The sequence below is a fragment of the Pseudomonas sp. Ps21-P2 genome, assembly GCF_039672565.1.
Taxonomy (GTDB): Bacteria; Pseudomonadota; Gammaproteobacteria; order Pseudomonadales; family Pseudomonadaceae; genus Aquipseudomonas.
The window spans coordinates 689,273-804,615 of record NZ_JBDFPL010000001.1 but is presented as its reverse complement, the minus strand read 5'-3'; the positions used below and the strand labels follow the sequence as shown (position 1 = coordinate 804,615).

91 protein-coding genes and 12 pseudogenes (2 of these 103 running past the window's edge) are annotated in these 115,343 nt (G+C 57.5%); 50 read left to right on the top strand and 53 right to left on the bottom strand.

All coding sequences use genetic code 11. The annotated features are described in order from the left end of the window. From ABEH28_RS03460 to ABEH28_RS03315, 30 genes and pseudogenes are all read right to left on the bottom strand, one after another. Positions 1-1,853, bottom strand: a pseudogene (locus ABEH28_RS03460) (RHS repeat-associated core domain-containing protein) (its annotated part extends 77 nt beyond the left edge of the window); the annotation flags it as partial. A gap of 1 nt (position 1,854) precedes the next feature. Next, entirely contained in the window at positions 1,855-2,682 is an 828-nt protein-coding gene (locus ABEH28_RS03455) for a hypothetical protein (protein ID WP_346629122.1), read from the bottom strand. A gap of 378 nt (positions 2,683-3,060) precedes the next feature. Next, positions 3,061-3,766 (bottom strand): annotated as a pseudogene (locus tag ABEH28_RS03450) (RHS repeat-associated core domain-containing protein); the annotation flags it as partial. A 273-nt stretch (positions 3,767-4,039) separates the two neighbouring features. Continuing rightward, positions 4,040-4,558, bottom strand: coding sequence for an SMI1/KNR4 family protein (locus tag ABEH28_RS03445; protein ID WP_346629121.1), 519 nt, complete (start codon positions 4,556-4,558; stop codon positions 4,040-4,042). A gap of 13 nt (positions 4,559-4,571) precedes the next feature. Then, positions 4,572-7,170 (bottom strand): annotated as a pseudogene (locus ABEH28_RS03440) (RHS repeat-associated core domain-containing protein). Positions 7,171-7,678: 508 nt separating this feature from the next. Then, a complete protein-coding gene (locus ABEH28_RS03435; protein WP_346629120.1) occupies positions 7,679-8,539 on the bottom strand; it encodes a hypothetical protein in 861 nt (286 codons plus the stop codon). Between the two features lie 145 nt (positions 8,540-8,684). Further along, positions 8,685-11,576: pseudogene (locus ABEH28_RS03430) on the bottom strand (RHS repeat-associated core domain-containing protein); the annotation flags it as partial. Positions 11,577-11,767: 191 nt separating this feature from the next. Beyond that, a complete protein-coding gene (locus ABEH28_RS03425; RefSeq protein WP_346629119.1) occupies positions 11,768-12,187 on the bottom strand; it encodes a hypothetical protein in 420 nt (139 codons plus the stop codon). A gap of 139 nt (positions 12,188-12,326) precedes the next feature. After that, positions 12,327-12,976, bottom strand: a pseudogene (gene tssI / locus ABEH28_RS03420) (type VI secretion system tip protein TssI/VgrG); the annotation flags it as partial. Positions 12,977-13,003: 27 nt separating this feature from the next. Next, positions 13,004-13,690 (bottom strand): hypothetical protein, encoded by a 687-nt coding sequence (locus tag ABEH28_RS03415; RefSeq protein WP_346629118.1) that lies wholly within the window; start codon positions 13,688-13,690, stop codon positions 13,004-13,006. A gap of 200 nt (positions 13,691-13,890) precedes the next feature. Further along, positions 13,891-14,433: a hypothetical protein gene (locus ABEH28_RS03410; RefSeq protein ID WP_346629117.1), complete on the bottom strand. Its 543-nt coding sequence runs from the start codon at positions 14,431-14,433 to the stop codon at positions 13,891-13,893. Beyond that, a pseudogene (locus tag ABEH28_RS03405) lies at positions 14,418-17,222 on the bottom strand (RHS repeat-associated core domain-containing protein); the annotation flags it as partial. The pseudogene ABEH28_RS03405 and the gene ABEH28_RS03410, both read right to left, overlap by 16 nt. A gap of 72 nt (positions 17,223-17,294) precedes the next feature. Next, positions 17,295-17,645: a hypothetical protein gene (locus ABEH28_RS03400; RefSeq protein WP_346629116.1), complete on the bottom strand. Its 351-nt coding sequence runs from the start codon at positions 17,643-17,645 to the stop codon at positions 17,295-17,297. Positions 17,646-17,658: 13 nt separating this feature from the next. Then, a pseudogene (locus ABEH28_RS03395) lies at positions 17,659-19,742 on the bottom strand (RHS repeat-associated core domain-containing protein); the annotation flags it as partial. 61 nt (positions 19,743-19,803) lie between these two features. After that, positions 19,804-20,112: a hypothetical protein gene (locus ABEH28_RS03390; protein WP_346629115.1), complete on the bottom strand. Its 309-nt coding sequence runs from the start codon at positions 20,110-20,112 to the stop codon at positions 19,804-19,806. A 19-nt stretch (positions 20,113-20,131) separates the two neighbouring features. After that, a complete protein-coding gene (locus ABEH28_RS03385; RefSeq protein WP_346629114.1) occupies positions 20,132-20,674 on the bottom strand; it encodes a hypothetical protein in 543 nt (180 codons plus the stop codon). Positions 20,675-21,039: 365 nt separating this feature from the next. Then, positions 21,040-23,126, bottom strand: a pseudogene (locus tag ABEH28_RS03380) (RHS repeat-associated core domain-containing protein); the annotation flags it as partial. A gap of 73 nt (positions 23,127-23,199) precedes the next feature. Next, positions 23,200-23,610: an immunity 22 family protein gene (locus ABEH28_RS03375; RefSeq protein WP_346629113.1), complete on the bottom strand. Its 411-nt coding sequence runs from the start codon at positions 23,608-23,610 to the stop codon at positions 23,200-23,202. Between the two features lie 1,080 nt (positions 23,611-24,690). Next, positions 24,691-25,485: a hypothetical protein gene (locus tag ABEH28_RS03370; RefSeq protein ID WP_346629112.1), complete on the bottom strand. Its 795-nt coding sequence runs from the start codon at positions 25,483-25,485 to the stop codon at positions 24,691-24,693. Between the two features lie 8 nt (positions 25,486-25,493). After that, entirely contained in the window at positions 25,494-29,765 is a 4,272-nt protein-coding gene (locus tag ABEH28_RS03365) for an RHS repeat-associated core domain-containing protein (protein ID WP_346629111.1), read from the bottom strand. 5 nt (positions 29,766-29,770) lie between these two features. Beyond that, positions 29,771-30,238, bottom strand: a complete 468-nt coding sequence (locus ABEH28_RS03360; protein ID WP_346629110.1) for a DUF1795 domain-containing protein — start codon at positions 30,236-30,238, stop codon at positions 29,771-29,773. 35 nt (positions 30,239-30,273) lie between these two features. Continuing rightward, the gene (locus ABEH28_RS03355) at positions 30,274-30,852 is read right to left on the bottom strand and encodes a hypothetical protein (protein ID WP_346629109.1); all 579 of its coding nucleotides are present in this window, start codon (positions 30,850-30,852) and stop codon (positions 30,274-30,276) included. An 11-nt stretch (positions 30,853-30,863) separates the two neighbouring features. Then, positions 30,864-32,282 (bottom strand): annotated as a pseudogene (gene tssI / locus ABEH28_RS03350) (type VI secretion system tip protein TssI/VgrG); the annotation flags it as partial. Positions 32,283-32,544: 262 nt separating this feature from the next. After that, positions 32,545-33,264 (bottom strand): hypothetical protein, encoded by a 720-nt coding sequence (locus ABEH28_RS03345; protein WP_346629108.1) that lies wholly within the window; start codon positions 33,262-33,264, stop codon positions 32,545-32,547. Between the two features lie 28 nt (positions 33,265-33,292). Continuing rightward, a complete protein-coding gene (locus tag ABEH28_RS03340) occupies positions 33,293-33,580 on the bottom strand; it encodes a hypothetical protein (protein ID WP_346629107.1) in 288 nt (95 codons plus the stop codon). A 36-nt stretch (positions 33,581-33,616) separates the two neighbouring features. Continuing rightward, a pseudogene (locus ABEH28_RS03335) lies at positions 33,617-33,709 on the bottom strand (RHS repeat domain-containing protein); the annotation flags it as partial. A gap of 430 nt (positions 33,710-34,139) precedes the next feature. Further along, a complete protein-coding gene (locus ABEH28_RS03330; protein ID WP_346629106.1) occupies positions 34,140-34,493 on the bottom strand; it encodes a hypothetical protein in 354 nt (117 codons plus the stop codon). Then, complete coding sequence (locus ABEH28_RS03325; protein ID WP_346629105.1) at positions 34,493-35,728, bottom strand: PAAR domain-containing protein; 1,236 nt, start codon at positions 35,726-35,728, stop codon at positions 34,493-34,495. Before ABEH28_RS03325 ends, ABEH28_RS03330 begins: the two co-directional genes overlap by 1 nt. Next, on the bottom strand, positions 35,725-36,327 hold the full coding sequence (locus ABEH28_RS03320) for a DcrB-related protein (protein WP_346629104.1): 603 nt from the start codon (positions 36,325-36,327) through the stop codon (positions 35,725-35,727). The genes ABEH28_RS03325 and ABEH28_RS03320 overlap by 4 nt, the downstream gene beginning before the upstream one ends. Positions 36,328-36,348: 21 nt before the next feature. Then, positions 36,349-38,184 carry a type VI secretion system Vgr family protein gene (locus ABEH28_RS03315; protein ID WP_346629103.1) on the bottom strand — a complete coding sequence of 612 codons (1,836 nt, stop codon included), beginning with the start codon at positions 38,182-38,184 and terminating at the stop codon, positions 36,349-36,351. A gap of 749 nt (positions 38,185-38,933) precedes the next feature. On the opposite strand from ABEH28_RS03315, the gene ABEH28_RS03310 reads away from it, so the two are divergent. From ABEH28_RS03310 to ABEH28_RS03295, 4 genes are all read left to right on the top strand, one after another. Beyond that, the gene (locus ABEH28_RS03310) at positions 38,934-40,406 is read left to right on the top strand and encodes a DUF6861 domain-containing protein (protein ID WP_346629102.1); all 1,473 of its coding nucleotides are present in this window, start codon (positions 38,934-38,936) and stop codon (positions 40,404-40,406) included. Further along, positions 40,403-41,467: an ADP-ribosylarginine hydrolase Tri1 gene (gene tri1 / locus ABEH28_RS03305; RefSeq protein WP_346629101.1), complete on the top strand. Its 1,065-nt coding sequence runs from the start codon at positions 40,403-40,405 to the stop codon at positions 41,465-41,467. The genes ABEH28_RS03310 and tri1 overlap by 4 nt, the downstream gene beginning before the upstream one ends. A 502-nt stretch (positions 41,468-41,969) precedes the next feature. Beyond that, entirely contained in the window at positions 41,970-42,893 is a 924-nt protein-coding gene (locus tag ABEH28_RS03300) for a hypothetical protein (protein ID WP_346629100.1), read from the top strand. Then, a complete protein-coding gene (locus ABEH28_RS03295; protein ID WP_074887899.1) occupies positions 42,890-43,177 on the top strand; it encodes a hypothetical protein in 288 nt (95 codons plus the stop codon). Before ABEH28_RS03300 ends, ABEH28_RS03295 begins: the two co-directional genes overlap by 4 nt. Before the next feature lie 2 nt (positions 43,178-43,179). Here the strand turns inward: ABEH28_RS03295 and ABEH28_RS03290 are convergent, their stop codons facing one another. Together ABEH28_RS03290 and ABEH28_RS03285 are read right to left on the bottom strand one after the other, a co-directional pair. Then, on the bottom strand, positions 43,180-43,650 hold the full coding sequence (locus tag ABEH28_RS03290) for a hypothetical protein (RefSeq protein WP_346629099.1): 471 nt from the start codon (positions 43,648-43,650) through the stop codon (positions 43,180-43,182). 18 nt (positions 43,651-43,668) lie between these two features. Next, a complete protein-coding gene (locus tag ABEH28_RS03285; RefSeq protein WP_346629098.1) occupies positions 43,669-44,211 on the bottom strand; it encodes a CbrC family protein in 543 nt (180 codons plus the stop codon). Positions 44,212-44,601: 390 nt separating this feature from the next. Between ABEH28_RS03285 and ABEH28_RS03280 the strand changes: the two genes are divergently transcribed. The 3 genes from ABEH28_RS03280 (at position 44,602) to ABEH28_RS03270 (ending at position 46,019) form a co-directional block, all read left to right on the top strand. Then, positions 44,602-45,132 carry a hypothetical protein gene (locus ABEH28_RS03280; RefSeq protein ID WP_346629097.1) on the top strand — a complete coding sequence of 177 codons (531 nt, stop codon included), beginning with the start codon at positions 44,602-44,604 and terminating at the stop codon, positions 45,130-45,132. Between the two features lie 177 nt (positions 45,133-45,309). Then, positions 45,310-45,573, top strand: coding sequence for a hypothetical protein (locus ABEH28_RS03275; RefSeq protein WP_346629096.1), 264 nt, complete (start codon positions 45,310-45,312; stop codon positions 45,571-45,573). A 146-nt stretch (positions 45,574-45,719) separates the two neighbouring features. Continuing rightward, a complete protein-coding gene (locus tag ABEH28_RS03270; protein ID WP_346629095.1) occupies positions 45,720-46,019 on the top strand; it encodes a hypothetical protein in 300 nt (99 codons plus the stop codon). Between the two features lie 723 nt (positions 46,020-46,742). Here ABEH28_RS03270 and ABEH28_RS03265 read toward each other — a convergent pair. Continuing rightward, a complete protein-coding gene (locus tag ABEH28_RS03265; protein ID WP_346629094.1) occupies positions 46,743-47,483 on the bottom strand; it encodes a hypothetical protein in 741 nt (246 codons plus the stop codon). 324 nt (positions 47,484-47,807) lie between these two features. On the opposite strand from ABEH28_RS03265, the gene ABEH28_RS03260 reads away from it, so the two are divergent. The 7 genes and pseudogenes from ABEH28_RS03260 (at position 47,808) to ABEH28_RS03230 (ending at position 51,376) form a co-directional block, all read left to right on the top strand. Then, positions 47,808-48,341, top strand: coding sequence for a hypothetical protein (locus ABEH28_RS03260; RefSeq protein WP_346629093.1), 534 nt, complete (start codon positions 47,808-47,810; stop codon positions 48,339-48,341). Between the two features lie 277 nt (positions 48,342-48,618). Then, positions 48,619-48,921 carry a hypothetical protein gene (locus ABEH28_RS03255; RefSeq protein ID WP_346629092.1) on the top strand — a complete coding sequence of 101 codons (303 nt, stop codon included), beginning with the start codon at positions 48,619-48,621 and terminating at the stop codon, positions 48,919-48,921. Positions 48,922-48,983: 62 nt separating this feature from the next. After that, positions 48,984-49,292, top strand: coding sequence for a hypothetical protein (locus tag ABEH28_RS03250; protein WP_346629091.1), 309 nt, complete (start codon positions 48,984-48,986; stop codon positions 49,290-49,292). A 22-nt stretch (positions 49,293-49,314) separates the two neighbouring features. Then, entirely contained in the window at positions 49,315-49,668 is a 354-nt protein-coding gene (locus tag ABEH28_RS03245) for a hypothetical protein (protein ID WP_346629090.1), read from the top strand. Positions 49,669-49,823: 155 nt separating this feature from the next. Next, entirely contained in the window at positions 49,824-50,354 is a 531-nt protein-coding gene (locus ABEH28_RS03240; RefSeq protein WP_346629089.1) for a hypothetical protein, read from the top strand. Between the two features lie 45 nt (positions 50,355-50,399). Next, entirely contained in the window at positions 50,400-50,909 is a 510-nt protein-coding gene (locus tag ABEH28_RS03235) for an SMI1/KNR4 family protein (protein ID WP_346629088.1), read from the top strand. A gap of 205 nt (positions 50,910-51,114) precedes the next feature. After that, positions 51,115-51,376 (top strand): annotated as a pseudogene (locus ABEH28_RS03230) (hypothetical protein). Between the two features lie 419 nt (positions 51,377-51,795). Here the strand turns inward: ABEH28_RS03230 and ABEH28_RS03225 are convergent. The 3 genes from ABEH28_RS03225 to ABEH28_RS03215 all read right to left on the bottom strand — a co-directional run bounded on the left by ABEH28_RS03225 (position 51,796) and on the right by ABEH28_RS03215 (position 54,851). Further along, positions 51,796-52,527, bottom strand: coding sequence for a hypothetical protein (locus ABEH28_RS03225; RefSeq protein WP_346629087.1), 732 nt, complete (start codon positions 52,525-52,527; stop codon positions 51,796-51,798). Positions 52,528-52,834: 307 nt separating this feature from the next. Further along, positions 52,835-53,503: a hypothetical protein gene (locus ABEH28_RS03220; RefSeq protein WP_346629086.1), complete on the bottom strand. Its 669-nt coding sequence runs from the start codon at positions 53,501-53,503 to the stop codon at positions 52,835-52,837. 619 nt (positions 53,504-54,122) lie between these two features. After that, the gene (locus tag ABEH28_RS03215) at positions 54,123-54,851 is read right to left on the bottom strand and encodes a hypothetical protein (protein ID WP_346629085.1); all 729 of its coding nucleotides are present in this window, start codon (positions 54,849-54,851) and stop codon (positions 54,123-54,125) included. Between the two features lie 199 nt (positions 54,852-55,050). Between ABEH28_RS03215 and ABEH28_RS03210 the strand changes: the two genes are divergently transcribed. From ABEH28_RS03210 to tssA, 19 genes are all read left to right on the top strand, one after another. Further along, entirely contained in the window at positions 55,051-55,314 is a 264-nt protein-coding gene (locus ABEH28_RS03210; protein ID WP_192173536.1) for a hypothetical protein, read from the top strand. A gap of 40 nt (positions 55,315-55,354) precedes the next feature. Next, positions 55,355-55,618 carry a hypothetical protein gene (locus ABEH28_RS03205; RefSeq protein WP_346629084.1) on the top strand — a complete coding sequence of 88 codons (264 nt, stop codon included), beginning with the start codon at positions 55,355-55,357 and terminating at the stop codon, positions 55,616-55,618. A gap of 32 nt (positions 55,619-55,650) precedes the next feature. Further along, the gene (locus tag ABEH28_RS03200; RefSeq protein WP_346629083.1) at positions 55,651-55,989 is read left to right on the top strand and encodes an immunity protein Tsi6 family protein; all 339 of its coding nucleotides are present in this window, start codon (positions 55,651-55,653) and stop codon (positions 55,987-55,989) included. Positions 55,990-55,994: 5 nt separating this feature from the next. Then, complete coding sequence (locus ABEH28_RS03195) at positions 55,995-56,552, top strand: HD domain-containing protein (RefSeq protein WP_346629082.1); 558 nt, start codon at positions 55,995-55,997, stop codon at positions 56,550-56,552. Between the two features lie 981 nt (positions 56,553-57,533). After that, positions 57,534-58,283, top strand: coding sequence for a hypothetical protein (locus ABEH28_RS03190; protein WP_065988947.1), 750 nt, complete (start codon positions 57,534-57,536; stop codon positions 58,281-58,283). 69 nt (positions 58,284-58,352) lie between these two features. Continuing rightward, positions 58,353-58,886, top strand: a complete 534-nt coding sequence (gene tssB / locus ABEH28_RS03185; RefSeq protein ID WP_062387737.1) for a type VI secretion system contractile sheath small subunit — start codon at positions 58,353-58,355, stop codon at positions 58,884-58,886. 14 nt (positions 58,887-58,900) lie between these two features. Next, positions 58,901-60,403: a type VI secretion system contractile sheath large subunit gene (gene tssC, locus ABEH28_RS03180; protein ID WP_065988946.1), complete on the top strand. Its 1,503-nt coding sequence runs from the start codon at positions 58,901-58,903 to the stop codon at positions 60,401-60,403. A 27-nt stretch (positions 60,404-60,430) separates the two neighbouring features. Continuing rightward, positions 60,431-60,913 carry a type VI secretion system baseplate subunit TssE gene (gene tssE, locus ABEH28_RS03175; RefSeq protein WP_065988945.1) on the top strand — a complete coding sequence of 161 codons (483 nt, stop codon included), beginning with the start codon at positions 60,431-60,433 and terminating at the stop codon, positions 60,911-60,913. Beyond that, entirely contained in the window at positions 60,913-62,745 is a 1,833-nt protein-coding gene (gene tssF / locus ABEH28_RS03170) for a type VI secretion system baseplate subunit TssF (RefSeq protein WP_346629081.1), read from the top strand. The genes tssE and tssF overlap by 1 nt, the downstream gene beginning before the upstream one ends. Next, positions 62,709-63,779: a type VI secretion system baseplate subunit TssG gene (gene tssG, locus ABEH28_RS03165; protein WP_346629080.1), complete on the top strand. Its 1,071-nt coding sequence runs from the start codon at positions 62,709-62,711 to the stop codon at positions 63,777-63,779. Before tssF ends, tssG begins: the two co-directional genes overlap by 37 nt. Then, positions 63,776-66,373, top strand: a complete 2,598-nt coding sequence (gene tssH / locus ABEH28_RS03160; protein WP_346629079.1) for a type VI secretion system ATPase TssH — start codon at positions 63,776-63,778, stop codon at positions 66,371-66,373. The genes tssG and tssH overlap by 4 nt, the downstream gene beginning before the upstream one ends. A 38-nt stretch (positions 66,374-66,411) precedes the next feature. Next, positions 66,412-67,197: a type VI secretion system lipoprotein TssJ gene (gene tssJ, locus ABEH28_RS03155; RefSeq protein WP_244655975.1), complete on the top strand. Its 786-nt coding sequence runs from the start codon at positions 66,412-66,414 to the stop codon at positions 67,195-67,197. Next, positions 67,190-68,533 carry a type VI secretion system baseplate subunit TssK gene (gene tssK / locus ABEH28_RS03150; protein WP_346629078.1) on the top strand — a complete coding sequence of 448 codons (1,344 nt, stop codon included), beginning with the start codon at positions 67,190-67,192 and terminating at the stop codon, positions 68,531-68,533. The genes tssJ and tssK overlap by 8 nt, the downstream gene beginning before the upstream one ends. Continuing rightward, positions 68,530-69,327 (top strand): type IVB secretion system protein IcmH/DotU, encoded by a 798-nt coding sequence (gene icmH, locus ABEH28_RS03145; protein ID WP_346629077.1) that lies wholly within the window; start codon positions 68,530-68,532, stop codon positions 69,325-69,327. Before tssK ends, icmH begins: the two co-directional genes overlap by 4 nt. Positions 69,328-69,357: 30 nt before the next feature. Continuing rightward, positions 69,358-73,296, top strand: a complete 3,939-nt coding sequence (locus ABEH28_RS03140; RefSeq protein WP_346629076.1) for a type VI secretion protein IcmF/TssM N-terminal domain-containing protein — start codon at positions 69,358-69,360, stop codon at positions 73,294-73,296. A gap of 55 nt (positions 73,297-73,351) precedes the next feature. After that, positions 73,352-74,278 carry a type VI secretion system-associated protein TagF gene (gene tagF, locus ABEH28_RS03135; protein WP_346629075.1) on the top strand — a complete coding sequence of 309 codons (927 nt, stop codon included), beginning with the start codon at positions 73,352-73,354 and terminating at the stop codon, positions 74,276-74,278. Continuing rightward, complete coding sequence (gene tssM, locus ABEH28_RS03130; RefSeq protein ID WP_346629074.1) at positions 74,275-76,770, top strand: type VI secretion system membrane subunit TssM; 2,496 nt, start codon at positions 74,275-74,277, stop codon at positions 76,768-76,770. The genes tagF and tssM overlap by 4 nt, the downstream gene beginning before the upstream one ends. A gap of 160 nt (positions 76,771-76,930) precedes the next feature. After that, the gene (locus ABEH28_RS03125; RefSeq protein ID WP_065988935.1) at positions 76,931-77,449 is read left to right on the top strand and encodes a type VI secretion system tube protein Hcp; all 519 of its coding nucleotides are present in this window, start codon (positions 76,931-76,933) and stop codon (positions 77,447-77,449) included. A gap of 101 nt (positions 77,450-77,550) precedes the next feature. Beyond that, entirely contained in the window at positions 77,551-78,651 is a 1,101-nt protein-coding gene (tssA, locus tag ABEH28_RS03120; protein WP_282372000.1) for a type VI secretion system protein TssA, read from the top strand. Positions 78,652-78,754: 103 nt separating this feature from the next. Here tssA and ABEH28_RS03115 read toward each other — a convergent pair whose 3' ends face one another. The 5 genes from ABEH28_RS03115 to ABEH28_RS03095 form a co-directional block, all read right to left on the bottom strand. Next, a complete protein-coding gene (locus ABEH28_RS03115; protein ID WP_346629073.1) occupies positions 78,755-79,135 on the bottom strand; it encodes a VOC family protein in 381 nt (126 codons plus the stop codon). Between the two features lie 57 nt (positions 79,136-79,192). After that, complete coding sequence (locus ABEH28_RS03110; protein ID WP_346629072.1) at positions 79,193-80,530, bottom strand: MFS transporter; 1,338 nt, start codon at positions 80,528-80,530, stop codon at positions 79,193-79,195. Positions 80,531-80,639: 109 nt separating this feature from the next. Next, positions 80,640-81,578, bottom strand: a complete 939-nt coding sequence (locus ABEH28_RS03105; protein ID WP_346629071.1) for a hydroxymethylglutaryl-CoA lyase — start codon at positions 81,576-81,578, stop codon at positions 80,640-80,642. Then, the gene (locus tag ABEH28_RS03100; protein WP_192173519.1) at positions 81,575-82,768 is read right to left on the bottom strand and encodes a CaiB/BaiF CoA-transferase family protein; all 1,194 of its coding nucleotides are present in this window, start codon (positions 82,766-82,768) and stop codon (positions 81,575-81,577) included. The genes ABEH28_RS03105 and ABEH28_RS03100 overlap by 4 nt, the downstream gene beginning before the upstream one ends. Before the next feature lie 106 nt (positions 82,769-82,874). Continuing rightward, positions 82,875-83,786, bottom strand: coding sequence for a LysR family transcriptional regulator (locus tag ABEH28_RS03095; RefSeq protein ID WP_346629070.1), 912 nt, complete (start codon positions 83,784-83,786; stop codon positions 82,875-82,877). Positions 83,787-84,196: 410 nt separating this feature from the next. Between ABEH28_RS03095 and ABEH28_RS03090 the strand changes: the two genes are divergently transcribed. The 10 genes from ABEH28_RS03090 (at position 84,197) to ABEH28_RS03045 (ending at position 94,503) form a co-directional block, all read left to right on the top strand. Further along, a complete protein-coding gene (locus tag ABEH28_RS03090) occupies positions 84,197-85,828 on the top strand; it encodes a methyl-accepting chemotaxis protein (RefSeq protein ID WP_282372008.1) in 1,632 nt (543 codons plus the stop codon). 66 nt (positions 85,829-85,894) lie between these two features. Beyond that, a complete protein-coding gene (locus ABEH28_RS03085) occupies positions 85,895-86,890 on the top strand; it encodes an aldo/keto reductase (protein ID WP_346629069.1) in 996 nt (331 codons plus the stop codon). Then, a complete protein-coding gene (locus tag ABEH28_RS03080) occupies positions 86,887-87,336 on the top strand; it encodes a thiol-disulfide oxidoreductase DCC family protein (protein WP_346629068.1) in 450 nt (149 codons plus the stop codon). The genes ABEH28_RS03085 and ABEH28_RS03080 overlap by 4 nt, the downstream gene beginning before the upstream one ends. Positions 87,337-87,794: 458 nt before the next feature. Beyond that, positions 87,795-89,159 (top strand): MFS transporter, encoded by a 1,365-nt coding sequence (locus ABEH28_RS03075; protein ID WP_346629067.1) that lies wholly within the window; start codon positions 87,795-87,797, stop codon positions 89,157-89,159. Continuing rightward, positions 89,140-90,069, top strand: a complete 930-nt coding sequence (locus tag ABEH28_RS03070) for a 2-hydroxyacid dehydrogenase (RefSeq protein ID WP_346629066.1) — start codon at positions 89,140-89,142, stop codon at positions 90,067-90,069. Before ABEH28_RS03075 ends, ABEH28_RS03070 begins: the two co-directional genes overlap by 20 nt. Positions 90,070-90,187: 118 nt before the next feature. Continuing rightward, positions 90,188-90,982: an NYN domain-containing protein gene (locus tag ABEH28_RS03065; RefSeq protein ID WP_346629065.1), complete on the top strand. Its 795-nt coding sequence runs from the start codon at positions 90,188-90,190 to the stop codon at positions 90,980-90,982. A gap of 33 nt (positions 90,983-91,015) precedes the next feature. Next, positions 91,016-91,255, top strand: a complete 240-nt coding sequence (locus ABEH28_RS03060) for a hypothetical protein (RefSeq protein WP_346629064.1) — start codon at positions 91,016-91,018, stop codon at positions 91,253-91,255. Positions 91,256-91,349: 94 nt separating this feature from the next. Then, positions 91,350-92,225 carry an EthD domain-containing protein gene (locus ABEH28_RS03055; protein WP_346629063.1) on the top strand — a complete coding sequence of 292 codons (876 nt, stop codon included), beginning with the start codon at positions 91,350-91,352 and terminating at the stop codon, positions 92,223-92,225. 191 nt (positions 92,226-92,416) lie between these two features. After that, complete coding sequence (locus ABEH28_RS03050) at positions 92,417-93,715, top strand: MFS transporter (protein ID WP_346629062.1); 1,299 nt, start codon at positions 92,417-92,419, stop codon at positions 93,713-93,715. Between the two features lie 41 nt (positions 93,716-93,756). Beyond that, the gene (locus ABEH28_RS03045) at positions 93,757-94,503 is read left to right on the top strand and encodes a substrate-binding domain-containing protein (RefSeq protein WP_346629195.1); all 747 of its coding nucleotides are present in this window, start codon (positions 93,757-93,759) and stop codon (positions 94,501-94,503) included. Here the strand turns inward: ABEH28_RS03045 and ABEH28_RS03040 are convergent. Continuing rightward, on the bottom strand, positions 94,489-95,397 hold the full coding sequence (locus ABEH28_RS03040; RefSeq protein ID WP_192173506.1) for a LysR substrate-binding domain-containing protein: 909 nt from the start codon (positions 95,395-95,397) through the stop codon (positions 94,489-94,491). The genes ABEH28_RS03045 and ABEH28_RS03040 overlap by 15 nt on opposite strands. Before the next feature lie 108 nt (positions 95,398-95,505). Continuing rightward, complete coding sequence (locus ABEH28_RS03035; protein ID WP_346629061.1) at positions 95,506-96,132, bottom strand: pyridoxamine 5'-phosphate oxidase family protein; 627 nt, start codon at positions 96,130-96,132, stop codon at positions 95,506-95,508. 163 nt (positions 96,133-96,295) lie between these two features. On the opposite strand from ABEH28_RS03035, the gene ABEH28_RS03030 reads away from it, so the two are divergent. Next, on the top strand, positions 96,296-96,481 hold the full coding sequence (locus tag ABEH28_RS03030) for a DUF2986 domain-containing protein (RefSeq protein WP_282372019.1): 186 nt from the start codon (positions 96,296-96,298) through the stop codon (positions 96,479-96,481). A 298-nt stretch (positions 96,482-96,779) separates the two neighbouring features. On the opposite strand, the gene ABEH28_RS03025 is transcribed toward ABEH28_RS03030, so the two are convergent. Beyond that, complete coding sequence (locus ABEH28_RS03025) at positions 96,780-97,673, bottom strand: helix-turn-helix transcriptional regulator (protein ID WP_346629060.1); 894 nt, start codon at positions 97,671-97,673, stop codon at positions 96,780-96,782. A 99-nt stretch (positions 97,674-97,772) separates the two neighbouring features. On the opposite strand from ABEH28_RS03025, the gene ABEH28_RS03020 reads away from it, so the two are divergent. Then, positions 97,773-98,663 (top strand): SDR family oxidoreductase, encoded by an 891-nt coding sequence (locus ABEH28_RS03020; protein ID WP_346629059.1) that lies wholly within the window; start codon positions 97,773-97,775, stop codon positions 98,661-98,663. A 59-nt stretch (positions 98,664-98,722) separates the two neighbouring features. Here the strand turns inward: ABEH28_RS03020 and ABEH28_RS03015 are convergent, their stop codons facing one another. From ABEH28_RS03015 to ABEH28_RS03000, 4 genes are read right to left on the bottom strand one after another with little or no spacing between them, the layout of a single operon-like run. Beyond that, complete coding sequence (locus ABEH28_RS03015) at positions 98,723-100,243, bottom strand: glycosyltransferase family 39 protein (RefSeq protein WP_346629058.1); 1,521 nt, start codon at positions 100,241-100,243, stop codon at positions 98,723-98,725. A gap of 3 nt (positions 100,244-100,246) precedes the next feature. Beyond that, positions 100,247-100,525: a lipid-A-disaccharide synthase N-terminal domain-containing protein gene (locus ABEH28_RS03010; RefSeq protein ID WP_192173500.1), complete on the bottom strand. Its 279-nt coding sequence runs from the start codon at positions 100,523-100,525 to the stop codon at positions 100,247-100,249. Further along, positions 100,522-101,280: a glycosyltransferase family 2 protein gene (locus ABEH28_RS03005; protein WP_346629057.1), complete on the bottom strand. Its 759-nt coding sequence runs from the start codon at positions 101,278-101,280 to the stop codon at positions 100,522-100,524. The genes ABEH28_RS03010 and ABEH28_RS03005 overlap by 4 nt, the downstream gene beginning before the upstream one ends. After that, on the bottom strand, positions 101,280-102,302 hold the full coding sequence (locus tag ABEH28_RS03000; protein ID WP_346629056.1) for an NAD-dependent epimerase/dehydratase family protein: 1,023 nt from the start codon (positions 102,300-102,302) through the stop codon (positions 101,280-101,282). The genes ABEH28_RS03005 and ABEH28_RS03000 overlap by 1 nt, the downstream gene beginning before the upstream one ends. Before the next feature lie 405 nt (positions 102,303-102,707). On the opposite strand from ABEH28_RS03000, the gene ABEH28_RS02995 reads away from it, so the two are divergent. Further along, a complete protein-coding gene (locus ABEH28_RS02995) occupies positions 102,708-104,780 on the top strand; it encodes a calcium-binding protein (RefSeq protein ID WP_346629055.1) in 2,073 nt (690 codons plus the stop codon). A gap of 244 nt (positions 104,781-105,024) precedes the next feature. On the opposite strand, the gene ABEH28_RS02990 is transcribed toward ABEH28_RS02995, so the two are convergent. Then, positions 105,025-105,945 carry an NADP-dependent oxidoreductase gene (locus ABEH28_RS02990; RefSeq protein ID WP_346629054.1) on the bottom strand — a complete coding sequence of 307 codons (921 nt, stop codon included), beginning with the start codon at positions 105,943-105,945 and terminating at the stop codon, positions 105,025-105,027. A gap of 20 nt (positions 105,946-105,965) precedes the next feature. Continuing rightward, the gene (locus ABEH28_RS02985) at positions 105,966-106,403 is read right to left on the bottom strand and encodes an ester cyclase (RefSeq protein ID WP_282372030.1); all 438 of its coding nucleotides are present in this window, start codon (positions 106,401-106,403) and stop codon (positions 105,966-105,968) included. A 91-nt stretch (positions 106,404-106,494) separates the two neighbouring features. On the opposite strand from ABEH28_RS02985, the gene ABEH28_RS02980 reads away from it, so the two are divergent. From ABEH28_RS02980 to ABEH28_RS02965, 4 genes are all read left to right on the top strand, one after another. Then, positions 106,495-107,406 (top strand): LysR family transcriptional regulator, encoded by a 912-nt coding sequence (locus tag ABEH28_RS02980; protein WP_346629053.1) that lies wholly within the window; start codon positions 106,495-106,497, stop codon positions 107,404-107,406. 224 nt (positions 107,407-107,630) lie between these two features. Continuing rightward, the gene (locus ABEH28_RS02975) at positions 107,631-108,941 is read left to right on the top strand and encodes an ATP-binding protein (RefSeq protein ID WP_346629052.1); all 1,311 of its coding nucleotides are present in this window, start codon (positions 107,631-107,633) and stop codon (positions 108,939-108,941) included. Between the two features lie 247 nt (positions 108,942-109,188). After that, positions 109,189-109,755 (top strand): manganese efflux pump MntP, encoded by a 567-nt coding sequence (mntP, locus tag ABEH28_RS02970; protein WP_346625804.1) that lies wholly within the window; start codon positions 109,189-109,191, stop codon positions 109,753-109,755. A 97-nt stretch (positions 109,756-109,852) separates the two neighbouring features. After that, the gene (locus tag ABEH28_RS02965) at positions 109,853-110,314 is read left to right on the top strand and encodes a GNAT family N-acetyltransferase (RefSeq protein WP_346629051.1); all 462 of its coding nucleotides are present in this window, start codon (positions 109,853-109,855) and stop codon (positions 110,312-110,314) included. Here the strand turns inward: ABEH28_RS02965 and ABEH28_RS02960 are convergent, their stop codons facing one another. From ABEH28_RS02960 to ABEH28_RS02950, 3 genes and pseudogenes are all read right to left on the bottom strand, one after another. Further along, positions 110,315-111,556, bottom strand: a complete 1,242-nt coding sequence (locus tag ABEH28_RS02960) for a DUF1835 domain-containing protein (RefSeq protein ID WP_346629050.1) — start codon at positions 111,554-111,556, stop codon at positions 110,315-110,317. A gap of 276 nt (positions 111,557-111,832) precedes the next feature. Continuing rightward, positions 111,833-113,578 (bottom strand): right-handed parallel beta-helix repeat-containing protein, encoded by a 1,746-nt coding sequence (locus ABEH28_RS02955; protein WP_346629194.1) that lies wholly within the window; start codon positions 113,576-113,578, stop codon positions 111,833-111,835. Between the two features lie 236 nt (positions 113,579-113,814). Continuing rightward, a pseudogene (locus ABEH28_RS02950) lies at positions 113,815-115,343 on the bottom strand (M48 family metallopeptidase); it runs 662 nt beyond the window's last position.

The window sequence follows — 115,343 nt, the reverse complement described above, 5'->3', positions numbered from 1 at the left end:
TCGGATCCTGAGTGATAAACCGCCCAACCTCCGGATCGTAATACCTGAACGTATTGTAGTGCAGGCCCGTCTCATCGTCGAAATACTGACCCTGAAACCGTAGGTTCTGCTCAACCTCACTCACGGCTAATGATTCGACTTCACCCCAGGCTTTGTACGTTGCCTGCCAGACGATCTGGCCGTCGACATCCGTCATCTCGAGCGGCGTGCCAATCTGGTCGGCATGGAAGTAGTAAAGCGTCTGCTCTGCCTCACCTTCGCTCTGGTCAACCCGGGCAAGTGGCGCGTAGCTTCCTGGCTCGTAAATATAGAGGCTGCTCTGCCAAGGCGTTTCCTCACGCAGCATCCGCAGGCCTTGCCACAGAAAATGCTTATGCTCGGTTTGCCCTTCAATCTCAGACGTTTTTCCAACCCGCCGACCCAAGCTGTCATACCGGTAGGTACCGACGCTGTGCACTTGGCTATTAACCATCGTCTCCGCATGCACAAGCCGATTTTCGCAGTCGTAAGCAAAGGTCTGCAGCTTATTCAGCCCTACCCGCTTTTCAATCAGGTTGCCCCAGGCGTCGTAGGTATATTCCTGATCGCGCCATTGCTTGATTCGGTTGTCTTTCGCCTGATCAAATTGGCTGGTGTTGAAGTTCAGGCGGTTGGCCGCAGCGTCATATCGGAACTCTTCGCTATCCACCAAGCGGCCGGTGTCGCGGCTGTGCAGCTGGCCGTTGGCTTCATATTCGTACTTGATCTCACCGCGCAGCTTATCGAGCGTGCGAGTCAGCTCGCCTGCTGGATCGTATTCGTAACGCCGATGAATCGGGTTGTACGCGTGATCCACCAGCAACGAAGTGTTGATGCCTGGGTTCTGGATCTGCGACAGCTTTTCAGCCGGCAACGTCGATGCGAACTGCCAGCTCTTGCGGCCCATCGCGTCGTAGCCAAAGCAACTGGTGAGCTTGCCCTGGGATCGATAGACCTCCCGATGCAGGTCATCGCGCTCCATGTCGCTGATCAGCATTCCATCGAGGTTCAGCTGATGCAGGTGGCCGCTGCCGTAGTACAAGTGATTCAGGTGCTGGCCAGTCGGCAATGTCAGCGTGGTCAGGTTGCTTAGCGGATCGTACTCGTAGGCAAGCGCACCTTGCGGCGTGGTCTCTTTGATCAAACGACCTAACAGGTCATAACTGAAGTCGAGGGTCTCTTCCTCAACGCCCAGTTTCTTGCCAATACTCGAAGGCTGGCGGTGGATGCTGAGCAACCGGTCTGCTTCGTCATAACCGTAATCCTGCCGCGCATCCTGGTTGACCTTTGCCAGCAAGCGGCCAATCACATCACGCTCAAACTCCGTAGTGCGTTGCGGCCGCTCTGCCCTGTCCCCGTAGCCGATTTCCTCAACCCGCGTCAGATGCCCGCCCAGGTTGTAGTTGAATCTGCGCGTCAGGTTGTCGATGCGTTTCTCTTCGATCAGACGATCCGAAGCATCGTAGGCAAATCGGTAAGCCGCATTGTTTTAGTTGACCAGCGCGGTGAGCCGAATCGCCTTGTCGTACTCGTAACGGATGCGCTGGCCTTTGGCGTCTTGCCGCGAGCTCGGCAGGCCGCGCTCGTTGCGTTGCAACCTGATGATCTGGCCCTTGCCGTCAGTATGGGTAACCACTTGGCCATAGACGTTGTACGTGAACGCTTCTTGTGTGCCATCGGGATGTTTGATGCGCAGCACTTCACCCGCGGGTTTAAGCTCAAGCTCGGCGGTCTGACCAAGCGCATCGGTGACGGCAACCGACTGCAGGCGCTCGTTTTATCGGCAAGTGGTGCTTTCCAGAGGAGTCCTTACACTTCTCAACCTGTGCGTGACTTTTATCCTGGCAGCTTTTTTTTCGTTTCAGCTTTTTTTGGCTTCCAAGCCAACAATGTTCCCGCTTTACCACATATCTCATTTGCCGAATCGATATATTCACGCCCCACCTCCCAGCACCATCCATTTAAAACTTTTGTAATTACGCCGTGGCTTGCACTTTCTGAAATCCATTCCAAAAGGGACGTACTACCGATCTTGATAGACAAGTGCTGATCATTTAAAAAGTTAATAGGGTAGACCATTCTAAGACGTGCATGCTTATACTGACGCCCTCCTAAATATAGCGGAGACGCATCGTCGATAAAAGCAACCGGGTCTTCATACTGATATATCGTTTTGAAATTTTGGCCTCTAGCATAAGACATCGCACCCGAAACACTAGCCAGCTCGTAAACTATTGCATAGATATACTTGAGCTTTACGGAAGCAGAAATCAAAAAACTTTTAATTTTAATATTTAACTCTTCAAGTCCCACGTCCGTCTGCATATCTATACAAAAGAAACTTCCAAATTCTTCGGTAGTGTAGCCAAACGAACTAAACCAAGGCTTGACATTTTTCATCTCGCTGAAGACTCTAAAATCAACAACCTTACCTTCAGAGATTAGGACTTTGAGCTCCTTAGGCGAAACTTCGACGAACTCAATATCATCCACGCCATCCGCTTGTCCTCTTCTATCATAGCCTGCCCCAGTAATCGGATAGCCTAGCTCATTAAAAAACCTAAAAGCCTCATCAAAAACGCCTAAAACAGAAATCCGATCCACCCCGTAAATTGCAATCCCTGTAGCCATAATTAACCTATAAAGTTGATATAAAAGAATCAAGTATGCTTTTCATTTCAGAAGCATTGTAAGGATGCTCTAGCGTAAGAACCCTCCCTCGACTCTGAGCAGGCAAGCCACTCATTGCGTCTGTATTCCTAGTTGTCAGCGTGGGAAGCTTTCTGCCCATATCAGATTTGGATGCTAACTTGATTGCATGCACCTTACCATTCAATCGACAGGCATTACATCAGGACGGCGCGCCGACACACCGGGGACTTGTGCAAAGTTATAGCTACGATTTAAATACACATCTTAAAATTTTCCGCTCATTGCTAACTTATTCGCAATAGCTTCAGAAAACTGATCATGACCTGGAGTACCGTCAACTTGGCCTCGCCCATGTATTTTTGTACCATTTACGGTTCGCACTTGACATGGTGCCAATCCGAGAGGATCCATCCAAATGATAGGATTCTGGTTGTACCTGAATGAATTCATCCCGCTCAACAGACCAATCGGATCCTGCGTTATAAACCGTCCCACTTGCGGGTCGTAATACCTGAATGTGTTGTAGTGCAGACCCGTTTCGTCGTCGAAGTACTGACCTTGAAACCGCAGGTTCTGCTCAACTTCACTCACGGTCAACGATTCAACTTCACCCCCATGCCTTGTACGTCGCCTGCCAAACGATCAGGCCTTCGATATCCGTCATCTCAAGCGGCGTGCCAATCTGGTCTGTATGGAAGTAGTAAAGCTTCTGCTCTGTCTAACCTTCGTTTTGGTCGACCCATGCTAGCGGTGCGTAGCTTCCACGTTCGTAAATATAGAGGCTACTCTGCGCCGGGGTTTCCTCACGCAGCATCCGCAGGCCTTGCCAGAGGAACTGCTTGTGTTCTGTCTCGCCGTTTATCTCGGAGGTTTTGCCAATCCGGCGACTCAGGCTGCCATATCGGTACGTACCAACACTATGCACCTGGCTATTAACCATCGTCTCCGCACGCACGAGCCGGTTTTCGCAGTCGTAGGTGAACGTCTGCAGCTTGGATAAGCCCGACCGCTTCTCGATCAGGTTGCCCCAGGCGTCGTAGGCATATTCCTGATCGCGCCATTGCTTGATACGGTTGTCTTTGACCTGGATGAACTGGATAGTGCAACGGGTGACCTGACCTGCGTGCGACACACCTGTCGGTGCAGGTCATCGAGTTCCTATCCCTGAGAACCAGACCGTCAACGCCAATTTGGTGAAGGCGGCCGCTGCCGTCGTCAGGTGCTCAAGGTGTCGGCCCGTACGCCGTACGTATGTCAAGGTGGTCAGGTCGCTGAGGAGCCGATTTTAAGCTCGGCTGTAGTCCACCTCAGAATACGAGCTTTTGCTAGACTTTGAGCCAACTTGTGACCTAAGGCTTATGCTCAGAATCTACTTCTCCTCTACGAGGACTGGATGCCCCCCTAACTGATTAGAAATTAACGTATAGAAATCTCCTAAGTTGGACGATATAAAGTAAAGACTCCCACTATCGTCCCTTTCTAAAATATCTGCTTTTTTTATTGAGCCCTCTTGATGTAAATGAGTTCGGTCCCAGTAGTAGACACCATCCCTCTCAGACTCGGAAACAATCACATAAGGATTTCCTCCACCATCTTCTCCGATGGCGATGACGTTATTAAGAAAAGCAAGCTCTTCGATAAATTCTTTGTTAAATGCCACCACGTCGTTACACTCTTCATGTGGGTGCCATCCAAATAGCCGATCAAAGCTTATAAATCCCCCCTCGACAGAGTTCAGCGGGATTTCTACGTAATCTGGTGCGGCTATAAATAGACCGTTCATTCTTTGCAAGAAATCAGAATACTCGGAGGGAAGTGGCATATTTAGGTCTAGCTCAACACGGGCCACCTCACTCGCTGTCAACCCTTTTCTATACACTATAGGCATATTATCACCAGTCCTAACACGTCAATTTGATATTTTTGACCCCACCGGAGTGAGTGAATCTGTTGTGAATTTTCTTCGGAACTTCTTGCATTGTTTTCATATTTTCATGGTGGTGCCAAGTATTCTTCGAGTAATCAGCTGGGCCTTTCGGAGCTAGTGCGTCAGCTTTACCGAAGTCACCTCCTGGACTTTTGCCATGGTTTCCCTTCAGATCAGAAACATCTACCCGCTGCCGTTCGTAAGGATTGAAATCAGGATGTCCGTTAGGGTATCTGACGCGATTGCCTTCCCAATCGTCATAAACCCAAGTGCGACCTTCTATCTCAGAGTGGACGGATCCACCCTTTTCTAGCCATTTGGATACATCTGGAGAATGCGGAGGTTTTGCGCTCCAACCCCACGGGTCGATCCAGCCCATCGGATTTTCCGCGTACTGGTAAAGATTATTACCCCCTCTTAGCCCAATCGGATCCTGAGTGATAAACCGCCCAACCTCCGGATCGTAATACCTGAACGTGTTGTAGTGCAGCCCCGTTTCATCATCAAAGTACTGACCCTGAAACCGCAGATTCTGCTCAATTTCACTCACGGCCAACGATTCGACTTCACCCCAAGCCTTGTAAGTCGCCTGCCACACGATCTGGCCGTCGACATCCGTCATCTCGAGCGGCGTGCCAATCTGGTCGGTATGGAAGTAGTAAAGCGTCTGCTCTGCCTCACCTTCGCTCTGGTCAACCCGGGCAAGTGGCGCGTAGCTTCCTGGCTCGTAAATATAGAAGCTGCTCTGCCACGGTGTTTCTTCGCGCAGCATCTGCAGGCCTTGCCAGAGAAAGTGCTTGTGCTCAGTCTGGCCATCAATCTCGGACGTCTTGCCAACCCGACGACCCAAACTGTCGTACCGATACGTGCCCACGCTGTGCATCTGGCTGTTAACCATCGTTTCAGCACGCACGAGACGATTTTCGCAGTCATACGTAAACGTCTGCAGCTTGCTCAGCCCTACCCGCTTTTCAATCAGGTTGCCCCAAGAGTCGTAGGTATATTCCTGATCCCGCCATTGCTTGATGCGGTTGTCTTTCACCTGATCGAACTGGCTGGTGTTGAAGTTCAGGCGGTTGGCGGCAGCGTCGTAGCGGAACTCTTCGCTACCCACCAAGCGGCCGGTGTCTCGACTATGCAGCTGACCATTGGCTTCATATTCGTACTTGATCTCACCGCGCAGCTTATCGAGCGTGCGAGTCAGCTCGCCTGCTGGATCGTACTCGTATCGCCGATGAATCGGGTTGTACGCATGATCGACCAACAGCGAGGTGTTGATGCCTGGATTCTGGATCTGCGACAGCTTTTCAGCCGGAATAGTCGAGGCATACTGCCAGCTCTTGCGGCCCATCGCGTCGTAACCAAAACAACTGGTGAGTTTGCCTTGGGACCGATAGACCTCGCGATGCAGGTCATCTCGCTCCATGTCGCTGATCAGCATTCCATCAAGGTTGAGTTGGTGCAGGTGGCCGCTGCCGTAGTACAGATGATTCAGGTGCTGACCCGTCGGCAACGTCAGCGTGGTCAGGTTGCTGAGCGGATCGTATTCGTAGGCCAGCGCCCCTTGCGGCGTGGTTTCTTTGATCAAGCGGCCCAGCACGTCATAACTGAAGTCGAGAGTCTCTTCCTCAACGCCCAGCTTCTTGCCGATGCTTGAAGGCAGGCGATGGATGCTGAGCAACCGATCCGCTTCGTCGTAGCCATAATCCTGCCGCGCATCCTGATTGACCTTGGCCAGCAACCGGCCAATCACATCACGCTCAAATTCGGTACTGCGCTGTGGCCGCTCTGCCCGTTCGCCGTAGCCGATTTCCTCAACCCGGGTCAGATGCCCGCCCAGGTTGTAACTGAAACGGCGCGTCAAGGTTGTCGATGCGTTTTTCTGCGATCAGGCGATCCGAAGCGTCATAAGCAAATTCATAAGTCGCATTGTTTTCGTTGACCAGTGCCGTCAACCGAATCGCCTTGTCGTACTCGTAACGGATGCGCTGGCCTTTGGCGTCTTGCCGCGAGCTTGGCAGGCCGCGCTCGTTGCGTTGCAACCTGATGATCTGGCCCTTGCCGTCGGTATGAGTGAGTACTTGTCCAAAAGCGTTGTACGTAAACGCTTCTTGTGTGCCATCCGGATGTTTGATGCGCAGCACTTCACCCGCGGGTTTAAGCTCAAGCTCGGTGGTCTGGCCAAGCGCGTCGGTGACCGCAACCAGTTGCAGGCGCTCGTTGTATTGGTACGTGGTGCACTTTCCAGAGCAGTCCTGAAACTTCTCAACCTGTGCGTGGTTGTTCCACCAGATGAATTTCGACTTGTGGTTGGCATCGATGATGGTGTGCACCAAACCGTCATCACTGTGGAAATACTCGGTGCGCTGGTCTAGCGCGTCGTATTCCTCTATCAGGTTGCCCTTGTTGTCGTAATGGCCCTTCCAGGTACTCCCGTCGGGATAGCTGATCTGTTTGACCAGCGAGGTCAGATGACGCTGCTGATAGCGCGTGCTGCGACCCAGCGGGTCGACCTCCTCGATCAGGCGCGAGTACTCGTCGTATTTGAGTGTCAGCTGGTTGCCGTCGGGCAGCGTCAAGCCAAAGATGTTACCGAAGTCATCCAGATTAAGTGCGTACTGTTCTCCGCCGAAGTCGCGGCTAGCGGTGACGCGGCGATCGGCGTTGTAGTGAACCCGCGCCTCACGACCCAGTACGTCTGTGACGCGGGTGTGGCATTTTTTCGTTGACTAGGGCGGTGAGGCGAATGGCTTTGTCGTACCCATAATTGATGCGCTGGCCCTTGGCGCCCTGCCGGCAGGACGCTAAACCGCGTGCCGTCCGCACCAGCCGCGTGGTCTGAGCTCTGCCATAGGTGCGCGTGAGGACTTGGCCAATTGCTTTGGGGGTGAATGGCTAGGCAACGCTGTCCAGATGCACGATGCGCAAGACTAAACTGTCGGGATTACGATCAAGTCTACTCGTAGACTTCAGGGTATCGATCGTTCCAAGATGCTAGCATTGTCCATTGCTGTCGCTAGACGCCGTCGCGCTAGAGGCGAACCCACTCAATCTGAGAGAGTCCACGACGGCTGTAGCAATTTAATATCCAGGCCCTGCCTCCACGCTCTCGATATCTACGGCAAGAAGCGGTACGATCTCTGGATCAGCATCTGTTCGCTGAACTGTAATCACCGCCAGTAATGGTCCAAATTCGCCAGGGATGGGATCAAAACCCCTTAAGTGAACATCTACTGACACAGATTCACCACTGCCTGGCAGCGCTATTTTTGGCCATTCTTGCGTCCGACATGATGGCCAATTCAGCAATTGCTCGCCGGGCACAACGCTAAGCTCCTGGATATCGTCCCTGACCTTATATCTACCATTGAACTGAGGTAAAGGCACATTCGGAACGAGATCAACATCCTCGCACCTAGCAAGCCCGTGAATATAGTAGTGCCACGGAGTCATACCCCATACCAATACTAGCAAACCTGCTTCAAATAAATAATTAGCAATTTCCGTCTCACAAAATTCTCTCTGCAGATCAATTATCTCACCAGAAAGATTTTGTTTAATGAAGGCATCCATTTTATCTATATCAGCGAGAAAAAAACCAAGCCGCGCAGCCCCATCGTAGACGGGCCCCGGATAACGTTCAATTTCTGGCGGAGCCTTATCTAGTTCAGAAAGCACTGCAGTTACGTTGACGATCTCACTGTATTCAAGCATGGGCTTAATATGATCGGGCACCTCACCTAACGCCTCCAATGGCCTATCCAAGTAAATAGCCAAATCCAGGTGATAGATGCCAGCGGGTAATGGTGTCGAGTCGAGAGTAACTCGCTCGCCGGCAAGTTCAATAGAAATAGTTTCAGTTGTAGACGACAGATTTATGACAACTTGTTTTTTTGATAACAACGTGGACTTGAATGTCGGACCGTAATCGAAGAAATCCACGTTTCTGGTCCATCGAAAAATGACTTTACGCTGCTCCTCTGAAAATCGTGAGAAGTCATAATCACGAAGATCTATTGAAGTGGTGCCTAAACTTATAGTCGCATTCGCGACAACCCTTGAATCGTTCAACGTAAGATACTTACTTTCAAAGCTTAACATCAACTACACCCCCCATGGCAAACCCTTTACTTCTCGCCCATTGTTTTGTTGCCTCCCAAGCTTGGGATGGCGATACATTCGACGCGAGAATCTTACCGGGCCGCCCGTTTTCGATAATTCTTACATCACCTCTAAGGTGTGCAATTTCTGGATTGTTATAATGAGTTTCCAGCGACTTGAGCCAGCCATCGTTCGTCAAGCCTTTCGCCCTCACAGCATCTGCGGTGACGAGCGGCCTAGTATTAGCTCCCATGTTATTGTAGCCATGCATACCACTGTGCTCGACCTTGTTCCGTTGCCCCGGTTGCAACCAATACATTGAGGGCACGTTATGGAGAGAGTTGAAAGGAGCGATTCCCAGCTTGGTGGCCACAGCGTGCGGAACCATATGGTGCCCCAATAACACAGGATTGCCCAACGGCATCAATCCCAAAGGATCAACCCACGTGATTGCATTTGGGGCGTAACGATAAAGATTGTCGCCGCCGATCAACCCAATCGGATCCTGCGTAATAAACCGTCCAATTTCCGGATCGTAATACCTGAATGTGTTGTAATGCATCCCGGTCTCGTCGTCGAAGTATTGACCCTGGAACCGCAGGTTCTGCTCAACCTCGCCCACCGCCAGCGACTCAATTTCACCCCATGCTTTGTACGTCGCCTGCCAAACGATCTGGCCGTCGACATCAGTCATCTCAAGCGGCGTGCCTATCTGGTCGGTATGGAAGTAGTAAAGCTTCTGCTCTGACTCACCTTCGCTTTGGTCAAGACGCGCAAGCGGCGCGTAGCTGCCGGGCTCATAAATATAGAGGCTGCTCTGCGAAGGCGTTTCCTCACGCAGCATCCGCAAGCCTTGCCAGAGGAACTGCTTGTGTTCTGTCTCGCCGTTTATCTCGGCGGTTTTGCCAATCCGACGCCCCAGGCTGTCGTATCGATAGGTGCCAACGCTGTGCAGTTGGCTATTAATCATCGTTTCCGCCCGAACAAGCCGGTTTTCGCAGTCGTAGGTAAACGTCTGCAGCTTGGTTAACCCTGACCGTTTTTCAATCAGGTTGCCCCACGCGTCGTAGGTATATTCCTGGTCGCGCCATTGCTTGATTCGGTTGTCTTTGACCTGATCAAACTGGCTGGTGTTGAAGTTCAGGCGGTTGGCCGCAGCGTCGTATCTGAACTCTTCGCTATCAACCAAGCGGCCAGTATCACGACTGTGCAATTGGCCATTCGCTTCATATTCGTATTTGATCTCACCCCGAAGTTTGTCCAGCGTTCGGACTAGTTCGCCCGCCGGGTCGTACTCATAGCGCCGATGAATCGGGTTATATGCGTGATCGACCAGCAAAGACGTGTTGATGCCTGGGTTCTGGATCTGCGACAGCTTTTCAGCCGGAATGGTGGATGCGAACTGCCAGCTCTTGCGGCCCATCGCGTCGTAGCCAAAGCAACTGGTGAGCTTGCCTTGGGACCGATAGACCTCGCGATGCAGATCATCGCGCTCCATGTCGCTGATCAGCATTCCATCAAGGTTGAGCTGATGCAAGTGGCCGCTGCCGTAGTACAGATGATTCAGGTGCTGACCAGTCGGCAACGTCAGCGTGGTCAGATTGCTGAGCGGATCGTATTCGTAGGCCAGCGCGCCTTGTGGCGTGGTCTCTTTGATCAAGCGACCCAACAGGTCATAACTGAAGTCGAGGGTCTCTTCCTCAACGCCCAGTTTCTTGCCAATGCTTGAAGGCAGCCGATGGATGCTGAGCAAGCGATCCGCTTCGTCGTAACTGTAATCCTGCCGCGCATCCTGGTTGACCTTAGCCAGCAAGCGGCCAATCACATCACGCTCAAATTCCGTACTACGCTGCGGCCGCTCTGCCAGATCGCCGTAGCCAACTTCATCAACCCGCGTCAGATGCCCGCCATGGTTGTAGCTGAACCGACGCGTCAGGTTGTCGATGCGCTTTTCTTCGATCAGACGATCTGACGCATCGTAGGCAAACTCGTAACTCGCATTGTTCTCATTGACCAGCGCGGTGAGCCGAATCGCCTTGTCGTACTCGTAACTGATGCGCTGGCCCTTGGCGTCCTGGCGGCTGACAGGCAGTCCGCGCGCCGTGCGCAGCAGACGCGTAATCTCGCCCTTGCCGTCGGTGTGCGTCAGGACCTGGCCAAGAGCGTTGTAGGTAAACGACTTAGCGGTGCCGTCCGGGTGCTCGATGCGAACCACTTCACCGTCAGGCTTGCGCTCAAGCCTTGTCGTCTGATTCAGTGCGTCGGTGACTGCGACCAGATGGGACCGATCATCGTAGGTGTAGAAGGTGTTTTTGCCCGAGCAATCCTGAAAGCGCTCCACCTGCGCCAGCGCGTTCCACCACAGGTATTTGGATTTGTGGGTGGCGTCGATGATGGTGTGCGGCAGGCCATCGTCGCTGTTGAGGTACTCGGTTTTGTGGCCGAGTGCATCGACTTCAGCGATCAGGTTGCCTTTATCGTCGTAGCGGGCTTTCCAGACGCTGCCGTCAGGATAACTCGCTTCGGTCACCAACCTCGTACCGAGGTGGTGTTTGTAGCGGATCTTGCGGCCCAGCGGATCGGTCTCTTCGATCAGGCGGGAGAAGTCGTCGTACTTGAACGCCAGCTGATTGCCATCGGGTAGCGTGATGCCGGTCAGGTTGCCGGCATCGTCCAGGTCCATGGCGTAACGTTCACCGCCATAATCGCGGCTGGCGATGACAAGGCGATCCTCGTTGTAATGCACTTCAAGCTCACGGCCGAGGACGTCTACCGCCCAAGAAGTTCTATTCTTGAAGTCGTAGCGGAAATGAAAGTGCTCGCCATCGCTGGTCCAGTGCTCGACCACACGCGGCTGACGGTTGATGGTTTCCCAGCGGTTCTACACTAAGAGACAAGATCCACAGAACCATAACTCTATAGTTCGTAACTTCTACATAGCCACTAACTCTATAGCTCGTAACTTCTATATAGCCACTAACTCTAAAGTCGCGTCACAATACTTGAATTTACCTCTCCTCACTACTGAAAAAGAAATAGTAAGTCTTGCTGAGACCGCACGCCGCGGAATCATCGATACTTTTCAACATCTGCATTATCAAGTTGAGCAGTCCTTAGAACATCCAACGCTGCCTGCGATACAACAAGGCGGTGGTCGACCGACAGACCGAAATCATCGATTCCAGCACCACCTTCCACTTTGAGCCAAAGAAACTTCGGAAGAGAGACATGTGGATGCAGCTCTACAAATTCTTCTGATTTAGTTACGGACACTGGCGCAAACGTAGTGCCTGTTAGCTTTGATTCTAAAAGTGCTTTAGCAAGGGACTCGGTAATGATGAAGCAGGGGAAGCTTTCTAACAGATTATCGCCAAGCCATCCTTCAAAGCGGTATTCAAGACTGCTAACTACCGGAGGATGAGAATTGGTATCGACGATAGTACCATCACCCAATCTACCAGCAACCTCAGGCTCAACAAAATAAAACATATTAATTCCTATTTATCGTATTGGTGGATCAAATTGAGAGCCAATCATGTTATCGATCTCAGTTGCCTTATCTAACAATTGCTGCTTCGTAGGCGAAGCATTTATCTTCGAACATGAAAGAGTTGGCGTTAGAGCTTTTACCCTTGATTGAACGCGTCAGAAAACCACTCTGCGTCTTGTTCGCCGGCAACGACCACGGTGGGGTGTTCTTGCTGTTGTAGACGCTGCCCATGATCAGCGGGCGGTCGGGGTTGCCATCCAGGAAAACCACCACGACTTCATCACCCACGCGCGGAATCTGGATGCTGCCGAAACCGCCGCTGGCGCCGGATTGGGCGACGCGAACCCAGCAGGAACTGTGTTCGTTGTACTTGCCGTTGCGGTCCCAGTGGACTGGACTTTTACGCGGCCGAGTTCGTCGGTGAAGATTTCTTCGCCCGGCGGGCCGACGATGATGGCGGTCTGTGGCCCGGAGATCGTCGGGCGTGGCGTGGACAGTTGCGGGCGGAAGGGAATCTTTTTGCGCACGCAAGAGAAGGTGTTGTAGTAGCTCGCCTGATGGCCGTTGAGGTAGTTGTTGTGGCCTTCGCTTTCAACGCCCATGAGCAGGAACTGACGATCGTCGGCCGAGCCCTGATCGTGGTCGTAGTGCTGCACCAGCTCGAAGGTGTAGCCGGGCTTCATCGCGCGGCAGTTGCTCGCGCCTTCGAACTTTTTGCCGCGGATTTCCAGGGCTTCCATGCGCAGGCGCAACAGCGTTTCGCCCTCGTCATAAGTGCTGTGGGTAAAATTAAAGCGTCCTTGAGGTAAGCAAAATTACAAATCAACTCCTATTACATCTTCGTTCGAATCGGCATTTTCCAAGAAGATTCCCATCCATGCGTCAATCACTGCCCACACGTCAATATCTCTTTCAGGTTGAGACTGCTGTTCATGCCACCAAATATAGAATTCCGGACAATCAATTCCATTTACTACAGTAATATAATCGCCAGCTCCATTCGAGAAGAAACCCGTCATGTCAGGTATGGCGATAGGTTCATCATCAATCAAGTCGTCTATACTTACGAAGTCTTCGATAGCCGACGGACCCATTGAGGAATCTATATAAAAGCAAAAACCATTGTGGAGATTTGTATAAAATCTCTCGAACATGGGGGCGCGTCGAAACACATCCAGCGTTGCTACTTCACCAGAGACCGGGCTCTCACCAAGATAAAGGCCAAGCTCATTATCTTCACGATAAATATATACCAAATACACTTTGTCGCTAACCGCGACAGCTGTTCCGACTACGCACTGCCTGAGCCATTTGTCGACTGTTGGAAGGAGTGAAGAAAATTTATCCCACTCTTTAGGCACCCATACAGAGGAGGCATGATGCAGTCCAAACCCTGACCAACTTGAAGGTATTACCACCGCATCAGGCAAATCGGCTGATGAAAAATAGACTGTATAATTTTTTAACTCTGCTCTTACGGCAGACTTAAGACGCTTAATCATACTCAAGTTTACTCTGGACGAAGCGTCCTTTAATGGAGATTTATCGCATTGAGCTCGCGACCGGTACCTTGTGACACTGCAAGTAGAAACTGGGCATCATTCATGCACGAATGTATTGTTTTCCCGAATTTAGTTTTCCCCCTTCTTCTCCTCTTCTAATAGATAGGAAAAAGTATGCGGAAGATTTAGTTAGAATGGAATTATAGATGATGATTACTTGCGAGCCTCTCTGCGTCCTTTACAATAAACAGTTGACCTCGCGAAGTTCTCAAAGCATTAGCCACTAAATTGGTCAGAACATCAACTTCCTTTGATGTAACCAGCTTTTCATCGTAATTCTCATTGACCTCATAGTTGATGAGGTCAATATTTTGCAGGGACATATCCACACACCTGCTGAGATCAATCTGATCACCGTTCAACACAAACAACAATAGATAGTTCAGCGCAATCATCAAGTTTTGTGCATAGCTGCCTTCCTCTTCGGAATACTCATCTGTGTCCGGTATGTTTTTGTAGACTTCCCCTTGAGTGACTCTTGCCTCTCCCGAGGTGCTCAAGGCGACATCAAGCGCATGAATAAACAGCTCTGACAAATTCTCACAGTAACACTGATCAAAAGCCCGTATGAGGCGTATCTGCCGATAAAGGTAGCTCGCCACGACTAATACTTTCTGATTCCGATCCAACCCATCAAAGGATGGCCTGATTCGAGCATCCTCAAATATCAAACTCCATTGCATGTCACACCTCCAAGCCCCTTCCGACTTTTCTTTCCTGTTGTATGGGTGTCCGTTTTTATTCCATGTTCCTCCATTAGTTGCTCACAATCAAGACATACACCTCGTGACGCATCAATGCTAGTGGCACCTTTACCTGCCTTTATAATCGTTTCTTCCGCATGCCCTTGCCCGTTGACTATGGAGATACCTTTCGCTTGTGCCCACTCCCGCTGGATCTTGGGAACTTTTTTCTCACTCGAAGCGATAAACATTTTCCCGTCTTCACTGATTCCCAATGCAGTGGTTCTAAATTTCTGGGCAGTCGGATCTAGAAGGCCATGGGCTTCAGTGACGAGGCCGAGTAGCTCAGATAGCCCCCAAGGATTTACCCAGCGCATTGTATTTTCAGCGTACTGATAGAGGTTATTTCCCCCCACCAATCCAATCGGATCCTGCGTAATGAACCGCCCAACCTCCGGGTCGTAATACCTGAATGTGTTGTAGTGCAGCCCCGTTTCATCGTCAAAGTACTGACCCTGGAACCGCAGGTTCTGCTCAACCTCGCTCACCGCAAGCGTTTCGACTTCACCCCACGCCTTGTACGTCGCCTGCCAAACGATCTGGCCTTCGACATCAGTCATCTCAAGCGGCGTGCCTATCTGGTCGGTATGGAAGTAGTAAAGCTTCTGCTCTGACTCACCTTCGCTTTGGTCAAGACGCGCAAGCGGCGCGTAGCTGCCGGGCTCATAAATATAGAGGCTGCTCTGCGAAGGCGTTTCCTCACGCAGCATCCGCAAGCCTTGCCAGAGGAACTGCTTGTGTTCTGTCTCGCCGTTTATCTCGGCGGTTTTGCCAATCCGACGCCCCAGGCTGTCGTATCGATAGGTGCCAACGCTGTGCAGTTGGCTATTAATCATCGTTTCCGCCCGAACAAGCCGGTTTTCGCAGTCGTAGGTAAACGTCTGCAGCTTGGTTAACCCTGACCGTTTTTCAATCAGGTTGCCCCACGCGTCGTAGGTATATTCCTGGTCGCGCCATTGCTTGATTCGGTTGTCTTTGACCTGATCAAACTGGCTGGTGTTGAAGTTCAGGCGGTTGGCCGCAGCGTCGTATCTGAACTCTTCGCTATCAACCAAGCGGCCAGTATCACGACTGTGCAATTGGCCATTCGCTTCATATTCGTATTTGATCTCACCCCGAAGTTTGTCCAGCGTTCGGACTAGTTCGCCCGCCGGGTCGTACTCATAGCGCCGATGAATCGGGTTATATGCGTGATCGACCAGCAAAGACGTGTTGATGCCTGGGTTCTGGATCTGCGACAGCTTTTCAGCCGGAATGGTGGATGCGAACTGCCAGCTCTTGCGGCCCATCGCGTCGTAGCCAAAGCAACTGGTGAGCTTGCCTTGGGACCGATAGACCTCGCGATGCAGATCATCGCGCTCCATGTCGCTGATCAGCATTCCATCAAGGTTGAGCTGATGCAAGTGGCCGCTGCCGTAGTACAGATGATTCAGGTGCTGACCAGTCGGCAACGTCAGCGTGGTCAGGTTGCTGAGCGGATCGTATTCGTAGGCCAGCGCGCCTTGTGGCGTGGTCTCTTTGATCAGGCGACCCAACAGGTCATAACTGAAGTCGAGTGTCTCTTCCTCAACGCCCAGTTTCTTGCCAATACTTGAAGGCTGACGGTGGATGCTGAGCAACCGGTCTGCTTCGTCATAACCGTAATCCTGCCGCGCATCCTGGTTGACCTTTGCCAGCAAGCGGCCAATCACATCACGCTCAAACTCCGTAGTGCGTTGCGGCCGCTCTGCCCTGTCCCCGTAGCCGACTTCATCAACCCGCGTCAGATGCCCGCCATGGTTGTAGCTGAACCGACGCGTAAGGTTGTCGATGCGCTTTTCTTCGATCAGACAATCTGACGCATCGTAGGCAAACTCGTAACTCGCATTGTTCTCGTTGACCAGCGCAGTGAGCCGAATCGCCTTGTCGTACTCGTAACTGATGCGCTGGCCCTTGGCGTCCTGGCGGCTGTCAGGCAGTCCGCGCCGTGCGCAGCAGACGCGTAATCTGGCCCTTGCCGTCGGTGTGCGTCAGGACCTGGCCAAGAGCGTTGTAGGTAAACGACTCAGCGGTGCCGTCCGGGTGCTCGATGCGAACCACTTCACCGTCAGGCTTGCGCTCAAGCCTTGTCGTCTGATTCAACGCGTCGGTGACGGCAACCAGATGGGACCGATCATCGTAGGTATAGAAGGTGTTCTTGCCAGAGCAATCCTGAAAGCGCTCCACCTGCGCCAGCTCGTTCCACCACAGGTAGTTGGATTTGTGGGTGGCGTCGATGATGGTGTGCGGCAAGCCGTCGTCGCTGTTGAGGTACTCCGTCTTGTGGCCGAGTGCATCAACTTCAGCGATAAGGTTGCCTTTATCGTCGTATCGGGCTTTCCAGACGCTGACATCAGGATAAGTCGCTTCGGTCACCAACCTCGTACCAAGGTGGTGTTTGTAGCCGATCTTGCGACCCAGCGGATCGGTCTCTTCGATCAGGCGGGAGAAGTCGTCGTACTTGAACGCCAGCTTATTACCATCGGGTAGCGTGATGCCGATCAGGTCGCCGGCTTCGTCCAGGTCCATGGCGTAACGTTCACCGCCATAATCGCGGCTGGCGATGACAAGGCGATCCTCGTTGTAATGCACTTCAAGCTCACGGCCGAGGACGTCTACCGCCCAAGAAGTTCTGTTCTTGAAGTCGTAGCGACAATGGAAGTGCTTGCCATCGCTGGTCAGTACTAAACCACGCGGCGCTGATCTTCAATGATTACCCAACTTCATATGCAGCTTAAAGCCAGCACCACGCTATCAGCTCAAAACACGAATCGAATCAAGAACTACCCGTAAACATTTAAATCCTGTGCTTTTTCAATGAAAAGATCTTGTAGATCTCCTTGAATCTCTTCGCCTTCATAGGATAGGGAAAAGTCACCTGACACATTATCAGGAAAATGCACACCGTCCAAGGTTCCTAGTATGACCGAAGCACTGTCGGCGATGACGACCTTAAAAAAACTCAACACATCTGCACGTTCGGATTCATTGAGCTTGCTCAGCGCATTCCTAGCCTTCGCGTACGAATCTGTATCGCTGTTAATGGCTTTATTCAAAGACCGAGCATATTGTTCGAAGTTTTTATTGAAAAGCTCGTCAAATATTGCATTAACAAATTCATTATCACGACTCATTTGGGTTTTCCTATCATCTAATTTCCGGGTACATAGATTTGTTAAGATCTATGAGTTCTTGTAGCTTAGCATTCGGGACATCGGGATAAACACGTCTCAGCTCCTTGATATCTCTTGCAATGACATCACGCGCGCTTGTGAACGGCATCCCAGTCTTAGCGTTCACACCGGATCTTGAAACGATCCCCACCCCCTCTTTCGAAACCGTATGGCCGACTCGGGGTACCAACATGGCTGGCCCGGTCGCGGGGTCATATCCCTCCACTAGGTCCTTCATGAGGTTTTTTTGGCCCACGTGATGAGAGTCAAGTCCTAGGTTCTTGCCTTTAACCGCACTTTTGTTGGCTTGATGAGAGTTTACATCCCACTTATCACATGCCAACCCTAGTGGGTCGATCCAAGACTTAGGATTCGGCACATATCGGTAAAGATTTTCTCCGCCCAACAGCCCAATCGGATCCTGCGTAATAAACCGTCCGACCTCTGGATCGTAATACCTGAACGTGTTGTAGTGCAGACCCGTCTCATCGTCGAAATACTGACCCTGAAATCGCAGATTCTGCTCAGCCTCGCTCACGGCAAGCGTTTCGACCTCGCCCCACGCCTTGTATGTAGCTTGCCAAACGATCTGGCCTTCAACGTCGGTCATCTCAAGCGGCGTGCCGATCTGGTCGGTATGGAAGTAGTAAAGCTTCTGCTCCGTCTCACCTTCGTTTTGGTCGACTCGTGCTAGCGGCGCGTAGCTGCCTGGCTCGTAAATATAGAGGCTACTCTGCGCCGGGGTTTCCTCACGTAGCATCCGCAGGCCTTGCCAGAGGAAATGCCTGTGCTCAGTTCGCCCCTCGATCTCGGACGTCCTCCCGACGCGCCGCCCGAGGCTGTCATACCTATACGTGCCGAAGCTGTGCACCTGAATGTTGACCATTGTCTCCGCACAGACGAGCCGGTTTTCGCGGTCATACGTAAACGTCTGCAGCTTGCTCAGCCCTGAGCGCTTCTCAATCAGGTTGCCCCAAGCGTCGTAGGTATATTCCTGATCGCGCCATTGCTTGATGCCGTTGTCTTTGACCTGATCAAACTGGCTGGTGTTGAAATTCAGCCGGTTGGCTGCTGCGTCGTATCGGAAGTCTTCGCTATCCACCAAGCGCCCTGTGTCACGACTGTGAAGTTGGCCGTTCGCTTCGTATTCGTATTTGATCTCGCCGCGTAGTTTGTCGAGGGTGCGGGTCAGTTCTCCTGCTGCGTCGTGTTGATAACGTCGGTAAATCGGGTTGTACGCGTGGTCCACCAACAATGAAGGGTTGATGCCTGGGTTCTGGATCAGCGAAAGCTTTTCCGCCGGAATAGTCGACGCAAACTGCCAGCTCTTGCGGCCCATCGCGTTGTAACCAAAGCAGTGGTGAGTTTGCCTTAAGACCGATAAACCTCTCGATGCAGGTCATCGTGCTCCATGCCGCTGATGAGCAGACCAGCAAGGTTGAGCTGATGCCGGTGGCCGCTGCCGTAGTACAGATGATTCAGATGCTGACCCGTCGGCAAAGTCAGCGTCGTCAGATTGCTGAGCGGATCGTACTCGTACGCCAGCACACTTTGCAGCGTTGTTTCCATGATCAAACGGCCCAGTAGGTCGTAGGCGACACGCAGCTTTTCTTCGCTGACGCCAAGTTTCTTACCCCTGGACGTTGGCAGACGCTCCATGACCAACAAGCGCTCTGAGTCGTCGTATTGATAATACTAACGGGTGTCGCTGTTCAGTTTTTTTCTAGCCAACGCCCAATGCTGTCGCGCTCAAAACTCGATGCTGCGTTGCGCACGCTCCGCCCGTTCGCCGTAGCGTCAGATGCCCACCCATGTTCCAGTTGAACCGACGCGTCAGATGGTCGATGCGTTTGTCCTCAACCAGGCGATCCGAAGCGTCATAAGCAAATTCATAAGACGCATTGGGTTCGTTGACCAGCGCGGTGAGCCGAATCGCTTTGTCGTACTCATGACTGATGCGCTGGCCTTTCGCATCTTGCCGGCTGGGGGCAGACCGCGCGCCTTACCCAGCAAACGAGTGCTCTGCCCCTTTCCATCCGTCGTCAATACCTGGCCGAGTGCCTATCAAGCATACGTAATAAACGACGTCCGACCTCCATAAACGATTACATCATTGTGATTACCAGTCGCCGCGCCACTCCTCCGCAAACTCACTTTCCCGAGGCAATCCCACAAGCTCCCCTAGCCGATAAATCACATCCAACAAAGAATCACGCTCTACTGTTTCAATTTCTTCTTCAAGATCATTGATTTTAAGTATGCAGCTCTTGAAAACAGGCAGCACGCTTACACCAGCACTCGGTACAGGAAGACCTGACAAATTCTTGATAAGTTCTTGAAAGACAGGTTTTACTTTTTCTAAAAACCTCTCATCCCCTTCGAGGAAATCTAGTTGCTGATACAAAACGTCGGTATCAATTCTGCGCATAGCAAAAACCTCTATTGAATTATCTAGAAGGTGGCGGAGGCTGAATGGTCGGGAAAAGAATTTTTTTCGTATCGTCCCAGTTAACACCTGTTTGATGATAAACCTTAATTCGTTTTAAGAGCCGATCAGGATTACCCTCCATACCACATAGATCGTATTCGTAAATCAGATCCGCATCCTCATCTGCCGACAGCGACGACTTTATAACCTCTGCACCGATATTCGAATAAGACTCAGTAAGCTCGATTAGCTTAGCGCCCATCTGACCAGGAGCACCAAGAATAGCCGATAACATGCGCGTCCTAATCGGGCGACTATTTTTTACGACAGAACCCTCGACCGGCCGATCTGAAAAAATGCCTTTGATATTCTTCGGCGAGACAAAGATACAAAAAATTATCTTGGCAGTATTGAGATCTATACCCTCCCACTCATCCGTAGTCCGAAACACATCGAAAACTTCTAATAGATAGTTAGCCCTCATTTGAGCCAAAGTGTATAAATCTGCGCCCACCTGAATGCTTAGCATTCGCCCTTCTTCCCACTTCAAACTTTTCAACATGCTACTCCTTTTACCCCAGCGGCTTTGTGACCTCCATCTAAATGGTCATCAGCAGCCGCCAGATACCTATCTCGGTTCGGATTATTCTTACCCACTGGATTTTGTTTGTATGAAGTGCCATCTAACCCGCGATGCGCTTCAAACCTCCGTTGTTCCAAGCCCCGTGCGATATCCTTACCCTCTTGCCCATCACCGACAAAAAATGGCTCAGGTCTAACATCAAAGTGGTCAAGGTTAGAGTATCTATAGTTCAACACATCTGCACCAGAATGTCCTAACCCTGGCTTGCTCGCATAGCCTACATACGGCTTACCATTCTTGAGACCTTCGTAAGTAATATGGGTAGCATTTGCCGGATTACCTGCCCAGCCAAGTGGATCGAGCCAGCTTAACGGATTCAGAGCGTACTGATATAGATTGATCCCGCCAAGAATACTTATTGGATCCTGCGTAATAAACCGCCCCACCTCCGGATCGTAGTACCTGAACGTGTTGTAGTGCAGGTGGGTTTCTTCGTCAAAGTACTGACCTTGGAAACGCAGGTTCTGCTCAACTTCATCCACCGCAAGCGATTCGATCTCACCCCACGCTTTATACGTCGCTTGCCAAACAATCTGGCCGTCGACATCCGTCATCTCCAGCGGCGTGCCGATCTGGTCGGTGTGGAAGTAGTAAAGCTTTCGGTGATCCTCTCCTTCACTCTGGTCGACCCGTGCTAGCGGCGCATAGCTTCCTGGCTCGTAGATGTAGAGGCTGCTTTGCCAAGGCGTTTCCTCACGAAGCATCCGCAGGCCTTGCCAGAGAAAGTGCTTGTGCTCGGTTCGCCCTTGAATCTCAGACGTCTTTCCAACCCGACGGCCCAGGCTGTCATACCGATACTTGCCGACGCTGTGCACTTGGCTATTAACCATCGTTTCCGCGCGCACCAGACGGTTTTCACAGTCGTAGGTAAACGTCTGCAGCTTGCCCAGCACTACCCGCTTCTCAATCAGATTGCCCCAAGCGTCATAGGTATATTCCTGATCACGCCAGCGCTTGATTCGGTTGTCTTTCACCTGATCAAACTGGCTGGTATTGAAGTTCAGGCGGTTGGCGGCAGAGTCGTACCGGAACTCTTCGCTATCAACCAAGCGACCGGTGTCACGACTGTGCAGTTGGCCGTTCGCTTCATATTCGTATTTGATCTCGCCGCGTAGTTTGTCGAGGGTGCGGGTCAGTTCGCCAGCCGGATCGTATTGGTAGCGGCGGTGGATAGGGTTGTAGGCGTGATCGACCAGCAACGAAGTGTTGATGCCTGGGTTCTGGATCTGCGACAGTTTTTCCGCCGGAATAGTCGAAGCAAACTGCCAGCTCTTGCGGCCCATCGCGTCATAGCCAAAGCAACTGGTGAGTTTGCCTTGAGTTCGATACACCTCCCGGTGCAGATCATCGCGCTCCATGTCGCTGATCAGCATTCCATCGAGGTTGAGCTGATGCAGGTGGCCGCTGCCGTAGTACAGATGATTGAGGTGTTGGCCAGTCGGCAACGTCAGCGTGGTCAGGTTGCTGAGCGGATCGTATTCGTAGGCCAGCGCGCCTTGCGGGGTGGTCTCCTTAATCAATCGGCCAAGCAGGTCGTAAGCGAATTTCAGCTTTTCTGCGCCGATGCCGAGTCTTTTACCAATAGCTGTGGGTAAACGCTCAATCGACAGCAGCCGATCGCCTTCGTCGTAGGCGTAATCCTGCCGCGCATCCTGATTGACCTTGGCCAGCAGCCGCCCAATTACATCACGCTCAAATACCGTGCTGCGTTATGGCCGCTCTGCCCTATCGCCGTAGCCGACTTCATCAACCCGCGTTAGATGCCCGCCCAAGTTATAGCTGAAGCGGCGCGTCAGGTTGTCGATGCGTTTCTCTTCGATCAGTCGATCCGACACATCGTAAGCAAACTCATAAGCCGCATTGTTTTCGTTGACCAACGCGGTCAGCCGAATCGCCTTGTCGTACTCATAGCGAATGCGCTGTCCCTTCGCATCCTGTCGGCTGGAAGGGAGCCCCCTCGCAGTACGAAGCAAGCGCGTGGTCTGACCCTTGCCATCGGTAGACGTCAGCACTTGGCCAAGTGTGTTGTAGGTAAACGACTCAGCGGTGCCATCCGGGTGCTCGATGCGCACAACTTCGCCATCAGGTTTGCGCTCAAGTCGTGTCTTCTGATTCAGCGCATCGGTGACGGCAATCAGATGAGACCGATCGTCGTAGGCGTAAACGGTGCTTTTACCTGAACAATCCTGAAAGCGCTCGACCTGAGCGAAGTTACTCCACCACAGGTATTTTGATTTGTAGATCTCATCAATGATGGTGTGGGGAAAACTGTCATCGCAGTTGAGCTGCTCGGCCTTATGGCCGAGCGCGTCGTATAAAACGATGAGGTAGCGTTCTCGTTGTACCGGGTATACCAGCCTCTGCCATCCGGAGGCAGTTTCGGTGATCACGCGGATACTTTCACCAGCTTGCTTTCTAATAGAACAGCAGGCAACGACCTAAATTCAATTGCCCTCGTACAAACCTATATACTTGAGGCCATTGTAATTCTGCTTGTACGGAGTAGGCACAGCTATTCCACCGTCCGAATACCAAAACACGGCATTGGCTTTATGCACTCCCAAGTTAAAGCATTCGGCCTTCACGTTTTCTAGCTGCGACGGGTCAATGGCAGACTCCTGGAGTAGAGCATCCAACTCGACCTCTTTATCTTTCCTAGGAATGATACCAATAAAATCTTCGTCATACCGCCTTTGCCCTATATCCTTACAAAATCCGCAAACTTTGTACGACGGCTCATCCAGCTCGGAGTTATAGTCCAACTCAAAGTACTTCTGATACTCCGACTCCGGCTCAAAATTAGTACCGATCCATAGATGCACTTTGTCGTACCGCGCAATATCATACTCACCCACTTAGCACGCTCCTCATTTAAACTACAGGCGATGGATTGCCATGCTTATTAGTTACGACGCATAATACGTCGTTTGCCAAACGATCTAGCGTTCCAAATCTATCATCTCGAGCTGGATGCCGGTTTGATCGGTATGAAAAGAAAGCTTCTTTCGTCCTTACCTACATTTTGCTCGAGGCGCTCTAGTGTGGTGCAGCTACCCGGCGGGTGATCGTGTAGGTCGTTTGGTCGTTGGGTGCATATTCGTACGCAATCTCATTGCGCTATTATTCACGCATGCAAACTAAGCCCACCGGGTCGGATTACTGTAGTATTATCATCGTCGTCCAAACGTGTAATGATAATGAAGCTCGAAGGGCCTTCGTGATGATTGCCTAAGCCAATGACCCTAACTCCATCCTCTTCATAATTCTTTATATTAGACGCAATAAAGCTTTTCATTGATTACTCATCAGTCACCAGCAATTAGCTTGGTGTCGAAATTGAGCCGTTTGGCGGCGGCGGCGCACTCGAAGTCTCCGCTATCGACTAAGCGACCGTTGTCGCGGCCGTGCAGTTTACCGCTGGCTTAATAGTCTTACTTTTATCTCCCCGCGCAGTTTGTCAAGCGTTCGAACCGGTTGGCCACCGTTGGATCGTACTCGTAGCGGCGGTGAATCAAGTTATGGGCACAATCGATGAGCGACGAGGTGTCAATACCTAGGTTCTAACTCTGGGTGCGTTGCAGGTAAACGAATCAACTATCGCCGGATCACTAGGAGCATGTCGCCAATGCCTGCCGATATAGCTATCACGCGGCCACATGCTTAATCTGAAATACGTGAGTAAAACCTTTTAGTCAATGAAGCTTATAACTTGATTAACGTATGTTCGCCTTAGGCATCTTAGATTCTTATATATACCCAAGCAATTGAGTAGCCTCTTCTTTCGCTAACGAATATTTAATAATATTCGTTGACACGAACCCTCGGACGTAACTCCCTAAAGACATGACAACATCCTTGAAGTGACTGAGAAAAGGTTGGCAGCCACTTATTAGGATAAGTTTTAAATCGCAACTAAGAGCCGGACATAAAAAGAATTAACTTTTAAGATAATCTCCAAACCAAAAATTCACCGCATCCTCATTAACTCCATACTCACCCAGCCAGAAATCAACAGGATAACTCCAGTCGGTGGATCTAGATTTCCTTGGAACCAAGCCAATATTTTTATATCCGTTTAGGAATCCTTTGTGTTCAGGCGTCTCAAGTATTCCTAGATGACCAAGCAAGTCAAGTAATCCTCTAGACTCATCTTGAGAAAACTTGAGTTCCTTGATTCCTCGAATTTTTTTCTCCAAGATAACTGGTGTATCGTCAGCGCTCGCCGATCTCAGCACTGACAACACAGCTCTCATTTTTTCCCCAGAAGAAACAGAGAGTTCATGTTCCCTATTGCGCTCAGCCAAGAAAAAATACAGCTGCTCCGGAGCTCCATTATTAGTTGAGCCTCTGAGATAACGCATCGCATTAACTAGTGTAAAGTCGACTTTTCGTTTTTTGAAACCACTGCAGATATCACACTGAATACCAGCGTGCGACTTAAACTTATGAGATGGGAACTTTTGCATTATTGCATAAGCCGAAAGCGCAGCTCTTTTTTGAGGCTCATTATTCTCCAAGCCCGAAAGAAACTCTTGCACGACTTTGCTTTTGTCAGCCTTAGCCATCTCAATGTGAAGCTTCTCAAGCAGATCGTCATGCTCCATTTCGACGACCGGGAAAATCATCCCATATTCTTTCAACACCTCAACAGAAGATGATTCCTGCATGTTATCAACAGATCCGCTTCGCAAAAAATCCTTTAATGCCTTATTTAGTTTCGTATCAATCATAAAACACCTTAACAAGTAGTGCCTTTAACGTTAGAAGGCTTTCCAGCAATATTAGAAGATTTTCTGGTTTCGAGTCCGGGCAACTCACTAACCTTACTAGCACCTTTCGCCTCGAGGTAGGTACTCGCTGCACTCATTCTATCCGCGCCAACAGTTGTTGAAAGCTTGGCGTCGGATATGCCATGAATTTTGTTACCTCTAAGATTAGCATTGCCACGCCCCAGCACCTGACGCTCCCTGATACCTGAGCTTTCGATACCTCGGACAGTGTCATATGGTGTCCCTTTAGCGGTAACTTGCGTAATGCTATCCCCATTCGCCAACCGTGGACCGTCTGCACCTATCGTGCCTTCGTGGCGGCGCATCACATCGGTGAGCGAAGCATTGTCGGATGCCCGGCCGTGATAAAAAACATCGCCTTTGGCATCTGACAGAAAGTAGTTCCAATCCAGCCCTAGAGGGTCAATCCATGCAACAGGATTATTACAGTACCCATAGCAATTGGTCCCCCCATCTAACCCAATCGGATCCTGCGTGACATACCGCCCCACCTCCGGGTCGTAATACCTGAATGTGTTGTAGTGCAGTCCGGTCTCCTCGTCGAGGTACTGACCCTGAAACCGCAAATTCTGCTCAACCTCATTCACACCCAGTGTTTCGATCTCACCCCACGCCTTGTACTTCGCCTGCCAAACAATCTGGCCATCGACATTAGTCATCTCAAGCGGCGTGCCGATCTGATCGGTATGGAAGTAGTAAAGCTTCCGCTCTTCCTCACCTTCGCTCTGGTCAACCCGGGCAAGTGGCGCATAGCTGCCAGGCTCGTAGATATAGAGGCAGCTCTGCCAAGGCGTTTCCTCACGCAGCATCCGCAAGCCTTGCCACAGGAAATGCTTGTGCTCGGCTTGTCCCGCGATCTCAGACGTCTTTCCGACCCGCCGCCCCAAGCTGTCATACAGATATGTCCCGACGCTGTGCACTTGGCTATTAACCACAGTTTCCGCACGCACAAGCCGGTTTTCGCAGTCGTAGCTGAACGTCTGAAGCTTGCTCAGCCCTACCCGCTTCTCAATCAGGTTGCCCCAAGCGTCGTAGGCATATTCCTGATCGCGCCAGCGCTTGATGCGGTTATCTTTCACCTGATCGAACTGGCTGGTGTTGAAGTTCAGGCGGTTGGCCGCAGCGTCGTATCGAAACTCTTCGCTATCTACCAAGCGCCCAGTATCGCGACTGTGCAGCTGACCGTTCGCTTCATACTCGTACTTGATCTCACCGCGCAGTTTGTCGAGCGTGCGGGACAGCTCTCCGGCCGGGTCGTACTGATAGCGCCGGTGAATCGGGTTGCAAGCATGATCGACCAGCAGCGAAGTGTTGATACCTGGGTTCTGGATCTGCGACAGCTTTTCAGCCGGTATAGTCGAAGCGAACTGCCAGCTCTTGCGCCCCATCGCATCGTAACCAAAACAACTGGTCAATTTGCCCTGGGAGCGATAGACCTCACGATGCAGGTCATCGCGCTCCATGTCGCTGATGAGCAGCCCGTCGAGGTTAAGCTGATGCAGATGACCGCTGCCGTAATACAGATGGTTCAGATGCTGGCCCGTCGGCAATGTCAGCGTGGTCAGATTACTGAGCGGATCGTATTCGTAGGAAAGCGCGCCTTGCGGTGTGATTTCTTTTACCAAACGACCTAAGAGGTCGTAGCTGAAGTCGAGCGTTTCTTCCGCCACGCCCAGCTTTTTGCCAATGCTTAAAGGCAGCCGGTGAATGCTGAGCAGCCGATCCGCGTCGTCATATATGTAATCCTCCCGCGCATCCTGATTGACCTTGGCCAACAACCGGCCAATCACATCACGCTCAAACTCCGTACTGCGCTGCGGCCGCTCAGCCCTATCCCCGTAGCCGATTTCATCCAACCGTGTCAGATGTCCGCCTTGGCTATAGCTGAAACGGCGCGTCAGGTTGTCGATGCGCTTTTCTTCAATCAGACGATCAGAAGCATCGTAGGCAAACTCATAAGCCGCGTTGTTTTCGTTGACCAACGCTGTCAGCCGAATCGCTTTGTCGTACTCGTAGCGAATGCGCTGTCCCTTCGCATCCTGTCGGCTAGAAGGGAGCCCGCGTGCCGTACGGAGCAGACGCGTGGTCTGCCCCTTGCCATCTGTATGCGTCAGCACCTGACCAAGTGTGTTGTAGGTAAACGACTCAGCCGTGCCATCCGGGTGTTCGATTCGCACCACTTCGCCGTCAGGCTTACGCTCTAGCCGTGTCGTCTGATTCAACGCGTCGGTGACGGCGATCAAATGGGACCGATCGTCATAGCTATAAAAGGTGCTTTTCCCTGAACAGTCCTGAAACCGCTCAACCTGCGCCAAGCCATTCCACCAGAGATATTTCGATTTTGAAGTCGCATCAATGATGGTGTGCGGCAAACCGTCGTCGCTGTTGAGGTACTCCGTCTTGTGACCGAGCGCATCTGTTTCTGCAATGAGGTTGCCCTTGTTGTCGTAGCGCGCTTTCCAGGTGCTACCGTCTGGATAAGACACCGACGCTACTAGCGTAGTCAGCTGGTGATAGCTATAGGAAATGGTCCGACCAAGCGGATCGGTCTCTTCAACAAGCCGTGCGTATTCGTCGTACTTGAACGTCAGACGATTGCCATCTGGCATCGTCAGTCCGGTCATGTTGCCGTTGTCGTCGATCTCAATCGCGTACCGCTCGCCCCCATAGTCACGGCTGGCGACGACGCGATGATCCGCGTTGTGGTGCACTTCCAGCTCGCGGCCCAATACATCGACCGCCCAGGAAGTCCGATTTTTGAAGTCGTAACGGAAATGAAAGTGTTCGCCGTCGCTGGTCCAGTGCTCGACCACGCGCGGCTGGCCTTGGATGATTTCCCAGCGGTAGTTGCAGCTAAGGCCCAGCGCGTTGCTATGGCTGGCCATCACACCGTCGGTGTAGCTGAAACGGCGCGTTGAGTCGTCGTTGCGGTTGATGACCTCAGCGAGCTGGCCGTTGTCGTCGTAGCGATACTGGACGAGGGTTTCAACGGCAAGATTATCGACCACGCGTTTGACGTCAGTCAGGCGCCCCAATGGATGGTCGTAATCCAGGTGGACACGTACACCGCCAGTGGCACTGATGTCAGTGAGCGTGCCGGCGACGGTGTAGGTGAAATGCAGAAAATGCCCAAGGGCGTTTTCGATCCGCTGGACCGGCGTGGGCGTGTCGTCTTCCGGGACTTCGCCGAAGTAGAAGAAGATGTTGTCGAGGGTTTGCAGCAGGTAATGCCCGCCCTCGGTGCAGACCAGATAAACCTGCTCGTGAGGGTTGTAGATCCGCTCGCCAGGTTGCACGTCCACGAAAGGAACGCTGCGACCCTGGTTGTCGGTGAGGTAAACAAAACGGCCACTGCGGCGCAGGCTTTGTTCCCACGGCAGAATCCAGCCACGCCCCAAAATACTGTCCACGGTCAGATCGCTGGCATAAAACCGCGACCACTCGATCGGCATCAAACCCGGCAGGCTGAAATCGACCTCGTCGGGAATGAATTTACGGCCTGTGGTGAGATCAACAGGGTTGCCTGCATGACCACCGACCGCACGCTCGATGGCCGGACCCACCACATAGCGGCTGGCGACCTCACCCGCCACAAAGCCTGCGGTGAATTTCATCACGCAGGGCATCACCGCTTTCATGCCGGCTTGTGCGCCCTGTTTCAACAGTTGGGCGATGCCTCCGGCAGCACCGGCCACCGCCATCAATACATCGACGGTTGTGCGCAGCCAGGCGGGGACCTCATCGTCGACGGGCAAATAACGATGGGTGCCGCCGCCGATGAGGACATTATCTGAGCCACTGGAAATCGTACTGCCGCAGGTGAGCTTGTCGTCTTTGCGCGCTGCGGCTGTACCGTTGATGAAGACGTTAGTGGACCCTTCGGCTACTTGGGCTGGCGCACCGGGATGTTTGCTGCATGCGCCCAGACTTTGAGCGACATGCGCCGCCTGACGGCTATTCACGAAGACGTTGGGGGAAGCGGTCACAATCGTGCCGGAAGGGGATGAAAACGAGCGGCCCCACGCTTCTCCCGCCGCAGTGAGCAGGCTACCTCCGATGCCTGCGGCCATACCTGCTAAAAGCGCGACACCAAAACCACAAGTGAAGGTTGCAATAGCAACTGTGGCCACGAGTGCGATACCCAACGCAGCACCGAGGAGAAATCCCCCCAAGGCGCTGGTGTGCGATATCTCATCACCAAACCGAGCGGCTTCGAACATGAGGGCTACTCCTGTTCGCTGGCGTCGGGCACGGTCTGACCGTTTTGCCTTACCTTGAAACTGGCGAGCAAATCGAGCCAGTTCCGATTTTGCTCGGCGCTGAAGTCGGCCTGGGCAGTCGTGGAGAAAATCAACGCGCGGTCTGGTTCAATCAAGAAGGCTGCCTGGCGCTGATAGAAAGGCCGGCCTTCATTCATGTAGTAAGCGTCAATCTGAAGGCCATCAATCGGCGTAGCAGAAGACAGCTCTGCATTTTTTTTGCCCAGCAGCGTGTAGCCGCGCAATTTGGACGCCAGCATCTTTACTTGCCGATCGACATAAGCCTTGAGCGCCTCGGACGGCAGCAATGTATCTCTGGAAATGGTGATACTCAGCGGAGCCGGGATGCTCGCGCCCAGCACGAACATATTGACGGTGCGGTCCTGGAATCCTTGTGGCAGCGCGATGCTGCCCTCTTGCAACTCATAGTCCATTTGAACTCACTTCCTGAAATCTAAAATAACGTCGCTCAGACGGCAGCCATGCCGGAGAGCATATTGTCGAAGTCGACCAGCCAGAGGCTCAAGTTCGGTTTGACCGGATCAATGACGCAGGACAGGGTCAGCCACTGCGATTCACGCTGATCCGCGACGGGAACGATGCTACCGACGAGACGACCATGGCGTTCCGCGTGTCCGATCGCAAAGTAAAAATCCACTGCTTTTGCGGCACTCCCTGCAACGGTGCAGTCGCGCTCGCGGATGACGCGAAGTTCCGGGTAAAGCTTGCGGAAGGTTTGCATCGACTCTGCCAGAAGGTTGTCCAGCGTCGCGCCTTCAGGCACATCCCGACGCTTGATCGTCAGCACCACAGGGTCGCCTTCATGCTCGATCGTCGTCTGGATGTCACGGAAGCTAAAGCCCTGGGGGAAAAGCAGTTCGAACCCGCCGAAGCTGAAGCTGCTGGGTACGTTCTTCAACGGAGTCACTGGCTCTGGTTCGGGTTCCGGCTTGACTGCCTGGGCCTTGAGCAACTCTTCCTCGCGCGCAGCAGCTTCCGCAGCCAGACGCTTCTCCGATATCCGATCGTACATGCTGGTTCTGGCCATGATTCGCATCCTTAATCGTTGACCCGCACTTGAGAACCCTTGATCTGCGTCGTCCCGGTGCTGACGGTGGAAATGGTTTTACCTTTAATTTCAATGCCGTCCGGCGTGATCGTGATGGAGCTTTCTCCAACTTGAAGAATGATGTGGGTCTGGGCACCGATCTGAATAAACTGCTTGTCTACCTGAATCGTCAGCGAACCGTCCTGGATGGTCATCACCGTGTCTTTCTTGATCGTTTCGGTGTGGGTGCCGCCTACGGTAATGGTCCTGTTATTCCCGACGTCGTGCTTTTCATCCAGCTCAATCTCGGTGTCCATGTTGCGTTCGGCGTGCATGATGATCTGCTCGGCGCCAGACTTGTCCTCGAAACGGAAGAAGTTCGCCGTACCGCCATGGCCCTTGGTCGAGCGCGTGAGAAAACCACTCTGCGTCTTGTTCGCCGGCAACGACCACGGCGGCGTGTTCTTGCTGTTGTAGACGCTGCCCATGATCAACGGGCGGTCCGGGTTGCCGTCCAGGAAAACCACGACTACCTCATCGCCCACACGCGGGATCTGGATGCTGCCGAAACCGCCGCTGGCGCCGGATTGGGCGACGCGAACCCAGCAGAAACTGTGGTCGTTGTACTTGCCGTTGCGGTCCCAGGGGAATTGGACTTTCACGCGGCCGAGTTCGTCGGTGAAGATTTCTTCGCCCGGCGGGCCGACGATGATGGCGGTCTGTGGCCCGGCGATGGTCGGGCGTGGCGTGGACAGTTGCGGGAGGAAGGGAATCTTTTTGCGCACGCAGGAGAAGGTGTTGTAGTAGCTCGCCTGATTGCCGTTGAGGTAGTTGTTGTGGCCTTCGCTTTCAACGCCCATCAGCAGGAACTGGCGATCGTCAGCCGAGCCTTGATCGTGGTCGTAGTGCTGCACCAGCTCGAAGGTGTAACCGGGCTTCATCGCACGGCAGTTGCTCGCGCCTTCGAACTTTTTGCCGCGGATTTCCAGGGCTTCCATGCGCAGGCGCAACAGCGTTTCGCCCTCGTCGTAAGTGCCGTGGGTGTACTGGCCGGGGAAGTCGTAGATCTCGAACGTCTCGACGTCGCCCTGTTTGTTCAGGCTATTCATCCCGACGGGCAGACGGTTGTTGGGCTGACGGTAGTCGAACGTCTGCACGGCCATCTTGCCCGCCTGCAACTGGCGGTTGCCGCTCCACTTAGTGATGGAGTCTGCGGTCTCGGTGACGGACGCGGTGTGGAAGCGGATCTGCGGTTGTTCCGGCAACGGCTCCAGCATGCTGGAGTCGTCGCAGATGATCATGGTGTGGCCTTCGGCGGTGTGCTCGAAGTAGTAAAACATCCCTTCTTCTCCGAGCAGACGCTGGACGAAGTTGAAGTCGGTTTCACGGTATTGGGTGATGTAGGTGTAGCGCTTGCGAGACCGTATGAGATCAATCCGTAATAAGAAAACCGGAACTACCGTCTCACGCAAGAATAAGAATAGGAAGTTCTACTCAAGTATCGCTAATCTGCAAAGCATTTAATCCTCTAACTGTCGATCAGGGATGGAAATCAGGTTAGTTTATAAAAAGCCGCGCAGAAGCGGAATGCATCCACCCCTGCTTGTCTCGGCCATGTGTTCAATTTATACATATTTTCAAACCATTCTCAGGCGGACTTCCACTGACTCCAAGGATTTTCGCCCGCTGCCTTCACACTTGTGAAAATTCCAAGATCTCCTTCTTCAATTCATCAACGGAGAGCGTCACCTCAGTAGACCGGTCACGAATTAACGTATACACATCAACTTCCAGAAACAGAATTTCGACCACCTTAGCTTCGTAGTTGGTTATCTCAATGAAACCGTTAACAACGCCATTTAGATTTTCGATTTCCGACACCAATGTTGGCACTTTCATCAGTACTCCATCCTCGGCAGAGCCACTCGCCGTCGCCGGGTTATCAAAATACACCCTAAGCTTAGGGAACACGTGTCTTTGCCATCTAAAAACCGGAATCATTCGAGATATCATATCCCTGAATTCCGCTTCAGACTCATCCCCAGCAAACTCACATCTAAAGATAGGAATACAGAGAAATAGATTACCACGTTTGGGCTCAAGTCTTCCTTTCAGACTCGAATGATAAGAACTTGGAACAGCCAAAGCATGGGTAAACCCGTAGTCATTTCCACTCAACTTATATAAAGTTGGCTTCTCACGTGACAAATCAAGCGGCGCTTGATCCACTACCTTAATTGCGAAATCACGATCGGCTGTGTCCTCCGTAACAGTTAAGAGATCTTTGTCCTCAGCGCTTTTTAGGCAATATTCATACACGAGCTTAGGCAGCTTATGTTGAAAGAAGTAATATCCCGAGCCTCTTTCCTCAACTACTGGGAAAGACTCTAGCAAATCCTGCTTAGAAAACATATCACGAACCCCTATTCAAAGTCAGGACCTACATCCTGGCGATACCTAATTCCTTCGGCAGCCATTCTTGCTCCATCAGCGCTGTAGCGTCGTATCTGAACGCTTCGCTGCCTACGAGACGGCCAGTGTCGCGGCTGTGCAGCTGCCCGTTGGCTTCGTATTCGTGTGTGGCGTCGATGATGGTGTGCGGCAGGCCGTCGTCGCTGTTGAGGTACTCGGTTTTGTGGCCGAGTGCATCGACTTCAGCGATCAGGTTGCCTTTATCCTCGTAGCGGGCCTTCCAGACACTGCCGTCGGGGAACGTGGTTTCGGTCACCAGCGTGGTGCCGAGGTGGTGCTTGTAGCGGATCTTGCGCCCCAGCGGATGGGTCTCTTCGATCAGGCGGGAGAAGTCGTCGTACTTGAATGCCAGCTTATTGCCATCGGATAGCGTGATGCCGATCAGGTTATCGGCTCCACTTCTTGGTCGTGACTAACTTGCCTACGCTTGGTAAACAGCCCAGAAGAAACTGAGAGCTGTTTGATTTTAATCCAACTTTTCGATGGTGAATTCTGCGGCCCAGCCACCTTTCTTTAACAATCATTAATTTGAACACACGCAGCTACTCCATGGGGACTGCTGCACTGTTCCGTATTGTAATGGAGCGAAACCCTGAACACTTCTCATCCTGTGTAGAGAACGATCTGGCACCAACTATCTAGCTGATGCGCCCTACTTGCAGCATGCTTTTTTAGCTAACACCTGAGTTTGCTGCATGACTGAATGATAGTGGAATTATTGTATTCACCGGAAACCTTGCGTAAATTACTTAGGCGCAGGCGCGGCTAACCTTGGCACTATACCCAAATCACTCAAGCGAATTCAGATAAATATGTTAGCCGTTCAACTGGCGCTCAATCTCAGCGTCAGCGGCAGTCAAAATGCCCTCAACATTGTCCGAATCAATACGCCAAGTACTGAGGCGGGAATTGCCCGAATAATGCTCACCATAGGGAATTTCATAATAATTGGCACTGATATTGTGTTTCTTAAGCGCGATAATTACTGCTCGTATTAACTCAGCATGGGCCTGATATTCACCTTCAAATATCTCAACCTCTACGATCGGCTCGCGACTAGATGCCTTTTCTTTTATGTCTTGCAAAGACACCCCCAAGATCCGATGAAGCTCTAGCAGCCCTTTAGCACTGGCAGATGCTTCATTAAGTACGATTGCAATAACTGACATTAGAACTCCTCAGGATATGAATAGTTAAGCGGCTCGCCAAAAGAATCGTTCCTCCAGCTTCCACCATGCCACCGCTCAAAGTGCTCAGTGCGAGTAGCAGGATAGATATTTTTGGGATCACTGGCAAGTTGAGGGTGATCGAGTGCATTATATTTATGATGCCCTTGAATTGACTCACCATTAAATTTTGGCGTTTTATTCGCTAGAATGTCAGCTTGCTGGTCTGCAGACCAATTTCGAGTGCCTGGCTCATCTAGTTTAAGCTTAGCGCGCTCATCTGCCCAAAACCTTGACACTCCTTTTGCCCGTTTATTGGCGAACCTTCGATCCCAATCAAGACGCTTATACTCCTCTCTGGTCAAAGTCCTATTTTCCAGCTTAGCCTTGAGATCTGCTCTTTGTGCCTTGGTAACGGGAGAGTGCGGAACTTTATAGGTCGGAACTTTTTCTGGTTCTCCAACAGATGCTCCTCGACGTTGGATTTTTACGTTAGCTAAGTTCGACCCAAAACCCTGAGTTTTGACCTCATACCGCGCGCCAAACCAGCCGCCTATAAGCGCCCCACTGAACGCCATGACCTTCTGCTCATCCGAGTCCTCCCCGAACAATCGGCCACCTAAGACGCTGCCAATAACACCGCCTATTGCACCGTCTATAAATGCAGTGATCGCTATGAGGGGTGACGTCAGGACTACAGCGCTACCGAACCCGATGCCGCCCACAAGCCAATGAAGCCATGGCTCGACTTCAGGGTTAATATCGTCCGTCTGTTCAGTTGCGCCGCCAATATTAACGTTGCCAGACCCAGCGCTAATCTTCCCGTCACAGACGGTGCGATCTCCCACGCGGGCGGCAGGCTGGCCATTGATGTGAACCGTGCGACTTCCTTGGGCAATGACTTGCGGCACCGAGCCATGTTTGTCACACGTTGCAGTATCAACATGAGCCCGTGCTGCGGGCTTTCCATTGGTGAAGACGTTTCCTGATCCTTTGAATATCTGCCCGGCTTTGTTGGTGCACCAAGACAGACTGCCAATCAGCTCTCCAAATCCCGCCGACAACGCCATGACCGCGCCAACCGCAGCCACTGCGGCCAATCCGCCTGTTGCGACAATGGTGACACCCGCTGCCGCCGCAACCACTACCGCCGCAGCGCCAACGGCTAACCCCAGGAGCAAGCCTTCCAGCGCTGACGTGTGTTCAATCGGATCCCCGACCCGGGCGGCCGCACTCATACCGAGGCGGCCTCTCCACTGTGCGCATCATCGGGGCCTGGCGGTGTTCGTAATTCAAGTGTTTCGACGATGGAAGCAAATGCCTCACGCTCGGCTGGCGTCATCCCAGCTGGGTTATTGCTTGTCCCGGTGATCTGCATCAGCAACGGTTGTTCATGCTCATCACGGTGCAGGAAGATCAGTTGCAATTGGTGAACAGGTTGTCCCTGCTGACGCCATCTGAATTCAACTTGTCTAGCATCAACGCCTGCGGTCGTCGTGGGAAACAGTGGCTCGACCCACTCCAGGTGGGCGAGGGTTTTATTCAGTTCAGCCAGCAATTGCTGCGCAACCGTTTCTAAATCGGTATCCGCTGCGACGACCGAGCGGCCAATGACGAGTGAAAACGGGCTAGGCCCAAGATCCGTCAAGGTGAAGACATGAAAGGTCTTGTCCTTGAAGCTCTCCGGCCGCACGAAGCTCAATTCGTTGGTCTGAAAACGCTCGTGGGGTTTCGGAATCAGGTTAGCTACACGCTCTTGTTCCAGGCGTTCAGCTTCCAGGCGTTGTTCTTCCGCAATGCGTTTCTCGGAAATCCGGTCATACATACTGGTGCGCATGGGGCGTTCCTTGTCCGTCTGCTACTTGTTCAGGTTGATGATCGATTTGCCTTCGATGTCCACGACGTTGCCGGACAACGTGATGGTGCCGTCGGACTTCATGGTCAGGGAGCTCGCGCCCACTTGCAGCGTGATAGATGTGGTGGCGGTGATCTTCACTTCACCCTTCTTGACGGAGAGCTTGTACGCCCCATCCTCAACATTAATGGCTGTCTGCAGCTGGATCGTTTCGGTGTGGGTGCCCCCGACCTTAACTTCACGATTGCCTCCAACTTTGTGGATCTCATTCGCCTCGATCTCGGTTTCCATATCCCGTTCGGCGTGCAGGCTGACCTTCTCAGCGCCAGACTTATCTTCAAACATGAAGGAGTTGGCGTTCGAGCTTTTACCCTTGATCGAGCGCGTCAGAAAACCACTCTGCGTCTTGTTCGCCGGCAACGACCACGGCGGGGTGTTCTTGCTGTTGTAGACGCTGCCCATGATCAGCGGGCGGTCGGGGTTGCCATCCAGGAAAACCACGACAACTTCATCACCCACACGCGGAATCTGGATGCTGCCGAAGCCACCACTGGCGCCGGACTGGGCGACGCGGACCCAGCAGGAACTGTGGTCGTTGTACTTGCCGTTGCGGTCCCAGTGGAACTGGACTTTCACGCGGCCGAGTTCGTCGGTGAAGATTTCTTCGCCTGGCGGGCCGACGATGATGGCGGTCTGTGGCCCAGAGATGGTCGGCCGCGGCGTGGACAGTTGCGGGCGGAAAGGAATCTTTTTGCGCACGCAGGAGAAGGTGTTGTAGTAGCTGGCCTGATGGCCGTTGAGGTAGTTGTTGTGGCCTTCGCTTTCGATGCCCATCAGCAGGAACTGGCGATCGTCGGCCGAGCCTTGATCGTGGTCGTAGTGCTGCACCAGCTCGAAGGTGTAGCCAGGCTTCATCGCGCGGCAGTTGCTCGCGCCTTCGAACTTTTTGCCGCGGATTTCCAGGGCTTCCATGCGCAGACGCAACAGCGTTTCGCCCTCGTCGTACGTGCCGTGGGTGTACTGGCCGGGGAAGTCATAGATCTCGAACGTCTCGACGTCGCCCTGCTTGTTGAGGCTGTTCATACCGACGGGCAGACGGTTGTTGGGCTGACGGTAGTCGAAGGTCTGCACGGCCATCTTGCCCGCCTGCAACTGGCGGTTGCCGCTCCACTGGGTGATGGAGTCTGCGGTCTCGGTGACGGACGCGGTGTGGAAGCGGATCTGCGGTTGTTCCGGCAACGGCTCTAGCATGCTGGAGTCGTCGCAGATGATCATGGTGTGGCCTTCGGCGGTGTGCTCGAAGTAGTAAAACATCCCTTCTTCTTCGAGCAGACGCTGGACGAAGTTGAAGTCGGTTTCGCGATATTGGGTGATGTAGGTGTAGCGCTTTTGCGGCTTGGTCAGGCGGAATTCATGGCGGGAGAATGCCGGGCAGAGGGCGAACACCTGGGTCACCACTTCCTCGACGGTATTGCCCTGAAAGATCCGCGTGTCGAAGCGGTTTTTCAGCATCGAGAACCAGGGGTTGAGCGTCGCGGTATAGCGGGCCATGCCGCCGTCGCTGCCGGTGCTGGCAAAGCGCGTGAGGTAGCCAGCGATATAGCGCGGCGTGCTGTCGGCCAATTCGATTTCGATGGTGACCAGTTGCCCCATCATCGATTTGAGCTCGACCCCGGAGTCTTCGCAGATCAGCAGCAGCTCGAAGCTGTACGCTTGGGACAGCGCTTCCCGACCTTTGAAGGTTTCGAGCAGCAGTTGCTGTTCCGGGTTGGCGAGGTTATTGAACTTGAACAGGCGCCGGTTCTGGGGCGAGAGCAACGCGGCAAGGTCCATCATCATGAAAATCTCCTGGATGGCACGGGGTAGAACGCTACCGCCATGCTCAGCAACAACAGGTTACGAGCCGACAAGGGGGCCGGAGCCCTTGTTGCATCGTCGCTAACGGGTTGATGACGCGCCACCGGGCGGGTTCGCCATCGGCCGTGAGGGCATTCCTACAATCACGTAGGACCCGAGCTACAGACGCTTCTTTAAAACAACAGTCTCGAAATCGACGGTTGCGTCCGTGCTTGAGTGCACAAGCGGTTAGCAACGCCATCTGATTCCGGGTAAGCATTCTATTGCTGGACACTGCGACCGCGCCGCAATGCGAAAGTGCCACCAGGCACAGTAAATCGCGAACGACATCACAGTCTCAGAATCGTTACAGATGGTTCACAGCGGCAAAGGAGACACTTATGCGCCTCCCGCTGTCAACCCGGTGAATCGATTTTGCGAACGGTCGCGCAGCACGGTGGATCCCATTTGAAATTTCTTACCGGCGGGTGAATGTCTCGAAGTGCCCGTAATCACAGGCGCTTGCCGGGGGCAATAGGCGTCAGCTGGTTGAGTGACGATGTTCTGCCATCATTGCCGAGTGTAAAAAACATGAGAAAAATGCCAGCCGCTGGAAATTAAATCGTACTTTAGCGGTCGATAGCGGACTTGACGGCTCCTGCTGGCAACGTGCTAGCTGTAATCGCCAACCGCAACACCCACGCTCACTCAAGGCGCTCCATGGCGCCTCTCTCCAGGACTGTGATGTGTAAATGGACTTTTTAGCCAACATACCTAGCTGGGACGACATCGAGCGGAATCTCGACCATAAGTTCGGCGCGATCAATCAGAGCATCGATCAGGGTCTGCAGAGCGCCAACGACGGTTGGGACGGCATGAGCCGCCGGGTCAGTAACGGGCTCAGCCAGGCTTACGGCTATATGGGCGGCGATCGGATTGATCACGTCCGGCAGGCCATGGCCCTCTCCTACCCGATCATGCAGTCCGAGCTCACCCGCAAGTGGGCCTCGATCAACATCAATGAAATCATGCCGGTGCTGATCAAGCTGGTGCAGGACGTCGTGATGATTCTTGGGGGGAGCGTCGCAGTCGGCGGCGCTGTCGGGGGCGCGGTGGGTTCATTGGCGTTCGGCGTAGGCGCCCTGCCTGGCGCCATGGTTGGCTCCGGAATCGGTCTGCAGGTTGGCAACTTGATTCTGATGGCTCTGGGCTTGGCGGCCATTGCGGAATACTTCTACCAAGGCTTGCCGGCATGTCTCGCGACGCTGCAGGAAGGGCTCGCCACCGCGTGGCACGCCGAAGACGGCTTAAAGCCCGCAGGTCTTGACCCAACTGGCGGTTCGGCTGCGCAGGTACAAGAACGCACTGAACGCGCCGCTCGGCAATTGGCTCGCGGGCAAGAGCAACTGGTGATGCTGCTGCTAACGGCGATCGTGACTTATCTGACGCGCGGGCAGATGAAGGCCGGCGTGATGAACAGTCTGGAGAGTATCGCTACCCGCAGCGCCAAGCTACAAGCCGACATTTCGAACAAGGAATTCGCGGCGTGGTTAGCGCGCAATGAACAGAAGATTTTGGCTCAGCCGGAATTGCAGGCGAAGGAAGCAGTTCCGGTGGTAAAGGTCGAGCCGGAGCAACCGCCCCGCGAACGGACTCCAGACAGACCCACAGTGCTGGCCCCCAAAGTAATGAGTCTCCGCGAGGCCGTCGGTCAAGATTTGGCAGATAGTTGGATTAAGAAGGGGAGAGAACAAGCTAATGTACGAGATCCTGCGCTGTCAGCCCTGCTTTCGGACGATCAAATAGGTGCTCTTTATGGGTACTCTACAAATGACGTATACAAAGAATTCAACGCAGCGTTGCGTTCCGGTACAGCAACACCTGAAGTGGAGGCATTTGCTCATCATGCCACTGAAGGACTGGCACGCCTGCCTCAGTATGCTGGTGGTGAGTCGCGGAGGGGAACGGATCTGCCTAAGGCAGTATTGGATCGGATGCAGATGGGAGCGACCGAGACAGACAAGGGATTTTTTAGCTCATCAGCGAAGATACCATTCAGTGGGAATACACAAATGCTGGTACGCGGCGTGTCGGGCAAAGATATCAGCTTTCTTGCTGAGTGGAACGAGGCCGAAATACTGTATCCGCCAGGAACATCTTTTAAGGTTTTAAACCGGATTGAATCAGGCTCAACTACCCATTTACTACTAGAAGAAGTCCCATGATCGACCTTCATAGCACGACGCTGATCGTAACCGAATACGCTCATAGATACGATCATTTGCAGCCGCCCTCCTACCCTCGTGATGCAGGCAGCAGAGGGTATGTCGAGGCTGAATGGGAGAGGTCTAGACCCTCCACTCTGACCCACAGCCAATCCATAGACAGAGCGAAAGGAGCTTTGTTGGGGCTGGCTATAGGAGATGCCGTAGGCACCACCCTTGAGTTCCTGCCACGCGATGCAAAACATGTGAAGGATATGGTGGGCGGCGGACCATTTAATTTAAAGCCAGGGGAGTGGACCGATGATACAAGCATGGCATTGTGCTTAGCAGAAACCTATTTGGCAGAGGGCAGATTTGATTATATAGATTATCTAGACAGGCTCTGCCAGTGGTACAAACAGGGAAAGAACAGCGTAAATGGAGTTTGCTTCGACATCGGAAACGCAACTCGCAATGCACTCGAGGGCTGGCTAAGTCTGAGGCTGAAATGGATTGGGAATACCGAACCTAACACCGCAGGGAATGGCTCTATAATCAGACTGGCACCCGTTGCCATCTTTCGGCGGCATATGCTGTCATCCACGTGGCGAGAAGCTCAAACTCAAAGTCGCACCACCCACAGAGCTTTGGAAGCAGTGAACTGCTGTGAGCTCATGAGCGCACAATTGCACTTGGCACTCAATGGCGCAGATAGGATAGAGATGTGCCAGCCTATGGTTCGTCCCCTTCTAGCGCGAGCAACCATCATCAATGCAGGTGAATACAAACAAAAAACCCGTGATCAGATCCGCTCTAGTGGCTACGCGATTGATACGTTGGAGGCAGCACTGTGGGCGGTGTGGAACACTGACAACTTTAAAGATGCAGTGCTGTTAGCTGCTAATCTCGCAGATGACGCTGACAGTGTCGCTGCAGTTGCCGGACAACTGGCTGGAGCCCTTTATGGCGCGTCCGGGATACCAGAAGAGTGGGTAACAAAAGTTGCATGGTCAGAGCATATCCAAAACCTAGCATTTCAGCTGCATGAGCAAGCACCTGATAAAGATCGATTTTATGAATGAAGTTAGTTCGTAACCTTTGCGTCCGGGTCGCAACTGCTCGGTAGGCTTATGCAGAATGGCAGTTCCGACACCTTGCAATTCGGCCAGAGTTGCTCTGCTGGCCCCACGAGAATATGGCTATAACACTCGCGCTATCACGAAATACCCTCAACGAATCGCGCATCGCGGAGATGGCCGGCACCGTCGTGTGCCGGGCTGGTCAGATTGAGATGAGGGTAAGCTCTAGCCCGAAGCTCTCAGAACCTTCACAGGGAAGAAGCGAAGAAGCATAAGCCGGTGCCCACTTCCAGGCAGGATAGATGCCACACACCAACGGTCCTGAAGGCTTCGCCGTGATGGGACTGCTCGAACAAGCAGGCCGGGCAAAGAGAGCGTTGACAGTAATCAAGCCGGGTATGCCATGAATTCAGCTACACCCCTCCACTCTCCAGAAAAAGCACCATCTACCCTGCCCCGCGCCTAAGGCCGCGCATCCATCCCAATGACAAGGACGCCAACACTCATGCAACCAAACAACTCCTACACTTCTTCCGACACCGGCGAGCTGATCGCAAACTTCCGCCAAGGCAAGGCCTTTTTGATTTTCGGCCTGATATTGGCCGCTGTGCTTTTTGGCCTCGCCGCATTCGTGTTCTATCTGAGCACGATTGTGCCAATGGCCCATAACGGCCCGGTAACTCTCCAGACGTCCCGCGGCATGACCCTCAATTTCTCAGGCGAACACGTAGTGTTTAGTTTCACCATAGGCTTGTTGGCCCTTATCGGTCTATGCCTATTGGGTACCACCGCTTGGCACAAGAAGCTGCGCAGTACCGACTACGAAGTTTTTGAAAACGGCATCGTGCGCATTACTAAAGACCAGCGCGACTACACGGCGTTTGCCGAGATAGAGGACCTGTACCTATTCAGCTCCGGGCAAACTGTATTGACCGGCCTGATCACAAACCTGGCCTATCGTCGTAATGCCTCAGAGCCCTTTCATCGAGTGGTTGATACATTGAAAGGCTTCCAGGCATTTCAGGAACTGGTCCGTGACTTACACGTCCGCGCACGCCTGCCGGCTGTGGCCGAAGCGCTGGAGGCGGGCCAGTCGGTCACCTTCAACTGCATCAGTTCAAAGCAAGTCTGGGGCAAGCGAGTAACCGGCAACTTCCTTAAAGTGACAACGGCGCCAATTCTTGTGAGCCGGGACTTCTTCGAGTACCAAGGCAAGAAAGTGCCGGTGTCGTCGCTGCGCACGGTAGACCTCAGCGCCTGGACCGAAAATGTAGTGATCAAGGATGAGAACGGCAAACCCGTATTGTCAACCATCGCCACCGGCATCCTGAGCCATGACCTGTTCCTCAACACGCTTGATGTCGTGTTGGCAGTTGAAGAGCAGGCACGCAAACCAGCCGCTAATGTTTTTGAGATGAACGTCCGATGATGATCTATCGGGGCGCAGGCTGGATGACGTTGTTCACACCATTAGCGATGTTGATGTTAATGATGTGGTTATGGCCGGATTCCAGCGTTAAGCCCGGAAATACATCGCTCATGCAACTCTTGATGGGCTTGGGTATTGGTTCAGCCATCAACGTTGTGCTGGGTTTTGTGTTGAATCGCGAGCTTCACCCCGATGGCGTTCGCCACCACTTCTTTTTTATACCGATGCAATGGCCGGCGCTGTTGATCATGCTGGCCTGCGCAGTGATCGCCTTGTTGAAATAAGCTCACCGACCGCTCGGCAAGGGCGGTCGGGTTTCGACCTGTTCAAGGCTTACACGGTAAGTGGTGTAAGTGTCCCCGTCTTTCAGGTAAAGGTCGCTGCTGTAATCCGAGATGGCTCCTTTCAGCTTGATATGCAGGCCGTTGGGGACAGGTTGGATTTCCACGTCTTTCAAGTCGGTGTCCGAGACCAGGAAGGGCGGGGTCTTGCCCAAATACACCTTCATGGTTTCGTCAGTCGATTCACGATGATCCATGTAGAACTTTAGCCACTTGGGATCTGAAGGGTCCCTCCCCTCCTCCACGATATAAAGCCACTCCCCTGGTATGAAGTTTTGCTTCAGGACTATTTGAGGAGGAAGCTCAGGTTTGTGGATGTAGCCATAGATAAGTGCCCCTCCGAGGCAGACCAGGAAGAAAATCGCGAAGTACTTTTTAAGCCTGAGCTTGAGAGCTTGCCATTCTGTTTTATTCATAGACTTCAACATTTGGCGTCAATGGTTGTCTTGATAAGCGCCCAGCGTGGCGCAGTGACGACATTTGAACAGGTAGGCGGTAGGGCCATGATCCTTATCCAGAGCATTTAAAAACGCTTGCCACTGCGGCCCCTCCTCCAATCCCGTTGAGTCCTGAACGGCGGCGATGGCTGCCGGGCCCATTTCAATCAACTCTTTGTGGCCGGCCTTACCGATGAATTCGGCCGCGTCGTCGCAGTGAGTGAACCAGCATTCTTGCTGCCACCCGCTGAAACCAGGCGTGCGCTGACAGACTTCGGCGATCTGCGCCTCGCTCAGCGTGTCATCGCCATCCAGGCCAACGCTCTCGTCATCGACAAACGTCACGCCCAGGCGCTGGTGCGCACTCCCGTCGGCAATGCACCAAGGGCAGATGCAGTTTTCGTATTCCTCAATGGCGTATACCGGCCCTGCGTATATGTAGCCGCGGGCCTGATTGCAACTCACGCACGTGACGGAAGAAGGTTGCACCGAACCGGTACCGACGGGATCGGGATGGTAGATAAAGCGGGGCAGTGTCATAAACGCATCCTTGGTGATTGCTTAATCGCATTCTTACACGCTAATTGAATCGAGCAAAAAAATGGCGGATTGCTCATCCAGGTGACCATAAATCGGCACATCTCCATGGCGATCAGCGAACACGCGCTTGGCTTGGAAGCACACCTGCGTGAGGAGCAAATTCACCATAGCTAATATCTAGCTTCAAGCTGAGGAGCTCATCCTACCCGGCCGGTACGCATCACCGGTATGCTAGCGGGAGTATGGTCACGTGCCCCGGGTAGGCCTTGGGCCCTGGAAACGAAAGGATTAATCATGCCAGATGCCACCCCCGCTATGAACCGCAGGGAAACCGCCAACAAAAAAAGAGGTGGCCATCCGTGCAATTGACTGCGCAAGGACGTGAACCCAATGACAGATAACCTGGACAATGTGTTGCTGATCGCGCTAGCGGACGGCGCACTCGACAAATTTATCGTCGGCGAGCCTTTCTATTTTCAAGAAGCCAAGGTAGATACCCAAGAACCACAAAACGTGATGGCTGCCTTCAACTTGGTACTCGACTATTGGATGAGGACTAAAGATGAAACGTTTCCCGGCGAATTTGCAGCAGCAATGTTCAAAGCGCTGGAATCCTATCCAGACAAAAATCGAGCGATTTATGCTGTATCCGACTGGATCCAGCATTACTACTATTGCATAACCCAAAAAAAGGCAAATCCAAATGGCAAGTATGGTGAGCTTTTTGAACTGGATACAGCTGGCGTCGCCGGTGCGCTCAAGCACGAACTTGAGGTCAATAAAGCTGACTTGATTACCGATACGAGGTGGGCAGGCGAGTCCTGGAACAGTAGGCAAGGTCTGTGGGAGCCGTTGATGCGCGAGGCGCTAGGCGTGCGGGATAAGTTTGAAGGTCCGGACTTCGTGCCTGATAATCTTTAGCGGGACCTTCGCTCGTGGTACTTTCGCTAAAAGCTTTCACGAAAGCACGCAGGTTTCGTGGAAGCTGATTTTAACTTCACGAGCTGTAAGCTTAGTTGAAATCTTTCACGCCATTATTGATGCTGGCAAATTATCCGCGGATCAATTTATGACCACTCTACTACCGAAAAGAACCTTATGAAATTTACAGACACTTACTTTAATCGCGAGGAGCGCTTTTCCCTAGGTATTGAGGAGTCCTCGGGGAAGTTTTATGCTTCAATTCCGGTAACTAACGGCATGACTGACTATGAAGAATATTACGAGATTAGTCATGCACAGCTGGAACTATTTAAAAAGGACCTTAACGCTGCATTAGCGTTTGTCACGAAATGTCGAAACAGACAACTAGACGAGTTGCTTATCGAAAAGCCTGGAGATGTGAGAGGTTCGCCTGAATGACACTCCCAAGCCAAACATAGTGATGGCAGCAGCTGCTGGAAATGGATAACATCCGGTACCCAGCAGCACGGCGCGGCGTGGTACCTTATTCCTAATCGCGGAGATTGGTCATCCGTCAAACCTATAGGCTCAATCGGGAATTAACCATGAACATTCCAAGACTCAAAGAGCTAGCCATTGCCCTTGAATACCAGCTGTTGATACATTCCAAGATAGATCCTGAAGCCGTGGCTCTTCATGCTGACTTGAAGCCATTATTGATACATGCAAAAGCTGGCACGCTCACGAACCCGCTTGAAGTGCGAGACGTGCCGGGACGTTATCGCTTTACAGAGAGAAACCTCCAGCAGTATCGCGACTTGGAAAATGCATTCGCGGAGTTTTCGATTGAGGCAACAGGGGGAGAGACGCCAGCTTTGAAGTGGCTTCGAGAACAGATGAAGTGACAACCCGCATTCCACCGATACGTGCTAGCTTCAGCTGCACCCTTCCCTTGTCTCGCTTAAAACGACGCGCATGAACGTAAACGTGCTCTGCCCCCGGGCGGGCACCAGAGATCGCAGGAAATTAGCGATGAATATCGAAAAAGTAATAAACACTGCCTTAGAGCTCCAACATTAGCTCGATGAATACTCAAAAATAGATCCCGAAGCTGCTGCCCTCTGTTCCGATTTAAAGCCGTTATTGGAGCTGGCAAAAGCGGGCCACCTATCCGAACCCATTCAGATAGGAGCAGTACCTGGCCACTATCGGTTTACCGAGAAAAATCTTCAACGGTACGGCGAGCTTGAAGACGCGTACGCTGATTTTTCGATCGAGGTGACGGGCGGCGAACCACTGTCGCTGAGCCTATGGATCGAATCTAGGAATAATGGGCAGAACGGTGAGTAAATGCTATCTAGACTGCTCTCGCCATAATGCGAGCGCGCGTGGTAACCACATCGATCAGCCCCACTAGGTCAATACATAGCCATAATCGAAGCTAGGGCCTTAATGCCCTACCCGGTATCAACGGCTGCAGAGGGACACTAAGGAAAGCAGGTTTGCTTCTGTTTCGCTTGGGCCAATGCGTGTACGCCTCAGCGGCGCCCCTTTCTGTCTCCACGTTGTGCTGGGCTTTGTCTTGAGTCGAGAGCTTCACCCCGACGGCGTTCGCCGTATTCATGGATTCAGCTGTAATCGAAAGTAAACAAAACCAAGCGCTCAATTGGCTCGTAGAACATGACGATCAGGTCTGCGCCGGCCGTTCGGTAATGCCAGCCCGGAACGCTCGCCACGTGGAAAAACCGGTTGCCCGCAGGACTCAGCGGATAGACATTCGTGTCGCCGCGGTCTGCATCGATCTCAACGATCTGCATCGGAAACTCGACCGTTTCCACCCAGTTCGCGACCCCATCGACTTCACCGCCCAACTGCGAGACGAACTCGACCGGATAAAGCGGGTCCCCCTGCTCGCGCGCCAGCACCCCGCTGGTGTTAAAGCGCTCGACGGTACTGATAAACGCACTGTGCTGTTCAGCGTAGTGCTGCTCCAAATCTGCTCTCGCGCCTGGATGAGGGTCCGTCAGGTGCGCGTTACCCTCATGCAGAAAAAAATAGCGCGGGTCGCCGCACAAGCGGTAACGCCCGTGCTCAACCGCGAAGCCGATCCAGTTGGTTTTCAGCAAATCACCGTGGTACCCGTCCCACTCGGTCAGCTCGCCAACAAGGCTCTCGTAGGGCTCCAGCGGGCTGAGCATGTGCAGCACGCCCGACCACTCGGGATTTACGGTGCTGATATCAACGCTGAACAAAGGGTGCAGATGGTTGGCCAGCTCCAGTTGATCGGCGACAAACACGTTTTCAATCGGAGGGAACGGCGTCAGGCCGGCGGGGACTTTGGTGAAGTCGGGGGTGCGATCGTTGTTCATCAGAAGTTCTTCCTTGTGGGTCACATGGGTCGAGGGCTTTGACTTAGCGAACACGCGGCTGGCTTTTGCACCATAGCTACGTGCGCAGCAATTCCATACGAACAGTACCGGGCTTCACGCTGTGGCGCTCATCCTACCCGGCCGGCGCGCATCGCCGGTATGCTACCGAGCAGCTTGGTAACGTTGGCCGTGTAGGCTCTGGCCGTTGGAAACCCAAGGATAATCATGATGGATGCGACCCTCACTATGAGCAGCAGCGAGACCACCAAAACAAAAAATAGCGACGGCCATTCATGCAATTGACTGCGCAAGGGGTCAAATCCAATGACAGATAACCTGGACAATGTGTTGCTTATCGCGCTAGCGGACGGCGCACTCGACAAATTTATAGTCGGAGAGCCCTTCTATTTTCAAGAAGCCAAGGTAGACACCAAAGAACCACAAAACGTGCAGGCTGCCTTCGACTTGTTAGTGCTCGACTATTGGATAAAAACCAAGAATCAAACCTTTGCGGTCAAATTTGCAACAGCAATGTTAAAGGCTCTGGACACCTACCCAGACAAAAATCGAGCGATTTATGCTGTATCTTACTGGATCCAGTATTACCAATATTGCCTCATCCAAAAGAAGTCAAATCCAAACGGCAAGTATGGTGACCTTTTTGAAATGGATACAGCTGGCATCGCAAGAGCGCTCAAGCATGAACTTGAGGCCAACAAAGCTGAATTGATTAACGACACGCGGTGGGCAGGCGAGTCGTGGAACAGTAAGCAAGGTCTCTGGGAGCCATTGATGCGCATGGCGTTAGGCGTTCGGGACAAGTTTGAAGGTCCCGACTTCGTGCCTGATAATCTCTAGCGGGACGTTCGTCTATTGGCATTTGCGCCGATTCGAAGCGTGTTTCCATGAATCCGCATCACCCTCAGATCACAGCCTGCGGACTGCGGCCCGAACGCCACGAAGGTGCGGTTACCCAACCATCAGCAGAGCCGTGGCGGCTCGCTTCAACACCACTTGAGCAGCGAGGGCTAGAGGATGACTGAAATCCCGTTTAGACCGGCAACTTGCCGCGGAGCGCTGACCAGCAGGGTCAGCTTTTGTAATGCGCAGGAAGGCAGTTTTGAAGAGGGCCGCGATGAATAAAAACAAACTCCAGGCATCGGCGCGTGAGCTGCAGCGCACGCTAGATAAATGCGCAGTCGTTGACCCTGCCGCAGCGTTACTATCGGGTTCGCTTCAGGACCTTATCGAGCGGGCCGAGCGATGCAGCATTCTTCAGGCGGTGGAAATCGGAGATATCCCAGGCTACAGGCTGCTCTCGGAGACCCATCTCCAAGGCTACAGTGATTTGTCCGAAGCATACGCTGCGTTCTACATTGAGCTTACCGGCGGCGAATCCGACGCTCTCAAAGCCTTCAAAGCGAGACGCGGCAAGTAACACGTTCGAGCTCACTATCTACAAAAGATTTGCACGCACAGCTGCATGCGAAGGAACTCACCATGAGTAACAACAAGCTTCACGCTGCAGCACTCAACCTGGAAACCCATCTCAAGGCGTATGCCGATCTCGATGCTGAGGCAGCGGAGCTATACGCTGAACTGAAGCCTCTGCTAAAGCTCGTCATGGAAGGGGCGATTACGACGCCTTGGGAGTGGGGCCAGATTCCGGGGCGATACAGGTTCAGCGAGCGAGGCCTCCAGGCGTACGAAGCGCTTGAGCAGGCGTTTGCTACTTTTTGCATTGAGCTCACGGGAGGAGAAACGCCGGCCCTGAAATGGATGCGTGAATTCATGTCTCAAAACGACTAGGCGCTGATGGCGTTCGGTTGGCTTGAGCAACGCCCGCTCTCCCCAACCGGCGCACGTCACCGGTATGCTGCCGGCAGTTTTGGTCACGTGGGCCGGGGAGCTTCTGAATCTTGAAAACGGAAGAAAAGTCATGCAGGACGCCACCACGATGAACCGCAGAGAAACTGCCAAACAAAAAATAGAAGCGGCCATTTGTGCCATTGACTGCACCCTGACTGAGCGGCCGCAGGCGATTGTTGAGATCACCACCGTAGATCAGCTCAATCGTTTCAAAGCAGAATTACTGAAGGCTTTGCACCTGATTTTGCGAGGCGAAATTCCAGAACTGATCAGCCATCGTACGCTAGGGATGGCTAGAGTCATTACTGATCAGTAGCCTTACAACCTGTCACTAGGTCTTATCATTATCGAAGCCGAACACGCCTTCGAAGCGACCTAACTGATGTAGTCTCCCTCCAATTAAGCAGCCCGCGCAGACCACGCCGTAAATCACCCTCGTTTACGCGCCACACGCTCACGATGGAGAATTGAATGAACAAGGAACCTGCCAACGTACTTGAGCTTGCATTGCATCACGATGAATTCGACAGATTCCTCGCAGGCGAGCCCTTTTATTTTCTCGAGACCAAAGACGACAACGCCGACCCTCAGAATGTTGTCGTCGCTTTCGATCGGCTGTTCATGCCGCAATTTAACGCCCGTAACGCTTCATTCTCAGCGAGTTTTGTTCAGGCTTTGCTGAAACTGCTCAACCATTATTTAGATCAAAATCGGGCGATCTATATGGCTCAAAGCTGGATCTGGTGCTACTGCTACTGCCTCGCGAATAAAGAAGCGCAGCCAGACGGGCCATATGCAGCGCTGCCCAAGATTGATTTGAGTGCCGTCTCAGATATCCTCAAACGACGCTTGGTCGAACGCAGGGCTGAGTTGACCGCCGACCAACGTTGGGCAGGCGCTGCCTGGAACAGCGAGGCAGGCTTGTGGGATCCCTTGGTGCGCACAGCACACCACGTCCGGGACAAGCTTAACTGCCCTGACTCCGTTCCTGATGGAGCATAATCATTTGAAGGATTGGCACTGGGTCATCGGGTCAGGAGCGGTAACATGAGAGCAATCAGCAAAAGAATGTCTGAGGTACTCGGTGCTCATTGCGCAAGCCCAACCTCTCGCCAGATTGACGAACCTCTGCAGGAGGGATGTGTCATTGAGATTGAGGATCTATTGGTGGATCTCTCCTCCGATCTAGGCGGAGCAGTAGTCTTCACCCGAGGTGCCCAGTTCGTGAGCCAGACCGGGACCTACGACCTGGACATCATCTATGGCCTATCACCCGACGGATACAACATCTTCCAGAGGAACAACATGTATTCCGGCCGAATCCCCGACAAGACCTACACCTTCGGCGAATCGCCCGCGGGCGACCAGTTTTGCATTGCTAAAGCAACTGGGGCCGTTCATTACTGGGCACATGACGCGGCGGGTGTCGACCGGGGATATGTCTTGATTTCTTCCAGTCTGGAAGACTTCCTGAACAGGTTAACGCCAAACGAGACAAGCGATAGCGAAGCGTTGGAAAAGAGTAATCAGATCGTCAGCATCGATTTGTCCTTCTGAGATATCACTCTTTAGGGCGGCTCGCCCAGGTGGCATGGTGAGCGTGAACGAACTGATTTTTCGCGGACCGGGAAAGTGAAATCGGTGATCTGTCCATCGCGATACCTGCCGCGCTTCTGCACAACGTGATCGAGGACACCTGCCGGCATCAATAAGAGGTATCCGCGGATCGAATTTTAAAGACTGATCTATCGCAGAGGACCTTATGAAATTTACAGATATTCACTTCAATCGCGAAAAGCGCTTCTCACTAGGAATAGAAGAATTTTCAGGAAAGTTCTATGCTTCATTTCCGGTGAGAAATGACATGATTGAGTATGAAGAATATTACGAAATTGATCGCGCAGCTTGATCTATTCCAAAGTGATCTGAATGCCGCACTGACGTTCGTTACCAAATGCCGCAACAGACAGCTGGACGAGTTGCTCATACAGAAGCCCGGAACTAGACGAGGGGAAGCTATATAACTCGCCGAATCAATTCACGAATATGGCAGCGTCTTGAGGACCGGAAACGCTTAGCAGCAAGGCTACTCTCTCCCAAGTCATTTACGATGCCAACGACAAAGGTGGTCGAGGCTCATGTGTAAATCATCCCTAAAGGTGACATAGCCATGGCCACTCGTGAACTTGGCCCGACATCAGGTACACATTTAGTGATCTACCCTACCGCGGCGGCGCCGCAGGTTCAGGGTCAAGGTCTTCATGAGGATTCACTAGATCCAGAGGGCACTACAGAGCCAGACGGCCTACTAGCTACGTCAAGTGGGAAACAAAATCAACTATAGTTACTCCAGCATTCTTGTAGAGCCGATTGCCGGAATCCCGTTTGTACCGGGTACCTGCCGAAAGTACTGGGAAATACGGGCTACCATACCCCGAATGGCCTAGGCGTCCGTCGAGGCGCACCTAGAGCCAACCCAGGTGAAAAATCTACTGATCCACCACCTACCGCGCGCTTCGCGGATGCCGTCGATTTCCATAAACGTGTAGCGCCCTGATGTGGTTTTTTCTTTTATGCTCAACGTGCGCAGCGCTCTAACTGAATGACGCAGGTGGTAAAGAATCACTAAAGCGCAGGTCGTCAGGACGACCGCACCAACAACTCCCGCTGCGGGTACCCCAAAGATTTTGACGAAGATACTCGCGACTAATGTGGAGGCACCAGCCAACAACGCAGCCGGATACCTTGCTGACTTACTCTGACTAATTCTCGGCACTACCTTTACCTTGTTTCCACTGTATTCAAACGGATGAAACGACGGTTTTGTGCGCGCAATTATAAAATAAGTAAAAAATACTAAAGCCACGGGTAACAATCCTGCAATGAATGCCTCGGCACTTGCCGGGCCCCACACGTCGGCAGCGGAAGCGTAAGCGGCACTGCCTGCTAGTATGATCAAGAAGCTCAGCACACTGGCTAGGACTGACCACAAATAAAATGTAAACCTCTCACAAAAATAGATCAGGTAGAGAAACCAGCTAAGTTTCAAGAGAAAAACCAGAATATAGGCTGGCCAGAAGAGCGGAACCGCAGAGAGCCCGATAGCCATGGAAAAGACAAGTGCGATAAACGAGACCCAAGCACCGTGCTTGAGATAATCGGAGTCCAAAATCATCAGCCAGTATCCCTTTCAACGCTTCAACGCATTCTTTATCGGTTTGCCTCAACCCATGGATCAATAAATATTCCAACCCAACCCATACCCTCAAGCACAGACTTTGATTGGCTAGAGATCCTGCGTCTGTCGACAGCGCGCAACTCGGCGGTTTCGGATTGGCAGAGCCTGGACGCGATCAGCTGTACGTTCTGCGGCGCGAGAAACGATGCGAGGTGCATGATCATGTAAATCTCCTTTACCCCTTGGGTGAATACGCGAAGAGACAATTCAGCGTGCGCAGAATTACCTTTAATCATGCACCTGGTCACTGGTGCCGGGAACTAATCCACTTGAACAATCTACTGATCCACCAACGGCTGCGGGCTTTACGGATCTCGTCGATTCGCTTGAAGGTGAATGGAGCAGGCATGGACTTCTCCCGAGAACGGAGGGTGCGCAGGCCGCTAATCGCATCACGTTCATAAAGCATGAGGGCAACGCAGCAAAAAAAGACGCCCAACACAGCGACGGCGCTAGACGTCAGTGATGACACAGAGTTGATCAAAAGAGCTGATACCACAGTACCAACACCTGCAATGAGGCCGGGACTGTAATGACTGCTTCGCATAGCGACACGTGAAACCTTGTTCCCATCGGTTTGAAAAGGAAAACTCTTACGAGGAGAAAAATAGACAAATGCGTAGATCAATCCCATCAACGCCACGAGCCCTATATTTGCAACGGCAGCCTGGGATCTCGAAGCGTGCAAATCTACGACAAGCGCGACATGGGCTAGACCCGCCGCAGCGACGCCAAATGAGAATACAAATGACGAAAACATGCCGAGCGTGAAAGATGTGAAACTTTCACACCAGTAAATCATATAGAGAATATATAAAAAGAATAAGGCCACGAAACCGAAATATAGCCAAGTGCATTCAGGAAAGTTAGCAGGCCCAAACGCACCTGCGCCCACGACAAACAGAAAGGTCAATAGGGGACCTCGTTTGATTGTACGCGGGTCTGGATCATACATCGTATTCATTGAACCAGATAACTCCAATCTGCACATTAATGATGAATTCCCGGTCGCACTATCAACGCTTGTAGCGAGCGATAGCTTTTCGAGCAAAAAAATTGCAATCGGCGGCAACTGTCCCCGTAGTTGAATTCCAAGCCTTGCAACCGGCTGCGAAAAGTATTCAGGAAGTCGGACCTCTCATATCTTCGCAGCGCATAAATTACGAAGGAGGTCACAGTCTCAGAATCGTTACAGGCGTCACCGCGAGAAAGGAGACACTTTTGAGCATCTCCCTGTCAACCCGGTGAGTCGATTTTGCGCAGCGTTGAGTATCGTGCTTGGGAGTTCCAGCAGTCCGCCTCGTTGCAGGAAGACTGCGCAGCCAAACGGTCTCTGGATTGTCGAAATGTGTTAGACGCGCACGCATCGGCGAATGGGCACTGGCTTCTGCCCTGCAACTGCCTTCCGGTTCCATCCCGCCTGGCTATCGGATGACGTCAACCCACACCGCGCCGTTTCCGTCGCTATAACCGTTCACAAATCAGCGATGCGAGATACCCACCAAACCAAGTCGAGACGAATCATCGAGCAATCAGTCATCCTGCGACACCCTCCAAGCCGCGATCGACGTGAACCATCTGCTCAAATACCAGCGCCTCCGCGCTTCGCGAATTTGGTCAATTTGCATGAACGTGTAGGGCGTAGGCATTGATTGTTCTTGAAGGCGGAGCGCGCGTAGCCCCCTGATGATGTGCCGAGCGTGAAACAACGCGGCGATGCAAAACGCCTGCAGTCCAACCATAGCGACCATTGCAGCAGTTAAATGGCCGAGTGAATTTATAGTAATACTTGCCGCCAAGGTTGTAGCCCCGGCAACTAACACGGGATTATACGAGGCAACTGATCGCTGTCTATTCTCATACCTCGGCTGAACTTTTAGCCCGTCATATTCGAACGGATGAAAGGATGATCTACCTCTGGCCAGTGCATAGTAGGTCAGCAGCGTGATACCAACCGGGGCGCACCCTAGCAATAACGGCAGAAGACCCTCTTTGCCCCAGATGCTTCCTGCTGCGAGATACGCGACCGAGCAGACTGGTGAACAAAACGCGCCTAAAAACGCCACGACCAGCGAGATCATATAAACGGTAAATCTCTCACAAAAATAAACCAGGTAGAGAGTCCACAGAATCGCCAGCAGCGCCACCACGAGGTACAGATGCCAGAAAAATTCAAGATTTGATGGACCTAGGGCCATCATGGATAAAAGGAATGTTAGCAATGTCCAACTGACCTTCTTGAGATTATGCGCATCAATCATTACCGTTCCCTAGCCCATAAGCACATACATTCATCGTCGATCACTGACGGTTGACCAGACAAAAACTCGACCTCATTCGCACCGCCTTGCTCAACGACAACCAACCTGTGTAAAGCTTTGCGCAGCGAGCTTTATCAGATATTGCATAATGAGGCAGCGCTAAAGCTGCTTTAGCAAGCAAACTGGAGCCCTACGAACGATGACATTCAGCGACACTTACGTAAACCGAGAAGAAAGGTTCTGTCTTGGCATCGAAGAAACCTCAGGCCAGTTCTTTGTGGCTTTCCCTGTTTTCAACGGCTTGATCGAGTACGAAGAATATTACGCAATAGACCAACAGATGTCCGAACGCTTCCACCACGATCTCGCCTCAGCGCTTGAATTCGTCAACCGTTGCCGTCGGCGAGAGATGGACGAGTTGCTGATGCAAAAGCCAGGCTCGAAACGAGGCTTCGCTTGCTAGCATTGCGGCGAATCCAAAGACCATCGTTAGGTACCTCAGCATGAAATTCACCCGGATCCACGTAAACCGAGAAGAAATGTTCTCCCTGGGAGTCGAAGAAACCTCAGGCCAGTTCTACGTATCATTTCCGGTAAGCAGCGGCTTTGTGGACTACGAAGAATATTACGCAATAGACCAACAAATGTTCGAACGCTTCCACCACGATCTCGCCTCAGCGGTTCAATTCGTCAACCGCTGCCGCCGACAAGAGCTGGACGAATTACTGATGCAAAAGCCAGGTTTGAACAGAGGCACCGCGATCTAGCAAACGGCTCCGTACGACAGGGAAACGACCCGTTGAAAAAAGCCATCGACTACATCGATGAAGCCATTGCGATCACGCGCCAGAGGGAGGCATCGTGTCCAGCGTTCCCACTTTACGCAAGCGCGCTGATCCAGCTCGACTTCATCAGAAACGTCTTGCTGGGCACCGAAAAAGACAAGAGCCGCCTGCACAGACTGACCATTGGCGCGTTGGCCGGGAAGGAGTTCGGAGAGACGGATCCGGACCTTGCTGATGCACTCGGCATCGCTTACTACATCGGCAGCCAGATCGGTCGCGGATTGAAAATTCGACTCCCAGACGGCCAGCCCCTCGAAAGCCTGCACCGCCCAGCCCCCCCACTTCAGGAGTAAAACGTTTGCCGTCCACCGACCTGCAGCACCTCTACAACAAAGCCTGGCTGTTCGCCTCCCACGCCCACGTCGGGCAGATGATGAAGGGGTCAAATCTGCCCTACAGCACCCATGTCGCCATGGTCGCCAACGAGTTGATTTTCGCGGACCGCGAAAGTGACATCGGGGATCTGTCCATCGCGATGCCCGCCGCGCTGCTGCACGACGTGATCGAGGACACCGCGATCTCGGAGGAGGCATTGGCTGAAGTGTTCGGCGCCGTTGTCGCATCGACTGTCGCCTGCCTGAGCAAGAACCTGATCGTGCCGTTCTCGGACGAGCGCTATTTCCAGGCGATCGCCGCGCATTCCCGGGAAGCGGCAGCGATCAAGTTATGCGACCGGATCACCAATCTCCAATCCGCGCCATCGACGTGGTCGCTGGAAAAGCGCGCGTCCTATCACGAGGAATCTGCGCAGATCCTGGCAGCGCTTGGGCATACCAATGACTATTTGAAGCGCCGACTCACCGATGCCATGGCGCGCTACAAATCCTGGTACGTCGATGAGCAGCGGGACATCTGAAGACCTCTACGTGAGCAAGGTGAAGCGCCACTCCGGTCACTCCCACAAGTTTTCCGAAACTGGCCAACATATCGGGTCAGCCCACCATGCCGTGGGAGCGAGCTTGCTCGCGAATGGTATTCCAGCCGACGGATATCTGCTGAGTGCACCGGCCTCTTCGTGAGCAAGCTCACTCCCACAGAATCTGCAGTGTGTCCCAGATCTGTGGCCCACATGAGACCAGTCGGGCCTTGCTCGCGAAGCGGTCTAGCCCAAAGGGTCCAGTCAGCCCTTCACTCAGCGCCCGGCTTGAGCTATGGGCCAGACGCAATTTCGACCCTGGCACAACCTCCTCCACCCGTCCCTCGCGCCCCAGAATCGCCCTCAACCAACCTCGCATTTGCATAGCCACGCTCCTTGATAAATACCGTCCCCAAAAACACGTTCGACCCAAGCCAAAGACTCAAGCCGAACCTGCGCAAACTACATCACCCCTCCCCCGAAAAAATCCAATTTCCGCAAAAAAATCCCGAGACTTGCCACCCCCTCCGCCCCACTCGTTTCCACTCATTTTCCTTAGTTGCCCGCTTAGTTCAGATCAGTAGGTGAACCGGTTCACCTTTCCGCGCTTTTCTTTACACCTGCCGAAGGGATCCAATAAAACCCTGCAGCCCTTGATCCACAAGGGCTAGAGCCATTCCGACCACCCCATAAAGTCCCCTAGTAGCCTTGAGACATCATTGCGAGCTGTATCAAATGTGAGAAAAACTTCGCGTCTGTAGGAACTTTCCCACACAATTAACTGCCTGAGCTGACACTGCTGGCTACTAGCTATCGGTGTTCGGCCACGTTTCATGTGCCTAACCTTCGCATTGAGTTTTCGGGATGACTTTCATCCGAATCAGCTTTTCGAGAAGGTGTGCCAGCCGGGCGACGCGATCTCTTCACTATGTTTCGCCGCATTCGCCGCATTGTTGAGAAGGGTTCAGGGACGATGTACCAATGACTCAAACGTTTGACGTAGAAGCACTCATAAAGCTGCGCAGCCAGACCCGGGCTATTTCCGACGTGCTTAAAGCACAGGCGTCCGATTACCTGGCCACGCTGGCGCTGCTGATTCGTCCGCAGAATCTGTTTGGTGAGTACCTCCAGGGTGCCCAGCGCAGCAGTGGTCGGGAGACCCAGCATCACTTCAAGGAACTCAAAGAGCTGTACGACAGGATTGGTTCGGCGTCTCCGTTCCAGTTGGTCAATGAGATGGAAGTGCCGCTGAACCTGATCAGCACCACACCCGAGCTGTTTCCGCTGGAATACGACAAGGTCCTGGCCGACAGCGGTCAGACCATCCGCATCACCAGCCCGACGCGCTGGGTGATCGGGTTCAACTCCTTTGACCTGGCGCGCTTTCGCAGCGTCATCAAAGACCCCAACCGCAGCAGCGCCGAGTTGTACCGTTTCGTCGTGCACTACCTGGTGCTGTTTTACTGCGTCAGCAAATCACCGGGCCTTGGGCGTTTGTTTGACGGCCTGCGGTTTCCGGTGAGTTTTGAGCGACTGAAGGATTTTGGCGACCTGCCGTTCTGCGTGATCAGCTCCCCGGTGCGCTCGACGCTGCCGGACGACTCGGTCATTCGCAGCAGCACGCAGATTGCCGGGAACGCCAGTTTTGAAGAACTGGTGGGCCAGGACAGCATCATGGACATGAAAGATGAGATTCGTCAGCGCCTGCTGATGACGATCGAAGGACTGTAAAGCACTCGGCTCAACGTCGAGCCGACACGCAAAATGACTTGCAGCGAGTTGCTCGCACAGGAGAACACGATGGCGAAGAAGGAAAGTACCCAGCACAAACTCGACCGCGTTCGCGCCCCTCGGGTCCACATCACCTACGACGTCGACATCGGCGATGCTCAGGAAAAGAAAGAGCTGCCCTTTGTCGTCGGCGTGCTGGGCGATTTTTCCGGCAACCCCCTTGAGCCACTGCCCAAGCTCAAGGATCGCAAATTCATCTTCATCGACCGCGACAACTTCAATGGCGTGCTCAAAGGCATCAAGCCGCGCCTGGCCTATCGCGTCGACAACACGCTGGCCAAGAACGGCACGCAGCTGGGCGTCGAGCTCAACTTCAACGCCCTCGAAGACTTCGAACCGCAGAACGTGGTCAAGCAAGTCGAGCCGCTGCGCAAGCTGCTGGAAGTGCGCAACAAGCTTGCCGATCTGCGCAACAAGATGGGCGGCAACGACAAGCTTGAAGAGCTGTTGATGGACGTGTTGCAGAACACCGAGAAGCTGAAAACGCTGGGCAAGGAATTCGGTCGTGAAGCCGCCGTTCCCGCCACCGACGCCAAAGAGTAAGCAGGAGCACGACCATGAACGACAAACAAACCGTGGCCCAGCAGGACACTGATCTGGTTGAAGTGGAAAACTTCGCCCCGCAGTCTTCGCTGCTCGACAGCATCATTTCCGAAAGCCGTGTTGCCCGCTCCGAAACCGAACGCACCCGTACCCGTGATCTGATCGGCGAGCTGGTGGGCCAGGTGCTCGAAGGCGAAATGACGCCAAGCAAAGACCTGATCGCCGTGCTCGATGCGCGCATCGCCGAGATCGATTCGATGCTCTCCGAGCAGATGAACGAGATCATGCACGCCCGTGAATTCCAGCAGCTGGAAGCGTCCTGGCGTGGTCTGAAATACCAGGTCGACCAGACCGAGACCAGCACCACGCTGAAGATTCACCTGCTCAATGCGTCGAAGAAAGACCTGGTCCGTGACCTCAAGGCCTCGTCCGAATTCGACCAGAGCGCGCTCTTCAAGAAGATTTACGAAGAAGAGTACGGCACCTTTGGTGGCGCACCATTCGGCATGCTGCTGGGTGATTACGAGTTCAACCGTAACCCGGAAGACATGTACCTGCTCGAAGAGATCTCCCACGTCGCCGCCGCGGCCCACGCGCCATTCATTTCGGCGGCGTCGCCCGAGCTGTTTGGCTGGGACTCGTTCACCGACATGTCCGGCCCGCGCGACCTGGCGAAGATCTTCGACACCGTCGAATACGCTAAGTGGAAGTCCTTCCGTAATTCCGAAGACTCCCGTTATGTCGGCCTGACCCTGCCCCACGTGCTGGGTCGCCTGCCGTATGGCCCGGATACCACGCCGGTCGAAGAATTCAACTTCGTCGAAAGCGTCGATGGCCGCGACCACAACAAATACCTGTGGATGAACGCTGCCTATGCGCTGGGCACTCGGGTCACCGATGCGTTCTCGCGCTACGGCTGGTGCGTGGCGATTCGTGGCGTGGAAGGCGGCGGTCTGGTGGAAGGTCTGCCGACCCACACGTTCAAGACCGATGACGGCGAAATTGCCCTCAAGTGCCCGACCGAAATCGCCATCACCGACCGCCGCGAGAAAGAGCTCTCCGACCTCGGTTTCATTCCGCTGGTGCACTGCAAGGGCACCGACTACGCGGCGTTCTTCGGCACCCAGTCGACGCAGAAGCAAAAGCAGTACAACACCGACATCGCCAATGCCAACGCCCGTCTCTCGGCGCAGTTGCAGTACATCTTCGCCACCTCGCGCATCGCTCACTACATGAAGGCGATCATGCGCGACAAGGTCGGTAGCTTCGCTTCGCGCAAAGACGTCGAGATGTTCCTCAACAAGTGGCTGTCCAGCTACGTGCTGCTCGACGACACCGCCAGTCAGGAGGCCAAGGCCAAGTTCCCGCTGCGTGAAGCCCGTGCTGAAGTCTTCGAAGTACCGGGCAAGCCGGGTGTGTACAAGGCCGTGACGTACCTGCGTCCGCACTACCAACTGGATGAACTGACGGCGTCGCTGCGACTGGTCGCCGAACTGCCGCAATCCACACGCGGTTAACCGAATCGGGTCTGCCAGGGAGGCAACATGAGTAGCCAACACAAGCTGTTGCCGTCACTGCTGGACCGGTTGCTGGACGACCGTCCGCACCAGTCCGTTGAAGCCTCGGCGCAACGCTTGTGTTCGCTGGCCGATTACAAGGCCAGCATCGTGCGGGACCTGGAAATCCTGGTGAACACCCGTCAGTCCCTGGTGGCTGGCGAGCTCGCCGGTTTCCCGCAACTGCCCGGGACGATCCTCGACTACGGCATGCCCGATTTCACCAGCAAAAGCGTGCTCGACCCGCAGGACCGCTACCTGATTCAGCAGCAGCTGGAGAAAGCGATTTCCGACGGCGACCGGCGCTTTCGCAGCGTCAAGGTACAACTGCTCGCACAACAAACCGGCCAACGCATGCTGACCTTTCGCGTTGACGCCGTACTGCGCCTGCAAGACATCTCCCGTCAGGTTTCCTTTGACGCGGTGTTGCAGGTCAATACCCAGGAATACACAGTACAGAACCTCAACTGATGCTCGACGACCTGCTCCCCTATTACGAAAAGGAACTGTCGCACCTGCGCTTTCTGGGCCAGGAGTTCGCGAGCCAGTACCCGAAAATCGCCTCGCGGTTGCTCATCGAGGGCGATAACTGCGAGGACCCTCATACCGAGCGGTTGATCGAGGCGTTTTCGTTTCTCGCGGCACGGGTGCACAAGAAGCTCGATGACGAGTTTCCGGAAATCGTCGAGTCGTTCCTTGAGGTGCTGTACCCGCACTACCTGCGCCCTACCCCGTCGATGTCCATCGTCGAGTTCACCCTGGGCAAGAACGAGAAAGTCACCGACGCCTATCGTGTCGCCCGTCACACCGAGATCCACGCCACCCCCATCGACAGCGTGGTGTGCAAGTTCCGCACCTGCTACCCGGTCGACCTGTGGCCGATCAGCGTGCAGCAGGCTTCGTTCGTTGAAATGGAACGCTCGGCGTTCAACGGCCATAGCGCGGACCTGGTGGCGCGCTTGCGCATCGGCCTGACGGCGACCTCCGACGTGCTGTTCGGTCAGATGGAGCTGGACTCGTTGCGCTTCTTCCTCGACGGCGAAAGCACGCTGATGCTGCAGCTGTACGAATTGCTCTTCAACAACCTGGCCAAAGCCACGCTGACCTTCGAGGACGAAGGCCGCATACGCGAAGTGGCCCTGCCGGCCGACGCGCTGAAAGCGGTTGGTTACGGTCTGGATGAAGGGCTGGTGGATTATTCGGAGCGCTCGTTCCTCGGCTACCGGCTGCTGCACGAATACTTCACCTTCCCGGACAAGTTCATGTTCTTCGACCTGTCCGGTTTCCGCCGCATTCTGGCGGGCAAGAAGCTGGGCAAGGTCGAGATCAATTTCTACTTTTCCGACTACGACCTGCACGACCGCCTGGCCCGTCTGACCCAGAACATCGGCCGCGCCAACTTCAAGCTCAACTGCACGCCGATCATCAACCTGTTCCGCCAGCAGGCCGAGCCGATCACCCTGACCCATGCTCAGCATGAATACGCCATCATCCCGGACGTGCGCATGCAAAACACAGCCGAGGTGGTGTCCATTGACCGCGTGCGCCGGGTCAAGAAAGTCGGCGGCCTGGAGCAGGTCAGCAGCTGTCATCCGTTCTTCGAGCCGCGCGCCGATCAGGGTCCGGGCAACAGCTTCTGGATCGCCCGCCGACGCCCCTCTCAGAGCCGACAACGGGACGGCACCGACATGTTCATTCGTGTGGTTGACCGAGATCTGGAGCTGATCAACTCGGCCAGCGATACCTTGAGCATCCGCCTGACCTGCAGCAACCGGGACCTGCCTTCGCTGCTGCCCTTCGGTGGCGCGCGCGGGGATTTCAGCGTCCCGGCAGGCTCGGTCATCGACGACATCCGCTGCCTGCGCAAACCCACCGCGTCGGTGCGCGTGCCACTGGGCAACGGCGTGATCTGGCGCCTGGTTTCGCACCTGTCGCTGAACCACATGTCGCTGGTCAGCAAAGGCCGCGACGTGCTGCTGGAATTGCTGTCGCTCTACAACTACCGCAACACTTCGGCGATCCGTAAGCAGATCAACGGCATTGTCTCGGTGAGCAGCGAGCCGGTGGTCGCGCGGATCGGCCACCCGCGTCCGAACTTCGTGCGCGGCGTGGGCATCACCCTCAAGTTCGATGAAAGCCAGTACACCGGCAGCGGCGTGTTTCTGTTCGGCATGGTCCTCGACCATTTCTTCGGCCAGTACTGCTCGATCAACAGCTTTACCCAATTAACCCTGCGCACCTTGCAGCGCGAAAAGAGAGTGGTCCAATGGCCCCCGCGAACCGGCGATCAACCCCTGGTCTGATCGACCAGGCACGGGCTGAGCCGCACCGATTCGAATTCTTTCAGTTGGTGCGTTTGCTCCGCCTGCATTACAGCAGGAACGGGCAAATGGACCTGCAGACGCGGCCCCATGAAGACCCGTTGCGCTTTCGTTCGCAGCTGTCGCTGAATTTCCCGGCGAGCGAAGTCAGCGATCTGAAATTCGAGCGTGAGGGCAAGGTGTCTGCGGCCGGGCTGCCGCTGACCGAAGTGCAGGTGACGTTCATGGGGCTGGTCGGGCCGTCCGGCGTATTGCCACGCCCGTACACCGAGCTGTTGCTGGAACGCCACATTCAGTACCGCGATGACGCTGCCCACGCGTTTCTCGACGTGTTCTCGCACCGCATGACCACGCTGTTCTACGAGGCCTGGCAGAAGTACAAGTTTTACATCGAGTACGAGCGCAACGGCACGTCGAACTTCGATCGCTACCTGCTGCATCTGGTGGGCCTTGGGCCGCAGGCGCAGAAGCAGAAATTCGGCCCTGAGGGCTCGCCGCTGCGTCGGGAACTGTTCAGCTATTTCTCGGGAATGTTTGCGCAGAAGCCGCGCAACGCGCTGAACCTGCAAGTGATGCTGAGCTTTTACTTCTCGCTGCCGTTCAAGGCGCGTCAGTTCGCCGGGCGCTGGCTGAAGCTCGACGTCAGCCAGTGCACGCAGCTGGGCCGCAAGAATGCTGCCCTCGGGCAGAGCGCCGTGGTCGGCAACCGGGTCTGGGATTACCAGTCCACCGTGCGCATCGACATCGGCCCGTTGACGCTGGCCGACTATCAGCGTTTTCAGCCCGGCACCGAGGACTACCAGAAGCTGGTGGAGCTGGTGCGTTTTTACGTTGGCGCGCACCTGGATTTCCAGATCGCGCCGACCCTCAAGCGCGAAGCGGTGCCGCTGGCGAAGATCGGCCGGCAGGGCAACGTCGCGCTGGGCTGGCTGGGCTGGTTGAAACGTCCGGGCGCCGATGTCGAGCCGGCCCGTTGTGCTCTTTTCCATATTCCTTTTGATGGGGTCTCACTGTGAACCTGAAGTCGCTGTTCGCCAAACTGAACGAAACCAGTCGCACAGCCACAGAAGGCGCTGCCGCCCTGTGCTTGTCAGAAAATCATTACGACGTTGAAGTCGAGCACTTGCTGCTGCAATTGCTGGAAAACAACGACAACGATCTGCCGGCGATCCTCCGTCATTACGACGTGGTCCCCGAGCGCCTGCAGGCGCAGTTGGTCACCGCCCTCGGCACCTTCAAAAAAGGCAACACGCGCACGCCGGCCCTGTCGCCGCACATCACCCGGATGATCGAGCAGGCCTGGGTCTTGGCATCCATCGAATTCGGCCAGAGCCAGATCCGCACCGGCTACCTGATTCAAGCGTTGCTGGACGATGACGAGCTGCACCGCGTGGTCGTGGCCTCCGCGCCTGAGCTGGAAAAAATCAACGCCGACGACCTGCGGGTGAATCTTGCGGCACTGGTGGAAGGCAGCCCGGAATCGGGTCTGGCCAGTCCGCTGGAAAGCCCGAAAGCCGCCAATGGCCGCACCGTTCAGGGCAACGGCAAAACGCCGGGGCTGGATCAGTACACCATCAACCTGACCCAGAGCGCCCGCGACGGTCGCGTCGATCCGGTGCTGGGCCGCGAGTTCGAAGTGCGGCAGATGGTCGACATTCTGACCCGCCGCCGGCAGAACAACCCGATCCTCACCGGTGAAGCCGGCGTGGGTAAAACCGCCGTCGTCGAAGGCCTGGCGTTGCGCATCGTTCAGGGCGACGTGCCGTCGGTGCTCAAGGACGTGGCGATTCACACCCTCGATCTGGGCCTGCTGCAAGCCGGCGCCGGGGTCAAGGGCGAGTTCGAAAACCGCCTGAAGTCGGTCATCGAAGAAACCAAACGCAGCCTGCACCCGATCATTCTGTTTATCGACGAAGCCCACACGCTGATCGGCTCCGGTGGTCAGGCCGGGCAGAACGATGCCGCCAACCTGCTGAAACCGGCACTGGCCCGGGGCGAGCTGCGCACCATCGCCGCGACTACCTGGGCTGAATACAAAAAGTACTTCGAGAAAGACGCCGCCCTCGCCCGCCGCTTCCAGGTGGTCAAGGTGGAGGAGCCGGACGAAGACAAAGCCATTTACATGCTCCGTGGCCTGCTCGGCAAAATGCAGGAGCACCACAAAGTCACGGTCATGGACGAAGCGCTGGTGCAGGCCGTGCGCCTGTCCAACCGCTACATCACCGGGCGTCAGTTGCCGGACAAAGCCGTCAGCGTGCTCGATACCGCCTGCGCCCGCGTGGCCCTGGCGCAGTCGGCGCAGCCCGGCCCGCTGGAAGACTGCAAGCGCCAGATCGACAACGTCCAGGCCGAGATCGCCGTGCTGCAGCAAGAAGCCGCCAAAGGCAGCGACCACTCCCGCCGTCTGGCCGCGCTGAACGAAGAATTGCAGAGCGTCCAGAACACCCGCGAGACCCTGGAGCAGCAATGGCAGCGCGAGCTGGATTTGGTCAAGAAACTCGCTGAACTGGGCAGCGTCGAGACACCCGATGTCAGCGAGATTTCCGCCGTGCGCGCCGAGCTGTCAGCCGTTCAGGGCGAGCAGCCGCTGGTCCACGCACTGGTCGACGGCAGCACCATCGGCGAGGTGATTTCCGGCTGGACCGGCATCCCGCTGGGCAAGATGCTGCGCAACGAAATCGACACCGTGCAGCGCCTGCCGGCACTGCTGGGCGAGCGCGTGCTGGGGCAGGATCACGCCCTGGCGGAGATCGGCAAACGCATCAAGATTTCCCGGGCGCGCATGGAAGACCCGAACAAGCCCATCGGCGTGTTCCTGCTGCTGGGACCGAGCGGCGTCGGCAAGACCGAAACCGCCCTGGCGCTGGCCGACACCCTATACGGCGGCGAACGTAACGTCATCACCATCAACATGTCCGAGTACCAGGAAGCCCACACCGTTTCCAGCCTCAAGGGCTCGCCACCCGGCTACGTCGGTTACGGCGAAGGCGGGGTGCTGACCGAAGCGGTCCGGCGCAAACCCTACAGCGTGGTGCTGCTGGACGAAGTGGAAAAAGCCCACCCGGACGTGCTTGAGCTGTTCTTCCAGGTGTTCGACAAGGGCGTGCTGGATGACGGCGAAGGTCGCGAGATCAACTTCCGCAACACGGTGATCATCCTTACCTCCAACACCGGCACCGATCGCATCATGCAACGCTGCCTGAACACCACCGAGCAGCCGACGCCGGACGAGATCGTCGAAGACCTGCGCGACGAGCTGAACCAGGTGTTCAAGCCCGCCTTTCTGGGGCGCCTGACCATCGTGCCGTACTACCCGGTTCAGGACGAGATTCTGGAGCGCATCGTTGCCCTGAAGCTGGAGCGCATTCGCAAGCGCTTCGAGCGCAACCATCAGGCGGTGCTCGGCTACGACGAGGCGCTGGTCAAGGCCATCGCCGCGCGCTGCACCGAGGTCGACAGCGGCGCACGCAACATCGACAACATTCTGTCCAAGACCCTCATGCCGGAACTGTCCCAGCACGTGCTGGAACGCATGGCCCAGGACAAACCGATTCAGCGCCTGAACATCGAACTGAGCAGCGACGGCGATTTCGCCTACAGCCTCACGTGATCCGGCTTGATTTGATTGAGCATTCATAGGTAGCAGTCATGAACATGCGAAACAGGGAACGTCTTTGCGCCGGGGCCGGCTGGGCCACCCGTGTGACCCTTTTGACGGTCGTGATGGCGCTCACCGCCTGCGGCATCACCGACCGGGCCAGCAAGCGCGTCGATGACACGTGGGCCGGCGACATGCTGTTCGGCGACAAGGAAAAAGTCATCCTGACGGCCGACGGCGGCAACCAGTTGAATCCCGATGAAAGCGGCCGGCCGCTGTCGGTTGTGCTGCGGGTCTATCAGCTCACCGCGCTGGAGCGGTTTGCGTCCATCGACGCCGATTCGCTGTGGGACAACCCGCAGCAGGCCCTCGGTAACACGCTCATCGACAGCCAGGAAATCACGTTGCTGCCGGGCATGGGCCAGATCGACCAGTGGCCGCTGAACAAGGCCACCGGCTATGTCGGCATCGCTGCGTTCTTCCGCTCCGACGAGAAGAGCCACTGGAAAGTCGCCTTCGATGCCAACTCGCTGCGCAAGGACGGTATCTGGTTTTCCTCCGACGGCCTGCGTGTGCTGGTCGACAACAACCATGTGCTGGCGGTGCGTGGCAACGACGTGCTGAACAAGCCGCAGACCGAGGCGCAGTTCGCCAAAAGCAACGTCATGCCCACGGCCGAGCCCGCCGCCAATGCGGGCAATCCGCCCCTGAGCCAACAGGTGCAGGACGCGATGGTGCAAAAGGCCAAGGACACCGCCGTGGACTCTGCGCAACAGAGCGCACAGAAAGGCGTGCAGTCAAAGTTCGATTCATTAGTGGAAGGCGTTCATGAGTAAGCAGAGCCGCGTGATGTGGTCCGAAGGCATGTTTCTTCTGCCGCAGCACTTCCAGTATCAGGATGAATTCCATCAGCACCAGCTGGCCGAATCGACGCTGCGCAGCACGCCCTTCCATTGGGGCGTGCAGGCCATGCAGATCGACGAAGAAGCGCTGGCCGGCGGATCCCTGCAATTCAAGCGGCTGAAACTGGTATTTCCCGACGGCAGCCTGTTCGACGCGCCGTCACACGATCCTCTGCCGGCGGCGCGGGATCTGCGCGAGTTGCTCAAAGGCAATGACTTCAAGGTCTACGCAGCACTGAAACTGCCGGAGCCGTTCGGCCTCAATTACGTCGAAGACGGCCAGGAGCAGAAAAGCGCGCGGCGTTTCCGCAAGCAGTTCGACACCCTGCCCGACCTCAACGAGGGCGATCTGGAAAACGAGATCACCAGCCTGCGCCTGAACGTGGTCATGCTGATCGACGGCGACTCGCTGGACGGCTACAGCTACTGCCCGATCGCGCGGCTGTCGCGCAACAACATCGGCGGCTTCAGCCTCGACACCCATTTCGTGCACCCGACCCTGCACCTGGGCACCCACGAAACCCTGATCGGCCTGGGCAAACGTCTGCTCGGCGCCCTGCATTCGAAGAGCAAGGCGCTGTCGGGCCGCCGCCGCGAACGTGCCGACCAGATCGCCGAATTCGGCTCCAGCGACGTCACGCTGTTCTGGCTGCTCAACACGGTCAACCGCGCGTACCCGAATCTGGCGCACCTGCTGGCCCACCCGCGTCTGCACCCGGAGCGTCTGTACCTGTTCCTCGCAGAGCTGGCCGGTGGTTTGCTGACCTTCTCGCTGGAGGTCGAGCTCAACGACATCCCCGAGTACAACCACCACGACCCGGCGGCGTCGCTGGTCACGCTGGACCAGATGATCCGCACGCTGCTGGACAACGTCATCCCGAACCAGTGCATCGTCATCAACCTGACCCAGACCAAACCGTCGTACTGGCAGGGTCAGCTGCACGATCCGCGACTGGTCGATGCCGATTTCTATATTTCCGTGCACGCCGACATGCCCGGCTCCAGCCTACTGGAACTGGTGCCGCGCGCGGTCAAGGTCGGCTCCCCGGAAGACATCGAAGTGGTGGTCAACAGCGCGATGCCCGGCGCCACGCTCAACCATTCGACGCGATTGCCCAACGCCATTCCGGTGCGTCTGGACAACCACTACTTCTCCATCGAACCCCATGGCCGGGTCTACGAACGCATGATGAGCGCCCAGGCGATCTCGTTCTACGCACCCAGCGCTTTCACCAACCTCAAGCTTGAACTGATGGCAGTACTCAAATGAGCGAAGCCGTAATGCAAGGCGCCATGGCCGCCGACCAGCCAAAACCGACCCTCAAAGACCTGGTGCAGGATTTCATCAGCATGGCGCTGATCCTGCGTCGTGGCCGTCAAGTGACCTCGGTCAGCGCGTTCGAGGAGAGCGTCGACACCTTCTTCGCCAACCTGGAGCGAGAAGCCCGCGCCTCGAATTACAGCGTCGAGCAGGTCAAGGACACGCAATACGCGTTGTGCGCGTTTCTCGACGAAAGCGTGCTGCGGGCCAAAATGCCTGTGGAACCGATCGTGGCAAAAGCCGAGGAGTCGCCCGCTTCAGCCACCGCCGCACTGGCGGCGCCGGCGGAGAAAGTCAACGAGCTGCGCCGGCACATCGAAGTGTCGCCGCTGCAGTTCCGTCACTTCGGCGTGCACCTGGCGGGCGAAGGTTTCTTCGACAAGATCGAAACCCTGCGCGCCGACGTCAAACGCAACCTCGACGTGCTCGAGGTGTATCACCTGTGCCTGGCCCTAGGCTTCGAGGGCAAATTCAGCGTCGGTGAAGGCAAGGATCAATTGCGCTATCTGGCCAACACACTCGGTCAGGACATCGCCCGCTATCGCAAGACCCCCAAAGCGCTGTCGCCGGACTGGGCGCTGCCCGATCAGGTTTCGCAGATGCTGCGTCACGAGGTGCCGGTGTGGGTTTACCTGGCGCTGATCGCGCTGGTCTGTCTGGCGGTTTACCTGACGCTGGACTGGCTGCTGGGCAAGGACGTTGCCTTATTGTCCGAACACATCAGCCAATTGTTCAGTGCCTGAGCACTGCTCGGGTAAGCGAGTCAGGAAGACATGAAAACACTACTTCGCGCTCTAAAAAGTTTCTGGTTCCTCGTCATCACGCTGTGGCTGATAAGCCTCGTCGCCTGCGTGGTCATGGCGGCACGCAGCCAATGGTCGCGGGAATACCTGCTGCAAACCCTGCTCATCGTGAGCGGGTTTTACATCTTCGTCGGCTTTATCCGTCAGATACGACGCATTCAGAAAGAGCGCAATCTCGAAAAACTGGTGCATCACGAAGTTGACCGCTCACTGCCGGCCGACGGCGACTTCCGCGACCAGCAAGTGCTGCGCGACCGCCTCAAGCACGCGATCACCATGCTCCGCGCCGATCGCTCGGCAGGTGGGGGCGGTTCATCGGCTCTGTACGAGTTGCCGTGGTACCTGGTCATCGGGCAGTCGGCGGCCGGCAAGACTTCGCTGCTCACCCGCTCGGGGCTCTCGGCCACCACCGCCAGTGGCCAGAGCAGCGGCGAAAGCGGCACCCGCCACTGCGACTGGTATTTCAGCCCTGAGGCTGTGCTCATCGATACGGCCGGGCGTTACCTGGCCGAGGACTCGGCCGCCAGCGAATTCACCGCTTTCCTGCAACTGCTGAAAAAGCAGCGCAAGAAAACCGCGATCAATGGTCTGGTGCTGGTGGTCAGCCTGCCGGAGCTGCTGGCAGCCACCGCCCATGAACGTGCGGAAATGGCGATCCAGCTGGTCGCACGCATCGAGGAGTACAGCCGCAGCCTCGACGCCCATCCGCCGATCTACCTGATGCTGAGCAAGACCGACCAGTTGCCGGGCTTCAATCAGGCCTTCGACGGTCTGGACCTGAACGAGCGCCAGCAGCCGTTGGGCATGACCTTCGCGCTGTCGGAAATCCGCACACAGGGTTTGAAGACAGTCCTCGACAGCAAACTGAAGAACCTGCACAACGGCGTTCAGCGTCACGTCGACGCGCAGATGATCAGGCTCGGTTCCGACGCCAACAGCGCGCTGCTCAACTTCCCGAACTACTTTGCCGATCTGTCAGGCGTGCTGGTGCCCTTCCTCGAGCACTTCACCCAGCCCGCCAGCCACGGCAGCCCGCTGTTGCTGCGCGGCCTGTATTTCACCAGCGCGCTGCAGACCGCCGAGCAACTGAGCCAGGTGTTCGACGACGATCTGGCCGAAGACTTTGCCCTGCAGCCGGCCAGCGACAGCGCGAATGCCGCGCAGGCCAATGGCCGGAAGACTGGCGACCGCAGCTACTTCATCACTGACACGTTCCGCCGGGTGATTTTTCCCGATCGCGACTTGATCTCGTATCAGTCCCGCGACGGCCGCGACAGGTCGATGACTCCGGTGGTCATTGCCGCCGCGCTGCTCGCCGGTCTCGGTTTCATTGGCTGGCAGGCGCTGTCGTTTCAGCACAACCGCGAGTGGATCGCCGCCCTGCAGGACAAGCTGACCGAGCTGCAGGATGCGCCCGACCGCGCCCAGCGCATGGCGGCAGGCGAAGGCCTGGAACTGCTGCGCCATGAACTGGCGCAAATCGAGAAGCACCGCGCCAAGGGCGTGCCGCTGCAACTGAGTGCCGGCCTGTATCGCGGTGACGAAATCTTTGCTGCCGCGCAATCGGCGTATCTGCAGCAACTGCGCAGCCAGGCCCTTGAGCCAGTCGCCCTGAAGCTGCAAATGCAGATGCGTGCGTTCAACGAGTTCACCAAATCCGTGGACCCGCAGAACGAACTCGGTGCCACTGCTGGTAAATCAAGCGGCAAGGCTGGCGGTAAAAACGACAAGGGCCAGAAGCTGGCCGATCGCGGCGTGCGCAGTTTTGCCGCCAACACCGGCAAGCCAAGCCTGAGCAGCATTCCGCGCAGCGTCGGCGATGTCGGCAGCCGCGTTAAAGGCGCCGTGCGCAGCAACGTGACCAAAACCCGCGAAGCGGCCCTCGCCGACCTGCGCAACCCGGCCACGGCCAGTGACGCGGCGGAACTGTCGGCCACCACCGGCGGGCTGTCGTTGTCCGAAGAAATGCTCGGCCGTCTGGATGAGCAGCAAGTCGCGTCGATCATCGAGTCCTACAATTCGCTCAAGCTGTACCTGATGCTGACGCAACCCAACGCCCATTCGGACCCGGAATTCGTCAGCGCTGCCTTGCCCGTCGCCTGGAGCAACACGGCGTCGGCGAACAGCCCGGTCAGCGACGAGGTGATCGCCGACAACGTGCCGATGTACGTGCAGTTGCTCAAAACCGGTCAGGCCCCTGCCCTGCCCCGCAACGATCAACTGGTCGAAGAAACCCGCAAGAGCCTCAAGTCTTTCATGATTTCCAGCTCGCTGGTGGACCGTGAATACCTGCGCCTGCAACTGGAAGCCAGTCGGCAATTCCCGGCCGTGGGCCTCAACGAGCTGGTGCCGCTGCCCGGTCGCCAGTTGCTCTATGGCAGCGAAGCGGTGCCGGCGATCTTCACCCGCCAGGGTTGGGACGGTTTCGTCAAACCCGAGCTGATCAAGCTGATGTCGAGCAACCTGCGCAACGAGTCCGACTGGGTGCTCGACGGTGACGGCGGCGACAGCATCATCCAGAAAGCCAACTTCATGCGCGAGTTCATGGCGCGCTACAAGCGTGACTACGCCCAGTCCTGGTACACCTTGCTGAGCAGCGTCGGCGTGCGCCACTTCACCGACATGGCCAACGCCACGCAACAGTTGTCGCTGCTGAGCGACGTGCAGAATTCGCCGGTGAAAATCCTGCTGTCCGGGGTCAACGACAACACCCAGTGGGACGTGCCTGCGCCCCAGGTCAATCAACAGCCCGGCACGCCGAAGGCTGATGATTTCTGGAGCAAGGTCACCGGACTGGTCAGCGGCCCGCAAGTGCCGACCGCAGCCATGCTTTCCCCACTGCCAGCAGTGGATGACGGCAGCCTGGCCCAGCGCTTCGAACCGGTGTCGCGGGTCTTCGCGACGCAGAACGCCGAGGGTGCGGACAGCACGATCATGGATCGTTACCTGGCGGCGCTGCGCAAACTGAAGGTGCGGATGAACAACATCCAGCGCTCCCAGGATGTCGGCAAGAGCAGCAAACAGCTGATCAGCGAAACCCTCGAAGGTCAGCCGAGCGAAGTCACCAACGTGCGCAACTACGTCGAGACCACGGTCGATACCAGCCAGGGCGGCTTGTCCGAATCGTTGCAGGGTCTGTTCAGCCTGCCGATCCAGTTCGCCTGGGAAACCCTGCGTGACCCGGCCGGCCAGCAGATCGCCAAGGCGTGGGCGCAGCAGATTGCCAAGCCGTGGGAACAGGTCATGGCGCACCGTTACCCGATCGCCGCCGGCAGTCGCAACGAAGCTTCGGTCAAGGACCTGCAGCGTTTTGTCGATCCCGAGTCCGGCCTGCTGCCGAACTTCAAGCGCAACGAGATCGGCAACCTGTCCGGCGGTGAAGGCCTGGGCATGAGCAGCGGCGCCAAGACCGCGCCGCTGGTCAACCCGAACATGGTCACCAGCATCGACAAAGCCAGCTCCCTGGGCCAGGTCATCGCCAGCCTGTCGGACAAGGAAAACGGCTTCGAAATCATGCTGGAACCGTCGGCGTTCTTCACCGACATCATCTTCACCCTCGACGGTCAGGTTCAGCATTACCGCAACGGCAAGACCAGCTGGAGCCGCTTCTCCTGGCCGGGCACCACCACAGCGCCGGGCGCACGTCTGGACGTCGTGACGCTGACGGGCGAGCGCATCACCGTGTTCGACTACCCCGGTCGCTGGGGCCTGTTGCGCATGAACGACAGCGCGCGGGTTGATGACCTCGACGGCATCCAGCAGCGCTTCAGCTGGAACACTGCCAACGGTCAGGTCAGCCTCGCGGTGCGCAACTATGGCGGGGTCAAGCTGACTGACCTGGCCAACGTCAAATCCCTGAGCGCGCTGAACACGCCGTCCAAGGACGTGGCGCAAGGATCGGCGAAGTGATGAGCGGCGCGCTGTTCTTTGCACGCTGCGGTGTGAACCGCCGGGAGCGCCGTCAATGATCGGCTGCTTCGGCAAGCTGCCGTCGAGCGCGGACTTCGTCAGCCTGCACGGCGCGGCGGATGACGTCTGCGAGTTCGATGGCTGGCTGCAGGGGTCGCTGGCGGCGATTCATTCGCAGGAAGACTGGCAGGCGCGATTCGATCGCCTGCCGCTGTGCTTCTTCTCGTACCGCGCGCGCTCGGGCAACTGGTTGTTGGGCGGGCTGGTCAGTTCGATGGATTCCAGCCAGCGCCGTTACCCGCTGTTCATCTTCCAGTCCGTGAAGGCGGGGGATGGCGGGCCGCTGGTCAACCCGTTCACCCTGAGCGAATTGTTCTGCGCGCAGATCAAGCCGCTGCTGCACCTCGGTGCCCAGGGCGAGCGATCGGCAGTGCTGTTCGAGCGGATCAAGGCCCTGCGCCCGTTGCAGGGGCAGGACTTCGCCCTGTTCCGCCAGGTGCACGAGAAATTCCTGCGCAACTTCAACCTGCGGGACATCGCCACGGCGCTGGGTCATTCCTGGCCGGAGTTCGTCACCAATGCCGTGCTGACCCGCCTGCATGCGCTGCGCCGCCCGCTGAATCAGGCACAGGCGCCGGGCATCAGCCTGCCGCTGCCTGCAGAACGCGGCTTGAAGAACCCGACCGCGGACCTGTGGGTCGACTGGCTGACGCGGATGAAAACCGGCCGTGTGTCGCCCCAGGTCAGCGTGCTGGCCGATGACTTCATGCGGCCCAAGCTGCTGTGCTTCCCGTCGCGCAGCAACACCGGCCTGTACACGGCCCTGACCGACCCGGCCGAACGGCCGGAGCATTACGACGTGCTGGCGGATTTCGCGGCATTCGACGAACACCACCGCCCGCCTCAGTTTCCCGACACCGAACGCCCCCTTTATGACGTCATCGACCGTTTTGTCGACGCGCTGGATGTGAAGTCTGTATGAACAAGCTCAAGTATTACCTGCTGCGTTACCAACCCTACATTTTGGGGGTGTGCTTCTTCCTGACGATCTTCATCGTCTGGGGGCTGGGCCGCGCGCTGGACTTCAGTTCCCTGGGCAGCCTGCTGACCGGCATCGGCGTGTTTTTGCTGCTGTCGATCGGCTACGTGCTGTATCTCTACCGGAGCACTTCGCGGCAGCACAACCTCGAAGGGCTGCTGCGCGACGACGCCGATCAGGCGGTGTTGAACGCCAGCCCCGCGGACCGCGAAGAGGTCAGCCTGCTGCGCGAACGCCTGTTGCAAAGCATCGATCGCCTGCGCAGCAACACCCCGCGCGGCACCCGTGCCAAAGACGCGCTGTACGCCCTGCCGTGGTACCTGGTGGTCGGTCAACCAGCCGCCGGCAAGAGCACCATGCTCTATCAATCCGGCCTGAATTTCCCCTACGCCGAGCGTGAAGGCGTGCGCGTCGCCGGCTTGGGCGGCACCCGCAATTGCGACTGGTTCTTCAGCTCCGAAGCGGTGCTGCTGGACACCGCCGGCCGCTACATGACCGATCAGGAGGAAGCCGGTAAATGGCGCGGCTTCCTTCAACTGCTGCGCCAGCACCGTCAGCGTCGCCCGCTCAACGGGCTGATCGTGACGGTGAGCATCCACGACATCCTGCAGGCCTCGCTGGAAGATCAGGAACGTCTGGCCAAGCGCCTGCGTGAGCGCATCCAGGAAACCTACTCGCTGCTGGAAGTGCGCCTGCCGATTTATCTGGTCTTCACCAAGTGCGACCTGGTCCCCGGTTTCGCGCCGTTTTATCGCCAGCTCGACGAGGTGGGCCGTGGCGAAGTGATGGGCAAGACCTTCCCCCACAAGGACTATGAAAAAGCCGACTGGGCCCAGCGTTTCGGCGTGGCCATGGACGAGCTGGTCAACTACTGGAAGGAAGTGGCCAGCCAGCAACTGGTGTTGCAGGACATCCAGATCACCCGTCGCGACTCGGCGGTCTACCGTTTCCCGCTGGAACTCGCGGCGCTCAAGCCCCGGCTGCAACTGTTCGTCGACGCCCTGCTGCGCGCCAATCCGTATCAGAACGCCGAGCTGCTGCGCGGTTTCTACTTCACCAGCGCACTGGATGCCGACGCGCCGGAACTGGGGGGCCACACCCGTCAGGTCAGCGAACGGTTCTCCCTCGAAGCCGAGCAGGCAACCGCCCACGGCCAGGCCCAGCCTCAGCCGCTGTTCATCAACAGCCTGTTCCGCAAAGTGATCATCCCCGACCAGCATCTGGTGGCGCTGTACACCAGCAACGCTCGCGAACGCCGTCGCAAGGCCGCGTGGGTCGGCGGCGCCAGCCTTATCGCCCTGCTGCTGTGCGGCGCGTGGGGCTGGTCGTTCTGGAACAACAAGACCGAGATCCAGACGCTGTCTTCCGAGCTGACCGCTGCGGCAGCCCAGGATAACGCGACGCCGGGGCAGTACACCGACTGGCAAACCCTTGACCGCTTGCGTGTCCGGACCGCCGATTACTACGTCCGCCACCATGATCAGGGCGTGCCGCTGCGCCTGCGTCTGGGCCTTTATCAGGGCTACAACGTCGAGCCGCTGGTGCGGGCGCGTTACTTCAGCCGGCTGGAAACGGTCATGCTCAAGCCGACTGCCGACAACCTCACGCGCTCGCTGTACCTGCTGACCACGATCAAGGTCTACCAGCGCAACGCCAAGGACTTGATGCCGGTCACCGGTGTCGACAGCGTCGAGCCGCGCGCCCTGCCCAACGACAACCGCGCGCAGTCGATCGCCGACTTTGGCAAGGCCACCCTGGAGACCTACGTTCAGCTCTCGCGCTCCCAACGGGAAAAAGCCGATCCGGCTTTTCTCAAGGCGAAGATCCCTGACTATTGGTACCCGGCCATCGCCAAGCAGACCGGCAAAACCATCGGCGCGACCGGCGCTGCGACCAACTCGGGCACGGACTACGAGCTTGCCAGTCGCCAGGTCAATTTCTACAGCGACCAGATCCACGAACCGGACGTGCCGAGGATTCTCGACAACGCGTTCCTGACCTCCAGTTCGCGCAATTACATCAACAGCCTGCTCTCGCAGTCACTGCGCTCCATCGAGACCATCACCCTGGAATCGGACACCCTGTTCGCCTTCGGCCGTGCCGATTTCCAGAGCCTGAAAACCGAGGGCCAGAGCCAGTTGAGCGCCATCGCCGGCAAGCTGCTGAGCACGCCGAATATCGGCAAGATCGTCATCGCCGGTCACGCCGACCAGCTCGGCGACCGTCAGGGCAACCTGCAGGTGTCCAGGCAGCGGGCGCAAACCATCAAGACCTATCTGGTCGGCAAGGGCGTGCCCGCCGAGCTGGTGGAAGCCGTTGGCGAAGGCAGCGAGAAGCCGCTGGTCAAGTGCGACATGCAGCAGCCGCGCGCGCAGTTGATCCAGTGCCTTGAGCCGAACCGGCGCGTAGAAATCGAAGTGCGTGCGCTCAACTGATTGGGCGCAGGCATCTGAAGAACCCGACGCCAGGGCCCTGTTGCATGAAGGCCCGGGCAGCGGCAACCGATTCCTCTGACGCTTCAGAGGGGTCAAATCAAGGGGCGTGACCTGGCCGCTGGGCGGCTAGCCCCAACCTGTAAGTAAGGAGAATCAAGAAATGGCATTTGACGCATATATTCAGATCGACGGCATTCCAGGCGAAGTTCTGGATGACAAGCACAAGGACTGGATCGAAGTACTCGGCTACGAGTACGGCGCCACCCAAGCGACGTCGGCGACTGCCAGCTCTTCGGGCGGTGCGTCCTCCGAGCGTGTTGCACTGAGCGATTTCAGCATCCGCAAAGCAGTCGACAAAGCGTCTGCAAAGTTGTTCGAAGCGTGCTGCAAAGGCACTCACATCGCCAAGATCCAGCTGAACGTCAACCGTGCGGGCGGCGACAAGCTGACCTACCTGACCATCAACCTGGAAGAGGTTGTGGTGTCGTCGGTCAAGGCCGTTGCCGGTGGCAGTCAGGATGGCGAAGACAAAGCCGTCAGCGACCTGCCGATCGAAGAAATCAGCTTCAACTTCGCTCGCATCAAAACCACGTACACCCAGCAGAGCCGTGCCGATGGCCAGGGTGGCGGTAACGTCACTGGCGGTTGGGACCGTACTGCGAACAAGGTTTTCGCTTGATCGAGTAGTCACAGCGGTCCGTTGCCTGGCGCAGCGGGCCGTATTCAACACCGCGTCGGCTGGATCGGCGCGGTGTTCTTTTTTCTTATCCCGAGTTGACCATGTCTGAATTTCTCAACGACCTTTCACTGACCGAACTGACAGCGCCGATCGATGGAGGAAGCGGCGAAGACCTGAGCTTTTCCACGCTGTTCGACAACGTCAAGGAAGCTCGTCGAGCGGACCCTGATTACTTGACCCAGGGTGACTGGCAGACCGATCTGAAATCCTCGGATTGGGACCTGACGATCACCCTGGCTGCACAAGGCCTTGCTCAACAGAGCAAGGATTTGATGCTGGTCGCCTGGCTCAGTGAAGCCCTGGCGCACAAATACCACTTTCTCGGCATCACCTTCGGCCTGACCCTGGCCGAGCGGATTCTTGAGCGCTTCTGGGATGACCTGTACCCGGCGCTGGACGAAGGCCTGGAAGAGCGCGCGGCACGCCTGGCCTGGCTGAAAACCACCCTGGCCGATGTGGTCGGCGGACTGCCGATCACCCAGGGCGATCAGTTCGGCCTGCTGCGTTATGACGAGTCCCGGCACATCGAAAACCTGGCCCTGCAGAATCCGCAGGCGATGCGCGTCGCACTGGACGAAGGCAAGATCAACGCGGAAATCTTCCAGCGTTCGGTGGTGCTGACCGACACCGAGCACTTCCTGCGCAAGGCATCGGAAATCACCGACAGCCTGCAGGCCTGCCGGCAGTTGCAAGCCACGGCGGATCGCCTGTTCGGTGTTGAGGCGCCAAGCTTTGCCGGTTTGAGCGAGATCCTCTCACGCGCCGCGCAACTGGCTGAAAAACTGCTCAAGGACCGTGGCGTGGAAATCAATCCCGCCCCTGCCCAGCCGACCGCCGAACCTGTCGCCGAACCGGCCGATCAACCTGCTGCGGGGCCTGCCATGACCATCACCGTGAAAGACACCGCGTCGGCGCCACTGCGCACCACGCCGCTGACCCGCGACGAAGCCTTCACCATGCTCGCCGGCGTCGCCCAGTTCTTCAAACAGACCGAGCCACAAAGCCCGGTGCCGTACCTGATCGAACGCGCGATCAAATGGGGCAACATGCCGCTGGAAGGCTGGCTCAACGACGTCATCAAGGACAGCAACGTGGTCGACAGCATTCGTGATGTGCTGGGGACGAAAGAGCCGAAGGGCTGACACGAAACCCAGACGGGCAACCGAACGCTCATCAAAAATGACGCCGCCGCAACCGTTACAGGTGGGCGAAGATCCTGTGGGCACGACCAGCGCTGTCAGCCTGTCAGCCCATCAGTTCGGAAATCTCGATCAGATTCAGGTCCGGGTCACGCACATAAACCGACCGAATCGGCCCCGTCGCGCCGGTGCGCTGGACCGGCCCTTCCACGATCGGCCACGCCTGCGCCTGCAAGTGCGCGATCACCGCGTCGAGGCTGTGGCTGGCGATAAAGCACAGGTCCAGCGCGCCGGGCACCGGCAGGTGAGCCTTGGGTTCGAACTCGTGACCGCGCTCGTGAACGTTGATCTTCTGGTTGCCAAAGCGAAACGCCAGGCGGCCGCTGCCGAAGGTTTCCAGCTGCATGCCCATGACGCGAACGTAGAAATCCTTGCAGGCCCCCACGTCCACGGTGGTCAGGACCAGATGGTCAAGGTGCTCAATCATTGCGTGCGCTCCGTGGGCTAAATGGGTAGACCGTGAGGCAGTCCTTCGGCACCGACCTCAGTGTTCGTTCTTGTCCAGCATTCTCAGCTTCTGCGGCAATGCCCACATTAACAGGCCAGCCGCGATCAGGCTGCTCACGCCGATGACGTAAAGCGCGGGCGTCGTGGTGCCGGTGAGGTCTTTGATCCCGCCGACCATCACCGGGCTGACGATGCCGCCAAACTGCCCCAGGGTGTTGATCAGCGCGATACCGCCCGCAGCGCCGGCACCTGCGCCCGCCAACAGCTTGGGCGGGAGGGTCCAGAATGCCGGAATGGCGGCGACGATCCCGCCACCGAGCATGGCCAGGGAGACGATCAGCAGGCTGGTGTGCTGGGCAAAAAATCCCGCGCTGAAGAAGCCGATGGCCCCAAGCACCATCAGCCCGCAGACGAATTTGCGGCGTTCGCCGCTGGCATCCGAGAGACGTCCGACAACGATCATGCTGACGGCGCCGAAGATATACGGAATGGCCGTGAGCAGCCCGATGATCACAGGGCTTTCGACGCCGGCGCTGCGAATCAGCTGCGGCGCCCAGAAGTTAAGGCCGTAGGACGCCACCTGAATCAGGAAATAAATCAGCCCGAGCATCAGGAAGCCCGGCATTTTCAGCGCGGTCAGCAGCGAACCGCCCTGCTTGTTCGGCTCATGCTCGGCGATGCGGCTGGAGAGGTAGGTCTTCTCGTCGTCGGTCAGCCAGTGGGCATCCGCGACACGGTCCTTGAGCAGCTTCAGCACAGCGAAACCGAGGGCAATGCAAGGCAGGCCACCGAGGAGGAACAGCCAGTGCCAGCCACGCAATTGCATCACGCCGTCCATATGACCGAGCACCAGCCCCGAGACCGGCGCGCCAAGCAACCCGGCGAAGGCCGACGCCAGGAATAGAATCGACGTGATGCGACCCCGGTAGGTCTGCGGGAACCAGAGCGTCAGGTAAAACAGCACGCCCGGTGCGAACCCCGCTTCCATGGCGCCGATGATGAAACGCAGCACATAGAACTGCCATTCGGCGGTGACGAAGACCATGAGCGCCGTGGCGACGCCCCACGACATCATGATGCGGGCAATCCAGCGCCGCGCCCCCACCTTGTACAGCATGATGTTGCTCGGCACTTCGAACAGCACGTAGCCGATGACGAACAGGCTCGCCCCCAGCCCGTACGCGGTGTCGCTCAGGCTCAGATCCGTCTGCAGCTGGAACTTGGCGAAGCTGATGTTGATGCGATCAAAAAACGCGAACAGGTAGCAGACCATGATCAACGGCATCAAACGCCAGGCGACCTTGCGGATCAGTGCCTTTTCGGCGCTTACAACCTCGGCGAGGCTGCTGTTCGGGGTCAGAACAGAGACGGTCATTGCAATACTCCAGATGGACTCCCTGAGAGAGCCCTATTGTTTTTGTTGTCTGGACGCGTACGCAGCGGAGTGCGCGCGTTTGTGGGGGAAAACCGGGACGGGCGCCGCGTCAGCCGGGCAGATTTTCCGGCGCCGGGTGAAGATCACGGTTGCGCCCTGCCTTGGCCACCTGCCCCGGCATTTCATGGCCCAGCAGCTCCGGTAAACCGCGCGACAGGACGAGCAGATGCGCCAGGTCAACGCCTGTCTCGATGCCCATCTCATCGCACATATTCACCAGGTCCTCGGTGCAGATATTGCCCGATGCACCCGGCGCAAACGGGCAGCCACCGAGCCCGCCCAGCGAGGCATCAAAGCGCCGCGCCCCCGCTTCGTAAGCGGCGAGCACATTGCTCAGCCCCAGGCCGCGGGTGTTGTGAAAATGCAGCGTCAGCGCCGATGCCGGAACGCGCGCAAGCACGCCCTGCACCAGCGAAAACACCTGACGGGGGTTGGCCATGCCAGTGGTGTCGGCCAGGGAAATGCCGTGCATGCCCAACGCCAGATAGTCATCGACGATCCGCAGCACACGGTCTTCATCGATGCGGCCCTCGAACGGGCAACCGAACGTGGTGGCAATGGAGCCGTTCAGGCTAAGCCCAGTGCCCGAGGCCAGCGAGACCACCTCGGCGAAGCCCGCCAGCGACTGCTCGCAACCCATGCGCATGTTCGCCAGGTTGTGGGTCTGGCTGGCGGACATCACCAGATTCAGCTCATCGGCACCCGCCTCGATGGCCCGCTGGGCACCGCGCAGGTTGGGAATCAGGGCGACGTAGATCACACCGGGCTGGCGCCGGATGCCGCGAAACACCTCATGCCCGTCACGCAAGGCCGGAATGGCTTTGGGAGAAACAAAAGAACCGGCTTCGATTCGGCTGAAACCGGCGAGAGAAAGTTGGTCGATCAAGGCGATCTTGTCAGCGGTGTCCACCCAGGTCGGCTCGATCTGCAAGCCGTCGCGCGGCGACACTTCCTGCACGATCAGGCGCTGGGAAAAGTCGGTGATCATTGCACCACCCCACTGTGCTTGAGCTGCGCAATGTCATCGGCGCTCATGCCCAGCTCGCCGAGCACACTGTCAGTGTGCTGCCCCAGCGCAGGGCCTTGCCAGTTCACCGAGCCTGGGGTTTCCGAGAGTTTCGGCACGATGCCCGGCATCTTCACCGTGGCCCCGCCCGGCAGATCGGCGTCGAGAATCATCCCGCGCGCCTGGTAGTGAGGATCGGCGACGATGTCCGCGACGTTGTAGATCCGCCCCGCCGGCACCTCGGCCGCCTCAAGCGCCTTGAGCACGTTGTCGATGGGCAAGGCCGACGACCACGCGCTGATCGCCCCGTCGAGCATGTCGCTCTGGGCGGCGCGGCCGTCGTTGTGGGCGAACTCGGGATCCTCGGCCAGATCGGCGCGGCCAATGGTCTGCATCAGGCGCTTGAAGATCGGGTCGCTGTTGCCGGCGATGACCACGTAGGCACCATCGGCGGTCGGGTAAGTGTTGGACGGCGCAATGCCCGGCAGTGCGCCGCCACTGCGCTCACGGACGTGGCCAAGCATGTCGTATTCCGGCACCAGGCTTTCCATGACGTTGAACACGCTTTCGGCCAGGGACACATCGACCACCTGACCATCGCCCTGGCCGGTCTTGACCCGCAACAGCGACATCAGCGCGCCCATCACCGCGTGCATCGACGCCAGCGAATCCCCCAGGCTGACCCCGACTCGCGCCGGGGGCGAGCCCGGCGTGCCGGTGGTGTAGCGGATGCCACCCATGGCTTCGCCAATGGCGCCGAACCCGGGACGGTCGCGGTAAGGACCGGACTGGCCGTAGCCGGAAATGCGCACGAGGGTGAGTTTGGGGTTCAGCGCGTGGAGCACGTCCCAACCCAGACCCAGTTTTTCCAGCGCACCGGGCCGCAGGTTTTCGATCAACACGTCAGCGCTTTCAGCCAGCCGCTTGACGATGTCGATGCCTTCGGGGGATTTGAGGTTCAGGGAAAGGGATTTTTTGTTGCGCGACTGCAGGTACCACCACAGCGAAGTGCCTTCGTGCAGCTTTCGCCATTTACGAAGCGGATCGCCCTGCCCCATGGATTCGATTTTGATCACCTCGGCGCCGAACTCGCCCAGCAGGCGGGCGGCAAAGGGTGCAGCGATCAGTGTGCCGATTTCAATGACGCGCACGCCTTGAAGGGGGCCTGTCATAGCGGTGACCTCGAGTCTTTCTTGGAATTTGTCGCCAAGACTAGAGGAACAGGGTTCTGCAAATCCAACCGTCAGTTGGCAACGACCGTTCGCGAAACGCGAAGGCTCAGCCTCCGTGGCGCTGCAGATGCTCGAACAGCAACTGGCTGACCGGCGACAGTGCCGCGGTGTCGCGCACCACCAGAATCAGCGTGCGCCGGGCCCATGCATCGCTCAAGCCTACGGCCCTGAGGCCCAGCGACGGACCGAGCAGGTCGAACGCCTTGCGCGGCAGTACGCCGATGCCCATGTCGGCCTGGACCATCCGGCACATGGCGTCGAAACCCGGCACGTGGATGCGCACCCGCAGCGGCCTGCCGTGGGCGCGAGCGGCGTTCTGGGTACGCATGTTGATGGAGCTGGCGGCGTGCAAGCCGATGTAGTCACTGCCGAGGGTGTCCTCGAACGCCACCTGTTGCTCCCCGGCCAGCGGGTGATCGTCACGCATCACGACGACCAGTTCGTCGCGGCGATACGGTGCGCTGTGAAGGCCCTGAGTGTCGGTGTCTTCAGAGCAGATGCCGATGTCCGCGACACCATCGACCAAGCCCTGCACGACGCCGTTGCTGGGCCGCTCTTCGAGATCGACTTTGACCAACTCATGAGTGGCCACGAAGGCGTGCAGGTCTTCCGGCAAGAACTGAATGATGGCCGAGAGGTTGGCCAGCATCCGCACATAACCGCGCATGCCCTGCAGGTGCTCGTCGAGTTCAAGTCCCATTTTTTCCAGATCGGAGAGCATCCGCCGGGCATGGTGCAGCATCGTCTCGCCTGCTGCCGTCAACAGCATGCCCTTGGCATTGCGCAGGAACAGGCCAATGCCGAGCACTTCTTCCAGCTCCAGCAGCCGCTTGCTCGCAGCCGAGACCGCAATCGCCTCCCGCGCCGCCGCCCGGGTCAGGGTGCCTTCTTCGTACACCGCAACGAACAGCCTGAGGGTAATCAGGTCGAGTCGGCGGATGAGGTTTTTATGGAGCATGGGACGTACTCGATCAGGGCGCGGCCGAAAGCATACACGCGCTGCTGCTTGGTGAGACCGGCTTCAGCCGGGAATCGGCCAGGGCGAGCACGATCAATTTCGCGGCGTGCCATCCGACGCCTTCCCGGCTAAAGCCGGTCCCACTATCGATACGCGCTGTGCTAGTGGGACCGGCTTTAGCCGGGAATATGCCAGCGTGTGCGCCATCCATTTACGTCGAGACAAATGACGCCTTCCCGACACGAGGCTGACATAACGGGGTTGCCGTCCGAGTCTCCGACGGCAACCGCATCCATCCAAAAGGATTGCCCAGACACTGCATTTCTGCCAAAAAGAGGATAATCCGCCATCAAGCTGAACCGATTCAGGTCGATAACAGGGGGATTCCTCTTTCTACGGACAGCTCCCAGATGAACCTCAGACGCCTCAACATTGCTCCCCGCTCGCTGATCTGCTTCGGCTTTTTCGCCGTATTGATCGCCGCCGTCGGACTGTTCTCACTGATGCAATCGTCCAGGCTGAAAGACGCCCGCGACGCCCTGCAGGACAACGTGCTGCCCACCCTCCTCGCCATCGCCGACATCAAAAATGACCTGCTGACCATCCGCCTCGGCAACACCAGCCTGCGCGCCGCACAAAGCCCCGCCAGCACCGACGCCGCCATGAAGCGCGTCAGTCAGGGCCGTGCCGAACTGGAGAAAGACGTGCAGGGCCTGAGGTCATTGCTGATCACCGAGCGTGGCCTGAACGCCTACCGCGAGATGGAGCGCGACATGCAGGCCTACCTCGCCGTGCACACGCGCTTTCTCGACGCCGTGGCGCAGAAACGGGATGACATTATCGTTTCGCTGACCGAACCGTCCGGGGAACAGACCCGCGCGGCCGACGCCCTCGCCAAGGACATCGCGACCATCGCCGACCTGGGCAACCAGAAAATGCAGGACTCGGATGTCGCGGCAGATGAAAGTTACGCTCAGTCCCGCGATGTCATCATTGGCGCCATCGTGATCGCCCTCGCTGCCACCCTCGCCCTGGCTGCGCTGTTTACCCGCAGCCTGGTGGCGCCCATCGCCAAGGCCCTGGCCGTCGCGGAGAACATCGCTGCTAATGACCTGAGTAAGCCGATTCAAGTGGACGGTTCCGATGAGCCGGGCCGCCTGCTGCAAGCGCTGTCGGTGATGCAACAGAACCTGCGCCACACCCTCTCGGAGCTCGGCCACTCGTCTAATCAGCTGGCCTCGACTTCCGAAGAGATGACCGCCGTGACTGAAGAATCCCTGCGCGGGGTTCAGCGTCAGAATGACGAAATCAATCAGGCCGCCACGGCCATCAATCAGATGAGCGCAGCGGTGGAAGAAGTCGCCCACAACGCCTCCCTGGCTTCGACGGCGGCACGGGATTCCAGCGACTCGGCGGAACAGGGCCGCCTGCGGGTCAACGAAACCATTTCGGCGATCAACGAGCTGCATGACTCGGTCGGCAGCACAGCGGATGAGATCAATGGCCTGGCCGGCCAGGTGCAGAACATCAGCGGCGTGCTGGACGTGATCCGCGGCATCGCCGATCAGACCAACCTCCTCGCCCTCAACGCGGCCATCGAAGCGGCCCGCGCAGGCGAAGCCGGACGTGGTTTCGCGGTGGTGGCCGACGAAGTCCGCGCCCTGGCCCACCGCACCCAGCAGTCCACGGCCGAGATCGAAAAGATGATCGACTCGATCCAGGGCGGCACACACAAGGCGGTCACGGCCATGGGCCAGAGCAGCGAGCGCGCCCGGGTCAGCCTGGACGTGGCCGGTGCCGCCGGTCGTGCCCTCGCCGAAATCAAAACTGCCATCGTGTTGATCAACGAGCGCAACGTCAGCATCGCCACCGCCACTGAACAACAGGCCCAGGTCGCGCGGGAAGTCGATCGCAACCTGACTAGCATCCGCGACCTGTCACTGCAGACCTCTGCCGGCGCCCATCAGACCTCGGCGGCGAGCAATGAACTGTCGCAACTGGCGGTGGGCCTGAACGGTCTGGTGATGCAATTCAGAACTTAATGGCACCCGCGGAATCGCAACACTGAGCCGCCTGTTGGCGGCATCAGATGATTTCGGAGGTAAAGCATGAAGTTTGTAAAGCTGGGTTCCACGGGTCTGGACGTGTCGAGGCTGTGCCTGGGGTGCATGACGTTTGGCGACCCGGATGCCGGCACGCACCCGTGGACGCTGGATGAAAACGCCAGCCGGCCGATCATCAAGCATGCTGTCGAGCAAGGCATCAACTTCTTCGACACGGCCAACAGCTATTCGGCGGGCACCTCGGAAGTCATCGTCGGCAAGCTGCTCAAGGAGTTCACCCGTCGCGAAGAAACCGTCATCGCGACCAAGGTGTTTTTTCCGGCCAACATGTGGGAAGGCTCCAAGCGACCCAACGAACAGGGCCTGTCGAGAAAAGCCATCATGGCCAACATCGACGCCAGCCTGACGCGGCTCGGCACCGATTACGTCGACCTGTACCAGATTCATCGCTGGGATTATCACACCCCCATCGAAGAAACCATGGAAGCGCTGAACGACGTGGTGCGGGCCGGCAAGGCGCGCTACATCGGCGCGTCGTCGATGTTCGCCTGGCAGTTCGCCAAGGCTCAGCAGGTCGCGACAGCCCATGGCTGGAGCCGCTTTGTGTCCATGCAGAACTACCTCAATCTGGTGTACCGCGAAGAGCAGCGCGAGATGATTCCGCTGTGCTTGGATCAGGGCGTCGGCCTGATGCCCTGGAGCCCGATGGCCCGTGGCAGACTCACCCGGCCCCACGGTCAGCAAACCGAACGCACGAAAACCGACATCTCTGGCCAGTCGTTTTACGAGGCAACGGAAGTCGAGGACGGCCGCGTCATTGATGTGGTCGAGCACATTGCCGGCGAGCGCGGCGTGCCCATGGCGCAGGTCGCGCTGGCCTGGGTGCTGGCCCAGCGGGGCGTGTCGGCGCCGATTGTCGGTGCCTCCAAGCCGCACCATCTGGACGATGCGATCGCGGCGCTGGAACTGGTGCTCAGCGATGATGAAGTGAAACGCCTTGAAGCGCCTTACGTTCCCCATGCTGTCACGGGCTTCGCGTGAAGCCCAACGGTAACTCCGGGCTTGCCACCGGCCGGGCCGTCGTGTTGTTCGACGGCACCTGCAAACTGTGCAATGGCTGGGCGACCTTCATCATCAGCCAGGACCGCGAGCACCGCCTGACCCTGGCGGCCGTGCAGTCGCCCGAGGGTCAGGCCCTGCTGAAATGGGCCGGGTTGCCCCAGGACCAGTTCAACACCATCGTGCTGGTGGAAAACGACCGCTTTTATGTGCGCTCGGACGCGATGTTCAAGATCTTGGCCCACCTGCCCGCGCGGTGGCACTGGTTGCTCATGGCGCGGATTTTCCCGAGGGTGTTGCGCGACTGGCTGTACGACAAGATCGCGCTGAACCGCTACAAGCTGTTTGGCCGTTATGACGCGTGTCGCTTGCCTGCGGCGGACCATCCGGGCCGCTTCCTGAGCAAGAACGCCCTCAACCACCGCTAAATCTTCAGCGGCTGAAATGCCGTCTTCGTGAGCAAGCTCACTCCCACACGTCCTGCGCATGGCCCGAAATCTCAAGCCGATCCGCGATCCCGTGGGAGCACTCCCACACGTCCTGCGCATGACTCGAAATCCCAAGCCGTTCCGCGATCCCGTGGGAGCACTCCCACACGCCTTGCCCATCACTCGAAATCTCAAGCCGTTCCGCGATCTTGTGGGAGCGAGGTTGCTCGCGAAAGCTATCTTCAGTCCGCGGAGAAAGTGGCCCAATGTACCGGCCCGTTCGTGAGCAAGCTGACTCCAACACGTTTAGAGCATGGCTCGAGATCTCGAGTCAGCTCACCTAGAGAAATCCCACTATATGGGACGGATAATCACATATTGAGGTATCAGGATATGTCGTCTATCGTGGGACGTCTTCGCTTCCCGCAGCTCCTTATATAAAAACAACAGGAAATCCCATGCCCCAGCCATTAATGGATTCGGGCCTGCACGCCAGCACCATGAAGCGCCTCAACCTCAAGTTGATCCCCTTCCTGATGCTGCTGTACATGGTCGCGTATATCGACAAGTCGAACATCTCCGTCGCCGCGTTGCAGATGAATGCCGAGCTGGGCCTGACCGCTCGCATGTATGGCATCGGCGTGGGCCTGTTCTTTCTGACGTACATCCTTCTTGAAGTCCCGACCAGCGTCATCCTCACGCGGGTCGGCGCGCGGCGCTGGATTGCGCGGATCATGATCACCTGGGGCATCGTCGCGGCGGGCATGGCCTTCGTGCAGAGCGCCAACCAGCTGTACGGCATGCGCCTGCTGCTGGGCGCCGCCGAGGCCGGTTTTACGCCGGGGATCATTTACTACCTGTCGCAGTGGTACCCGAAGACCGATCGAGCGAGGGCCATGTCGTTCTTCTACATCGGCGCCGCCCTGGCGTCGGTGATCGGCCTGCCGCTGTCGGGCGCATTTCTGCACCTGGACGGGTATTTCGGCGTCAGCGGCTGGCGCTGGCTGTTTCTGCTGGAAGGCCTGCCGGCGGTGATCCTCGGGATCGTTGTGTTGCGCTACCTGCCGGATTCGCCGCAGACCAGCCACTGGCTGCACGCCGATCAGAAGGAATGGCTGAGCCGCACCATTGCGGCTGAGCAAGCGAGCTCGCCGATCTCCCACCATGCCGCTTGGCAGACCGCATTTCGCAGCCGTCAGGTCTGGCTGTTGAGTCTCTTCTGGCTGTTGCAGGCGTTCGGCACCATCGGCATCACGCTGTTCCTGCCGCTGATCGTCAAGTCGGTGTCCGGCCAGGAATCGTTCACCGTCAGCGTCATGTCGGCGCTGCCCTTCCTGTTTGCGTGCGTGTTCATGTATTTCAACGGCACCCATTCCGACCGCAAGGGCGAACGCGGCTGGCACCTGGCGCTGCCACTCATGGCCGCCGGTGTGCTGCTGGCGCTGGCGGTGTGGACCAGCAACCCGTGGCTGGCCTACGGCTTGCTGGTGGTGGCGGTCGGTCTGAACTGGGCCGCGACGCCGGTGTTCTGGGCGACCATCACCGAATACCTGTCCGGTGCTGCCGCTGCGGCGTCCATCGCGCTGATCAACTCCATCGCCAACATCGCCGGCCTTGGCCTGCCGCCGGTCATGGGCTGGATCAAGGACGCCACCCAGAGCTACGACTACGCGCTGCTGCTGGTCTCCGCAGCTTTGGTCGCTGGCGGTGTGCTGGGACTGTTCCTGGCCCGCGCGCCCCGTGCCGCACCGGTCACCGCCCGCGCAACTGCTCCCGCTGCTGCGCCTGTCCCAAGAGGTTTAGATGAAGCCAAGGCTCCTTAAAATTGCCCGTTTACCGGCCATGCTCGATGACGCGCTGAACGCGACCTACGAGGTAGTGGAAGCCGATCAGGACGGCACCGGCGTCGACGAATCGACCGCCGACATCCGCGCCATGGTCGCCAATGGCGAATCCACCGTCAGCCGCCAGTTGATCGACAGCCTCCCTGCTCTGGAAGTCATTGCCGTGTTCGGCCTGGGCTACGACGGCGTCGATGTGGCAGCGGCGCGGGAACGTGGCATCCGCGTCACCCACACCCCCGATGTGCTCACCGAAGACGTGGCGGATTTCGCCATGGCCTTGATGCTGGGCATCGCGCGCAACCTGCGGGTCGCCGACCGTTTCACCCGCTCGGGCGCCTGGGCAAATGGCCCCATCGCCTTCAGCCGCAAGGTCAGCCGGGCGCGACTGGGCATCATTGGTCTGGGCCGCATCGGTGCTGCCATCGCCCGTCGCGCCCAAGGCTTCGACATGTCGATCGCCTACACCGGGCGCCGGCCACAGGACGTCGCGTTCACCTATTACGCGTCGGCGCTTGAACTCGCTGCGGCGGTGGATTTTCTCGTCGTCGCCGTCGGTGGCGGCGCCAGCACCCATCATCTGGTGGACGCGCAGGTGCTGGAGGCGCTGGGACCGAAGGGCTATCTGATCAACGTCGGCCGTGGCAGCGTGGTCGATGAAACCGCCCTCGCCCGGGCCTTGGCCGAAGGTCGTCTGGCCGGCGCGGCGCTGGACGTCTACGAAAACGAGCCGCACCCCGCCGCTGCGCTGCTTGATCTGGACAACGTCCTGCTCACCCCGCACATGGCCAGCGCCACGTGGGACACCCGGCAGGCGATGTCCGATCTGGTCATGGCCAACCTCCACGCCTGGCACCGCGGCACAGACTTGCCCACGCCCGTGCCGGACTAGTCCGACGTCGCCAGCGGCTCGATGAATGAACAACCGAGCCGCAGCAGACAGAATGGGTTGCCTGTTTGCGATGAGTATTTGCAGGTATGGTGTGGCTTTCCCCTGCCAAGGAAGATCCATGGCCACGAACCCCTCCAGCCACGCTCAAAAACACCTCGCCGTTCTGATCGATGCGGACAACGCCCCCGCCGCCATCGTCGAAGGCCTGTTCGAAGAAATCGCCAAATACGGCGTCGCCAGCGTCAAGCGCATCTACGGCGACTGGACCGGGCCGCAGCTCGGCGGCTGGAAGAAGGTCCTGCTCGACCACTCGATCCAGCCCATTCAGCAGTTCGCCTACACCAAAGGCAAGAACGCCACCGACAGCTCACTGATCATCGACGCCATGGACCTGCTGTACACCCGCCGCTTCGATGGCTTTTGCCTGGTCTCCAGTGACAGCGATTTCACCCGCCTAGCCTCGCGATTGCGCGAGGAGGGCCTGACCGTGATTGGCTTCGGTGAAGAAAAAACGCCCCGGCCATTCGTGGCGGCCTGCGATAAATTCATTTACATCGAATTGCTCCGCGAGGAAGTGATTGCCGCCGCCAGCGCAGAGCAGACGCTCGACGCTCCCGCGCAGTCAGAACTGGCCAAACCCGCAGCGACCGAGACGGCAAAACGGCCCAAAGCGCCCATCAGCTTCATCGCAAAAATTCTCGACGACATCGCCGACGAAGATGGCTGGGTGCAGCTCGGCGCCCTCGGCACCAACATCACCAAGCTGCGGCCGGAATTCGACCCGCGCACCCACGGCTACAAAAAGCTCAGCGACCTGATCAAGGGCTACCCGCAGGCGTTCGAGCTGCAAGCCAGACCCGCGTCCAGTGGCACGGCGGTGATGTACGTCAGGCACAAACAAAACGGCAAGTAACCCGACCAGCGTTTCTCATCTATGGAGCCATGCATGCCCATCTATTCAGTCGACTACCGCTTCAACGCTGAACCCCGCAATCATCGCTTCGACCTGAATCAGCCGAAACTGTCAGCGAGCGACGCCGCGATGCACCTGCTTGAGCTGCATTTCGGCGACAGCGAAAACAGCCTGATCATGCCCAACGCCGATGCCGAACCGGATGAAATCATCGAACAGGCCGGCCACCTCGGGCTGACGGACATTCGCGTCACGCAGGTCGCTTCCGAGTAGGCCTGCCGACGACGTCCGGTAAAAACGTTGAACCCTGCAGCGGCACCTGCATCCGATCACTACGACTGAACATTTCCCGACTGACAGGTGCCCCATGATCGAGATCAACAGCTACACGACCGTCAAACGACGGGAGCGCGTGCCCCATGACGTATTTGCCCATTACTGGCGCGACGTCCACGGCCCGCTGTGCTCGCGGCTTCCGGGCCTTGGCTTGTACATTCAGCACCACTTTTCCCGGCAGCAGGACGCGCACCTCTGGCCACTCGCCGATGGCATCAGCGAGATTCAGGATTACGAACTGGACGGTGGCGTGGAGATCGGCTTCGAATCTGCTGCGGACCAGAAGCAGTTTCAGGAGGCCAGCCCGATTTTGTTTTCGGACGAGCAAAACATGTTCGACGAAACCCTGGCCTACGCCCTGCCCCAAGGCTCGCTGACCCTAACCAATTCGCTGGCGGATGAGCGGTTCAACGGCACCGACACCTTCGACCGTATTCACATCCACTTCAGCCCGCGGGAAACCCTGGCGCAGCTGCACGCGTACCTGAAGTCAGATCTGGGACCGCTGCTGGCAGCGTCCGATGAAGTGGTGAAAGTCTGTCTGCACCTCTGCGAACCTTTCGAGAACGATGGCCAGCACCCACCTGCGCCCAACGTCGCGCACTTTGCCAACCCGGCCCGCGCCGAACTGGCTGTGCTGGAAATCGCGTTCAAGTCGCCGCTGGCACGTCGGCGGTTTTTCCAGAGCGAGGTGTTCCAGAACACCCTGCCTGAACAATCGAAGCACATCGCCCAGCTCAAGACGTTCGCCGTCTCCGGGCTCTACACCTACGTGCGCGACAAGTCCCTGACCACCGCAGGATTGCGCGGCAGTCGGGCAGCCGAGCTGATTGAACACCTGGGCGCGGTGAATCAAGTTCAACCGGATGTTCAAGAGCTGATGCTCAAAGGCACGCAGTCCCGCTGACAATTCCGGTCGGCGGCCGTAGACCACGGCTGCCGACGCCTTTCCAGCCTGTGAGCACCCGCCACGGCCTCGCAATTGATCCGATCTATGCATCAAAGGATGAAAAAATAACGATTATCGTCGTCTGAAAATTGCCACAGAATCTCCAGTTACAAGCGCTTACAAACTCAAAAAAAACGCTGGAGAACAACATGCATCAACCGCCAAGCCAGACCTCCTCCGGGAAGTCCAGGGCAGGAATGGTCTTCCGGGTCACCTCCGGAAACTTTCTTGAACAGTTCGACTTCTTCCTCTTCGGCTTCTACGCCACCCAGCTCGCCTCCGCTTTCTTTCCCGCCAGCAACGAGTTCGCCTCGTTGATGATGACCTTCGCTGTCTTCGGTGCAGGGTTCTTGATGCGGCCGCTGGGCGCCGTGCTGCTGGGGGCGTACATCGACGACGTCGGCCGCCGTCGCGGTCTGATCGTGACCCTGGCAATCATGGCCAGTGGCACCTTGCTGATCGTCCTGGTGCCGGGTTACGCGACGATCGGCCTGTGGGCACCGGCGCTGGTCTTGCTCGGGCGGCTGCTGCAGGGATTCTCCGCAGGTGCAGAGATGGGCGGCGTGTCCGTCTACCTCGCCGAAATGGCAACGCCGGGGCGCAAAGGTTTTTACGCCAGTTGGCAATCGGCCAGTCAGCAAGTGGCCATCGTTGTCGCCGCCGCCCTAGGTTACGGCCTCAATCAATGGCTTGCCCCGACCGAGCTGTCGGCATGGGGCTGGCGCATTCCGTTTGCCGTCGGCTGCCTGATCATCCCGTTCATTTTCCTGCTGCGCCGCAGCCTTGAAGAAACCGCAGAATTCACCACGCGCAAACACCGCCCGACGATGAAGGAAGTGTTCGCAACCCTCCTCGGCAACGCCAGTGTTGTCATCCTCGGGATGCTGATGGTGGCGATGACCACCACCGCCTTTTACATGATCACCGTTTACGCACCGACCTTCGGCCGCTCGGTGCTGCAGCTCAGTACCAGTGATGCGCTGATCGTGACGCTGCTGGTGGGGGTGTCGAACTTCTTCTGGCTGCCCATCGGCGGCGCCCTGAGTGACCGACTGGGGCGCAAGCCGCTGCTGCTGGCGATGTCATTGCTGACGCTGCTGACGGCCTATCCCGCGCTGGCATTCCTGGCCCAGGCGCCGACCTTTGCCCACATGCTCGAAGTGCTGCTGTGGTTCTCGTTTCTCTACGGCATTTACAACGGCGCGATCATTCCCGCGCTCACGGAAATGATGCCCGTCGAGGTGCGCGTGGCCGGTTTCTCCCTCGCCTACAGCCTGGCGACAGCAATTTTCGGAGGCTTCACGCCGGCTGTTTCGACCTGGCTCATTCACCTGACCGGAGACAAGGCCGCGCCGGCCTACTGGATGATCTTCGCCGCCCTGTGCGCCTTTACCGCGACGCTGGTGCTGTACCGCCGTCTCGCCACTCAGTCACTTGCCACTGCTTGAAGGACCCTGTCATGAACTCTTTACTAAAACCCCTCTGCGTCATGGCGCTGACCAGCTGCGCCTACGGCAACTTCGCGTACGCCGAAGCGCTGACCGTCATGACCTCGGGCGGCTTCACTGCCGCCTATCAACACCTGGGGCCGCAATACGCAGAGCACAGCGGCAACACGCTGAAAACGGTGCTCGGCCCGTCGATGGGTAAAGCGGCGGAAGCCATCCCCAACCGGTTGAGTCGCGGCGAGCACGCCGACGTGGTGATCATGGTGGGTTACGCACTGGATGATTTGATCAAGCAGGGCAAGGTCGACGCCGCCTCGCGTGTGGAACTGGCGGACTCGCGCATCGGCATGGTAGTGAAGGCCGGCGCCGACAAACCTGCCATCGGCACCGATGCTGAACTGAAAGACACCCTGCTGGCGGCCAAGTCAGTGGCCTATTCAGACAGCGCAAGCGGCGTCTACATCGAGAAAGAGCTGTTCAAGAAGCTCGGCGTTCAGCCGCAGCTGGCGCCCAAAAGCAAGATGATCGAGCGCATTCCGGTGGCCTCCGTCGTGGCCAAGGGTGACTACCAGCTGGGCTTCCAGCAGGTCGCCGAATTGTTGCCGATCCCCGGCGTGACCTTCGTCGGCAAGATTCCGGAAGACGTGCAATCGGTGACCCGCTATGCCGCCGGGATTCCGAAAAATGCCGATCACCCCGTTGAAGCGAAGGAGCTGCTGAAGTTTTTGTCATCCCCCGACGCCCAGGCGAGCATTCGCGAGACCGGCCTGGACTCAGTCCCGCGGTAACGTCCCGGGCAGCGCGCGAATCCGCTGCTCCAGCTCCAGTGCCGCGGGCGTCAATGTGCGTCCGCGGCGTTTCAGCACGCCCATCTGCCTGATCACCTCCGGCTCCACCAGCCGCACTTTGGCCAGGATCGGGTGGGCAGAGATCGGCATCGCAATGGACGGCACCACCGCAATGCCCAGCCCCGCCTCGACCAGGCCAAGCACCGTCGTCACGTGGCGTGCTTCGCAGACGCTGTTCCTGCCCGGCTGAAAACCTGAAAGCGCGCGATCCAGCACCAGACGATTGCCCGAAGATTTATCCAGCGTGATGCAGTCGTGTTCGCACGCCTGAGCCCAGGTGACGGTGTCGAGGACGGCCAGCGGATGGTCGCGGCGGCAGGCAATCACGTAGTGCTCTTCGAGCAGCGGACTGAACTCGATTTCCGGCGCCAGGTTGCCGGTGAAACTCACCCCGAAATCGGCTTCCCCTGACGCCACCGCTGCACTGACTTCGTTGGCCGAGACGTCGATCAGCCTGATGTTGATCAACGGGTATTGCCCGTGAAAGCTGCGGATCGCATGGGGCAGGAAATAGTAGGCCGCAGACGGTACGCAGGCCACGGTCAGCGTGCCCCTGCGGTTGGCGCCACCGTCGCCGATGCTGAGCAGCGCCAGATCCAGGTCATCCAGGAGACGTTCGACCTGGGGCAGAAACGCTCGCCCAACGTTGGTCAACGATACCTTTCGCGTGGTCCGCTCAAACAGCTTGACCCCCAGGGCGGACTCAAGCTTTTCGATGCGACGGCTCAGCGCCGACTGGGTGATGCGGATGGACTCGGCCGCCCGGCGAAAGCCCTGCTTTTCAACCACCGCACGAAAAGCCTGAAGGTCATTGAGGTCGAAGTTGATGTTCACGGCATGTCGTCGCTTTGATCGTAGACGGGCATCAATGGTAAGGCGCAACGCGTCGGCGAGCCATCCCCGGGCGAGTCCCACGGCTGCCCCTTGCACGGAACGAATGGCCTAATAAAGCGTGTCGGCGATCCGGCCTGGCAGCGCCTTGTCGTAGGCCTCGCCGTCGATGGCTGCCTTCGAAACCTCCTTGAGAATCTGACCCGCTGTCGGCAGCGCGCTGCGCGGCACCTGTTTGGACGCACCCCACAGCCCTGCCCTGATCACCGCCCGGCTGCACTGGAAATACACGCTGGTGACGGTGATTTTCAGCACCGACTTCGGCGGCTTCCCGTCCACGGCAAAACGCTCCAGCAGGTCGGGCGCGATGGAGATCTGCGCCGTGCCGTTGACGCGCAGGGTTTCGCCCACGCCCGGTACGAGAAACAGCAGCGCGACTCGCGGGTCTTCGACGATGTTGCGCAGGGTGTCGATGCGGTTGTTACCGCGTCGGTCCGGCAGATACAGCGTCTGGCTGTCTTCGATGTGCACGAAGCCTGGCTGATCTCCCCGCGGCGAGGCATCCAGGCCGCCTGCGCCCGACGAGGCGAGGATCACAAAGGACGCCGCTTCGATGAACGGCCGGTAAACCGGGTGAATGTGGTCAACTTCTTTGACCAGAGACGGCGGCGCGATCGGGCCATACACCGCTTCCAGTGCCGCTACGGTTGTCAGGTATGAGCTGTCTTCAAGATCCATCGTGGTTCTCTGCGGTTTCTTCTTTAAAGGAAAGGGTCGGTATGCACTTACGCCTTGTCCCCGATTGGGGCAATAGTGGCAGACGCGTGTGGCAGATTGAGCGGCGATCTGATTCACTGCCTGCCTTTTCACCGTCCAGCATCTGCACACCGGGTAACCAGGCATGAACCGTCGCAAGAAACTTAACCAGATCCTCAGAGCCAACGCAAAAAAGGCGAGTGCCAAACTGGCGCCGAAGAACAAAGACACCTACGTCAGCAAGGCCGACCGGTTGAAGCTGGCTGAGGCCAATGCTGAAGCCACGACCGAATCCACCCCTGAAGCGGTCCGCCCTTCCGAGGCGGTTTGAACACCCTCCATTTGCGATGCGCCGCCTACCCCTGGTAGGACCGGCTTCAGCCGGGAAGACGCCAGCGCGTACGCCATCAATTTTGCAGTGTGATTGCCGGCGCCTTCCCGGCTAAAGCCGGTCCCACAGGGCGCGCGCGGTGTCAGTGGGACCGGCTTCAGCCGGGAAGAGACCAGTGTGTACGCCATCAATTTTTCAGTGTGATTGCCGACGCCTTCCCGGCTAAAGCCAGTCCTACGGGACGCGCGGGGTGTCAGTGGGACCGGCTTCAGCCGGGAAGAGGCCAGTGCGTACGCCATCAATTTTTCGGTGTGATTGCCGACGCCTTCCCGGCTAAAGCCAGTCCCACAGAAAGCTCCGGTTTCAGCCGGGAATGGTCTTCGATCACCGCCCGTACGCGATCGGCATCGGCGGCGGTGACCGGGTTATAGACGATCATCGACAGATCCAGTCGCCCGTCCACCGCAAAGTTCGAGTATTCCAGCTCGATGATGCCATGGGGGTCGTGGCGCAGGCGTTTGGTGCCCTCGCCCTGTAGCCGCACGTCGTTGTCTCGCCACAGCACCGCGAATTCCGGGCTCAGGGTGCACAGTTCTTCCGCCAGCCGGGTGACCTCGGACGCCGCGCCGGCGCGGGTCGCGTCCGCCCGAAAGGCCGCAACGATGAACCGCGCCACCGCGTTCCAGTCAGCCTGGCGGGCCTGGGCGCGCGGGTTGCAGAACATCAGGCGCAAGATGTTGCGTTGCCCCACTGGCAGCAGGCTGTAATCGGTGAAGACCGCCGCCGCTGCGGTGTTCCACGCCAGCACGTCCCATGTTGCCGTTTTGATAAACGCCGGGCTGAACGCAAGGGTGTCGAGGACCCGTTGCAGTCGCGGCGTCACCCCGTCGGGCGCGCTGTAGACCACTTCCGGCGGATGGCCGAAAGCGAGCATGAACAGGTGCTCGCGCTCGGGTTCGGTCATCAACAGACTTTCCGCAATCCGGTTCAGCACCTGCGCCGAGGGTGCCCCGCCGCGCCCCTGCTCCAGCCACGTGTACCAGGTCGCGCTGATATTGGCGCGCTGCGCGACTTCTTCCCGGCGCAGACCCGGTGTGCGTCGCCGGCCGGAAAAGCCGAAACTGGCCGGATCAAGGCGCGCACGGCAATCCTTCAGATACGTGCCCAGCAAATGAACAGAGGGGTTGGCCATGGTGATCCTGTTGGTTTTTATACCCTGATGACGTCACGTCTTTTAAGCGGATAAACGTTACGCGCATCCTGCCGGCTTCAGCAAAAGGAGTTTTCAGCAATGCGCGTATTTCTTACCGGCTCCACAGGCTTTATCGGCTCCCACGTCGCCCGGGACTTACTCGCTGCGGGTCACCAAGTGCTGGGCATGACCCGTTCTCAAGCGGGAGCAGAAGCATTGCGGGCCATCGGCGCCGAGCCCCATCACGGCACCCTCGAAGACCTCGCCAGCCTCAGACTCGGCGCCGAGCAGTGCGACGCGGTCATTCACACCGCGTTCGATCACGACTTCGCCCACTTCGTCGACAACTGCCAGAAAGAGGCGCGGGCCATCGCCGCACTGGGCGAAGCGCTGGCCGATTCGCAGCGCCCGTTGCTGATCACTTCGGCCACACCGATGGGCTCGTCGGCACCGGGCGAGCCTGCCGATGAAGATCATTTCAATGCCGAGCATCCCAATCCCCGCGCCGCCTCGGAACGGGCAGCAGAGGCGCTGTTGCAACGCGGCCTCAACGTGGTGGTCATGCGCCTTTCGCAAATCCACGACACGGTCAAACAGGGACTGGTCACCGAACTCATCAAGCACGCGCGGGAGACCGGCGTCGCGGCATATGTCGACGCAGGCATGAATCACTGGTCCGCCGCGCACATTTCAGACACAGCCCAGCTGTACCGACTCGCGCTGGAAAAACACCAACCCGGCGCTCGCTATCACGCAACCGCCGAAACCCACATCCCCTTCCACCTCATCGCTGAAGCCCTGGGTGAAGGCCTGGGGCTGCCCGTTGTTTCAGTGCCAGCCGACGAGGCGATGGCGAGGTTCGGCTGGCTGTCGAGCTTTGTGGGACGGGATATGTCGAGCAACAGCAGCAAAACCCGGGCGCGATTGGGCTGGGTGCCGACCGGGCCGGGTTTGATTGAGGATCTCAAGAGGTGTTTTGAACGGCGGTGAATGATCCGTAGAGACGCCGAGCTGCCGATTCTAACCAAGGGCCCGTGCGCGCAACGGGCCTACAGCGCGTCAGAACCCCACGAGAAGCGATAAGCGCGCACGGGCGCCGGCGGATGGCAACGACCATTGTCCGCGTCGGCGCCGACGATCAACCACTCCGCCCTCGACGTTGATCCCAGCTGGCGAGCCTTGTCGGCCATGAAACAGCGCTCCAGCTCAGCGGCGGGCACCAGGGCAAAGGCGGATGGGTGGGTGCGCAGCCAGAGGGCGGCGTGCTCGACGGCGGATTGATCGGCAAAGCCGAAGTGCACCACCGGCTGGCGGGCGAACAGCCAGTGCCCTTCCCGCCAGCCGACCAGCACCAGTTCAGCGCCGTCGGTCAGCCGGGCCGCTTCGCCCATCAGCACCTTGTGGGGGTTGGGCCCGTCGGTGAACGGTTCGACGAAGCCCCGGCCGAACCACAGGCAAAACCATGCCACCACCGCCACGCCAAACACAGCGCGGGCCTTCGGACGATTGCCAAACCAGCGGCGAAGCAGCCACGGAATCAGCGGCGCGGCTGCCAGCACCAGGCCGGGTAGCGCAGGGAAGATATAGATTTTGCGCTTGCCGGTGCTCAGGCAGAAAAACAGCACCACCAGGACCACCCAGCCCAGCAACAACAAGATCCGTGCGTCGTGCTTTCGCAATTGGCGACGCCAGGCGGGTACCAGCCACGGCAACGCCAGCACCAGCGGCAGCCAGTACTGCGGAATGACAGTGAGGAAATACCAGAACGGTTCGCGGTGATCCCAGGCCGACGCGTAGCGGCCACCGGTCTGGTGAAACAGGATTTCCTTCAGGTAGGCCACTTCGTCAGCGCCACCCTTGAGCCAGACCGTGGCGAGCAGCGGCACAAGCCAGACTGCACATCCCGCCAGCACCGCCAGAAAACCGGTCGCCCAACGAAGCCCTTGCCCCGGCATGACGGCTACACCCGACCAGCCCTTTCGCACGGCATAGACGTAGGGCACCAGCATCAATGCCGGCAGAAAACCCACCCCTTTGCTAATGATGCCCAGGCCCATGGCCAGACACGCGACGTAGAACCAGCCCCACGCCGGTCCCAGCAGCAGATGACGGACCATGCCGTAGAAGCCGAGCGCGACCCACAGGCACAGGAAGCTGTCGATCTGGCCGGTACGCAGGATGCTGTAGGTCTGGTACGTCGCCAGAAACAACAGCGCGGCGATGCGACCCACTCTGCGGCACCAGAGGCGTCGGCCCAGGTCGTACAACACCGCCGTGGCGGTGGCCGCCGAGAGCAGGCCCGGAATGAAGAGTGCCAGCGACGGCGAACCGGTCAGCCAGGTGAAAAACGCGACCGTCCACATGAACAAGGGTGGTTTGTCGCCGTAGATTTCACCGGCCCGATGGGGGATCAGCCAACTGCCGCTGTGCAGCATTTCCAGCGCGACGCCCAGAAACCGTTCTTCGTCGACATTCAGCGGCTGCCGGATGCCAAAGCCGGCGCCGACCAGAATCAGCGCAAGCGCCACCAGCGCCAGGCACTGCAACGCGGGAGAATGAACACGTCCCACCGGCTATTCCTTAAGGTCTTTGTGTTTGGCAATCAGCTGCAGGTTGCGCAGGTAAACCACAAAGCCAAATGACTGACCGATGATGAACACCGGGTCTTCGCGGTAGATGGCGTAGAGCAGCAACAACGCGCTGCCGAGCATGCTCAGGTACCAGAAGCCCACCGGAATCACGCTGCGTTTCTTGATTTCGCTGTACAGCCATTGCAAGACGAAACGGCCGGTGAAGACCGCCTGACCGAGAAATCCCACCGTGAGCCAGAGCGTTTCGCGGGTGAAATTCATCCGTTCATCTCCTCGGGCTGCGTATTGAGTCGCGTGCGGCGCACCAGCCACCAGACCCCGAACAGGTCGAGGATGCCCACAAGCGCACGGTCCAGATTGCCGTAGTTGGAAACGCCGGCCTGACGATGACGGTGGTGAACCGGATGAACGATCATTCGGCCGTGATGGCGCTGGATCAACGCGGGAATGAAGCGGTGCATGTGGTCGAAGTAAGGCAGCTGCAGAAACGCCGCTCGATGGATCAGTTTTAGCCCGCAACCGGTATCGGGCGTCGCGTCCTTGAGCAGGCGGCTGCGCAAGGCATTGGCGAAGCGGGACGCCCAGCGCTTGCTTGCGGTGTCTCGCCGGTTGACCCGATGCCCCGCCACCAACCTCACCGGCTGGCCCTGGTTCCGGTCATTGCCCTGCCCGGCATTGCGCACCAGCACCAGCATGCAGGGCAAGTCGGCGGGGTCGTTCTGGCCATCGCCGTCCAGCGTCGCCAGCCACTCACCGCGCGCGGCCTGGGCGGCATGCCAGATCGAGGTGCTCTGTCCGAGGGAAACCCCGTGGTGCAGGATTCGCAGGGGCTCATACCCTTCGGCCTTGATCTGCTGAAGGACACGCAGCGTGTCGTCGGTGCTGCCGTCGTCGACCACCAACACCTCGTAGCGCTCCCCGGCCAGCGCGGTGCGTACTTCATTGAGCAACGAAGGCAGGTTTTGCGCTTCGTTTTTTGCCGGGATCAATACCGACACAAACACCGATTCACTCATCACGCCCACCGCGCCTCTTGTTTTGATTGTCTGGCCTGTTTGTTCTGGTCGCAGGAATAGAAGTCGCCGTACCAGCGCACGAATTCAGCCACGCCCTGCTCAAGCCCGACCTGCGGACTGAAGTCGATCCATTTCGCCAGCCCGGAGACATCGGCCCAGGTCTGCAGCACGTCCCCCGGTTGAAGCGGCAGATAGTTGCGCCTGGCACGAATCCCCAGCGCCGATTCCAGGCACTGCACGAAGTCGAGCAGCTTCACCGGCGCCCCTCGCCCGATATTGAACAGCTGACACGGCGCGACCCCGTCCATGAGCGGCGGTGGTTTGGGCAACAGCCGACTCATCGACTCGATGATGTCGTCGACGTAGGTGAAATCCCGCGCCATCTCGCCGTCGTTGTAGATATCGATGGGCTCGCCTTTGAGGATGGCCCGGGTAAATTTGAACAGCGCCATGTCCGGCCGCCCCCATGGGCCGTAGACGGTAAAAAACCGCAGGCCCGTCGCCGGAATCCGGTACAGATGCGAGTAGCTGTAGGCCATGAGCTCGTTGGCGCGCTTGGTCGCGGCGTACAGGGAAACGGGCTGCTCAACGGCGTCTCCCACGGCAAACGGCATCTTGGTGTTGGCGCCGTACACCGAACTGCTCGACGCATAAACTAGGTGCTTCACGGGGTATGCCCGGCAGGCTTCCAGGACGTTGAGAAAGCCGACCATGTTGGCATCGGCGTACACACTCGGGTTATCGATGGAATACCGGACCCCGGCCTGGGCCGCCAGATGAATGACCTCGCTGAAGCCGGACGCGCTGAACAGCCGGAGCAAAGCCTGTGGGTCGACGATGTCGATGGGCTGAAACTGAAAAGAGGGGAAGTGTTCAAGCTGCGCCAGTCGGGCACGCTTGAGATCGACGCTGTAGTAATCGTTCAGGTTGTCGATGCCCACCACTTGAACGCCCTGGCTGCACAACGTTCTGGCCATGTGAAAGCCGATGAACCCCGCAACCCCGGTGATCAGCACCGTCATTGCGCTATCGCCCAGCGGCGGCATCGAGCCTGGGTAAGTCCTGCGTATCCTGCGCTTAAGACAGTGACATTCATTTCATGAGTCCTTTGACAGAACCGGCCAACCGCCCGAAATCCCTGGGTCAGCTGTCCGTTTCTGCTGGATGCTTGATCAAGCGACATGAAACTTTGTCACAGCAATATTTAAGCAATGTGAACAGGGTGAGTGGCCCATCGCGTGATGCGCTCGAGACGTGGACCGAGCGAAGCCCAAAGCTGTTGAGCCGCCCGCTCTCGCGCAGCCTGACGGTTTTTTGCCGACAAGGAACCTCGTTCGCATTTATTGACACTCACACGGTCAACCCCTGAGCGTCATTCCCTCGGCGCCTTCAAATCCCATCAAGCTCCATGTCAAAAGGACAATGTCATGGCTTCAACCGACAGCAAGCCCACCATCGATTACACCGTACGAACCGGTCCAGGTACCGTGCAAGTGGACCCCTCCACGGGGGCCGATCAAACCTGGAGCATCATTCTTCAGCCGGACGGCAAGATCCTCGTCGGCGGCGAAAGCTTCCAGACCGCCATTGGTTACCCAGGCTCGCCGGGCGATGAAAGCTACGGAACACGCGGCAGCTTCACGTCGGTGCGCCTGAACAGCGACGGCAGCCTGGACAGCAGTTTCAGCCAGGACGGGATTGCCCTCGTGCCCGCCAGCCTGGATCCGGAAGATGAGGCTTACTACGTCATGGCCGTGCAGGCCGACGGTAAAGTCCTGTCGGCGCAGCCTGGGCTTGGCGGTTTGAAAGTCGAACGCTTCAACGTCGATGGCACCCTGGACACCACGTTCGGCAAAGGCGGCGCCGCAGCCCTTGATGTACCGATCAGCACCGATGGAATGGCGATTTACGCCACAGCCGATGGTTCGGTGTACGTCAGCGCTCGCGGCACCTCGCAAGCCGTGGTGTTCAAGCTGGACAGCAGCGGTACGCCGGCGGAAAACTTCGGTGTCGACGGCACACTCGTCCTCAACCCGACCGGCTATTACGGCACCGGCAATATCGCCACCGTTGTGCAGCCCGACGGCAGCGTCTTGCTCGGCAGCTGGCTGTACGTGGGCTCCGAGGGGCCACACGACCCGGGCGATCCGGTGTATGCCGTTCAGCGACTTGCAGCCGACGGCAACCTGGATACCACGTTTGGCGTGGACGGCGTGGTGTACTTCGATACCGCGCTGGGGCTGGACTACCGCGCCGCGATGACCGTGCAAGCCGACGGCAAGATCATCATTGCCGGCGAGAGTCATGACAGTACCGTCTTCAACGTACTGCGGCTCAATGCGGACGGCTCCTTCGACACCTCCTTCAGCGGTGATGGCAAGCTCACCCTTCAGGTGCCCCAAGGCGACTCCGCCTATGCCCACTCGGCCATCGTTCAGCCCGATGGCAAGATCCTTATCGCCGGCGACGTGATCACTCGACTGAACGCCGATGGCAGCCTGGACACCACCTTTGGCAGCCAGGACGGCCAATACCACGTGGACGGCTCCAGCGAGGCCAATCACCTGATTGGCAACGACACGGCCGAGATCATTCGCGGCCTGGGCGGTGACGACGTGCTGCAAGGCGCCGGTGGCCGTGACGTACTGACAGGCGGAACCGGCGCAGACATTTTCCGCTTCGGCCAGATCGGCGACAGCTACCGCACCGCTACGGAAACCGGCAGCGACCGGATTCTGGACTTCGACGCCTCCCAGGACCGCGTAGACCTGATTGCGTTGGGTTTCACCGGCATTGGCGACGGCCACAATGGCACGCTGGCCATCCAGGCCAACGCTGACGGCACCCGCACTTACCTGAAAAGTTTCGATGCCAATGCCGACGGGCAGCGCTTTGAACTGGCGCTCGAAGGCAACCTGACGGGGCAGTTGAACAGCAACAATCTAGTGTTCACGGCCCCCACCGTCGAAGGAACGGCTGGCAAAGACGTGATCACGGGGAGTGCCATGTCGGAGGTCATCTACGGCCTGGCCGGTAACGACCGCATCGATGGCGGCAGAGGCTCGGATGTGATCATCGGGGGCGCGGGTGCCGACCTGCTGAGCGGCGGCGACGACCCGAACCTTTCAGTCAATGGCCGAGATGGCATCAATGACACTGACGTGTTCCGCTACACGGCAGCCAGCGACAGCTATCGTACCGACAGCCAGAGCTTCGTGGACCTGATTGTCCGGTTCGCCAACAACAACGACAAGATCGACGTGTCGGCGCTGGGTTACACGGGTTTCGGTGACGGTACCGGGACCACACTGAAAATGATCTATAACGACGACCTGGACCGCACCTACCTCAAGGACGTGGAAGCGGACGCTCAGGGCCATCGCTTCGAAATCGCCCTCACCGGCGACTGGACCCTGGACCTGCGCAACTCCGACATGATCTTTGCGCAGGCGCAGGAAGTGACCCTTGTGGGCATGGCCAGCGAGGCTGCCCTCGGCTAACAGGCGGGGTGCGACGAGGGGAACGGCTCATGCGCGTTCCCCTCGTTCAACGCTTAGAGGCGGTGACCCGCATCAACCCACTCGTTATAGGACTTCAAGATCCGCATCGGTGTAGCTGCAACCATCCAGCCGCCACTCCCGTCTACAGCCTTCGATTTCATGACCCCATGCTTCGGCTGCGCGTGCCCGCGAACACCAAACCTATGAGCCATCGGCGTGTCGTGACATGGATGACGCCACTGAATCAATGGGCCGTACGAATAATGACCTTACCGCACGCATGCCCGGTGGCGACTTTCTCCAGTGCGGCGCGGGTCTCTTCCAGGGTGAAGATCGAGTCGGTCACAACCTGCAATTGCCCTGCACTGAACTGCCGCACCGCCTCCGGGAGATACGGCGTGGCGCTGGCAAAGAACACGGCTTCGCCGGCATGGTCTTCGCGGGGTTCGATGTCGAACTCCACGAGGGTCGCAATCCGTCCACCCTTGCCGAGTACCGACCAGGAGCTTTCCAGGGTCGGGCCGCCGACCGTGTCGAGCACCAGGTCGATGTCACGCAGCGTGGTGAAATCCTCGGTGCGGTAATCAATCGCCTCGTCCGCACCGAGGCTTTTCACCCGCTCGATGTTGCGCGCCGAAGCCGTGGCGATGACATACGCGCCCGCCAGATGCGCCAGCTGCACCGCCATGGTGCCCACACCGCCCGCTGCCCCATGTATCAAGACGCGTTGGCCGGGCTTCAATTGCCCTACCTCAAACAACGCCTGCTGCGCGGTGCCGAAGGTCGTCGGCAACGCCGCCGCCTGCTCGAAACTCATGGAAGCCGGAATCAGACAAAGCTCGGTGGCAGCGATTATCAGCTGCCGGGCAAAGGCGCCACCCGCAGTGGGCGTGCTGCGGCCGAACACGCGATCACCGGGTTTCAGGTGGGTCACCTGCTCACCGACGCTGCTGACGATGCCGCTGAAATCGGTGCCCGGGGTGTATGGCATCTCAACGGGAAAGACCGGCTGCATGTACCCGGCGATGATCTTCAGATCGAGCGGGTTGACGCTGGCGGCCTCGACGCCCACCAGAACCTCGTCAACGCCTGGCTTGCTCAGATCGCGGTGGTGCAGCGTGACGACCTCAGGGCCGCCGAATACAGAAATGGACGCTGTTTTCATGATGGCTTTCTCTTCGTTGTTCAGGCTTGAGGGAATTGACCGAGTTGCAGGAACAGACCGAACCAGTCCTCCATGTGCCACGTGGTAACGACCCGCCCGTTCTCCAGTGCGTGAAACTCATGCAAACGGAAGCTCACCTGTTTGCCCGTGGCGGCGATGCCAAATAGCTCGCCGAGGTGGGTGCCGGTTATTTCAGCCCGTACGGCGACCTGACCAGGGGCCTGAACCATGTCGTGGATGACGATGCGCACATCCGGAAACGCGTCGGCGAGGCTGCGGATAATCGGTTTGATGCCCTCGGGGCCTGGGCCTTGCCCGGGTGCCAGGGGGATGTCATCCCAGTCGGCAGCCAGCACGCTGTCGACGAGGTCGGGATTGTTCTCGCTGAACGCGCGGTAGAGGGTCTCAACGGCCTGCCGTTCGGTTTGAAGGCGGGTGGCAAGTTCTGCGGTAGACATAAGGTTGCTCTCGGCTTGGGGTATGGCGAGAGTGTGAGCGCAGGGCTACCATCCGTATAACAAATGGCTCGTATATAGGTTTATTTGATTTATGGATTTTCATGGCATCGATCTGAACCTGCTTGCCGCATTCAATGCCCTGATGAACGAGCGCAACGTGACACGCGCCGCGACTCAGGTCGGCGTCAGCCAACCGGCCATGAGTGCCGCGCTTTCGCGCTTGCGCACGCTGTTGGGCGATCCGCTTTTTTTGCGCAGCCCTGACGGCCTCCTTCCAACGCCCCGTGCCCGTGAGTTGGGCCAACCTGTCGCCGAGGCGCTGAGCCAGATAAAAGCCGCCCTGGTGAAAATGCCTGACTTTGTCCCGGCCGATGCCGTGCTCACAATGAACCTTGGCTTGTCGGACTATCCCGCCTTCGTGCTGCTCCCCACGCTGCTGCAGACCTTGAGCGAACACGCGCCACACCTGTCGATCAACGTTCACGCAGTCAATGACCGCGACCATGCCGTGGACATGCTGGATGCGGGAGTGATTGATGCGGCAATCGGTGTATTGCCCAGCCATCAAGACGGTCGCATTTTCACGCGACCGATTCTGCGTGACGCTTTCGTCACCCTCGTCGCCCATGGCCATCCGGCAGCCCTGCGCGGCATGGACATGGACACTTACCTCTCGCTGCCCCATATACTGGTCTCGCCCGAGGGTGATCGACACGGCTTGGTGGATCAGGCGTTGGCTCAGTTGGGCAAGCAACGCACCCTGGCACTGACGCTGCCGCAGATGTTCGCGGTGCCGGCGATCATCGCCTCTTCCCGCATGACTGCCACCGTCCTGAAACGCATCGCCCTCAGCTCGCCGTCGGGAGGGAAATTGGTCCTGTTCCCGCCGCCGGTCGCGCTGCCGGAGATCACGTTTCATCTCATCTGGCATCGTCGTGGCAATGGGAATCCCGCTCAGGAATGGTTCAGGGGCATGATCGAATCGGTTGCATCGGGGTTTTGAAGACAGCTGCAGCCTGATACGGCGCGTCAACCCACCGGTAACCGACATGGCCAGTCACGGCCACTCCCAGGCACGCGGCCTCGATATTGGAACGGCGCGACTGCGAAACGTGCTTGAAAAGGAGGTTAACGGCCCGGCCCGACCATCGACAGGGCGATGGCCTTGCCGGGCGACGGGCCACAGCGCATCATGCGCGATTGTTTATTTCCCGGCGCAGACTATCGATGGCCCACCATCCCGCCCCATTTCCTTTCAACGAGGAAGAGCGTGTCCTCTCGCTCGAACACCTGGACGTGCTGGACAGTGCCAACGAAAAGGCATTCGACGACATCGTTCTACTGGCCACCACCTTGTGCGACGCGCCCATTGCGCTGGTGTCGCTGGTCGATCGGGAACGCCAGTGGTTCAAGGCCTGCGTGGGCCTCGGGGTGCAGGAAACCCATCGGGACCTGGCCTTCTGCGGCCACGCGATTCTTGATCCCGTGCAAGTGCTGGTCGTCGAAGACGCGGCCCTCGACCCTCGCTTCGCTTCCAGCCCGCTGGTGCTCGGCCCGCCTTTCATTCGTTTCTACGCAGGCGCGCCCATTGTCACGGACAGCGGCGTCGCATTGGGCACTGTCTGCGTGATCGACACGCGCGCCCGTCAGCTGAGCGAACGCCAATCCATCGCCCTCCAGGCATTGGCCCGGCAGGCCGCGGCGCTGCTGGAAGCCCGCTTGCTGAGCAAACAACATGAACGGCAGCTGGCGCAATTTCAGGATCAATTCCAGCAAGCCGAACAGAATCCGAGCGAAGTCACCCCGCTGCTGCAAAATTCCGGCTGCATCTCCTCGCTGGGCATGCTCACCGCAAGCATTGCCCATGACTTCAACAACCTGCTGCAGAGCGTCAGCGCTGCGTTTCAGTTGACCCGCCTGCGTTCCCGGAGGCCAGTGGACGTCGAGCGTTTCGCCGAGACCGGCCTGCAAGCCGTTGAGCAAGGCCGGCAGCTCATCAGTTATTTGATGTCGAGCGTGCGCGGTGACGGGCCTGAACTGATCTGCATCGATGTGACCGCACGCCTCCACGCCGCGCAGCCGTTGATGCGCCATTCGATGAGCGAAGGCATCGATCTTGACTTCGATCTGGCGGAATGGGGCTGGGGCGTCCTCTGTGTCGAAGCCCAACTGCACGCGGTCGTGATGAACCTGCTCAGCAATGCCCGTGATGCGCTGAAGGGTTCCGGCCAAATTCGCGTGTCCACCCGCTGGGTGCATGTGGAGGATGATCTGTCGCTGCAACAGGGCGACTACCTTGTGGTCAGCGTCAGTGACAACGGCCCAGGCATGCCTGCCGAGGTCGCGCGCCAGGTGTTCGAGCCTTTCTTCACCACCAAAGCGACAGGCGAAGGCACAGGGCTGGGGCTGGCTCAGGTAAAAGATTTCGCAATCAAATCGGGCGGTGACGCGCGCATCGAAACAGCGCCCGGGGCGGGGACGACGGTGAGTCTGTATCTGAGAATCCTGGGCTGTATCGCCGCGTCGGAAGCGGGTTGAGCGGTGTGCTGATTCGCTGAACAAATCATCAGGCGCCGACATTTTTTTTACATTCACGCGTTATAGTGGCGGCCCTTGTTGGGGAGTAGCCTGCTCTGGACCCCGTGTCACAGAGCGTTCGTGTCAACATTCTCGGCGGCCTGCCGTGGCACGAACACCTTCGGGTTGGCGAGACCAACGATGCATCCATGCCTAAAGTCGGGCGTGTGGCTGCGTCGTTGACTCATTGCCCGACTGGAACATAACCGTGAACCCGATTTCCCTCATCCTTCTTGCTTTGGCCATGTCCACGGACGCTTTCGCAGCGGCCATCGGTAAAGGCGCAAGCCTGCACAAGCCCCGTCTCATAGAAGCCTTGCGCACCGGCATCATCTTTGGCGTCATCGAAGGCATCACGCCCCTGATCGGGTGGCTGATCGGCCAGGCCGCCACGTCCTACGTCAAGAACTGGGACCACTGGATCGCCTTCACCCTGCTGGTGGTGCTCGGCGTGCACATGATCTACAACGGCCTCAAGCATGAAGACGCCGAAGAAGAAAAACCCAATCAGCACTCCTTCCTGATCTTGGCCGTGACCGCTTTCGCCACCAGCATCGATGCGCTGGCCGTGGGCGTTGGCCTGGCCTTCGTCAACGTGAATATCCTGGTGGCTGCCGCGGCCATTGGTGTCGCCACGACGGTCATGGTCACCATCGGCGTGATGCTGGGCCGCGTGCTGGGCACGATGGTGGGCAAGCGCGCTGAAATCATCGGCGGGGTTGTGCTGATGCTGGTTGGCGCGACGATTCTTTACGAGCATTTGTCGGCGGCGTAAGAAGGGAGAGAGGCGCGCCATTCCTTCATTGACGCTGCGAATGGTGTGCCCAAAGAGGATCGTCGTGTTTTTCAGTTTTGCCAGGAGCACTGCCCCTATGAACTGCCTGATCCGCAAGGCAACGGATAAGGACGCCACCGCCATCAGCCGCGTTATCGTGGCCGCCCTGCGCGAGTCCAATCGCCAGGACTATTGCGCCGCCATCATCGCGCAGGTGGAACTGAGTTTTTCCCCGTCGGCGATCCTGCGCTTGCTGGCGCAGCGGCAGGTATACGTGGCGACCCACGGCGAAGAAATCATTGCCACGGCGAGCCTCGATCAGGCCACCGTCCGCAGCGTATTCGTCGCCCCCGCCTGCCAAGGCCGAGGCGCCGGTCGCGCGTTGATGGCGGTGGTTGAATCAGCCGCCGCCATCAACGGCGTCAGTCAGTTGCGCGTGCCCTCTTCCATCACGGCCGAGGGCTTCTACCGGTCGCTTGGCTACTCAACCATTCGCGATGAATACCATGGCGAGGAGCGGACGATCATCATGGAGAAGTTGCTGGCGTTTCCGGCGTAGTCAGCGACGCCACACCCGCCCTTCTGCACTGACCACCCAGGGCGAGCGATCGGCAACAATCCGCACACCGCCGACCCAACGCTCTGCCGGATCAAGATCAAGCCCGTTCAAATCCCCGCGCACTACCCGCTCACCCTGCGCCGTCAGCCGTACAAGACGCTTGGGCCACTCGCTGCCCGGTTGTTCATGCAGCAGCGGTTGAGGTGCATCGATGAGAGGTCTCAGCAGCGCATGAAACATCATGTCGCCCAGATACGGCAGCGGCTCATAATTAAGCATCAAATGACCGAAGACCTTACCGGCGGGCATTTCGCCTTTCTCCGCGAGAATGCGCAGGATCAATCGCTGGGTCAGGCTCAAGCCATCCTCGACGCCGGGCAATTCTTGCAGCTGCCTCGCCAACGCGGGGCCGAGCAGCGGCAGCGCCGAATGGTGTTGCGCCGCGAGCTCGGCCCAGCGACTTGGATCGGGGGCGGTGTAGGCGGCCCATACCTGCCGGGCCAGTGCCAGGGCGTCCTCACCGATGGCGCGCCGCTGGGGCCAGAGCCAGGCGAGTACGTCCGGGTCGAGTTGCCCGATGCCGATGAATCGCTCGACGCCGGGCACCCGATTGATCTCGATCAGCTCCAGCCTGCGCGGCACGCTGGGCAAACTCGCCAGCAGTCGAACCAGAAACAGTTGATCGTAGGCATCGCCCTCGCACCACAGCACCAGTTCACTGTCGGCATTCAGGCGTGCCAACGCCTCACGCTGCATCGCCTGGCGCTGCTCGGCGTCACGGGGCGACAGTCCAAACGCCTGCTGGGCAAATGCGGCACGCACCGCCCAATACTCATCGTCGGGCAGCGCGGGCACCGGGCCCATGACCATGGGGTCGTCGAACATCTGGAACGACCCTGCAAAGCCGGCAACGCGAAGGCTACGCTCGATGTCGTTGCCGCAGCGCCAGTGCTGGACCTGTGCTTCACCCGTCGCCGCGAAGTCCGGATGACGGGCGGCAAACGCGACGGCGTCGGCATGGGCGATCAATTTGGGCCAACTGGCGAACCCCGCCTCGCGGGCCACCAGCCATTGGGTGTCGGCGAGCCGATAGTCCGGGCCCGACAGGCCCATCGCGCGCAGTTGCGTTCGGGCGTCGTCCGCTTCGTTGTTTTTCAGGGCTTTGAGAAGACGTTTTGCGTGCTTGCGCAGCGCAGGTAGATCGAGCAGACCGTGTTGACGGGACGCATTAGTGGCAGGCATGCCAACTCCTTACAGGGCTCGGTCCGCCGACAAGCCGGGAGCTGGAATGAATGATTGGGGAAACGCTTGCCTTGGGAAACCCCTTCGCGCGGACCGCAGGCGCAGCAGACGCCCGGAGGCCGACTTTAGCGGGAAGGTCTTGTGGATGCAAAGGTTGGCGCGGGAATTGGTGCGGGAATCGACTGGCATCACGCCGTGAGTGTTGCCCCACGGCGCGTGCATCCCTCGGTTTACTGCCCGTTCTCGCGTTCAGGCAAGGAAGGGCCTGACGTTATGTCAAACGAGCCCAATCTCCGGATGATCCTGAGCCACGCCTACCAGTGCCACCGACACAGCGTCCGCTGTCGTGGATGGGCTGGCCAACAACGTTGAGGCGTCGGCAAATACCATCGCTTTTGAAGGGAGACCGGCTTTGAAATCACCGTCCAGCACCAGTTCGAACCGATGCCCTTGCACGTCTGCGTCCAGGTCCTTCAGGTAAACCCGGGTGTGCTCGGCGTTGGTGGTGAATTTCAAGGTGCCGTCATGGCCGTCGCCAAATCCGGTAAAGCCGAGGCCCGAGACATCGATGGTGTCGTGAGCGGCATCGAAGTCGCCGATGCGGTCGGCATGGCTGGCAGTCGCTGTTCTGTAGCTGTCGGACACCGAGGCAAAGCGGAACAGGTCCGAACCTGCGCCGCCGAACAGCACGTCGGCATCGGCGCCGCCGATCAGGGTGTCGTTGCCGCTGCCGCCGAGCAATCGGTCATGGCCGGCGCCGCCCCACAGCAGGTCCGCGCCCGACCCACCGTTCAATGTGTCTGCCCCGTCCCTGCCATTGATGGAGTCGGCCTTGGCCGTGCCATCGAGGGAATCGCTGGCACTGCCGCCGTCGATGGCATTCAGCACGGGGTTGGTCCCGACGTGGTCACCCGCGCCTTGCAGCGATACCAAACCCTGCTGCAGATGAGCGAAGGTGTTGCCATAAACCGAATTGCTGCCTGACTGGCCGCTCTCCTCCGCCACGCCGAAAGTGCTTTTGTCGCCGCCCGTGATGATGTTGTCGGCGAAGGTGTTGTGGTCAGACGGATGAACCTTCCCGGAGACGCCGCCGCGATCGTCGAACGGCTGGATCAGCACTTCAGGAATGCCGGCTTTCTGCGCGTTCTCGTGAATCAGATTGCCGCGGACTTCGACGTCCGTGCTGCCATAGACACGCACGCCGGACGTGCCGTTGTGGTGAATATCCACGCCACTGATGTCAACGCCATTGGACAGCTTCACCAGCACGCCTTCAGCCGCGTTGCCGTAGACCTCGCCGCCTTCGATGGTGATGTGATACGGCGAGGGAATGTTTTCGCTGCCGCGCTGGACGACAATGCCACCGCCGCCATTGTCGCGGGAGACGTTGTTCAGCAGCGCCAGATCGTGGGTGGTCGTGACGATGTTGAAACCGTGGCGGTCATTGTCGTAGGCCAGGTTATTGCGAAATGTGCTGTCGATCAGGTAGTCGGCGACGAAGCCGTCCAGTCCGTTGCCGTGGGACACGCTGTTTTCGATGAGCATGTTCGCCGTGCGTTCGTGGGGGTCGAAGCCGTAGCCCGAGCAATCGCGAATCTCCACGCCGGACAGCGTGACATTGGAGTCCTGACCCGGCTGGCCCGGCAGAAAGCCGTTGTACCAGCCATCGACCTTGCCGCTGGTGGCATCCCGGTTGCCGTCGAGGGTGAGGTTGCTGACGCCGAAATCGTGGGTCGCCTCGCCGCTCGCCGAGCGGATGATGCCGGTGACCGCCTGATCGGTGCCGTCTGCCAGCTTGAGCACCGTGGCGCCCATGCCGTCGCCCTTGATGAACACGTTGCTTTTGAGCATCAGCGCGCCGTCGGCAGGCTTTCCGCCCGGGGTCAGGGTCCAGGTGCCTGCAGGAATATAAACATCACCGCCGCCCGCTTTTGCTGCCGCGTCGATGGCGGCTTGGATGGCCGCGGTGTCAGAGGTATGTCCATCGCCAACGGCGCCGAAATCCCGGACATTGAATTGCAGTGTCATAACGTGCTCCGTTTTGAATGAAGAGACGGGGGCAGTATGGGCATGCTGTGTGAAAGGCGGGTCATCTGACGGGACAGGCGACGAGCGGTGGGGTCGCGTGCGTTTCGTAGGACCGGCTTTAGCCGGGAAGGCGCCAGGTGATTCACCGCGCCATGTGCAGTGGTCACACCGGCGTCTTCCCGGCTGAAGCCGGTCCTACCGGGGATCGCGGTACCCGGGAAGTCCGCCATTCACCCGGCCTTCAATTCTCTATCCTGCTCAAACCGCTGCTGCAGCAAATGCCGCGCCGCACCGGCGTCGATGTAGCTCGCGATCAGTTCAGCCAGCTCAGGAGCCTTGAGTTTTTTGTTATCGCGACAGAACTGAATGAGCGGCAGCATCAGCCATCGTTTCTTCTTGTTGAGCACGACATCGGGCGCGAAAAACGAGCGTGAGGTCAGCTCGGGCAACGGCGCGTCGTCTTCAAGCTGAACAGTCAGGATGACGCCGTTGCCGAACTGAAGGTTGAAATCGGCGATATCGCGAGTAGCCAGCGGCTGCTTGAGGTTGGCGAATACCAGGTGATCCGGTGTCAGCAGCAGCGCGATCTTGTACGCACGCCTGAAAAGGCGCAACCCAAAGGGCAGCATGCAAATCATGATGAACAGAGCGATGCCGCCACCGACAAAAAACGGCTCTGGATCACGTCGTGCCACGCCTGGAAACAGCAGCGGTGCAAGCAGCAGGATCAATCCCCCCACCGCCAGCAGGCCACTGAACCCGAGCAGGATCTGACCCCGCAAGCGCGCCCCTTCGTGCAGTGCAACGTCGCCGGTTACGTTGTCGGCGTGGGTGCGCAACATCTCCACGATGGCGGCGTCCTGCTGCACGTGGTGGCTCAGATAATCGTCCGTCAGGCGGCTGCGCAACACCTCGGGCCGCGCGAAGTAGCGATCCATCGCCGCACAGGCTTGCGTTGCATCCAGGGGTCGCGTGCGTGCCCGTGCGCACGGCATCGTCGATGGACACCTTGAGAGACGCCACGCGCTCGCCGTTTGAAGGGTGGGTGTCTGACGGGTGGGGCAGCTGAGTTGCCATCTCTTCTTCCGGCAAGGTCAGCGGCAGCGCAGCCATCTCATGCAGAAGTGCCGTGGGCAGGTCCTGAACGGCGCTCTGCTCGGGGGTGACGTTAGTGGCTTGGGCGATATGAGTGGCCAGGCGGTCCTGAAGCAGCGGATCAATGGCGGAAATACGCACCAGGGCCGACGCGGCAGCCAGATTGCCCGCCAGCTGCGCACCGGCGGCATCGGCTTCCAGCTCGCGCACCCGGCTCCAGTGCATCACCGCGTGGTCGAAGCTTTCCATGAAATAGGCACCCAGCATGAACGCCGGGTGCAGGGTCGCCCGTTGCAGCCATTCGCTGTCCACCAGGGTCTGCCCGATCACCACCAAGCTGCGCTCGATGCCATGGTAAATCGGCACGAAGCGCATGCTGAACTCGGTGTCCGCGCCGGCAAAATGCCCCAGCTCGTGGCCGATGACAGCGGTGGTCTCGGCTTCATCGAGGATGCCCAGATACACCAGCGGCACATGCAGGGTGCGGCCCGTCAAGGTGGTGTTGGCCGGCGCCAGGGCGATGTCGCCGGAGGAGACGTAAAAGCCGGCGGCCATGCCCAACACGATGTGATCGGGCGGCAGTGCGCCCAGTTTCAGGGCCAGATCCTTCACGTAAGCCCAAAGCACCGGCGCCTGTTCGGCGGTGACGGCCTCTCCCATCACA

Bases quoted from the DNA above. Each gene is read 5' to 3' on its own strand.
- tssF (WP_346629081.1), top strand. From the start codon at position 60,913: ATGCTCGACGACCTGCTCCCCTATTACGAAAAGGAACTGTCGCACCTG.
- tssM (WP_346629074.1), top strand. From the start codon at position 74,275: ATGAACAAGCTCAAGTATTACCTGCTGCGTTACCAACCCTACATTTTG.
- ABEH28_RS03355 (WP_346629109.1), bottom strand. From the start codon at position 30,852: ATGGCCAGAACCAGCATGTACGATCGGATATCGGAGAAGCGTCTGGCT.
- ABEH28_RS03320 (WP_346629104.1), bottom strand. From the start codon at position 36,327: ATGCGCACCAGTATGTATGACCGGATTTCCGAGAAACGCATTGCGGAA.
- ABEH28_RS03070 (WP_346629066.1), top strand. From the start codon at position 89,140: ATGAAGCCAAGGCTCCTTAAAATTGCCCGTTTACCGGCCATGCTCGAT.
- ABEH28_RS03280 (WP_346629097.1), top strand. From the start codon at position 44,602: ATGACAGATAACCTGGACAATGTGTTGCTGATCGCGCTAGCGGACGGC.
- ABEH28_RS03095 (WP_346629070.1), bottom strand. From the start codon at position 83,786: ATGCTCCATAAAAACCTCATCCGCCGACTCGACCTGATTACCCTCAGG.
- ABEH28_RS03325 (WP_346629105.1), bottom strand. From the start codon at position 35,728: ATGAGTGCGGCCGCCCGGGTCGGGGATCCGATTGAACACACGTCAGCG.
- ABEH28_RS03020 (WP_346629059.1), top strand. From the start codon at position 97,773: ATGCGCGTATTTCTTACCGGCTCCACAGGCTTTATCGGCTCCCACGTC.
- ABEH28_RS03105 (WP_346629071.1), bottom strand. From the start codon at position 81,578: ATGATCACCGACTTTTCCCAGCGCCTGATCGTGCAGGAAGTGTCGCCG.
- ABEH28_RS03060 (WP_346629064.1), top strand. From the start codon at position 91,016: ATGCCCATCTATTCAGTCGACTACCGCTTCAACGCTGAACCCCGCAAT.
- ABEH28_RS03260 (WP_346629093.1), top strand. From the start codon at position 47,808: ATGACAGATAACCTGGACAATGTGTTGCTTATCGCGCTAGCGGACGGC.
- ABEH28_RS03265 (WP_346629094.1), bottom strand. From the start codon at position 47,483: ATGAACAACGATCGCACCCCCGACTTCACCAAAGTCCCCGCCGGCCTG.
- ABEH28_RS03385 (WP_346629114.1), bottom strand. From the start codon at position 20,674: ATGTTGAAAAGTTTGAAGTGGGAAGAAGGGCGAATGCTAAGCATTCAG.
- ABEH28_RS02960 (WP_346629050.1), bottom strand. From the start codon at position 111,556: ATGCCTGCCACTAATGCGTCCCGTCAACACGGTCTGCTCGATCTACCT.
- ABEH28_RS02965 (WP_346629051.1), top strand. From the start codon at position 109,853: ATGAACTGCCTGATCCGCAAGGCAACGGATAAGGACGCCACCGCCATC.
- ABEH28_RS03045 (WP_346629195.1), top strand. From the start codon at position 93,757: ATGGCGCTGACCAGCTGCGCCTACGGCAACTTCGCGTACGCCGAAGCG.
- tssC (WP_065988946.1), top strand. From the start codon at position 58,901: ATGAACGACAAACAAACCGTGGCCCAGCAGGACACTGATCTGGTTGAA.
- tagF (WP_346629075.1), top strand. From the start codon at position 73,352: ATGATCGGCTGCTTCGGCAAGCTGCCGTCGAGCGCGGACTTCGTCAGC.
- ABEH28_RS03225 (WP_346629087.1), bottom strand. From the start codon at position 52,527: ATGATTTTGGACTCCGATTATCTCAAGCACGGTGCTTGGGTCTCGTTT.
- tri1 (WP_346629101.1), top strand. From the start codon at position 40,403: ATGATCGACCTTCATAGCACGACGCTGATCGTAACCGAATACGCTCAT.
- ABEH28_RS02985 (WP_282372030.1), bottom strand. From the start codon at position 106,403: ATGTCTACCGCAGAACTTGCCACCCGCCTTCAAACCGAACGGCAGGCC.
- ABEH28_RS03140 (WP_346629076.1), top strand. From the start codon at position 69,358: ATGAAAACACTACTTCGCGCTCTAAAAAGTTTCTGGTTCCTCGTCATC.
- ABEH28_RS03215 (WP_346629085.1), bottom strand. From the start codon at position 54,851: ATGATTGATGCGCATAATCTCAAGAAGGTCAGTTGGACATTGCTAACA.
- ABEH28_RS03390 (WP_346629115.1), bottom strand. From the start codon at position 20,112: ATGCGCAGAATTGATACCGACGTTTTGTATCAGCAACTAGATTTCCTC.
- ABEH28_RS03050 (WP_346629062.1), top strand. From the start codon at position 92,417: ATGCATCAACCGCCAAGCCAGACCTCCTCCGGGAAGTCCAGGGCAGGA.
- ABEH28_RS03005 (WP_346629057.1), bottom strand. From the start codon at position 101,280: ATGAGTGAATCGGTGTTTGTGTCGGTATTGATCCCGGCAAAAAACGAA.
- ABEH28_RS03285 (WP_346629098.1), bottom strand. From the start codon at position 44,211: ATGACACTGCCCCGCTTTATCTACCATCCCGATCCCGTCGGTACCGGT.
- ABEH28_RS03075 (WP_346629067.1), top strand. From the start codon at position 87,795: ATGCCCCAGCCATTAATGGATTCGGGCCTGCACGCCAGCACCATGAAG.
- ABEH28_RS03415 (WP_346629118.1), bottom strand. From the start codon at position 13,690: ATGATTAAGCGTCTTAAGTCTGCCGTAAGAGCAGAGTTAAAAAATTAT.
- ABEH28_RS03235 (WP_346629088.1), top strand. From the start codon at position 50,400: ATGAGAGCAATCAGCAAAAGAATGTCTGAGGTACTCGGTGCTCATTGC.
- ABEH28_RS03290 (WP_346629099.1), bottom strand. From the start codon at position 43,650: ATGAATAAAACAGAATGGCAAGCTCTCAAGCTCAGGCTTAAAAAGTAC.
- ABEH28_RS03250 (WP_346629091.1), top strand. From the start codon at position 48,984: ATGAGTAACAACAAGCTTCACGCTGCAGCACTCAACCTGGAAACCCAT.
- ABEH28_RS03310 (WP_346629102.1), top strand. From the start codon at position 38,934: ATGGACTTTTTAGCCAACATACCTAGCTGGGACGACATCGAGCGGAAT.
- ABEH28_RS03365 (WP_346629111.1), bottom strand. From the start codon at position 29,765: ATGTTCGAAGCCGCTCGGTTTGGTGATGAGATATCGCACACCAGCGCC.
- tssE (WP_065988945.1), top strand. From the start codon at position 60,431: ATGAGTAGCCAACACAAGCTGTTGCCGTCACTGCTGGACCGGTTGCTG.
- ABEH28_RS03410 (WP_346629117.1), bottom strand. From the start codon at position 14,433: ATGCAATGGAGTTTGATATTTGAGGATGCTCGAATCAGGCCATCCTTT.
- ABEH28_RS03035 (WP_346629061.1), bottom strand. From the start codon at position 96,132: ATGGATCTTGAAGACAGCTCATACCTGACAACCGTAGCGGCACTGGAA.
- ABEH28_RS03115 (WP_346629073.1), bottom strand. From the start codon at position 79,135: ATGATTGAGCACCTTGACCATCTGGTCCTGACCACCGTGGACGTGGGG.
- ABEH28_RS03010 (WP_192173500.1), bottom strand. From the start codon at position 100,525: ATGAATTTCACCCGCGAAACGCTCTGGCTCACGGTGGGATTTCTCGGT.
- ABEH28_RS03055 (WP_346629063.1), top strand. From the start codon at position 91,350: ATGATCGAGATCAACAGCTACACGACCGTCAAACGACGGGAGCGCGTG.
- ABEH28_RS03000 (WP_346629056.1), bottom strand. From the start codon at position 102,302: ATGACGGTGCTGATCACCGGGGTTGCGGGGTTCATCGGCTTTCACATG.
- tssA (WP_282372000.1), top strand. From the start codon at position 77,551: ATGTCTGAATTTCTCAACGACCTTTCACTGACCGAACTGACAGCGCCG.
- ABEH28_RS03300 (WP_346629100.1), top strand. From the start codon at position 41,970: ATGCAACCAAACAACTCCTACACTTCTTCCGACACCGGCGAGCTGATC.
- ABEH28_RS03275 (WP_346629096.1), top strand. From the start codon at position 45,310: ATGAAATTTACAGACACTTACTTTAATCGCGAGGAGCGCTTTTCCCTA.
- ABEH28_RS02990 (WP_346629054.1), bottom strand. From the start codon at position 105,945: ATGAAAACAGCGTCCATTTCTGTATTCGGCGGCCCTGAGGTCGTCACG.
- ABEH28_RS03270 (WP_346629095.1), top strand. From the start codon at position 45,720: ATGAACATTCCAAGACTCAAAGAGCTAGCCATTGCCCTTGAATACCAG.
- ABEH28_RS03100 (WP_192173519.1), bottom strand. From the start codon at position 82,768: ATGACAGGCCCCCTTCAAGGCGTGCGCGTCATTGAAATCGGCACACTG.
- ABEH28_RS03295 (WP_074887899.1), top strand. From the start codon at position 42,890: ATGATGATCTATCGGGGCGCAGGCTGGATGACGTTGTTCACACCATTA.
- ABEH28_RS03085 (WP_346629069.1), top strand. From the start codon at position 85,895: ATGAAGTTTGTAAAGCTGGGTTCCACGGGTCTGGACGTGTCGAGGCTG.
- icmH (WP_346629077.1), top strand. From the start codon at position 68,530: ATGAGCGAAGCCGTAATGCAAGGCGCCATGGCCGCCGACCAGCCAAAA.
- ABEH28_RS02995 (WP_346629055.1), top strand. From the start codon at position 102,708: ATGGCTTCAACCGACAGCAAGCCCACCATCGATTACACCGTACGAACC.
- ABEH28_RS03210 (WP_192173536.1), top strand. From the start codon at position 55,051: ATGACATTCAGCGACACTTACGTAAACCGAGAAGAAAGGTTCTGTCTT.
- ABEH28_RS03330 (WP_346629106.1), bottom strand. From the start codon at position 34,493: ATGTCAGTTATTGCAATCGTACTTAATGAAGCATCTGCCAGTGCTAAA.
- ABEH28_RS03205 (WP_346629084.1), top strand. From the start codon at position 55,355: ATGAAATTCACCCGGATCCACGTAAACCGAGAAGAAATGTTCTCCCTG.
- ABEH28_RS03400 (WP_346629116.1), bottom strand. From the start codon at position 17,645: ATGAGTCGTGATAATGAATTTGTTAATGCAATATTTGACGAGCTTTTC.
- ABEH28_RS03425 (WP_346629119.1), bottom strand. From the start codon at position 12,187: ATGTTTTATTTTGTTGAGCCTGAGGTTGCTGGTAGATTGGGTGATGGT.
- ABEH28_RS03315 (WP_346629103.1), bottom strand. From the start codon at position 38,184: ATGATGATGGACCTTGCCGCGTTGCTCTCGCCCCAGAACCGGCGCCTG.
- ABEH28_RS03110 (WP_346629072.1), bottom strand. From the start codon at position 80,530: ATGACCGTCTCTGTTCTGACCCCGAACAGCAGCCTCGCCGAGGTTGTA.
- ABEH28_RS03025 (WP_346629060.1), bottom strand. From the start codon at position 97,673: ATGGCCAACCCCTCTGTTCATTTGCTGGGCACGTATCTGAAGGATTGC.
- tssG (WP_346629080.1), top strand. From the start codon at position 62,709: ATGGCCCCCGCGAACCGGCGATCAACCCCTGGTCTGATCGACCAGGCA.
- ABEH28_RS03445 (WP_346629121.1), bottom strand. From the start codon at position 4,558: ATGCCTATAGTGTATAGAAAAGGGTTGACAGCGAGTGAGGTGGCCCGT.
- ABEH28_RS03370 (WP_346629112.1), bottom strand. From the start codon at position 25,485: ATGATTGATACGAAACTAAATAAGGCATTAAAGGATTTTTTGCGAAGC.
- ABEH28_RS03125 (WP_065988935.1), top strand. From the start codon at position 76,931: ATGGCATTTGACGCATATATTCAGATCGACGGCATTCCAGGCGAAGTT.
- ABEH28_RS03345 (WP_346629108.1), bottom strand. From the start codon at position 33,264: ATGTTTTCTAAGCAGGATTTGCTAGAGTCTTTCCCAGTAGTTGAGGAA.
- ABEH28_RS03090 (WP_282372008.1), top strand. From the start codon at position 84,197: ATGAACCTCAGACGCCTCAACATTGCTCCCCGCTCGCTGATCTGCTTC.
- ABEH28_RS02975 (WP_346629052.1), top strand. From the start codon at position 107,631: ATGGCCCACCATCCCGCCCCATTTCCTTTCAACGAGGAAGAGCGTGTC.
- tssK (WP_346629078.1), top strand. From the start codon at position 67,190: ATGAGTAAGCAGAGCCGCGTGATGTGGTCCGAAGGCATGTTTCTTCTG.
- ABEH28_RS03360 (WP_346629110.1), bottom strand. From the start codon at position 30,238: ATGGACTATGAGTTGCAAGAGGGCAGCATCGCGCTGCCACAAGGATTC.
- ABEH28_RS03065 (WP_346629065.1), top strand. From the start codon at position 90,188: ATGGCCACGAACCCCTCCAGCCACGCTCAAAAACACCTCGCCGTTCTG.
- ABEH28_RS03190 (WP_065988947.1), top strand. From the start codon at position 57,534: ATGACTCAAACGTTTGACGTAGAAGCACTCATAAAGCTGCGCAGCCAG.
- ABEH28_RS03240 (WP_346629089.1), top strand. From the start codon at position 49,824: ATGAACAAGGAACCTGCCAACGTACTTGAGCTTGCATTGCATCACGAT.
- ABEH28_RS03255 (WP_346629092.1), top strand. From the start codon at position 48,619: ATGAATAAAAACAAACTCCAGGCATCGGCGCGTGAGCTGCAGCGCACG.
- ABEH28_RS02980 (WP_346629053.1), top strand. From the start codon at position 106,495: ATGGATTTTCATGGCATCGATCTGAACCTGCTTGCCGCATTCAATGCC.
- ABEH28_RS03030 (WP_282372019.1), top strand. From the start codon at position 96,296: ATGAACCGTCGCAAGAAACTTAACCAGATCCTCAGAGCCAACGCAAAA.
- tssB (WP_062387737.1), top strand. From the start codon at position 58,353: ATGGCGAAGAAGGAAAGTACCCAGCACAAACTCGACCGCGTTCGCGCC.
- tssJ (WP_244655975.1), top strand. From the start codon at position 66,412: ATGAACATGCGAAACAGGGAACGTCTTTGCGCCGGGGCCGGCTGGGCC.